101 protein-coding genes and 2 pseudogenes (1 of these 103 running past the window's edge) are annotated in these 100,714 nt (G+C 43.5%); 78 read left to right on the top strand and 25 right to left on the bottom strand.

Annotation, left to right across the window (positions count from 1 at the left end; genetic code table 11):
• Positions 1-212: 212 nt before the first annotated feature.
• Both OM416_RS15390 and OM416_RS15385 read right to left on the bottom strand, forming a co-directional pair.
• Positions 213-944 (bottom strand): MBL fold metallo-hydrolase, encoded by a 732-nt coding sequence (locus OM416_RS15390; RefSeq protein ID WP_264930647.1) that lies wholly within the window; start codon positions 942-944, stop codon positions 213-215.
• 56 nt (positions 945-1,000) lie between these two features.
• Entirely contained in the window at positions 1,001-1,543 is a 543-nt protein-coding gene (locus tag OM416_RS15385) for a hypothetical protein (protein ID WP_264930645.1), read from the bottom strand.
• Positions 1,544-1,655: 112 nt separating this feature from the next.
• On the opposite strand from OM416_RS15385, the gene OM416_RS15380 reads away from it, so the two are divergent.
• Positions 1,656-2,519 carry an SDR family oxidoreductase gene (locus tag OM416_RS15380; protein WP_264930642.1) on the top strand — a complete coding sequence of 288 codons (864 nt, stop codon included), beginning with the start codon at positions 1,656-1,658 and terminating at the stop codon, positions 2,517-2,519.
• A gap of 47 nt (positions 2,520-2,566) precedes the next feature.
• Here the strand turns inward: OM416_RS15380 and thrS are convergent, their stop codons facing one another.
• From thrS to OM416_RS15365, 3 genes are all read right to left on the bottom strand, one after another.
• Positions 2,567-4,579, bottom strand: a complete 2,013-nt coding sequence (gene thrS, locus OM416_RS15375) for a threonine--tRNA ligase (RefSeq protein ID WP_264930640.1) — start codon at positions 4,577-4,579, stop codon at positions 2,567-2,569.
• 472 nt (positions 4,580-5,051) lie between these two features.
• Positions 5,052-6,812: a sensor histidine kinase gene (locus tag OM416_RS15370; RefSeq protein ID WP_264930638.1), complete on the bottom strand. Its 1,761-nt coding sequence runs from the start codon at positions 6,810-6,812 to the stop codon at positions 5,052-5,054.
• Complete coding sequence (locus tag OM416_RS15365) at positions 6,809-7,570, bottom strand: response regulator transcription factor (RefSeq protein ID WP_091015214.1); 762 nt, start codon at positions 7,568-7,570, stop codon at positions 6,809-6,811. The genes OM416_RS15370 and OM416_RS15365 overlap by 4 nt, the downstream gene beginning before the upstream one ends.
• A gap of 220 nt (positions 7,571-7,790) precedes the next feature.
• Between OM416_RS15365 and OM416_RS15360 the strand changes: the two genes are divergently transcribed.
• Both OM416_RS15360 and OM416_RS15355 read left to right on the top strand, forming a co-directional pair.
• Positions 7,791-8,894, top strand: a complete 1,104-nt coding sequence (locus tag OM416_RS15360) for a M23 family metallopeptidase (protein WP_264930632.1) — start codon at positions 7,791-7,793, stop codon at positions 8,892-8,894.
• A 109-nt stretch (positions 8,895-9,003) separates the two neighbouring features.
• Positions 9,004-9,507 (top strand): GNAT family N-acetyltransferase, encoded by a 504-nt coding sequence (locus tag OM416_RS15355; RefSeq protein ID WP_264930630.1) that lies wholly within the window; start codon positions 9,004-9,006, stop codon positions 9,505-9,507.
• Between the two features lie 115 nt (positions 9,508-9,622).
• Here OM416_RS15355 and OM416_RS15350 read toward each other — a convergent pair whose 3' ends face one another.
• On the bottom strand, positions 9,623-10,114 hold the full coding sequence (locus OM416_RS15350) for a DinB family protein (RefSeq protein WP_264930628.1): 492 nt from the start codon (positions 10,112-10,114) through the stop codon (positions 9,623-9,625).
• A gap of 286 nt (positions 10,115-10,400) precedes the next feature.
• On the opposite strand from OM416_RS15350, the gene OM416_RS15345 reads away from it, so the two are divergent.
• The 7 genes from OM416_RS15345 to OM416_RS15315 all read left to right on the top strand — a co-directional run bounded on the left by OM416_RS15345 (position 10,401) and on the right by OM416_RS15315 (position 16,754).
• Positions 10,401-10,820 carry a hypothetical protein gene (locus OM416_RS15345; protein ID WP_264930625.1) on the top strand — a complete coding sequence of 140 codons (420 nt, stop codon included), beginning with the start codon at positions 10,401-10,403 and terminating at the stop codon, positions 10,818-10,820.
• Positions 10,817-12,106: an ammonium transporter gene (locus OM416_RS15340; RefSeq protein ID WP_264930623.1), complete on the top strand. Its 1,290-nt coding sequence runs from the start codon at positions 10,817-10,819 to the stop codon at positions 12,104-12,106. Before OM416_RS15345 ends, OM416_RS15340 begins: the two co-directional genes overlap by 4 nt.
• A 149-nt stretch (positions 12,107-12,255) precedes the next feature.
• On the top strand, positions 12,256-13,197 hold the full coding sequence (locus tag OM416_RS15335; RefSeq protein ID WP_264930620.1) for a YwqG family protein: 942 nt from the start codon (positions 12,256-12,258) through the stop codon (positions 13,195-13,197).
• A 184-nt stretch (positions 13,198-13,381) separates the two neighbouring features.
• Positions 13,382-13,840, top strand: a complete 459-nt coding sequence (locus OM416_RS15330) for a DinB family protein (RefSeq protein WP_264930619.1) — start codon at positions 13,382-13,384, stop codon at positions 13,838-13,840.
• A 219-nt stretch (positions 13,841-14,059) separates the two neighbouring features.
• The gene (locus OM416_RS15325; protein WP_264930617.1) at positions 14,060-14,794 is read left to right on the top strand and encodes a response regulator transcription factor; all 735 of its coding nucleotides are present in this window, start codon (positions 14,060-14,062) and stop codon (positions 14,792-14,794) included.
• Between the two features lie 73 nt (positions 14,795-14,867).
• Entirely contained in the window at positions 14,868-16,001 is a 1,134-nt protein-coding gene (locus tag OM416_RS15320) for a sensor histidine kinase (protein WP_264930615.1), read from the top strand.
• A gap of 201 nt (positions 16,002-16,202) precedes the next feature.
• The gene (locus OM416_RS15315) at positions 16,203-16,754 is read left to right on the top strand and encodes a DUF2569 domain-containing protein (protein WP_264930612.1); all 552 of its coding nucleotides are present in this window, start codon (positions 16,203-16,205) and stop codon (positions 16,752-16,754) included.
• A 107-nt stretch (positions 16,755-16,861) separates the two neighbouring features.
• On the opposite strand, the gene OM416_RS15310 is transcribed toward OM416_RS15315, so the two are convergent.
• The 13 genes and pseudogenes from OM416_RS15310 to OM416_RS15250 all read right to left on the bottom strand — a co-directional run bounded on the left by OM416_RS15310 (position 16,862) and on the right by OM416_RS15250 (position 27,304).
• Complete coding sequence (locus OM416_RS15310; RefSeq protein WP_264930610.1) at positions 16,862-17,320, bottom strand: threonine/serine exporter family protein; 459 nt, start codon at positions 17,318-17,320, stop codon at positions 16,862-16,864.
• 18 nt (positions 17,321-17,338) lie between these two features.
• Positions 17,339-18,100, bottom strand: a complete 762-nt coding sequence (locus OM416_RS15305; protein ID WP_264930777.1) for a threonine/serine exporter family protein — start codon at positions 18,098-18,100, stop codon at positions 17,339-17,341.
• Positions 18,101-18,337: 237 nt separating this feature from the next.
• On the bottom strand, positions 18,338-18,643 hold the full coding sequence (locus OM416_RS15300) for a hypothetical protein (RefSeq protein WP_047842070.1): 306 nt from the start codon (positions 18,641-18,643) through the stop codon (positions 18,338-18,340).
• Positions 18,644-18,707: 64 nt separating this feature from the next.
• The gene (locus OM416_RS15295; RefSeq protein ID WP_264930607.1) at positions 18,708-19,751 is read right to left on the bottom strand and encodes a S66 peptidase family protein; all 1,044 of its coding nucleotides are present in this window, start codon (positions 19,749-19,751) and stop codon (positions 18,708-18,710) included.
• Positions 19,752-19,849: 98 nt separating this feature from the next.
• Positions 19,850-21,187 carry a DUF4179 domain-containing protein gene (locus OM416_RS15290; RefSeq protein WP_264930605.1) on the bottom strand — a complete coding sequence of 446 codons (1,338 nt, stop codon included), beginning with the start codon at positions 21,185-21,187 and terminating at the stop codon, positions 19,850-19,852.
• Positions 21,184-21,699 (bottom strand): sigma-70 family RNA polymerase sigma factor, encoded by a 516-nt coding sequence (locus OM416_RS15285; RefSeq protein WP_076330056.1) that lies wholly within the window; start codon positions 21,697-21,699, stop codon positions 21,184-21,186. The genes OM416_RS15290 and OM416_RS15285 overlap by 4 nt, the downstream gene beginning before the upstream one ends.
• A gap of 443 nt (positions 21,700-22,142) precedes the next feature.
• On the bottom strand, positions 22,143-22,664 hold the full coding sequence (locus OM416_RS15280; RefSeq protein WP_264930603.1) for an ankyrin repeat domain-containing protein: 522 nt from the start codon (positions 22,662-22,664) through the stop codon (positions 22,143-22,145).
• Positions 22,665-22,696: 32 nt separating this feature from the next.
• Positions 22,697-23,152 carry an NUDIX domain-containing protein gene (locus OM416_RS15275; RefSeq protein ID WP_264930775.1) on the bottom strand — a complete coding sequence of 152 codons (456 nt, stop codon included), beginning with the start codon at positions 23,150-23,152 and terminating at the stop codon, positions 22,697-22,699.
• A 159-nt stretch (positions 23,153-23,311) separates the two neighbouring features.
• Positions 23,312-23,800 (bottom strand): annotated as a pseudogene (locus OM416_RS15270) (GNAT family N-acetyltransferase); the annotation flags it as partial.
• A gap of 149 nt (positions 23,801-23,949) precedes the next feature.
• Positions 23,950-24,360: a flagellar basal body rod protein FlgB gene (flgB, locus tag OM416_RS15265; RefSeq protein WP_036610664.1), complete on the bottom strand. Its 411-nt coding sequence runs from the start codon at positions 24,358-24,360 to the stop codon at positions 23,950-23,952.
• Between the two features lie 184 nt (positions 24,361-24,544).
• Positions 24,545-25,360: an adenosylmethionine decarboxylase gene (gene speD, locus OM416_RS15260; RefSeq protein ID WP_036610662.1), complete on the bottom strand. Its 816-nt coding sequence runs from the start codon at positions 25,358-25,360 to the stop codon at positions 24,545-24,547.
• 157 nt (positions 25,361-25,517) lie between these two features.
• Positions 25,518-26,096 carry a DUF1273 domain-containing protein gene (locus OM416_RS15255; protein WP_264930773.1) on the bottom strand — a complete coding sequence of 193 codons (579 nt, stop codon included), beginning with the start codon at positions 26,094-26,096 and terminating at the stop codon, positions 25,518-25,520.
• Between the two features lie 59 nt (positions 26,097-26,155).
• Positions 26,156-27,304, bottom strand: a complete 1,149-nt coding sequence (locus tag OM416_RS15250; RefSeq protein ID WP_264930598.1) for an RluA family pseudouridine synthase — start codon at positions 27,302-27,304, stop codon at positions 26,156-26,158.
• 189 nt (positions 27,305-27,493) lie between these two features.
• On the opposite strand from OM416_RS15250, the gene OM416_RS15245 reads away from it, so the two are divergent.
• The gene (locus tag OM416_RS15245; RefSeq protein WP_264930597.1) at positions 27,494-27,901 is read left to right on the top strand and encodes a hypothetical protein; all 408 of its coding nucleotides are present in this window, start codon (positions 27,494-27,496) and stop codon (positions 27,899-27,901) included.
• Positions 27,902-28,125: 224 nt separating this feature from the next.
• Here OM416_RS15245 and OM416_RS15240 read toward each other — a convergent pair whose 3' ends face one another.
• Positions 28,126-28,836, bottom strand: coding sequence for a GT-D fold domain-containing glycosyltransferase (locus OM416_RS15240; RefSeq protein ID WP_264930596.1), 711 nt, complete (start codon positions 28,834-28,836; stop codon positions 28,126-28,128).
• A gap of 310 nt (positions 28,837-29,146) precedes the next feature.
• Between OM416_RS15240 and OM416_RS15235 the strand changes: the two genes are divergently transcribed.
• The 5 genes from OM416_RS15235 (at position 29,147) to OM416_RS15215 (ending at position 34,581) form a co-directional block, all read left to right on the top strand.
• Entirely contained in the window at positions 29,147-29,836 is a 690-nt protein-coding gene (locus tag OM416_RS15235; RefSeq protein ID WP_264930595.1) for a putative rhamnosyl transferase, read from the top strand.
• 18 nt (positions 29,837-29,854) lie between these two features.
• Positions 29,855-30,844, top strand: a complete 990-nt coding sequence (locus OM416_RS15230; RefSeq protein ID WP_264930594.1) for a polysaccharide biosynthesis protein — start codon at positions 29,855-29,857, stop codon at positions 30,842-30,844.
• A 66-nt stretch (positions 30,845-30,910) separates the two neighbouring features.
• On the top strand, positions 30,911-32,323 hold the full coding sequence (locus tag OM416_RS15225; protein WP_264930771.1) for a nucleotide sugar dehydrogenase: 1,413 nt from the start codon (positions 30,911-30,913) through the stop codon (positions 32,321-32,323).
• Entirely contained in the window at positions 32,310-33,059 is a 750-nt protein-coding gene (locus OM416_RS15220) for a class I SAM-dependent methyltransferase (protein WP_264930593.1), read from the top strand. The genes OM416_RS15225 and OM416_RS15220 overlap by 14 nt, the downstream gene beginning before the upstream one ends.
• Before the next feature lie 391 nt (positions 33,060-33,450).
• Positions 33,451-34,581, top strand: a complete 1,131-nt coding sequence (locus OM416_RS15215) for a glycosyltransferase family 2 protein (protein ID WP_264930591.1) — start codon at positions 33,451-33,453, stop codon at positions 34,579-34,581.
• A 509-nt stretch (positions 34,582-35,090) separates the two neighbouring features.
• Here OM416_RS15215 and OM416_RS15210 read toward each other — a convergent pair.
• The gene (locus OM416_RS15210) at positions 35,091-35,612 is read right to left on the bottom strand and encodes a DUF5412 domain-containing protein (protein ID WP_264930589.1); all 522 of its coding nucleotides are present in this window, start codon (positions 35,610-35,612) and stop codon (positions 35,091-35,093) included.
• A gap of 329 nt (positions 35,613-35,941) precedes the next feature.
• On the opposite strand from OM416_RS15210, the gene OM416_RS15205 reads away from it, so the two are divergent.
• From OM416_RS15205 to OM416_RS15085, 25 genes are all read left to right on the top strand, one after another.
• Positions 35,942-36,796 carry an Rpn family recombination-promoting nuclease/putative transposase gene (locus tag OM416_RS15205; RefSeq protein WP_062833206.1) on the top strand — a complete coding sequence of 285 codons (855 nt, stop codon included), beginning with the start codon at positions 35,942-35,944 and terminating at the stop codon, positions 36,794-36,796.
• 310 nt (positions 36,797-37,106) lie between these two features.
• On the top strand, positions 37,107-38,987 hold the full coding sequence (recQ, locus tag OM416_RS15200; RefSeq protein ID WP_076251653.1) for a DNA helicase RecQ: 1,881 nt from the start codon (positions 37,107-37,109) through the stop codon (positions 38,985-38,987).
• Positions 38,988-39,629: 642 nt separating this feature from the next.
• Positions 39,630-41,672 (top strand): B12-binding domain-containing radical SAM protein, encoded by a 2,043-nt coding sequence (locus tag OM416_RS15195; protein ID WP_264930583.1) that lies wholly within the window; start codon positions 39,630-39,632, stop codon positions 41,670-41,672.
• A 370-nt stretch (positions 41,673-42,042) separates the two neighbouring features.
• Positions 42,043-43,158, top strand: a complete 1,116-nt coding sequence (locus tag OM416_RS15190; RefSeq protein WP_264930581.1) for a tyrosine-type recombinase/integrase — start codon at positions 42,043-42,045, stop codon at positions 43,156-43,158.
• Positions 43,159-43,340: 182 nt separating this feature from the next.
• Positions 43,341-44,099 carry a hypothetical protein gene (locus OM416_RS15185; RefSeq protein ID WP_264930579.1) on the top strand — a complete coding sequence of 253 codons (759 nt, stop codon included), beginning with the start codon at positions 43,341-43,343 and terminating at the stop codon, positions 44,097-44,099.
• Positions 44,100-44,214: 115 nt separating this feature from the next.
• Positions 44,215-44,763 carry a hypothetical protein gene (locus tag OM416_RS15180; protein ID WP_264930577.1) on the top strand — a complete coding sequence of 183 codons (549 nt, stop codon included), beginning with the start codon at positions 44,215-44,217 and terminating at the stop codon, positions 44,761-44,763.
• 175 nt (positions 44,764-44,938) lie between these two features.
• Positions 44,939-45,328 (top strand): DUF6979 family protein, encoded by a 390-nt coding sequence (locus OM416_RS15175; protein ID WP_264930576.1) that lies wholly within the window; start codon positions 44,939-44,941, stop codon positions 45,326-45,328.
• A 180-nt stretch (positions 45,329-45,508) separates the two neighbouring features.
• Positions 45,509-46,345, top strand: a complete 837-nt coding sequence (locus OM416_RS15170; RefSeq protein WP_264930575.1) for an abortive infection family protein — start codon at positions 45,509-45,511, stop codon at positions 46,343-46,345.
• 179 nt (positions 46,346-46,524) lie between these two features.
• Positions 46,525-47,517 (top strand): HNH endonuclease signature motif containing protein, encoded by a 993-nt coding sequence (locus OM416_RS15165; RefSeq protein ID WP_264930574.1) that lies wholly within the window; start codon positions 46,525-46,527, stop codon positions 47,515-47,517.
• A 269-nt stretch (positions 47,518-47,786) separates the two neighbouring features.
• The gene (locus OM416_RS15160; protein ID WP_264930572.1) at positions 47,787-49,391 is read left to right on the top strand and encodes a hypothetical protein; all 1,605 of its coding nucleotides are present in this window, start codon (positions 47,787-47,789) and stop codon (positions 49,389-49,391) included.
• Positions 49,392-49,600: 209 nt separating this feature from the next.
• On the top strand, positions 49,601-49,984 hold the full coding sequence (locus tag OM416_RS15155; protein ID WP_145146547.1) for a nuclear transport factor 2 family protein: 384 nt from the start codon (positions 49,601-49,603) through the stop codon (positions 49,982-49,984).
• 217 nt (positions 49,985-50,201) lie between these two features.
• Positions 50,202-50,804, top strand: a complete 603-nt coding sequence (locus OM416_RS15150) for a hypothetical protein (RefSeq protein ID WP_264930768.1) — start codon at positions 50,202-50,204, stop codon at positions 50,802-50,804.
• Between the two features lie 297 nt (positions 50,805-51,101).
• Complete coding sequence (locus OM416_RS15145) at positions 51,102-51,479, top strand: hypothetical protein (RefSeq protein WP_264930569.1); 378 nt, start codon at positions 51,102-51,104, stop codon at positions 51,477-51,479.
• Positions 51,480-51,819: 340 nt separating this feature from the next.
• Entirely contained in the window at positions 51,820-52,647 is an 828-nt protein-coding gene (locus OM416_RS15140; RefSeq protein WP_264930566.1) for a transporter substrate-binding domain-containing protein, read from the top strand.
• A 27-nt stretch (positions 52,648-52,674) separates the two neighbouring features.
• A complete protein-coding gene (locus tag OM416_RS15135; protein WP_076330079.1) occupies positions 52,675-53,370 on the top strand; it encodes an amino acid ABC transporter permease in 696 nt (231 codons plus the stop codon).
• On the top strand, positions 53,367-54,077 hold the full coding sequence (locus OM416_RS15130; protein WP_169479052.1) for an amino acid ABC transporter permease: 711 nt from the start codon (positions 53,367-53,369) through the stop codon (positions 54,075-54,077). Before OM416_RS15135 ends, OM416_RS15130 begins: the two co-directional genes overlap by 4 nt.
• Positions 54,074-54,826 (top strand): amino acid ABC transporter ATP-binding protein, encoded by a 753-nt coding sequence (locus OM416_RS15125; RefSeq protein ID WP_062833223.1) that lies wholly within the window; start codon positions 54,074-54,076, stop codon positions 54,824-54,826. Before OM416_RS15130 ends, OM416_RS15125 begins: the two co-directional genes overlap by 4 nt.
• 23 nt (positions 54,827-54,849) lie before the next feature.
• Positions 54,850-55,866, top strand: a complete 1,017-nt coding sequence (locus OM416_RS15120; RefSeq protein WP_264930561.1) for an LLM class flavin-dependent oxidoreductase — start codon at positions 54,850-54,852, stop codon at positions 55,864-55,866.
• Positions 55,867-55,917: 51 nt separating this feature from the next.
• Positions 55,918-56,412 (top strand): DinB family protein, encoded by a 495-nt coding sequence (locus OM416_RS15115; protein ID WP_264930558.1) that lies wholly within the window; start codon positions 55,918-55,920, stop codon positions 56,410-56,412.
• The gene (locus OM416_RS15110) at positions 56,409-56,993 is read left to right on the top strand and encodes a GNAT family N-acetyltransferase (protein WP_319951911.1); all 585 of its coding nucleotides are present in this window, start codon (positions 56,409-56,411) and stop codon (positions 56,991-56,993) included. The genes OM416_RS15115 and OM416_RS15110 overlap by 4 nt, the downstream gene beginning before the upstream one ends.
• A gap of 24 nt (positions 56,994-57,017) precedes the next feature.
• Positions 57,018-58,355, top strand: coding sequence for an LLM class flavin-dependent oxidoreductase (locus tag OM416_RS15105; protein ID WP_264930555.1), 1,338 nt, complete (start codon positions 57,018-57,020; stop codon positions 58,353-58,355).
• Between the two features lie 64 nt (positions 58,356-58,419).
• Positions 58,420-59,742 (top strand): LLM class flavin-dependent oxidoreductase, encoded by a 1,323-nt coding sequence (locus OM416_RS15100; RefSeq protein WP_264930552.1) that lies wholly within the window; start codon positions 58,420-58,422, stop codon positions 59,740-59,742.
• Positions 59,743-59,929: 187 nt separating this feature from the next.
• Entirely contained in the window at positions 59,930-60,445 is a 516-nt protein-coding gene (locus tag OM416_RS15095) for a DUF6933 domain-containing protein (RefSeq protein ID WP_264930549.1), read from the top strand.
• A gap of 47 nt (positions 60,446-60,492) precedes the next feature.
• On the top strand, positions 60,493-61,137 hold the full coding sequence (locus OM416_RS15090; protein ID WP_264930547.1) for a DUF3885 domain-containing protein: 645 nt from the start codon (positions 60,493-60,495) through the stop codon (positions 61,135-61,137).
• Positions 61,138-61,295: 158 nt separating this feature from the next.
• A complete protein-coding gene (locus tag OM416_RS15085; RefSeq protein WP_264930545.1) occupies positions 61,296-61,775 on the top strand; it encodes a hypothetical protein in 480 nt (159 codons plus the stop codon).
• A 70-nt stretch (positions 61,776-61,845) separates the two neighbouring features.
• Here the strand turns inward: OM416_RS15085 and OM416_RS15080 are convergent, their stop codons facing one another.
• Positions 61,846-62,451, bottom strand: coding sequence for a hypothetical protein (locus OM416_RS15080; protein WP_264930543.1), 606 nt, complete (start codon positions 62,449-62,451; stop codon positions 61,846-61,848).
• Between the two features lie 122 nt (positions 62,452-62,573).
• Here OM416_RS15080 and OM416_RS15075 point away from each other — a divergent pair.
• The 30 genes and pseudogenes from OM416_RS15075 to OM416_RS14935 all read left to right on the top strand — a co-directional run bounded on the left by OM416_RS15075 (position 62,574) and on the right by OM416_RS14935 (position 89,492).
• Positions 62,574-62,911, top strand: a pseudogene (locus OM416_RS15075) (histidine phosphatase family protein).
• An 84-nt stretch (positions 62,912-62,995) separates the two neighbouring features.
• Entirely contained in the window at positions 62,996-63,346 is a 351-nt protein-coding gene (locus tag OM416_RS15070) for a hypothetical protein (RefSeq protein ID WP_264930541.1), read from the top strand.
• Between the two features lie 34 nt (positions 63,347-63,380).
• Complete coding sequence (locus tag OM416_RS15065; RefSeq protein ID WP_264930539.1) at positions 63,381-64,109, top strand: hypothetical protein; 729 nt, start codon at positions 63,381-63,383, stop codon at positions 64,107-64,109.
• Positions 64,110-64,201: 92 nt separating this feature from the next.
• The gene (locus tag OM416_RS15060) at positions 64,202-64,798 is read left to right on the top strand and encodes a chloramphenicol phosphotransferase CPT family protein (RefSeq protein ID WP_264930536.1); all 597 of its coding nucleotides are present in this window, start codon (positions 64,202-64,204) and stop codon (positions 64,796-64,798) included.
• 458 nt (positions 64,799-65,256) lie between these two features.
• Positions 65,257-65,535 carry a hypothetical protein gene (locus OM416_RS15055; protein ID WP_264930534.1) on the top strand — a complete coding sequence of 93 codons (279 nt, stop codon included), beginning with the start codon at positions 65,257-65,259 and terminating at the stop codon, positions 65,533-65,535.
• Between the two features lie 137 nt (positions 65,536-65,672).
• Entirely contained in the window at positions 65,673-66,713 is a 1,041-nt protein-coding gene (locus OM416_RS15050; RefSeq protein ID WP_264930532.1) for an ABC transporter substrate-binding protein, read from the top strand.
• Position 66,714: 1 nt separating this feature from the next.
• The gene (locus OM416_RS15045; RefSeq protein ID WP_264930530.1) at positions 66,715-67,491 is read left to right on the top strand and encodes an IucA/IucC family C-terminal-domain containing protein; all 777 of its coding nucleotides are present in this window, start codon (positions 66,715-66,717) and stop codon (positions 67,489-67,491) included.
• Between the two features lie 45 nt (positions 67,492-67,536).
• Entirely contained in the window at positions 67,537-69,258 is a 1,722-nt protein-coding gene (locus OM416_RS15040; RefSeq protein WP_264930528.1) for a helix-turn-helix domain-containing protein, read from the top strand.
• Between the two features lie 228 nt (positions 69,259-69,486).
• Positions 69,487-69,744, top strand: a complete 258-nt coding sequence (locus tag OM416_RS15035; protein WP_062833241.1) for a hypothetical protein — start codon at positions 69,487-69,489, stop codon at positions 69,742-69,744.
• A complete protein-coding gene (locus tag OM416_RS15030) occupies positions 69,734-70,105 on the top strand; it encodes a retropepsin-like aspartic protease (protein WP_264930523.1) in 372 nt (123 codons plus the stop codon). Before OM416_RS15035 ends, OM416_RS15030 begins: the two co-directional genes overlap by 11 nt.
• A 46-nt stretch (positions 70,106-70,151) precedes the next feature.
• Entirely contained in the window at positions 70,152-70,562 is a 411-nt protein-coding gene (locus OM416_RS15025) for a hypothetical protein (RefSeq protein ID WP_264930521.1), read from the top strand.
• An 83-nt stretch (positions 70,563-70,645) separates the two neighbouring features.
• The gene (locus OM416_RS15020) at positions 70,646-70,954 is read left to right on the top strand and encodes a hypothetical protein (RefSeq protein ID WP_264930519.1); all 309 of its coding nucleotides are present in this window, start codon (positions 70,646-70,648) and stop codon (positions 70,952-70,954) included.
• Positions 70,955-71,217: 263 nt separating this feature from the next.
• Positions 71,218-71,547, top strand: a complete 330-nt coding sequence (locus OM416_RS15015; RefSeq protein WP_264930517.1) for a hypothetical protein — start codon at positions 71,218-71,220, stop codon at positions 71,545-71,547.
• A 122-nt stretch (positions 71,548-71,669) separates the two neighbouring features.
• Entirely contained in the window at positions 71,670-71,903 is a 234-nt protein-coding gene (locus tag OM416_RS31920) for a DUF6557 family protein (protein WP_413775794.1), read from the top strand.
• Positions 71,875-72,423, top strand: a complete 549-nt coding sequence (locus OM416_RS15010) for a hypothetical protein (protein WP_264930515.1) — start codon at positions 71,875-71,877, stop codon at positions 72,421-72,423. Before OM416_RS31920 ends, OM416_RS15010 begins: the two co-directional genes overlap by 29 nt.
• A gap of 1,029 nt (positions 72,424-73,452) precedes the next feature.
• Complete coding sequence (locus OM416_RS15005; RefSeq protein ID WP_264930513.1) at positions 73,453-73,728, top strand: hypothetical protein; 276 nt, start codon at positions 73,453-73,455, stop codon at positions 73,726-73,728.
• Positions 73,729-74,325: 597 nt separating this feature from the next.
• Positions 74,326-74,835, top strand: a complete 510-nt coding sequence (locus OM416_RS15000) for a hypothetical protein (protein ID WP_264930511.1) — start codon at positions 74,326-74,328, stop codon at positions 74,833-74,835.
• A 111-nt stretch (positions 74,836-74,946) separates the two neighbouring features.
• Positions 74,947-75,327 carry a hypothetical protein gene (locus tag OM416_RS14995; protein WP_264930509.1) on the top strand — a complete coding sequence of 127 codons (381 nt, stop codon included), beginning with the start codon at positions 74,947-74,949 and terminating at the stop codon, positions 75,325-75,327.
• Positions 75,328-75,340: 13 nt separating this feature from the next.
• A complete protein-coding gene (locus OM416_RS14990; RefSeq protein ID WP_264930507.1) occupies positions 75,341-75,796 on the top strand; it encodes a hypothetical protein in 456 nt (151 codons plus the stop codon).
• Between the two features lie 301 nt (positions 75,797-76,097).
• Positions 76,098-76,280, top strand: coding sequence for a hypothetical protein (locus OM416_RS14985; protein WP_264930505.1), 183 nt, complete (start codon positions 76,098-76,100; stop codon positions 76,278-76,280).
• Positions 76,281-76,394: 114 nt separating this feature from the next.
• On the top strand, positions 76,395-76,769 hold the full coding sequence (locus tag OM416_RS14980) for a hypothetical protein (protein ID WP_264930503.1): 375 nt from the start codon (positions 76,395-76,397) through the stop codon (positions 76,767-76,769).
• A 118-nt stretch (positions 76,770-76,887) separates the two neighbouring features.
• Positions 76,888-78,687: a serine hydrolase domain-containing protein gene (locus OM416_RS14975; RefSeq protein WP_264930501.1), complete on the top strand. Its 1,800-nt coding sequence runs from the start codon at positions 76,888-76,890 to the stop codon at positions 78,685-78,687.
• Between the two features lie 1,083 nt (positions 78,688-79,770).
• Positions 79,771-80,403, top strand: coding sequence for a DUF1643 domain-containing protein (locus tag OM416_RS14970; protein WP_264930498.1), 633 nt, complete (start codon positions 79,771-79,773; stop codon positions 80,401-80,403).
• Between the two features lie 215 nt (positions 80,404-80,618).
• A complete protein-coding gene (locus OM416_RS14965; protein WP_264930496.1) occupies positions 80,619-81,965 on the top strand; it encodes a GTP pyrophosphokinase family protein in 1,347 nt (448 codons plus the stop codon).
• 110 nt (positions 81,966-82,075) lie between these two features.
• Entirely contained in the window at positions 82,076-83,776 is a 1,701-nt protein-coding gene (locus tag OM416_RS14960; protein ID WP_264930493.1) for a GTPase domain-containing protein, read from the top strand.
• Between the two features lie 1,008 nt (positions 83,777-84,784).
• A complete protein-coding gene (locus tag OM416_RS14955; RefSeq protein WP_264930492.1) occupies positions 84,785-85,894 on the top strand; it encodes a hypothetical protein in 1,110 nt (369 codons plus the stop codon).
• 119 nt (positions 85,895-86,013) lie between these two features.
• The gene (locus tag OM416_RS14950; RefSeq protein WP_264930490.1) at positions 86,014-88,398 is read left to right on the top strand and encodes an SEC-C domain-containing protein; all 2,385 of its coding nucleotides are present in this window, start codon (positions 86,014-86,016) and stop codon (positions 88,396-88,398) included.
• Positions 88,399-88,512: 114 nt separating this feature from the next.
• Positions 88,513-88,725, top strand: a complete 213-nt coding sequence (locus OM416_RS14945) for a hypothetical protein (protein ID WP_264930488.1) — start codon at positions 88,513-88,515, stop codon at positions 88,723-88,725.
• 221 nt (positions 88,726-88,946) lie between these two features.
• A complete protein-coding gene (locus OM416_RS14940) occupies positions 88,947-89,132 on the top strand; it encodes an aspartyl-phosphate phosphatase Spo0E family protein (protein WP_264930486.1) in 186 nt (61 codons plus the stop codon).
• A 36-nt stretch (positions 89,133-89,168) separates the two neighbouring features.
• The gene (locus OM416_RS14935) at positions 89,169-89,492 is read left to right on the top strand and encodes a hypothetical protein (RefSeq protein ID WP_264930484.1); all 324 of its coding nucleotides are present in this window, start codon (positions 89,169-89,171) and stop codon (positions 89,490-89,492) included.
• 105 nt (positions 89,493-89,597) lie between these two features.
• Here the strand turns inward: OM416_RS14935 and OM416_RS14930 are convergent, their stop codons facing one another.
• The 3 genes from OM416_RS14930 to OM416_RS14920 all read right to left on the bottom strand — a co-directional run bounded on the left by OM416_RS14930 (position 89,598) and on the right by OM416_RS14920 (position 95,477).
• Positions 89,598-91,280, bottom strand: coding sequence for an ABC transporter substrate-binding protein (locus OM416_RS14930; protein ID WP_264930482.1), 1,683 nt, complete (start codon positions 91,278-91,280; stop codon positions 89,598-89,600).
• Between the two features lie 349 nt (positions 91,281-91,629).
• Positions 91,630-93,240, bottom strand: a complete 1,611-nt coding sequence (locus tag OM416_RS14925) for a response regulator transcription factor (protein WP_264930480.1) — start codon at positions 93,238-93,240, stop codon at positions 91,630-91,632.
• Positions 93,241-93,665: 425 nt separating this feature from the next.
• Positions 93,666-95,477 (bottom strand): sensor histidine kinase, encoded by a 1,812-nt coding sequence (locus OM416_RS14920; protein WP_264930478.1) that lies wholly within the window; start codon positions 95,475-95,477, stop codon positions 93,666-93,668.
• Positions 95,478-95,646: 169 nt separating this feature from the next.
• On the opposite strand from OM416_RS14920, the gene OM416_RS14915 reads away from it, so the two are divergent.
• The 7 genes from OM416_RS14915 to OM416_RS14890 form a co-directional block, all read left to right on the top strand.
• Positions 95,647-96,609, top strand: coding sequence for an ABC transporter permease (locus OM416_RS14915; protein WP_370739087.1), 963 nt, complete (start codon positions 95,647-95,649; stop codon positions 96,607-96,609).
• Positions 96,610-96,624: 15 nt separating this feature from the next.
• Positions 96,625-97,497 carry a carbohydrate ABC transporter permease gene (locus tag OM416_RS14910; protein ID WP_264930476.1) on the top strand — a complete coding sequence of 291 codons (873 nt, stop codon included), beginning with the start codon at positions 96,625-96,627 and terminating at the stop codon, positions 97,495-97,497.
• A 197-nt stretch (positions 97,498-97,694) separates the two neighbouring features.
• Positions 97,695-98,114 carry a hypothetical protein gene (locus tag OM416_RS14905; protein WP_264930474.1) on the top strand — a complete coding sequence of 140 codons (420 nt, stop codon included), beginning with the start codon at positions 97,695-97,697 and terminating at the stop codon, positions 98,112-98,114.
• Between the two features lie 107 nt (positions 98,115-98,221).
• Positions 98,222-98,953, top strand: coding sequence for a GNAT family N-acetyltransferase (locus tag OM416_RS14900; RefSeq protein ID WP_264930472.1), 732 nt, complete (start codon positions 98,222-98,224; stop codon positions 98,951-98,953).
• Complete coding sequence (locus tag OM416_RS31915) at positions 98,910-99,017, top strand: hypothetical protein (protein ID WP_413775793.1); 108 nt, start codon at positions 98,910-98,912, stop codon at positions 99,015-99,017. Before OM416_RS14900 ends, OM416_RS31915 begins: the two co-directional genes overlap by 44 nt.
• Before the next feature lie 36 nt (positions 99,018-99,053).
• Positions 99,054-99,752, top strand: coding sequence for an MBL fold metallo-hydrolase (locus OM416_RS14895; RefSeq protein WP_264930470.1), 699 nt, complete (start codon positions 99,054-99,056; stop codon positions 99,750-99,752).
• Positions 99,753-100,086: 334 nt separating this feature from the next.
• Positions 100,087-100,714, top strand: the 5' portion of a protein-coding gene (locus OM416_RS14890) for a FusB/FusC family EF-G-binding protein (RefSeq protein WP_264930469.1). It continues 14 nt past the right edge of the window; only the first 628 of its 642 coding nucleotides appear in the window; the start codon lies at positions 100,087-100,089; its stop codon lies beyond the right edge, outside the window.

Here is a 100,714-nt window from a genome sequence, read left to right as displayed (position 1 = left end):
TACACACACCAGTGCAGTAGTAGAAGTACATGGTTAATGAATCAAAGGAGCTGTCCCGTCAAATTCATGACGTATGGGACAGCTCCTTGATTGTAATATATGTGTCATCCTAATCTTGAATGAGCCACTCCGCATAATGCCGCACGAAGAGAAACAGCGTTAATAGGATGCTTGTGTAATTCCAAAAACACTCACGAGTCTGCGTTCTTTACCTATTCTGCGCTCTCCGCAAGTGTGGCAATACGCTGAGCCGGATCATTCGTGTACTCTCCACCGTGATAACAGAGAACCTTATTAAGCTTAAGGTCGGTCAGTTTCTTCAGGCTTCGTAGCGCTTCAGGCATGTCCGGTGTCGCGGGTGGCGCAGGACCAACCAGTTCATCATCGACTACACGAAGTTCATCGGCAGCAAGAAGGAACTGCTGCTCTCCGAAATACAGGCTGATATGACCTGGCGTATGTCCCGGTGTATGAATGACCTGTGTACCGCCTTGAAGGGGTAATAAGTCTCCGTCCGCCAGTGTTCTGCTGATGTTCACTTCGGGCAGCTGCAAGAGCAGTTGATCTGCCAAAGCCAGAACAGGAGCAGGTAGCAGGGCACGGCGTTCAGGACTGAATTTGATCAAAGGTTTCTCACCGGTTAGATACGGGATCTCATCGGCATGTGCCCAGATTTCCAGATCGGGGATAGCATCCAGTAGAGCGCCCAGGTTACCGATATGATCGATGTCCTGATGAGTAATAATGACACGTTTGACGTCTGAGAGCTGCACGCCCTCTTGTTCCAATGCAGATTGAAGTTCAGCAAATTGTCCAATCATGCCTGTATCCACCAGGGTAACGCCATCTTCGTCACGAAGCATGATGGGGAATATGGGGTTTTTCCCTGAAGGTGTGGGAATATGAAGATGTAGTGCAGTAATCGAAGTTGTTGGATGGCTCATGGTTATCCGGACCGTGGTCCGGTACACCTCCTTTTCTTTTTTAGCGATGATTGCTGTTATTCAGGACGATTATATTTTAAATGTTTTCTATATTTTTTTACCGTATGGAGTAGCGCTTCGAACGTTTCTTCTTCATTACTACCATCCTTAACAACGGAGACAAATGAGAAGTTATCATGAACGAGCCTGTTTCTCGTCTGAAACACCAGACTGAGGGCCTCAGCAAAATGTTCCTTTTCGGATTCCAGGGCAATGAATTCTTTACTCAGTTCGGCTTGAATAATCTCCATATTGGAACGTGCACGGTAGGCAGGAGTTTTCATCAGCTGGGTTGAATTAAACTTTTTCTGATAGACGTGTTTGTACAGTTGATTTAACATTTGTTCAATAATGGCGCATAGTTCGATGACCAGTGAAGCATATCTTCGGTTTTTGCGTTTTCGGGTGAGTTCATGTGATTCTTCGTGGTCCAATATGCCGTATTGTTCATACAGCGTAGAATCGACGTTTTGCAAGATATCCTGATATTCCTGTTCGAGTAGTGCGATCTCAAGTTTGGCTTGTTTTTTAACTTTTTTGAAATCTTCTTTGGTCAGCATACTTGTCCTCCCATGGAAACCGAGATGTGATCCTATCATTATCTCATATTGTTCGTCGTAGTGCCTCTATTAAAGAATATATGGAACCTCGGGTTCAGAAGGGAATGACCTCATGGCTATTCAGACAGCAATTGTAACAGGAGCTAACTCAGGTATGGGGTTGGCAACCACCATTGAACTTGCAAGGCAAGGGTATAGTGTAATTATGGCATGTCGCAGTGAGAAGCGCGGACAGGAGGCTCTTCAGGAAGCTGTGCGTCAGTCCGGCTCTTCTGCGATTGAATTGATGCTGTGTGACTTAGGTTCACTCGAAAGTATACGCCAGTTTGCCCGCACATTCCGTGAGCGCCATGATTGCCTTGACGTTCTGGTTAATAATGCCGGGGTGGTTATGGTCAAGCGGAAGGAAACCTCAGACGGGTTCGAACAAAGTATCGGTATTAACCATCTGGGGCATTTCCTGTTGACCTTACTTTTGATAGAACCTCTGAAAGCTGCGAAGCAGGGACGGGTGGTGAACGTTTCGTCAGGTGCGTACAAGGCTGGTAAAATTCACTTCGAAGATCCACATCTGCACAAAGGTTATAATCCGATCAAAAGCTATGCTCAATCCAAACTGGCTAACGTGCTGTTCACGCGTGCATTGGCCCGCAAAATGTCAGGTACGTCTGTCACGGTGAACTGTCTACACCCTGGTGCGGTGGGAACGAGCATTGGCGTAGATCGCAATACCGGATTCGGCACACGTATTATGGCTTTTGTAGGCAAGCTTCCATTCTTTCTGTCGTCTGAAGAAGGGGCGCGAACGGCTGTCTATCTGGCCACAAGCCCTGAAGTTGTCGGAATCACCGGGCGTTACTATTATCAACAGAAAGAGCAGCAGCTGAAGGCACATGCCGTTGATGATGCTTCAGCTGAGCGTTTCTGGACCTGGAGCGAAGAACAGGTGGGGCTAAGAGATGACGAGAAGTTGTAATTCAGCACAAGCTGATGAGTGACCCATGAATAGAGTCGTTACATCTTTTATACTTTTGCTTTTACAGCTTGTTGAATCATTTCAATAACAGCTTCAATACGTTGAATGCCTTGATCTCCCTGACCGTATGCGCGGACAGAGGCGGATGAGGCATTTTTCTCATTCTCACCAAGTACGAGCGAGTAAGGCACTTTTTCCATCTGGGCTTCACGGATTTTGTACCCGAGTTTCTCACTGCGCAGATCTGTTTCTACCCGAATGCCCGCAACCCGGAGCTGGCTCTGTACTTGGAGCGCATAGTCTGCGTAATGATCCGACACAGGCAGCAGCTTCACTTGCACAGGTGCGAGCCAAAGTGGAAACGCTCCTGCGTAATGTTCAGTCAGAATACCGATGAAACGATCGATGGAACCATAGATAGCACGGTGGATTACGACCGGACGGTGTTTCAGGCTATCCTCGCCAATGTAAGTGAGGTCGAACTTCTCCGGCATTTGAAAATCAAGCTGGATAGTTCCGCACTGCCAGCTACGCTTCAGCGCATCAAGGATATGAAAGTCAATTTTAGGTCCATAAAAGGCACCGTCCCCTTCGTTAATGCGATACTCCACGCCCCGACGATCCAGAACATTTTGCAATGCGCGTTCCGCCTGATCCCACAGTTCTTCCGATCCCATGGAATCTTCCGGCCGAGTGGACAACTCAATCTTATATTCGAATCCAAAGATATCGTACATGCGTCCGATCAGTGAGATCGCCTGATTAATCTCGTCCTCGATCTGCTCTGGCATGACGTAGAGATGAGCATCATCCTGACAGAACGTCCGCACACGCATCATGCCATTCAGAGCACCTGAGAATTCATGACGGTGAACCTGACCGAATTCCATCATGCGAATCGGCAATTCGCGGTAGGAATGGAGTGTGTTTTTGAAGATCAGCATGTGACCGGGACAGTTCATCGGTTTGAGTGCAAAAGTCGCATCGTCCACTTCCGAGAAATACATGTTGTCCTTGTAATGCTCCCAGTGACCGGATTGCTCCCACAACCGGTTGTTCATCATGAGAGGAGTCCGAACTTCCTGATAGCCTTCCTGTAATTGCAGCTCACGGGAGAATTGCTCCAGTTCAGTACGAACAGTCATACCTTTGGGCAGATAGAAGGGCATGCCGGGCGCTTCTTCGGAGAACATGAACAGTTCAAGCTCTTTGCCGAGTTTACGGTGATCCCGTTTCTTCGCTTCTTCGAGCATGTGAAGATGTTCATCCAGCTGGGCTTTGTTCGGAAAAGCAGTGCCGTAGATGCGTTGCAGCATCTTATTATCCGAGTTCCCCCGCCAGTATGCACCAGCGACATTCAACAGCTTGAACGCTTTGATTCGACCAGTAGATGGAAGATGTGGACCGCGACACAGATCGAAGAACTCTCCTTGATCATAGATCGAAAGCTCGGCGTCCTCTGGCAAATCCCGAATAAGTTCAAGCTTGTACGGGTCCTGGATTTCTCCAAAGATGCGGAGGGCTTCCTCCCGACTAACCACCCGGCGACTGATCTTTTCATTTTCCTGAATGATGTTGTTCATTTCCCGCTCAATGGCAGCCAGATCACTGATGGACAAGGCATGCTCCAGATCAACATCGTAGTAAAAGCCATCTTCAATGACTGGTCCGATACCCAGTTTCACTTGTTCCGCACCGTAGATGCGTTTGAGGGCCTGTGCCAGCACATGTGCTGCGCTGTGACGATAACGAAACAGACCTTCCGCGCTATCCAAAGTAACAATGACGAGTTCGCAATCTTGCTCAAGCACCCAATCAAGATCGACATTCTGACCATCTACAATACCGCCAATGGCCTGTTTTCCAAGACTTGTACTGATGGATGAGGCGACCGCCCCTACAGTGATGCCTGCTTCGTAAGAACGTACCGCGCCACCTTGCAGACGGACCTCAATGAAATGACTGTATTGTTGCAGATCATTAGATGGTTTACTTCTTTCATTGCTTGACGGACTGCTTACCTGTTCGTTTACTTGACCACTTTTATTCGGTTTACTCATGTGAACCACTCTCCATTTCTTAAAATGAAAGCGCAAAAAACACCCGTCCCGGAAAAGGGACGAGTGCGCTTGGCTCGTGGTTCCACCCTAATTTGGTTATGGTGCACCCTGATCTCGACCAGCCGCCGTGAACAGGAAACATCATAACCCTCATTGGAATCCGTTATCGGGGATCAGACGGTGGACTCTACTGGCAGCATGCCGAACATCCGAGGGACGTCCGAAATGCTGAGGTTCGAGGTCACGGCTGCAGAGGGGTAATTCCGGTCCGTTCGCTGAAGAAGGTTTCACCAATCCCCTCTCTCTCTGGGCAGCACGCAAACGAAATCATGTCTCTGGTCATCGCCAAATATGTTAAATCAACTCATTAAAGTTATCCTGAAATGTGTTGCATTCAATATCAATATATTGGAACAGGTGTTATTGAGTGTCGATTATATAGACTGAGAATGGAAAGGTCAAGTGGAACATTTTAATTGGTTTCGGATGGGCCATCCCATATTAAGCGAATGATCGTTCCTTCACCAGGCGTGGATTGTACTTCAATCCGGCCTTTCATGGCTTCGATCAAACCTTTGGTTACCGCCATGCCCAGACCTGATCCAACATCTGATGTACCCGTATCTGTACCGCGATAGTATCGTTCAAATAACTTCCATACCGTCTCAGGGTCCATGCCTCGTCCATTGTCGGCAAACTGAATGCTGAATTCATCTGCCTGCTGACCAGAATGAACACTGACAACCAGGGTGGACTCGGGCGGATTATGAAGAAGGGCATTGGCGGTCAGATTATCCACGATTCGTTCAAACGACGGAATATGGACAAGGCCATACACAGGCACTTCGGAAGGTTGGAATATAATGCGAGCTTCCCCATATGCCGGGTTCCGTTCAGCGCGCTGGGTCAGATCACGGAGTAACGTATTTACGTCAGTCTCTTCCACCACAGGTTGATATCCTCCACTGCGTAATCGATAGGTCATGGCAAGGTCGTTCACAAGCCTGTCCATATACATGGATTTATCGAGCATAATACCCGCAAATTCCCTAACTTCCTCTTCAGTCCAGCTATATTTCACTGCCTCAAGCATGTGAGCATATCCCTGGATGGAGGAGAGGGGCGTCTTCAGATCATGTGTTATGCCAGCGATCCATTCCTCCCGCAGAGACTCGGTCTGTTTTCGAAGTTCTTCATCTTGCTTCAACGTGTGGGACAGGGCCTGCATGGAACGAAGCACTTCAGCATACACGTGATATTTCCGTTTCCACTTTCCGTTACGACGCTGACTGCGAGGCACTCCGAAGGCTCCGGTAGGTTCCTCATAATGTCCTCGCTCCAGACGTTGTAACCATTGGAGCATATGCAGCATGGGCGAGCCGAATCGGTTGGCATACCAGAAGGCAAGCAAAATGAGCAGAATGATGATGGATACGATCAATACAACCAATGCCGGTTCCAGGATAAAACGGTAGGGATTCTGATTCCCCGTAACATTTGGATCGCCGGGGATGCTAATCAACCAGGTGGTTTCATTCTTCTCATCGTACCACGTGGCAATAGACTTACCTGATCGACTTGGATAGCGAATTTGCAGAACCAATTCCTGAATGGTGTATTCGCTTGGTACACCCACAGCTGGTTTGTTAAAGGAGGAGAGCTCGCGTCCCGACGCATCCAATACTTGAAGATAGGCATTGGCAGCACGAAAGGCTTCCTCTTGGCCCGGTTGAAGATTAAACTTCCCGTTGGTGAGAGCGAGATCCGAACGAATATTATTCATGAGCGACTTGGCCGGGTTACTCTCGCCATACAACAAAGTGAAATTCTTCCCGTTCTTCTCCCGGATGAGCATGACAATCTGATAAGGGAAGGGCTTTTGATTTTCCCAGTATGCAATCAATTCCCCCGGTTTATAGTGAGTTGGGACATCGGCGGGAGTGTGGTAGTCATCAATGGCGTAGCCTTGTTCATCCAGCACTTGGAGCCAGCCTTGATATTTATCCACTTGCTTTAGCAATTTGGGGTCATATTTAATGGTATTATCTGGCATGAATTCTGCTGTATTAATCAATTGGTCCAGACCGTTAAGCGCAAAATCATCCACCAAATTCACTTCATTTACCTTTTGCACGACCCAGTAAGTCGCTAAAGACCCAAGCAGGATGATAAGAACGACTGCACCAGCAAGCATCCCGATAAACCGGGTCATTAACCTGCGACGAATACTCATGGGCGTGACACATGTTCCGGCTGAATCAGTTTGTAGCCCAGACCCCGGACGTTGACGAGAAATACTGGATTGGAAGGATCGGCTTCAATGCGCTCCCGAATGCGGTGAATATGCACCATCACGGTATTGTCATCACTAATGGCTTCAGAGCCCCAGACCCGCTCATATAGATCTGATTTGGTGAAAATGCGATTGGGATGCTTGCAAAAAAAGAGCAACAGTTGAAACACAAGTGCCGGACAGGATACGGATTCTCCTTCCACCCGAAGCTCACCAGCCCATTCCAGCACCTGGAATCGTCCAAAATCGTACACGCCTTCCGATGTGCTGGGAGATGACGTATTTACGTTAGATGGGACGTGATCCGAGATCGCTGCGGTTTTTGAAGGTAAATAACGCTTCAGTAATGATTTAATTCGAGCAACGACTTCCAGAGGATTAAAGGGTTTGGCAACATAATCGTCGCCACCGACGGCGAACCCGGTTAATTTGTCATAATCCGTTGTTTTGGCCGTCAGAAACAGGATAGGAGCATCGGTGACCTGACGTAGAAAAGGACAGATTTCCAGTCCACTTTTACCAGGAAGCATGATGTCGAGCACGATGCAATGATACGTCTTGTTGTTGCAGGCCTCAATGGCAGCTTCGCCTGTAGTAACGGTGTCAATATCGAGAAACTGCTCTTTGAGCAGCACGGTTTTGAGCATATGCAGAATAGCCTGTTCATCATCCACAAGCAGTAATGAGACGTTATCCATAGTTAAAACATGACCTCCTGATACTTCCTTTGTGATTATTGTTAATCATACCATCCAAGAGGGATGTATAGCGTACGAGCTATCTTAACGGAATCTTAATTATGCAGCCTCAGAAGGCATGGCAAGTTTAACTACATGTAAGTTGGGGTTAGACGAAGGATAAGACTCATTCTGTACACTTAATTGGAAAGTATAACGTTTAATAGAAGGGGTGTTGAGAATGAACAGAGAAGGTCATCTGAAATCAGAACAAAATACACATTCGAAATTACAGCATAGGAAGAACTGGAAGGTGCTTGCGATTACCCTTGGAGCTTGCGTGATATTGTCTGCTTGTAGCACCAGTAACTCCATTACATCCGATCAGGCAGAGCAGCAGTCAGCCGAACAGACTTCCAATAATAATGAATCGAGCGAGAACACCAATCAGGAGCAGAACCCAAGTTCAGAGGCGAGCACGATGGTTACACCGGACAATTTCATAGATACGTTGATGAACGGTTCGAAGGATGCGATCTATAGTCAGTTTTCTCCGGAATTGAAGGGAACGTTAACACTTGAACAGTTCAAAACGTCCGCCGATGGTTTTCTTGAGAGCGTTGAGTCGTGGGAACAAGTGGTAGACGCTGAAATGAATCAATTATCCGAACTTGCCTGGAAGGATCAAACAGGAACGAAAGGCATTCGAGCCTATTTTTCCGAAGAAAATCAGATTGAAGGTCTGTCGATCCAGCCGCTGGAAGCTCATGAAGACACAGATGCCATATTCACCAAAACGGAGTTCCAATTTCCCATGAAGGGCGAATGGTTTGTATTCTGGGGAGGCAATGATGTGTTGTCGAACTATCATTATGCGCATGAAACCCAACGCTACGCACTGGATATTGTTCGGACAAAAGAACAATCCAGTTATCAAGGCGATGCAACGGTAAATGAAAACTACTATGCTTTTGGTGAACCTCTCTATGCAGCTGCGGACGGAACAGTCGTCGAAATCAAGAACGATATTCCGGACAATGTACCGGGTGTCATGAATCCGGAAGAGCCGGCGGGTAACTATGTGGTCATTGACCATGGGAATGGTGAATACAGCATCACAGGACATATCAAGGAAGGCAGTGTTTCGGTCAAAAAAGGAGATAAGCTCAAGCAGGGAGACCTCATCGGTGAGCTTGGTAATTCGGGTAACTCCAGTGAAGCTCATCTGCATTTCCAGGTATCGGACGGCCCGGATCTGTTCACATCTCGCTCAATCAATATTCGCTGGGCAGACCAGAGCCAGCATTTAACTCGTGGGAATACGGTGCAAGGACTGCCTGAGTAGTAATTGAGTGATTCCTCTGTCAGAATGTAAGGGATGACGAAGACTTCTCTTCTCCGTTATAATATCTTCTATAATTAGAGGTTTGATCTGGAATGATGGAGGAGTAGCGATGAAGCTGGAAGATGTGCAGATTGAATATGCGCGCCTGGAGGATTTGCCGAGGATTGTGGAAATTTATAATTCCACCGTTGAGAGCCGCATGGTGACAGCGGATTTGGAGCCGGTGACGGTGGAGCAACGTGTTCCGTGGTTCGAGGAACATTCACCGGAACATCGTCCGCTTTGGGTGATGAAGCAGGCAGGACAGGTGGTAGCCTGGGCGAGTCTCAGCTCGTTCTATGGACGCCCTGCTTATAATGGAACGGTGGAAGTCAGTGTATACGTGGATCAGCAATGCCGCGGTATTGGGGCTGGCGGACGATTGCTTGATACTGTATTTGCGGCATGTCCTGCGCTTGGCATTACGACGATTCTCGGATTTGTCTTTGGACATAATGAACCGAGTCTCGGGTTATTGCGCAAGCATGGTTTTGAACAGTGGGGGTATTATCCCGAAGTGGCTGTGCTGGATGGTGTGAATAGAGATTTGGCGATTTTGGGCAAAAAAATATAAGTGCTGTGCTTATTTGTGAGATAAGAACGCTGAAAACCTCCAACCTAGGTTATAGGATTGGAGGTTTTTTTTTCGTTCAACTATATTCTTCGCTATGTGAACGTGGAGGTTGTGTTTATACACCAAGTTGATGCTTAATTCCTTGGATCTGTCCCAGATGGCGTTCCTCATGATAACTTGCAAAGTCAATCCATTGGGTAAGATCCATCTCACCGAATACGGGATGAGAAAAGGACTTGCTGCGTAGCAGGTCGGGTTCATGGTCCAATGCAAAGTTGTTAAGCGCTTGATGGGATTCGTCCAGATCACTGCGTACGTCTGCGAGTGCTTCAGGCGCTGCTGGAGGCTGAAGATGGGGCGGTGCCTCAATGGAGCGGCTACGGTCCAATGTTAGTTCATAAGGTTTTTTGTCCACAGATACGGTTTGTTCCTTCTCCAGCGCAAGACGAGCTTGTTTCCCAATGACATGTTCCATCAGATTCAAATGACGCAGTACTTGCATGATACTCCATTGTTCGGGTGAAGGTTTTCGGTTCAGTTGTTCTTCTTCGAGTCCCGAGACGCTTTCCCAGATTTGGTTGCGTATATCGTCATTACGAGTAAACATTGTATAATCCTCTCCTTATATATGGGTTCTGTGATGATGGTAGTCTGTGTATGTTCATTACCCCAAATGTGGATGCTTATCCTATAAGCATAGAGAATGGAAAGAATGAATGCGAACCATGGATATGATTGACCTTGTTAGATGCAATTGATGTAAAATAAAAAAGCCGTTCTCCATGAACGGTTCATTTCAACTATTATGAAATCCAAAAAAAGATTGACGGCCAGACCCCGGCAAACTATAATCGGTAACAAGTAACTTGATATGTAAGGAGTCCTGACATGATATGTTAGTAATCGACGAGGTGTATCACCATACAGCATTGCAAATATCATCGTCCGATTTATTGTACCTTATCCAACGGCTGAAGGTCAAAAAAGAAAATGAGATTGAAACGCTCAAGCAGAAGATCGAACAGTTCGAACAAAAGCGTCGAGCGGAAGAGGTCGCCTATCAATCGTTATCAACCGTACGCAAATGGTTCGCGGGACACCCTGCATCCCATCACCAGGCGGTAGAGTATATGGTGCAGGTGAAGGAACGCTTCCGCAAGATGGAACAGATTCGCAGACGCATACGTGAATTGGATCAGATCGCAGAACGAATTAAACATCCGGACAGCATTGAGCGGGACGAGATTGAGCTTGCGCCCGATACAATCCGTGAGCTCAGACAGCTTAGTGAAACGGAGGATGTACAAGCATGACTTTGGAGACGTTAAGCACCGGGATTGATACGGTCTGGGTCGTACTGAGTGCAGCGATGATTTTATTAATGGAGGGTGGATTCGCCCTGCTTGAGGCTGGCTTTGTGCGTTATAAAAATAGTGTGAACATTATTATGAAGGTTTTTGCTGATATTACAATTGGAACGTTGCTGTTCTATGCGATCGGTTTTGGACTGATGTATGGTTCGGACGTTGGTGGTTTTGCCGGAGTAACGGGCTTTTTCCTTAATGGGGATTTATCTCATCTGGATGTACCGGTATCTCTGGAGACATTCTGGTTGTTCCAGGCTGCCTTTACCATTGCCGTTATTTCCATCGTTTCAGGAGCAGTGGCAGAGCGGATCAACTTCCGTGCTTACCTCCTGTATATCATATTGATGACGGCGATCATCTATCCGATTGGTGGACACTGGGCATGGGGCGGCGGCTGGCTTAGTCAGCTGGGGATGCAGGACTTTGCCGGTTCTGCTGTCATTCATGCGCTTGGGGGATTCTCGGCACTGGCTGCTGCGATTATCATTGGTCCGCGTAAAGGGAAGTACACGCCACTCGGCGTAAGTGCCATTGCACTTCCGAGCAATCTGCCGCTGGCCTCTGTAGGTGCATTTCTGCTATGGTTCGGCTGGTTTGGCTTCAATGCCGGCAGTACGCTGAGTGCGACGGATGTAAGGATCGGTCACATTGCAATTGTTACAATGTTATCTGCGGCTTCGGGTGGTGCGGTTACGTTACTGTACACCTTGTTCCGCTTCAATCGTTCAGATGCACCATCGGTCATTAATGGTTCGCTTGCGGGACTGGTTGGCATTACGGCAGGCTGTGCATTTGTTGGCGATGTAGCAGCGATATTCATTGGGGCAGTATCCGGCTTATTGATGATGGCTGTAACCAACTGGCTGGACCGTCGTCAAATTGATGATCCGGTTGGTGCTTTCCCGGTGCATGCCGCATCCGGAATGTGGGGAACGATTGCTGTAGGTCTGTTTGCCACGGATGGTGGGTTATTCATGGGCGGAGGCTGGAGGTTGCTGGGTGTTCAGGCACTTGGTCTTACAGCCCTGGTCATCTGGGGATTCGCCATGACCTGGATCGGCTTGAAGCTGATTGGCAAAATTGTACCTGTACGTTCGACGGAAGAAGAGGAAGATCTGGGTCTGGATATTAGCTATCATGGTGTGATGGCAGCCCATCAAGCCCATGAATTCCTGGATGGTGAGGAACATATGCGTGCTTACCAGGAAAAGTCTTCTGATCCGAATCGTTAAATGAAATATAGGATAAGGAAAGGGACTGACAGGGGATGTCAGTCTCTTTTTTTGCTAGAAGCAGGGAAAGACGTCCGGGCGGAAGAATATACAGGTGTGAACCTGAATATGTCTCAGCATAGGTGTATTGTCTGAAGGGGAGGATCTATATGATTAAGCCAGAACAATGTGAACGTCTGACCAGAAAAGCCCGTAAAACACTTGAGGAATATGGTTTGGGAGTCGCTGCCGATCTGTTGTTATCTTCAAGTCGCTGGGGAATCCGCCTCGATGTATCCACAGTGGACGAATATCGCAGAACAGGAAACTCACGTGTAGGTGGACATCCGGATTTGCCAAGTCGCATGGAGTGGCCTGTAACACAAGAGGGGGTACCCATGACTTTCCTGGCCCAGCTGAACCTGGTGGATTTGTCGCCGTATACGCCGAATGATGGGCGCGGGACTTTGCCAGAACGGGGCATGTTATACTTTTTCGTTGGCACGGATGAATCGGCCTGTCCCATTGAACATCGTGTGATTTTCGAGCCAAGTGCTCATAACCTGATAAGGCGAGAGCCAGAAGGAGATACCGCGCTGGATGGAGCCCCGTTTGTTGCCCATTCGGTGACCGTACTGCCTAATCTTGAGTTTCCTACATATGCATATATAGACGCCAACGCGCTGAACGAGCTCTCGCCTCCGCGGCATGAGACCGATGAGACTGAGGCGGAAGTGAATCTGTATGACCGATACCTTGAATTCGAGTCGAGCTGGAATCATCCAAGTACGCTGAATTGGGGTGGGATGTTTGGATATCCTGATGGGCAACATCCGGATGCCGAGCATCGGGCATTATTACAGATCACGCTGGGAGAAGAGTACAGTTATAACGAGCAGGAATGTGAGAAGAAGCTGACCAAGCATTACGGCGGAGATGAGGATCGGACATGGCAGGAACTATCCGATACGCTGCTGCTGTTGAAGATAGATACACATGATGCCATTGGTTTCCAATGGTGGGATTGCGGGGAACTGCAATTTTTCATTCGCAAGTCCGACTTGGAGGCTGGACGATTCGAACAAACGTATTGTTCGTTATACTCAAGTTGAGCGAAGATTTGAAATCAAATAGGCAACAAAATGTCCTGAATCCCGTCTATATGAAGGAGGAAGGACTTTTTTGTTCGTAAATGGTTAGATTTGGTGTGTAGTTTGTTTATATATTAAGGAGGGATATCTTGGTTGATAACCGATCATATGTTCTGTATAATGGGATAAAAAGGAAGTGTATCTGTTGATTCAATCTGCGTTCAAACATATTGATGTGGCAGTAACATCGTTAATTGATATATGTGATCAGCTGTCTGAAGAAGATTTGGCTTTGACGCCAATTGAGGGCAAACGGCCTGTTGGTGAACTGCTGTCCCATCTGTCTGTGATCTGCCGAGCGGATGTCTATATTTCCGAAGGTGCATCGGAAGAAGAGATGGCTTTATTTTATGAGGAGAACCAGGTTCATTCCCTCAGTCAGATCAAGCAGGCTCTGATTGATAACCAGATGTATCTGTACCAAAGATACAGGCAGTATAACACCGAAGAATTGCTGCATGTGACAGACTCGTACTGGGGAGCTTCCTATAGTCGGCTGGAGTGGTTGCTTGAGATTATGGGACATGTGTATCATCACAGGGGACAATTATATACGATGCTGACCCTGACGGGCAAAGAACCCAAATCAGTGCTTTTTAAATAGAAAGGTATTATTTACTACAAGACATACGGTAATGATAGGAACGGATAGAATACATATAAGCATGTTATAGGGAACATCATGGGTTAAAGTGGGGATAGACCGACGATACTACACGCTATACGTGGAACAACAGAGGATTCCGACAAGATTGAACGTTGTCCGTGAAGATCATGATGATTTTCGTAGTTTCATATCTCGGTGGTATACTTTGAACAGATCATGAATTACGGAAGGGAAAGGGATAATGCCGTGGCACAGCCAGCAACCATTCTGCTTGTGGATGACGAGCAGGAGATTATTAAACTGATGGAAATTTATTTTGGCAACGAGGGTTATCGAATCCTCACTGCGAATGATGGTCTTGAAGCGTTGGAACAATTGAAGAAAGAACCGATCGATCTCATTATTCTGGATGTCATGATGCCCAATATGGACGGAATCGAAGCCTGTATGAAAATTCGGGAAGAGCAGAAAATGCCGATCATCATGCTGTCCGCCAAAAGTATGGATATGGATAAAATCACAGGGCTAAGCATCGGTGCTGATGATTACGTGACCAAGCCGTTTAACCCGCTTGAACTTGTCGCACGGGCTAAATCCCAACTGCGCAGGTATCATACCTTCAATGAAGGCCGGGAGAATAAAGAGCATGAGTGGGTTGTTGATGATCTGGTCATTAATACCGATACACATGAATTTTGGGTAGATGAGCAACCGGTTCGTCTGACTCCGCGTGAATTTGCTGTTCTCGAATTACTGGCTCGTCACCAAGGTTCAGTACTCAGTATGGAACAGATCTATCGTCAAGTATGGAAAGAAGAATTCATGGAGTCGAACAATACCGTTATGGTGCATATTCGCAAGATTCGTGAGAAGATTGAACTCGACAGCAAACATCCCAAGTTCATTCAGACGGTATGGGGTGTTGGCTACAAGATGATCAAACCGCAATGAGCATGAATCTTCATGCATGCATACTCATTAGGATTTCATGTGAGATGAACAACACAGGCAGGGAGTTTCTACAATGAATGCTAAGTTGATTAATACAGTCCGATGGAAATTTATCTATGCATTTCTGCTGAGCGGCATATTAACTGCAGTTATTTTGTACGGGGGCAGTCAGGTGGGAAAGACTATCCTCGAAGCTCAGACGTATCCGAATTATTCAATACCGGCCCAAGGAATCAGGTGGTTGGTGAACAACATCGGTTCGGTGCCTTTGATGATTTTGGTAGGCGTGCTCGGTTTTGTGCTGTTTTTTTTTCTGTTCTCTCGTAAGGTAATGCGGGTTCTGGATGAAATTACGGCAGGAATTCAGGAAGTTGCCAAAGGAGAGCTATCCCATCGCATCGAGGTGAAGACCTCGGATGAATTTGGAGTGGTTGCTGCAAGCATTAATCAGATGGCTGAACAATTGCAGTTGTCGCTTCAGGAAGAGCGTAATGCGGTTGCTGCCAAAAACGATCTGATTACCGGCATATCGCATGATCTGAGAACGCCACTCACTTCTATTTTGGGATTTCTGGAGTACATCGAGAAGGATCGGTACCAGGATGAGATTGAGATGCGCTATTATGTTAGCATTGCCTATGAGAAATCCCTGACTCTTCGCAAGCTGATTGATGACTTGTTCGAATATACGCGTGTAAGTGGTGGGAGCCTTCCGTTGTCTTTGCAAGCGTTGAACTTGAATTCGTTTCTGATGCAGCTGGCTGAAGAGTTTGCTCCCATGCTGGAGGAAGCTGGTATGGAGTATAAGATCATCGGTGGGCAAGAACCAATATGGATTCAGGCGGCTCCAGGGGAGCTTGTACGAGCGTATGAGAATCTGTTCAGCAATGCCATCCGGTATGGTTCGCAAGGCAAACTAATGGAGATTGGGCTGGCCCTTGAAGGTGAAGAGGCCGTCGTTCGCATTAGTAATTATGGCGAACCGATTCCGGCACAGGATCTGCCGCATCTATTTGATCGATTCTATCGTGTGGATAAATCCCGTTCCCGGGATACGGGTGGCACTGGTCTTGGTCTGGCAATTGCCAAATCGATGATTGAATTGCATCGAGGAAGTATCGTTGCCTACAGTGAAAACGGCAGAACGGATTTTGTTACCCGATTCCCTGTGATTGTTGCTCCGACAAGTCATTATTCAGAGGAGTAATAATTAAGAAATATTCGGTATTCTACCTCAGGAAGTGGTGTTGCAGCGGAATTGTTCGCAACGGTAATGAAACGCGCGATGCAATAGACGTCTAAGCGAGGGCGATCATAGGCCAGACGCTTCTTTCCTTATATTGAATAACATATATTCTAGATTTGAAAGTATAATATGTTTTTTTATCTAGTGTAAAAGGAGGATGAAATGGGCCGTAAATACAGTAACTCGGATACAGATAGGGATATGAACTCGCTGCAACCCAAAACCGGGATCAGACCGGAGCGGCCTGGTATATCCGGATTGGGTGGATGGCTTATTTTAATCCAGATCAGTCTTTGGCTTGCGCTAGTGTTTCTCATCTCGGATGTATCGCAGGTGAATGTCGTCATGGACCCTGCCAGATGGGAAGAAGGCCGTGGTGTCGATCCTCAGATCTACGCGGAGATGATCCGTCCACTCTTGTGGTTTGGCTTCATAAGCAGCAGCATTCTATTGATGATCGTTATTGTGAATCTCGTTCTTTTATATAAACGGAAGAGACAGTTTCCACGCATGATGATGGTGATGTACATGATGAATGTGATTGTAAGCATCGTAACCTGGATTCTGATTGCACGAAATGAGATCCCAAGAGAACAGCATGTGCTTGATGCAACTCCGGCTTTTCATCTGATCGTACGATCCATTCTGGTGTGCTGTATCTTCATTCCGTACTTCCTGAAGTCTATTCGGGTAAAGAATACGTTTGTGAAGTAACTGGCTTCAATCGTGACCTGGTAGAACCCAAACGAAAAGGCCCATGGTATACAAAGCGCTAAGCTTGTATACCATGGGCCTTTTTGCAACCAAGATATCGATAGAGGTCATTTCGATGATGATTTTGTCCGTATCGAGCCGGGAATTCGGCGTATCATCTGGTTTAATACCTCGGACAACACAAGGCCTACTGCAATGGCGCCGGATAACATGAGTGCCTTGGCGGCCATCTCCATGGCGGCACCGTAATCATTTTGCACAAAACTTCGCATCGCATTATACGCCAGTCCACCAGGAACAAGAGGAATGATGCCTGCGACGCTGAAGATGATAACGGGTGCACGAAACATGCGAGAGAATACTTGGCTGATGACACCTACGGCTATGGTCGCTGCAAGTGTAGCAGGAACCGCATCCGCTGCATATTCAAGCACAATATAGATAATCCAGCCGATCATGCCGACAAATCCACCGTGGAGCAGCATGCGCCGTGGTGCGTTGAAGATGATCCCAAACGCGGCTGAAGCGACAAAGCTGGTTAAGGCTTGTTCAATAAAATGGAGCATATCCTGCATTCCTCCGTCTTACATAAAAAGTGAAAATACAACTGCAATGCCGGTACCTATGGCAAAGGCAGTCAGAAATGCCTCAGCTCCCTTGGATAATCCGGATACGAGATGTCCGGCCATCAGGTCGCGTACAGCGTTGGTAATCAGTAGCCCCGGAACCAGCGGCATAACCGAACCAATAATGATTTTGTCCCGTTCATGACCTACTCCCATGTAGATGAGGAAAAAAGCGAGTAGGCCAATGACGAAGGATGCTGTAAGCTCCGCAAAGAATTTGACCCGTACCAATCGGTGAAAGGCAATAACTGCTGCATAACCTATACCACCACAGATCAGCGCCGGAAGAAAGTCGGTCCAGCCCCCGCCAAACATAATGGTAAAACATCCACTGGATAACGCCGCAGCCGCAAGCTGCACAGCTGTTGAATAGGAAGAGGGCTTGCCTTCGATCTGTACCAACAGATCATGGGCTTCCTGAACAGTGAGTTCTCCTTGTCCGATACGGCGGGAGACCGCGTTCACCTCGGATACCTTGTCCAGATCTGTGGTACGCTCGGAGATGCGAATCAGCTTGGCAGGTTCGGTTGCATCGACAGAGAAGAAGATACCTGTTGGCACAACGTAACTGTGCGAATGAGGTAAACCCAGCGCTGCCGCCATACGTTTCATCGTATCTTCCACACGGTAGGTTTCACCACCGCTTTGCAGCATGATTTTGCCTGCGAGTAAACAGATTGCAATCACGCGGGATTGTTCAGTAGGGTTGTTGCCAATCATACCCGTCTCGGCTTGTGATACGGGTGATGAATCATGACGTATGTATTCCAACCGGATCAAGCTCCGTTTCATGTGAGATAAGGCGTGGTGCCGACACCATTGTATCATATTTCACACGCTCGCAAGGAATCATACCGCACTGACGCTATGACGATAAAAAAGCTTCGTTCCCAAGACCTAAAGGTCACAGGAGCGAAGCTTCTTGAAGCGAGTTCGGATATAGACTCATAATACCAGCTACATCAACAGTGTAATAACCAACAATTCATACAGCACAAGCGGTAAAATCGTCGGTCCGAACAAGGCGCGCGGTTCAGGGTATCCATGCATCGGGGTAACCTGGAGATACAAAATTCCCCGGTCTGCACTAATGATGACACCTTCCCATACCTGCCCATCGATATTCTGGACTTGTACCTTCTTGCCTACATGCTGCCGGGCTGTATGATGAAGCATATTCCGCACACTTTGCACGGATTGAAGCATCGGTTGATTGGCTTGATACACGACACGCGTGGACGGCGTGGATGTGGATTCAGACATGATGCACAACCCTTCCTCAAAATAAGTTCTTACTTCAAGGTATGCATCTGCCTACAAAAGGTGATTACACGAACGCCATTTCAAGGTTCCTGCGTCCATTTTCATAAGTCACTTTGCCTAGTGCTCCATTCACAAAGGTGAGCTGGGGCGGAATATGGCCGAGATCCACATCGTACAGTACAGGGACATCCAGATCCCCAAGTGCAGAGGAAAGGGCATCGGTGAAATTGAAATCGGCTGTATCAGAATAACCCGCAGGTCGGCCGATCATGAAACCTTTCACACCTGCAAACCAGCCAGCCTGTTTCATCTGCCACAGATGACGGTAGATATCCCCCGCGTTCATCTCACAGCTCTCCAGATACCAGATGGTTCCTTGATCTGCACAATACTGATCCAGATATGATGCCACGGGTGCATACGGCGTGCCGATCAGACAGGTGATCGTATCCATACAGCCGCCAATTAGCCGACCAGAGAACGACACAGAGGTATCTGCATCTTCCGAGTGGCCGAGCTGTTTCCAGCGCGAAGGTGTATCGAGGTTAAATCCAGGCAGTTCCGGTTTCCATTCCGTTTGATAATGCGTGGAAGACGATTGTGTGATCTCTCCATCGTGTTTCGTCTGTAAAACATCAATCCAGCGCGCAGTCACCGGATCGATGGCACTTGATCTTAAATCAACATAATTGGTGCCATGCGCTGTCGCTGTTCCGGTGAGCAGGGTATAGGCAAACAGGAAGGTACTGATATCCGAATAACCCATGACCCATTTTGGCGGCAACGATTTTAACGCTTCCCAATCCAGCAGGGGCAGGATATCCATCAGGAACTCTCCACCCCATGGAGGGATAATGGCTTGAATATTTGGATTGCGAAAAAACTCATTCATCTCTTCGGCGCGAGCCTCTTTGGACGCACTCACACATTTGATGTTGTGGCGGAGCGATGGGCTTTCCATCACGCCAAAACCAAGGCGCTCCATATTGCGTTTGCTCTCCTCAAGATAATGGTGCAGGGATTCGCCAACACCGCTGGACGGTGCTGCCACACCAATCATGTCTCCTGGAGCGAGTGGCTGCGGATAACGGATGGAACGTTGATTCATGTCTAACCACACCTTCCCTATAACATCTTTGTTTGTTTTAAAATGAATGTTTCCATTATAAAGAATATTTACGATAATCACAGCCTGTTGACGGAAGATTAAGGGTTCACCGGAATGTCCAATGAGAATGGTGACTTCACTTTCATTGGATAGGTGGAAATGTGCATTTGGATTTTCCCCTGCATCTTGGCTCCATTTTCGACAGTAGAGGAAACGATCGTATGACTATCATCCGTCCCATCGCCACTACTCCAACTGGAGCCAGAAATCTCATATGATTTCCCTGCACTGTCTGTAACATCATCGAAACCCAGAACGTACCCGCCGTTCATACTACCAGCAACAGAAAAGTCGATAATTAGATCTTTGCCTTCAATCTTGCTGCCAAGCATCTTCAATCCAGGAGGGCCACCTGAAATCTGGCGTGACTTCAGATCAAGGGAAAGATCCAGATCCTTTTTATCCAATCCCGAGAAGCCAGTTCCCTGCAAGGTCAGCTTTTTCGGTATGGAGAAGTACATACTTTCGAAGTAAATGGAGCGTTCATCCCCACCTGTCGAGGTATCTGTTCTCCACGCGCGACCTTGTTCGTCGACCAGTTGAAGATCGCTCAGGCCAAACACCTTCTTGGTATTCTTTGGATCAAAATTCACATCAAGTACAAGACGGGTTGGATACAGAGTAGCCTCTTTCACATCAATACGCTGCCCATCCACCGTTAACGTCTGGTTCACAGGAATAACTTTTTTCATGCCTTTGGTAAGATTCTTGTCTACCGGGAACGTCACTTTCCACTTTTCAGCACTTGCTGTATCTCTTGGCTTAAATACAACGCTCAGCTCTTCGGGCGGAGTGGCTCCATCCGTGAAGATCACATCAATCATATTCTCATATACATTCTCGTCTGAAGTAGGTTTAGGTGAAGAATAACCAAATGCAACAGGCAGATCTTTACCGTTCTCATCCAGCAAATCAATGTCATAGTTGAATTTCTCGGGATCTTTCATGCCTTTCATCGTGTAAAAAATAACCATACGTGACTCGTCTGTGATAATGCCTTCAACGGTCACGGAAGCACCATCATGCTCGTCGCTGACACCGACCTTCTGTAAGAGGGACTGATCGATCGCCATCATTAATCCTTTATCCTGGCGAATCATGCTCACAATGCCTTCCATGCCAGGCAATTGCTCCACGAAGGACGCAAAGGCGGGAGAGACACGAATACATCCCGTAAATAGCAGGATGAGGGCAGCTGCTGAGATGGAGCTCATATACCAACGCAGCCGGGACTTTCGCTTACGGGCAGCCTGGCGGATTCCGGACTGCACAGCCTGATAGGCGGCGGCATCGGGCACAGGCATGGTTTCGTATTCCGTCTTGCGAGCATTCAGACGTTCTTCCAATGTCTCGAATGATTTTTGTTCATCCGTCATGAGGATGCATCTCCTTTCGTTTCAAGTTGATCACGGAGCTGTCCGAGTGCCCGATGTAATCGGGATTTTACGGTTCCGGTTGGGATTTCGAGAATATCGGCGACTTCAGTTAAGGAGAAACCTTCGAAATAACTCAGGATAATAATCTGTTTGCAATCCCGATCAAGGGTGGATACAGCGGCCGCAAGATCGGGATCCGCAGGACGATCCCAACTGCTGGATTCATGAATCTCGGTGACGGGACTGAACCGACTTTTGCGTTTGCGTTCGTCCGCGCAGTAGTTGAGCAGTATGCGGATGAGCCACGTACCGAAGTAGGAGGGCTCTTTTAATTTTTTGAGTTTGCGGAACGCCCTGAAGGTTGATTCCTGAATTGCTTCCAGCGCATCACCTTCGTTGTGCAGATACGCATAGGCGATACGGTACAGTTGGCTCTGATGCAATTCCATTAAGGCTGCAAAAGCCTCGGCATCCCCTTTTTGTGCGGCGATGGTGAGCTGAGTAGGGGTCACATGGCTCCTCCTTTCATGGATATGTTGAGTATTAGACCGTGTAAGGCGTCAAACGGTTCTTATTCCCTAGAAAAAATATGATGTATCGCGATTTCTATATAAGTTGAACTATATTTACACGAGAACGTAGAGGACTGAAATAACCTGAAGAAGCGGAGCTAAAAGCTTTCTGAAAGAAAGCTCCTTCGGAAGCATACACTTCGCCTTTATCGCCAGATGTTCACCTTTGTAAAAGTGAATTAAAAAAATCTGGGGATAACAGCGATCGGAGGGTTGTTCTGTCATCGGAGTGGCAAGTGTAAATATTCTTTAGCTCAACTTATATAGCCTCTCGATAGAGGTATGTAATCGAACAAGAAATAACCGTCAGACCTTCTTTTTGTACTCCAAAAAGAGTCCTGACGGTTACTCACGGTATTACTCACGTTATCTAATCATTGTTGCTACTGCGCTGCAACGGCAGCTCGCAGGCACGAAGCTGTAGATGTGTTGCCACGTTCAAGTGCAATGTCCAATGCGGTTTGGCCTGATGAGTTCAATGCACTCGGATCGGCACCATGTTGGAGTAACATCTCGATGAGTTCAATCTGATCCGTATGAAATGCCGCCGAGTGCAGCGCATGTTGTCCATCACTATCTAGAATACTCGTGGATGCCCCATGTTCGAGCAAAAGGCGAATAACTTCTGGCGAACGTTCTCCAGCAAGAGCGGCATGCAATGCAGTATTGGACGGAATATAGGAAATCTTGGAATGAGAAAGGGCGTTCACCTCGGCACCGTGCTCCAGAAGAACACGAACTGCTCCTGCTTGTCCATAATGAGAGGCATATCCCAGCGGAGTTAACCCGTCCTGATTCTCAGTATTGGCAAGTTCCGGGTCAGCATCAAGCAGTGACTTTAGTTTCTCAACGTGACCTTCCTGTACCGCCTGGAATAGATCATTCATCTGTTCTGCATGATTCATAGCGAATACCTCCATCCGATGGAATATTAGAATTACAGGGATTCATTATATAGCTTCTTTGCAGCCTCCAGCCCAGGTACGGCAAAGCAGGCGAGTGGAGAGGGCAGATCATTCAATGGGAACCAGCCGATCTCACCAATGGCTCCGCCTTCTTCCAGATTACGAGCATGACCGCCAATCACCTTGGTGGAATAGAGAACAGATATCCAATGTTCCTTCTGCTCTGGCTGGATCGTCTCCGCCGTGCAGAGCAGACTGTCGATGGCGATATCCAGATCCACTTCCTCCTTGATTTCACGGATGACGGCAGTCTCCAGTGATTCGTAGGGATCGACTTTCCCGCCGGGAATACTCCAGGTGTGCTGTTCGGGCTGGCGGTTCCGCCAGGCGAGAAGTACTTCGCCCCGCTCATTCAGGATGACCGCGCCTACGCCAATGCGAGGCGAAATTTCAGATTCATCTTTTGGATCTGAGCGTAACGCCGACATGGTTAGCGCAGCTGGTTCGTTCCCATTAGGTTGTGAAAAACCACCCGCTATCATATCCCTAGATTCAGGAGTACGAGTAGACTGGAATGACAATGGAAGCTGAGACTGTACAGACCATTCTTCCGCAAGGATACTCATTGAAATCAGGTCATAATGCATGCCATCCCGCAAAACTGCAGAACGCTGGCGACCCTCTTCCCGGAATCCGGCTTTTAGGTATGCACGTCTCGCGGCTTCATTGTATTCAATGACTTCCAGCGCAATCCGGTTCAGGTTCAATTCGTGGAAGCCATACCGAAGAATTAGAGCCAGGGCATCGCTGCCGTATCCTTTACCCCGATCATTTTCTTCACCGATACCAATAGCCAGACGAGCAGACCTATTGTTCCATTCGATCCGATAGAGCGCGGTGAAGCCAATAAATCGATTACCCTCCAGTGTACGTAATGCAAATTCAAATCCGTTGTCGCGGCGGACAGACGAAGAACCCGTTTCATCCGGCGTTAACGGGATCGCGATATCGGTATCCATGTTGCGCAAATATTCATAATCGTCTGTGAAGCGGGAGAGACGCATGCAATCTTCCGGGCATGGGGCCGCGAGCCTCACTTTGGAACCTTGAAAACCATTTAAATGACGTGGAGCCATGTTGCACCTCTTTTGTTCGATATGAAATCAATCGTTTCTCCCCATTATACTACGAACAGGAGCGGATACCGAAAAATGGCACCAAACGAGCTGCACTCAGGGGAAAAGACCATAAAAAAAAGCAGCCATCGCGGGCTGCTGTACATTCATTATTTCAAATCATTCAGTAAATTTTTCATTTTTTTGTAGTGTCCACTGACCCGATCGACCATGTAGTTATACATGAGCTGATTCTCCGAAAGATTCGCCATTTCCTTGTCAATGTCAACGTTATTGTTGTTATTATTCATGGCTGTTTCGTTGTTCTCCACAATTCGGTATTGTACGATGGAAGAATTGGGATCACTGATAGGAAAGTGTTTGTCATGAGTCCGTTTCATGGCGAGCTGATCTGTTTTGCCATTTTCAACGATACGTCTCAACTCTTCCTGAAACTCTACCGTTTTCTTTTTGTAGTTGGGCGTGTCTGCATTGGCAATGTTATTGGTGATGGCATTGTGTTGTGCAGTCAGTGCTTGTAACAGTGATTCATTACGTCTTGTCGTATTCGTTTCGATCACGGGCTCAGTCTCCTTCACTGTAGATTGATACAGTTAGTTCTATAATAAGAAATAAAGTTGCACACTGTCAACATAACAAAGAAAAAGACAAGCACATGCCGGAGGTCCCCTGAATAGAAGAACCCTGCCTTCATGATATCTTGTCTTAAACTTTGCCCTCATGCATCAGCCATTGAACAGCCTCTTAAGAGGGACGATTGATGTTTTTGCCGTAATAGATCTCATCCATCTCCAGCTTCAGCCACTCGGTAATCTCCTGTTGTTCCTTCTTGCTCAGCTTATCCTTGGTATACCCGAACAGATAATTGTCGAGATCGAATTCCCTCAGTTTACATTTGGTATGAAAAATGTTCTCCTGATAGACGTTCACGTCAATCATATCGAAGCTGCTCTTGATCTCATCCGGAATATAATTCTGAATCGAGCCGATCTCATGGTCAATGAACAGCTTGCGTCCGCTCGTATCCCGCGTGAAACCACGTACCCGGTAATCCATCGTCATAATGTCCGTATCAAATGAGTGGATCAGATAATTCAGCGCCTTGAGCGGTGAAATCTCACCGCAGGTGGATACATCGATGTCCGCACGGAAGGTACTGATGCCTTCACTGGGGTGGAACTCAGGATAGGTGTGCACGGTGATATGGCTTTTATCCAACTGCATGACGACATTATCTGGCAGAGGGCCGGGAGATTCATCGAGTGATTCCTCGGGGATTTCCACAATCGGGCCTTCCGAAACCAGCATCGTCACACTTGCACCTTGAGGCACGTAATCCTGCTGCGCAACATTCAGGACATGAGCCCCAATAATGTCGGAGACGTTGTTCAGAATTTTACTCAACCGGGCGGCGTTATACTGTTCATCAATATATTCAATGTAAGCTTCGCGTTCGTCTTTGGTTTTGGTATAACAAATATCGTACATATTGAAGCTGAGCGACTTGGTCAGGTTGTTAAATCCATGCAGTTGAATGCGCTGCTCTGGCGTAATTGTCATGGTTGCAGTTCCCCTTATCCCATACGACATATCATCGCAGTTATAATACTACTTATACCCAACCTGCCTCGAAAAAAAACATATGTACGTCATTCGAAATACGATTCTCCTCTGATCACAGCTATGCATGAAAAGACTTCAGATAAGCTACATTTTTTCAGAATGAAGAATCGTCGAAGTCGGCAATATCGTTAATACGTTCATCCTCAGCTACCGATTGGATATCCTCTGAAGTGACACTGATGATCGTATAGTCCTCATTCTGCTGTTTCTTCACGGCTTTTTCCTTCACAAAACGGGGACTTCCTTCCCCGGCATCTTCGTCATAGACGAGCAGAAGCCCGTCGCTTTTGCGCAGCAACAGGTCATCCCGTGCAGTGAACTGCCACGGCCCGATATAAGGTTGATTGCTAATCGCACCGTAATAGTCCACACCCGAGAGGATGGAACGGTAATACTCCTGCTTGTCTTCTTTCCATTGTTCCTCCGGGTTCTGAAAGGCGGTGATGATCGACAGTTTCAGATGCGGATATGTCTTCTTCAAATCAATGACCACTTCGCAGGCCCACAGGTCCACACCGTATTGTCCCGGCGTCAGCACCCATTCCAGACCATCTTCGACAAGGGGAGTAAGACGGGAGGAGATGGCTTTTTTGATAAAAGGAATACCTTCATGTTTCTGTCCAAAAATCTGCAATTCATGTGCCCGGTAACCGGTGATTAACAGGTTTTTCAGTGTCCGTTCCTCCTTTCAGGCATGATCAATCGATCAGTCGATTCTATATAACGATGCAGTTATTTCGCGGGTGGAGCTTCTGCACGGAACGGATACAGGAATGGCTTCGGAATATCCGTCTCAAATGACATCAGTTCATCGGTTGTCGGATGAATAAACGAGAGTATACGTGCATGAAGTCCGAGACGGCCGAGGTCTCTTGTACGTGCGCCGTATTTTCTGTCACCCGCAATCGGATGTCCGAGGTCTTCCATATGCACACGAATCTGATTTTTGCGACCTGTTTCCAGGCGCACTTCAAGCAGGGAGAACTCCCGGTTCGACTTCAGTCGTTTGTAATGCGTAATCGCATGTTGTCCATCATTCGGACGCGAGCTGGAGTACATCTTCAGCGTTTTGGTTTCCTTCAGCCAGGAAGAAATAGTACCTTCTTCTTTCGCTACCGAACCTTCAACAAGAGCGACGTAGACGCGATCCTGTACATTTTCTTTCCAGTTGTTTTGCAGCTTCTGTTGTACCTCTTCACTTTTGGCAAACATCATGACACCCGACGTATCCCGATCCAGACGATGTACGACAAAAATCCGGTTCAGCGGATTGGTGCGGCGCACATGCTCTGTCAGTTGGCGATAAGCCGTCAGGTCATCCGTTTTGTCGGCGGCAATGGACAACAGTCCGGCTTCCTTACGGATCACAATGATATCATCGTCTTCATGCAAAATGTTAATGTCTGTCAAGGACGGGGCAGCGACTGCACCTTCTTTTCTAATATATACAATCTGACCTGGCGTCAGCGCCTCATTAAACTTGGTTACGACTTTCTGATCCACGGATACCTGTCCGCGACCCAAAATGGATTTTACCGCATTACGTCCCGATTTCAGATGTTGCAGCAAGAAATTCAACAGTTCATCCGGTTCCGTTACTTTGTACTGACGTGGTGGTTCCTGCTTGCGATAATAGGAATTGCCCGGGCGTTTAGAAGCACTGGCGTTTTTGGATTTGTTGCCTCCGGCTTTCTTGGGCGCGGCCGACGATTTCGCGGCTAATGGCTTCTTGTTCTCTTCTGTATTGCGTGATGCGGAAGCACCTGATGATTTTGCGGATGAGAAGTTAGACTTGCCGGAACGTGCTGTGGAAGAACCAGCATATGATTTGCCCTTGGCCGAAGCCGATGTTTTGCCTGTTGGACGTTTGCGTTTATTCATGAATAATAATCTCCTTCTGAACAGCCTGTACCGCTTGTGTGCATACGATCCGTTCATTTCGTTATGCAGTTCAATATACCACTAACAGTCGACAAATAAAAATAGGTTCATGGAATCTGCTATACATCCAATCCGAAGAGTTGTGAGATTCATAGGATATGGTATCCCATAGCATTGGAGGTGTTACTCATGGGCGTGTTTCTCGATATGAGAACTTCGATGAACTCGGGAACCGTAGGACAGCCCGGAATATCTCTAGGTCCATCCCCGGAAGCATTCGGCGCGATTGGTCTTCAGACACAGGGCGTGGTGAATCCCATTATTACGTTGAACGGGACAGTAGGTGTTACTGGAGAACTGGGAGATACCTTTGTTGTGGAGCTGGTACGGGGATTCCTATATGATCCCTTCTATGTCATCTACCGTGCTGAAGGTACGGTTGGACAGAACGGCGGTGCCGAATTTCATTCGTTCACAGCTCAGGATCTGTCTGCACCACCAGCAATGGAAAGTGTGTATACTTCGTTCATCTCGGGGGTGTCCACAGCAGTAAGAACCGGGCCGGAATTGTTTTATGGCATTGCAGCCACCAACTAGTTGTGAAGGACGTAATGTGAGAACAGCAGAGTGCTTCAATATCGCTTCGCCCACGGCAGAGTTCGCGTCATACCCAGAAACCAAGAAGTATAAGGTAATGTAGCGATAGGTTTCGACTAGCGCTCAGCATGAAACCCCCGGCTCAAGGAGTCGGGGATTTTTGTCATACAAGCCTCAGTACATCTCAATGTAGCTCGCTCATCTAAAGGAGGTGTCCGTGTGGATCAGTTGGCGCGACCCTTCAGAATGATGTTGTTGGCTTTGCCAAAGTCGATGGCAACTTTACCTGCGAGTGCAGCTGTTCGCTCAGCAAGAATAACGGCGTTAACACCACAGGAGAAGAGAGCAACATCAAAGGTATCTTGATTTGTCTGAATCCATTGCAACATTTCCTCCTTCTGATCATAGCTGTCGAAGGGCAGTGCAGTCACGATGTTCAGATGATACGGCTCCTGTTCGAGCGTGGCACGCAGTGCCTCAATCTCACGGGTAACGAGAAGAACACGCTTGCCTGCAAGCATCTGCCAGAAACGCGGGTTCTGCGCCAGCTCCCGATTGACACAGGCATGACAAGTCAGTGGAGGAGAGATGCCAAAATGTGCAAACACCATATCGGTCAGGGGTCTTTTGAGATAATCCGGAGCGTTAATGGTGCTATCACCGCGGGGAAGAATGCCGACGATATCGGCCCGTTGCAAGGAAGCCGCGACCTCATCCCGTAGCTGCGGGTTGGGAAGGCTCAGTCCTTTTTGTCCTAGATTGGCCTTAATGGCCCAACGCTCCTGAAGAACCTGTTCTGTGGGCCATACGGTTTCTTGAGACATGACGATATTCTCGCCATCGCCAACTCGCACCAGAGAAAGAGGACGCTGTTCAAGAAGCGCCGCTTCAAGCTGATCAAGCACACCTTCCATTTCAAGATAGATCGAATTCATTCCAGTGGTTGCCCCCTTTGAAAATTGAACTGCTCTATTCTATGTTGCGGCTACAGTAACGATATGTACGTTCGACCCGCAGGGCACCATCTTCAAGTGTATATCAATCTATTTCGTTGAAAGGTAGTACATCTGTCGTTACCGCTTCTATCAGCGATTCATATGTTATAGAGTGCTGGGTTGGCGAGCGGGATGTTTCTCGTAAGCAATCAGTCAGGTAGAAGAGGTTTTCGTAGAAGACGGTATCATCACATTGAAAAAGGTCTGTATCCGGTAAACGGAATTTGCAGCGTTCATGAGGAGGAATGTTATGTCCAGGAAAGTTGTGATTGAGATTAACTTCAACAATTACGGGATGGACCCGCAGCGATTGACGCGGGAATGGCTGGAGCGTCGGATGAGCATCTTCCGCACGTTCACATTGCATTGCCTGAAGGCACAGACGAATCAGGATTTTCTGACCGTGGTGAAGCTGTCCAAGGAATCGGGGGACTTGATGCAGGAGATTCTGGCAGGTCAGGAGCCGCTTCCTTCCAATATTCGTTTTGGAACCAATATTGAGAGTGTGCGTGCCATTCTGGCGTTTGCCAAAGGTGCGGAGCAACTCTATATTGCCCGTCTGGATTCGGATGATCTGTACCATAAGACTTTTATTCAACAGCTCTACGATATTCAGCCACAACCGCAGACGATGGCGCTAATTAACCAGAACGGATATCTGTGGGACAGCGTGAATAACGAGATGGCGCCAGCATTTCACCGTTCTCCGCAATTCTATGTCTACTTATATCAAACGGCCGAATATGCAGCGGGGTACCGGGTCAAGCTTCCGGGCAGAGGTACACATGGCAATGTCATTGAACTGCCGCACGAGCTGCTTGCTCCGCGCAATTATGTCAATATCGTGCATTCGAACAATACTTCAGTCAAACGAGTACCGCCCAACGACCGGTTAAGCCGGGATGAGATGGCACATGTATTACGCGACTTCATGATCTAAGCTGGGAGGGATTCATCCATGATTCAAGGACAAACGATTCTGATCACCGGAGGAACAGGCTCCTGGGGTCAAAAGCTGACCGAGGTGCTGCTGGAGCAGGACCCGGCTGAGATTCGTCTTCTGTCACGTAATGAATACGCCCAGATTGCGATGCAGCGTGAGTTCAACCATGACCCGCGTCTGAGATTCGTCATTGGGGATATCCGGGATTATCGGGCCGTGGAAGATGCGTGCAAAGGCGTGCATGTGCTCTTCCATCTGGCTGCGCTGAAGCATGTTCCGGTCTGCGAGGACCAACCGGATGAAGCGTTCAAGACCAATGTGATTGGGACGCAGAACATTATTCGGGCTGCGATCCGCATGCAGGTTCCCAAAGTCATTGATGTGTCCACCGATAAGGCGGTAGATCCGATTAACGTATATGGCATGACAAAGGCTTTGGGTGAAAAAATGATGATCCGTGCCAACTGGCTGAGTGAAGGCACTCGGTTTGTCTGCATCCGCGGCGGCAATGTGCTGGGAACCAGCGGCAGTGTCGTACCCTTGTTTCGTCGTCAGATCGATGAAGGCAAGAGCCCGACCATTACGGACAAAGGCATGACCCGCTTTTTCCTAACGCGTACCGAAGCCATACATTTACTGCTTAAGGCGGCTGAGGCGGCGGTGGGCGGGGAGACTTTTGTGATGAAAATGAAAGCTTGCAAGATGACGGAGCTGGCCTCCGTCATGTTGGAACAGGCAGGTCGTCCATCCTTCGATTATAAGGTGACGGGCATACGTCCGGGCGAGAAATTACATGAAGTGCTAATCTCGCCCTATGAAGCGCCGCGTACGTATCAATACGATGCGCAGTATTATGTCATCCTGCCGGAGCATCAGGACAAGGGACTGACGGATCAGTACAGTAACCTGCCTCGTGTAAACTTCTCCGAGTATCGTTCGGACAGTGCCATGATGAACAAGCCAGCGATTGCCCGCTTCTTGCGTGCAGGCGGCTATATCGACTAGGGCGTGTCTCAAAACTCGTTTGGAGTTTTCAGACACGCCCACCGAAGGGAGGTGGAGCGTTTGGAGGTGGAAGGAATGGAAGAGAATCATCAGCACGAGCAGCACGGGGGAAAAGAAGGGGAGCGGCAACATAATACACTGCAACACATCAATGACCGCTCCCTGAAAGCTGTTGTCGTCGGTCTGGGTTATGTAGGTTTACCCATGGCTGTGGAGATGGCACAGGCAGGTTATCAGGTACACGGTATCGATATCGATACCTCCAAGGTAGCCAAGCTGCGTGCCGGGCATTCGTATGTCATCGGTATAGAAGATGATGTTGTACAGTCTCTAATGCAGGCAGGGTTGTTCACGGCAAGTACCGATTATGCAGTGGTTGCGCAAGCCAATGTCATTGTCATCTGTGTGCCGACTCCGCTGACCGCCGAGCATCAACCGGATATCTCGTATATCTCGGCAGCGGTGGATGGCATGACTCCTTATTTGCAGGAGGGCAGCCTGGTTATTTTGGAAAGCACGACCTACCCGGGCACAACGGAGGAACGCGTAAAACAACCGATTGAAGCGGCAAACGGCTGGCAAGCTGGAGAACAGTTCTACGTCTGTTATTCTCCAGAACGGGTAGATCCGGGCAGTGTGAATTATGGTGTGAAAAATACCCCGAAGATCATTGGCGGCTCTACACCTGCCTGTCTGGATTATGGTAAACAGTTCTACGGCTCGTTTCTCAACGAAGTTGTTCCGGTCAGTTCAACGACAGTAGCAGAGACGGCAAAGTTGTTCGAAAATACATTTCGCAGTGTTAACATTGCACTGGTGAATGAGTTGACTCCTGCTTGTGAACAGATGGGTGTGAATATCTGGGAGGTGCTGGGTGCGGCGGCCACCAAGCCGTTTGGTTATATGCCATTCTATCCCGGTCCCGGCATCGGCGGACATTGTATTCCAATCGATCCGATCTATCTGTCCTGGGCTGCAAACCGGCAGGGATCGGAGCTGCAATTCATCCAGCTGGCGGATGCAACCAATCGGCAAATGCCAGAGAAAGTGGTGAAGCGTGCAGGGGAGCTGCTGAAGCAGAATGGTGTATCTGTTCAGGGAGCGCGTGTTGTTCTGGCGGGTATGGCTTATAAAAAAGACATTGACGACCTGCGCGAATCACCTGCGCTGGACGTTTTCCGGCTGCTGAGCGCAGCGGGCGCAGATGTGGTTTTCACCGATCCAATGGTGCCTGCCTTCCGTAAGGATGACGGTACGATGCTCCAGTCCCGGTCTGCTGCGCCAGAATTGTGGACATGGGCTGATCTGGTAATCATCACGACGGATCATTCGGGATTCAATTATCAGGAGATGGCGGATCATGCAAAGCTGATTTTTGATACACGCAATGCAACGGCCGGATGCCATGGGGGAAATATTGTGGTATTGGGCCAACCTGTTCGACAAGGAAAAACGGGAGATGCCCATGGCGAATCATGATCGAGTGAGTGAACGCTACTACGGCGAGATCAATTCTGAGGATTCTCATGAAGCGACGAGAACGCGTATCCACTGGATGTGCCGTGAGGCAACAGGCAAACGCATCTTGGACGTCGGGTGCAGTCAGGGCATTACATCCATTCTGCTGGCACGTGAAGGATTTCATGTCACTGGCATTGATCTGGAGGAAGAGAGTATCCGGTATGCCCAAGGCGAGCTTGCCAAAGAATCCCGGCTGGTTCGAAACAATGTGGATTTTCGGTTGCTGGATATTACGCAATGGAAAGTAAGAACTACTTTTGACACGGTGCTGCTTGGAGAAGTGCTGGAGCATTTTGCTCATCCAGAGACGTTATTGGTCCAGATTCATCGGCTGTTGCAAGAGGATGGGACGCTGGTTGTGACCGTGCCATATGGATATCACCCGTTCTATGACCACAAGCAGACGTTTTATGCAGGAAGCCTGGCGATGTGCCTGATGCCGTATTTTGAAGTCTTGAAACTGGAAGTTCATCATAAATATCTATGTTGCGTGGCCCGCAAACGGCGGAGAACTCAGCTGCATATGTCGCCGGAAATGGATCAATTGTTGGAGTGGATGGAGCTGGATCATGTACATTTTGCTGAGGTGGAACAACAGCATCTTCGCGTAATGAAGCAGCGCAAGAAGGCGCTGGACAGTGCGGTGGAGCAGGTGAAACGACTTCGCCGTCAGGAGAGTGGGGGCTCGCTTTAGAGTAGAGGGATGGGGGGCTCGAAAGTCGAATCTCAGACGTCTTATGTTGGTGATTTGGGAGAGGGGAAAAATGTAACGAATCTCAGTGACGCTATTTCATCCGAAAGCTGCGATAAACGACGAAATGGTTGCCTAAAATGTGAGAATAGCGCGCCTCAGATTCGTTACATTTTCCAATTGGCTGAAATGCACCAAATAGCGTCACCTCAGTTCGTTAGCCACGGTGAAAATGATAAGTATTCTTTACTGAACTTTGAGAATGGTGGTACCTGTACCAATGCTAAGTTCCAAATACCAAATGCTAGTACTTTGCTCGAAGTACCTAGTCAATGAAAGAACAAAACCGTTATGAAATTTCGCAATATGCGTACGACAGGAAGGGGCTCAAAACGTGATCACCATCAGTCTGTGCATGATTGTGAAGAACGAGGAACGCACGCTTGCGCGCTGTCTTGATTCGGTTGCCGGCATCGCGGACGAGATCGTCATTGTGGATACCGGTTCATCAGATCATACGATGGACATCGCTGCGCAGTATACCGACCAGGTCTACACGTATGAATGGAAGGAAGACTTTGCCGCAGCGCGGAATGAGTCATTCGCCAAAGCCACGCAGGAGTATATCCTGTGGCTGGATGCGGACGATGTGCTGTTGCCATCGGAACGGGCGAAGCTTGCGGTGTTGAAGCAGCAGTTGCCGTCTGAGGGGGAGACGGCGGCTGTGATCTTGAACTACACGCTGGCCGAGGGGCCGGAGGGGAGTCCGCTCGTGACGGACCGACGCCTTCGCCTGGTCAAGCGGGATGCCGGGTGCCGCTGGCATGGCCGGCTGCACGAGCAGCTTAGCTTCCCGCCGAGCGGGGTCATTACGGCAGACATTGCCGTCACGCACCGCCGCGAAGCGGGACATCATTCGGCGCGAAACGTGCGCATTCTGCGCAAATGGATCGCCGAAGAGGGCGTAGCCCAAGGTCGCCTGCTGTTCTATTATGCAGGCGAATGTTATGACCGCAAGCAGTATGCTGCGGCGGCACGCGGGTACGCGAAGCTGCTGGAGCAGCCGAGCGGTTACCGCGAGGATCGCCTGATTGCCTGCGCGCGGCTAGCGGAATGTCATGAACGGCTTGGCGAGCCGGGCCGCAAGCTCGGCGCATTGCTGCAGTCGTTCCAGTATGATCTGCCACATGCTGATTTTTGCTGTGCCATTGCAGCTTGCTTTCATGAACGGCAGGAACCCATTTCGGCGATCTACTGGTACATGCAGGCGGTAGACGTTAGCAGCCGCGATCCGGGACTGCGCCCAGTACCATTGGCCTGCCGCACCTGGCTACCACATGCTCGACTATCTCTCTGCTATGCCCATCTGGGCAACTGGGAGCAGGCATTGATGCATAACACTAAAGCCCGGGAGTACTTGCCAGATGATCCCGGATTGCTTGCGAATCGGCAGAAGCTTGAAGTAGTGGTGCGTAAAGAGATAAAGGAGCGGGAAGATCGTGGTGAAGTGTCACCTCGTAAGTAGGCTGACGAATTGGGACGGATAAGGACGAATGAGAACAGAAGAGTTTGAAGCGGGAGTAGAGATAGAGAAAATGGATTGAATTAGAAGTGACAAGGACAACAAAAACTAATTGTTGCTGGAAGATGCGATCAGGCTGAAAGTGATAGAAATAGAGTGTGAAGGCACAATTGTGAGCAGAAACAGAAGGTACTCAAGATTAAGCGGTAGAATAGATGTGAAAGAGAAATTATGAGTTGTCATGTGTTTTAAGTGTGATAGCTACGATATTGTTAGTGTGAACGAGCATGTACAGACCACAATTTAGTATAAACAGATAAAGGGAAATATGTAGAACAAGAGCAGAGCAGCCCCGCTTGCCGAGGAAGTCGGTGAGCGGGGCTTGCTTTATGTTTTGTACTTCAAACTGCTTGCACCGTGTGAGGCTTCAGATGAGTGAATGCAGTGAGTACTACGCACGCATCAAGATGATCAGCCATGTAGTCAGGAGGTCATTTTGCGGCGAGATTGCTTTACTTTTCAGGTGCCAGACATCGCACATACTGGTCTTTCATCCGCAAGCTTTTGCACGCCCAGCCCCTGCCATCATATATCTCCTCATCAGTGTTGAGGGTAATGCTCTCATCTGTGTACTCATTCCAGTTTTCAATTCGGAGTGTGTTTTCATTTTCCCATTCGAGATGATTATTTCCGTGGTGCTCGGCACGATAGATCGTTTTTACTGTGGAATCATCAGGGGCATTCGTCTTCTTCACATCGACCCACATCGTAACCCCGCCTGCCGCACCACCATAGGGCATACCATAAATCTCGGCGGTATATTCACCATTCCGCGAAGGCATCGAATAGCTCAATTCTCCTTTCTCAGAACGGTCAAAGGTGGAGAAGTAGGGACGGAGCCGGAAATACAAGAATAAGGCGGCAAACAGTACAAGAATCAATAATGTAAATGTAGTGAAAATCGGATGTCTACGTATCCACGATTTTGGTAGTGAGATGTTTGAAGAGTCACTAGCTTGAGAGTGTTGTTTCATGAAATTGCTCTCCTTTAGAGATGTTGGGTAGGAACGAGATAAGGAATTGGATATATAGATATATTGGTGTCTTCTCTTTAAGCTATTTATTAAATTAATGGTAACACACTGCGTTTATTGATTAATAACAAATAAGTTAAAATTACCCTTAGTTCAAAAGCGACTAAATTATAAATGGAGAAAGACAGCATTCTCAGCAAATTCAGGACTTAAAGAAGCAGTAAGAGATTGTATTTGGTATGGAATGTTTAACTTGCATAAAGGAAGTTGATGCTGCAATTAATCACTACAAGCATGGTATAATAGGAAGAAACGGAGTTGATGTTCAGATGTCTGATTTGCTCGATCCTCGGAACGATTTTGTTTTCAAGCGTATTTTTGGCAGTGAGGAGAATAAAGATGTTCTGCTTGTGTTCTTGAATCGAACGTTCGCAGAGTCGGGTGAGCAGCCACTGACAGAGATCGTACTTCTCAACCCATACACGGATAAAGATGCTCCACTGGATAAACAGTCCATATTTGATATCTGGGCGAAAACAGCTGAAGGTAAGCTAATCAATATTGAAATGCAGTTATTTAATAAATACGATATCGAGAAGCGAACCCTATACTACTGGAGCAAGCGTTATTCGAGCCAGCTACAGGAAGGTCAGACATACAAAGAATTGAAAAAGTGCGTCACCATTAATATTTTGAATTACTCGTTTATCACGAATGAGCGTTATCATAATGTTTTTCATCTGAGGGAAGACCACACCGGACTTGAACTTAGTGATGATCTCGAAGTGCATTTCATGGAGCTGTCGAAACTAGATGATCGATCCGTTCCGATGGCAGGTGGACTGATTAACTGGCTCTTGTTCCTGAAAGGTGCTGACAAATCCAATTGGGAGGTGTTGCAAATGAATGAACCTACTTTGAAGAAGGCGATGGATACGCTGGAGTTCTTGAGTCAGGATCGGGAAGCACGTCGTTTGTATGAAGAGCGGCAGAAGTATTTGCATGATGAAGCTTCCATGATTGAATGGGCTACGGAAAAGGGAATAGCCAAGGGGTTAGTGGAAGGGGAAAAAAGAAAGGCGATTGAGATTGCAAAAAACATGCTCTCATTTGGAATTGAAGTTTCAATTATTGCCGAAACAAGTGGTCTAACTGTGTCTGAAGTTGAGGCGTTGAAAAATTAAAATACCACCAGTGTGAAACAGTTATTGTATGACTTAATAGTTTTGTAAATTAAATGCAATCGTTTTGTCCAACTAGGGCAGGACGGTTGTTTTTATTTTGATGAAGAAGCTTCAAACGTTTTACAGTAAAACGCGGTTGCTCATTCGGGGCTGGGCCGTTAAACTAAAGGGAGCGGCGTTTGCTTGACGGACAAGTCATGAGAACGCCATTTTGTTGTCAAGGATGCGGTATGTGTGCCGCTTTCGGATGTCAGAATCGGATCGGACCAAGCTGGTGGAAGAACACTGGTGATAAGTAAGGAGTCTTTACATGAGTGTGCAAACACCTACATTAGAAGAAGCGCAGGGTCTCCTGCAAAAATATTATGGCTACCCCGACTTTCGTGAAGGACAGAAAAAGATTGTAGCCAGTCTGCTGGAACGCGAAGATACGCTTGGCATTATGCCAACCGGGGGCGGTAAGTCGATCTGTTATCAGATCCCTGCTTTGTTGTATTCGGGACTGACGCTTGTGGTCTCCCCGTTAATTTCATTGATGAAGGACCAGGTCGATGCGTTGACGACCGCCGGAATTGCTGCCGCGTATATTAATAGTACGTTAAGCGGCAAAGAAGTGAATGATCGCATCCGCGCGGCGCAGCGCGGTGAGTTGAAGTTGCTCTATGTCGCGCCTGAGCGACTGGAGCTGGATTGGTTCCGCGAGGAGATGGGCTATTTGCCAATCTCTTGCGTTGCCGTGGATGAGGCCCACTGTGTGTCGCAGTGGGGACATGATTTTCGGACAAGCTACCTGGCGGTAGCGCCGTTTGTGGATAGTTTGCCGGAGCGGCCGGTGGTTGCGGCCTTTACGGCTACAGCGACGCCCGAGGTCATGGGCGATATTCTGCGGCTGCTGCGTTTGCAGGACCCGCAGACATATGTGACCGGACTTGGGCGGGATAATCTGGCGTTTAGCGTGCTGCGTGGCGAGAGCAAAAAGGATTTTGTTCTGAATTACGCGCGCGAGCATGCCAGCGAGCCAGGTATTATATACGCCGCGACCCGTAAGGACGTGGACGATCTGCATCAGCGTTTGTTGCAGGCGGGATTGCCCGCAGGACGCTATCATGCCGGCATGACGGATGATGAACGGTCCCAGAGCCAGGAAGCTTTTTTGTACGATGATATCCGGGTGATGGTGGCGACCAATGCGTTCGGGATGGGGATTGATAAGTCGAACGTGCGTTACGTTATTCATAACAGCATGCCGAAGAACATGGAGGCATACGTGCAGGAAGCCGGACGTGCAGGCCGAGATGGAGAGCCAAGCCAGTGCATTCTGCTGTTCGGGGCACAGGATATTATCACCCAGAAATTCCTGATTGAGCAGAATCCGATGGACGGCGACCGGAAACAGAACGATTACCGGAAGCTGCAACAGATGGTGGATTACTGTTACACAACGCGTTGTCTGCGCAGTGCGCAGCTGGATTATTTCGGTGAGGTGCATGACGATACACCGTGCGGTACTTGCAGTTCCTGTACGGACGACCGCGAGCTGGTAGACATGACGATTGATGCACAGAAAATATTCAGCTGCATTCACCGCATGCGTGAACGATACGGTGTATCACTGGTTGCTTCGGTGCTCAAAGGCTCTCGTGCCAAAAAGGTACTCGATTACGGCTTCAACTCTCTGCCAACCTATGGCGTGATGGGTAATCGTACGGAGCGTGAAATTTCGGAGATCATCAACGTGATGGTATCCGAAGGATATCTGATGCTGTCCGAGGGACAGTATCCGGTGGTACGTTTACAGCCACTAGCAGTAGAAGTGCTGAAAGGTCAACGAGAAGTGATGCAGCGTGTGGTCCGCAAAACAGCGGCAACGGCTTCGGGTACGAACTACGGCGGACGTCGTGGACGCGATGCGATGCCATCTGCGGTCAACGAGACGGTATTCGAACAGCTGCGTCTGATCCGGCGTGATCTGGCGGCGAAAGAGCATGTGCCATCGTACATTATTTTCAATGATGCGACTTTGCGCGAGATGAGTGTGGTATGTCCACAGACAGAACGTGACATGCTGGATATCAAAGGAGTCGGTGAGGTGAAGTACCGCAAGTACGGACTGCCGTTCCTGGAGTTTTTCCAGAAGCAATCAGGAGAAGAAGTGGATACGGATGACGATGCGTTTTACGAGTATGAGTAGGTATGAGCACGTATAAGTAAGTATGAGTGAGTATGAGATGAATGTGAGTGAGCTTGGCTGGTTGGGATGGAGTGAGAATTTTTTTACATTCGCCATTTCAAGTCTTTGAAGTTCATGACACGTAAAGCTTAATTGATCCAACGTTGATAGTTATCATCATGCAAGTCGATGGTTCGTCCATGATACGGGGGAAGCGTTCGGCAGAGGTTCGAGGCTAAAACCTAAAGGCTCAAGGCAGTAAAATGTGGATATCTATTGTGGATGGAATGCGAATGAGGTCTTTAACAGGTGAAGTTGAGTTTGAAGTTGATTTTTGTGTCTCTGGTATGCGGACAAAAGATGGTGAATTGTCTTTCAAAAGGTGGACATTGGCGTTAGAAAGGGCTGACCGTATCACATACAGCATGTAGTTTTATTGTATGTGTTGTGTACTATATGTTGCGGTTTTCGTTTGGCGAGGTCTCTATGTCTTTTTGAAAAGAGTGTCCACTCTTTGAAAGACAAAAGTTGGATATGTCCATGAGAGATGGAATGGCTAGTTCAAAAGAGGTTTAGATGAACAGCATCCGGGGCAGGATGGCTGTGCAGCTTTCCTTTTACCAAAAAAATATGGTCTGGGTGTCCAGGCAAAGGTTGTGAACCATGAAGGTTATTCTTTCTACATTAAATGCAAAGTACATCCATACCTCCTTGGCCTTGCGGTGTCTGAAGGCGTACAGTGAGAAGGATTTTGATATTGACCTGGCGGAGTATACAATCAAGGACCCGGTGATGAACATTGTGTCTGATCTGTACCAGCGCGGGGCGGACGTAATTGGTTTCTCGTGTTACATCTGGAACATCGAAGAGACGATCAAGGTCATTGATAATTTGAAAAAGGTTATGCCTGACGTGAAAATTTTGCTGGGCGGACCGGAAGTGTCCTACGACACGGAATATTGGATGAACCGGATTCCCAATGTGGATTTCATCGTGATGGGTGAAGGGGAAGAGACGCTGCATCAGCTGTTGACGGAGTTGGAAGGAAGCAAGAAGTTCCACTTCGTGTATGGACTGGCGTATCGCAAAGGGGAAGAAGTCATTCTCATGCCAGGGCGGCCAAAAGCGGACCTGAACGATCTGCCGTCACCGCACCGATTTGAAGAGGATATCCCGGAGCTTGGGAAACGGGTTGTTTATTTTGAGACCAGTCGGGGCTGTCCATTCAGTTGTCAGTTCTGTCTGTCCAGTATTGAGGTCGGCGTGCGGTATTACGATATTGAGCGGACGAAGTCGGACATTCTGTACCTGATTGAGAAGGGTGCAAAGCTGATCAAGTTTGTGGACCGGACGTTTAACATCAAACGGGATTATGCGCTCGAAATGTTCAAATTCCTGATCGAGAATCATCAGGGGACGGTGTTCCAGTTTGAAATTACGGCGGATATTATGCGTCCTGAAGTACTGGACTATCTGGCTGAGAATGCGCCGCCGGGCACATTCCGGTTCGAGATCGGGGTTCAGTCCACGAATGATCCGACAAATGAACTGGTGAAACGCCGCCAAAACTTTACGAAGCTGAGCCGTACCGTGAACAAGGTCAAAGCTAGTGGAAAAATCGACCAGCATCTGGATCTCATTGCCGGACTGCCGGAGGAAGATTACAATACGTTCCGCAAGACGTTTAACGATGTGTTTGCACTGGGGCCGGAAGAACTTCAACTCGGATTCCTTAAAATGCTGCGTGGTACGGGTCTGCGTCTGGATGCGGAGAAGTATAACTACACGTACATGGAACACGCACCGTATGAGATTCTGGGCAGTGATGTGCTGCCGTTCAGTGACATCGTACGCCTGAAGCGGTTGGAAGATGTGCTGGAGAAATACTGGAATGCACACCGGATGGACCATACGCTGAAGTATCTGATGGAGCAGGAGTTCAATTCGCCGTTTGATTTCTTCCAGGCGTTTGGGGATTACTGGGAAGGTCAGGGCTGGCAGAAGATTGGTCACCAACTGGAGGATCTGTTTACTCGTCTGCACAGCTTCCTGGAGTCGCGCAACACGCCGCATATGGATATCGTGCTGGGCCTGATGAAGCTGGATTATTTCCTCGGCCACAAATACAAACCACGCAAAATCTGGTGGGAAGATCCGCTTCAGAAAGACCAGTGGGCGGGTTATATGAAAACGTTGGCTGAACGTCCGGAAGACGTTCGCCTGCCACGTGTTGCCGGTGCCGCAGGCACGGCATGGCTCGAAAGCAGCGGCACGGGTCCGAGTGTCGCTGGGGCAAATTCGGCTGCTGCCGGGGAAGACTCTGCCGCAGATGCGGCGGGTGTGATTGGCAGCGAAGTCGGGGGTGAAGCGTCGCGCGTTGCGGGCGACGCAACAGGGTCCGCCGCGGATGGAGCGGTGGACATGACGGACGGCAACGCTTCGCGTGCGTTGCCGATGACCTCGGCCATGACCGCACAGACGGTCATGGGTGCCCGTGCTTTCGCCGACCTTGGTCTCGGCGAAAAGGAACTGCAGAAGCACACCGTATTGGATGTGCTTCCGTTCCGGCTTGAGCGTGTGCTAGCTGGCGCCAGCCCGCTTGCCGCGAAAGGCCAGACGCTGCTGGTCGTTGTATACCAGCAGCATGAAGGGCAGCAGGCGCAGTATTACACGCTGCCGCTGGGAGAAGAAGCCGCTGCAATATAGATGCAGCAGCCTGACACGAGCTGCATGGCCTATTGGCATCATTCAGCAGGAAGATGTGCCACGGCTTTACGGTCCGTGGCACGTTCGGGACAGGCATCACCGCTATGTGCGGGGGATGCCTGCCTTGATGAGCACCGCGCTATTGACCGCGGTGCTTCTCCATGAGGTGCTGCCCATTGGGCGCAGCACCTCATCCTTACGCGGCTTGTCATTGCACAAGTCGCGCTCCGTACTACTTTTTACAACAGCATATATGTTCCGAAAGCATCGGAAGGTCGTCTGATTCCCTAGGGGATGAAGAAGGGCCTTCCTTTTTGTTTTTCAGAATGATAGCAATAGCATAATCAATCCAATCGAAGGAGAGTTTCCTATGAATGAACATGCTACTACCACAGAGACGATTACCATAACAAAAGGTTCCGCTGAATTACTGCACATCTACATCCCGTATAACCCTGCATATATTGAGCGCATTCGTCGGATCAAGGGCAGAACGTGGGAAACCAAACAAAAAGTGTGGATTATCCCTTACACCACATCTGCCATACAGGAGTTCATGAATCAATTTGATCCAGTTGATGTCCAGATTGCCCCGGAGTTGTGGGTGGAAAGCGATGATTTACAGCAATGGAAAACTAGCAAGGGAAGTAATGCATGGAGCAAAGAGTCGCTACAGAAGGCATTAACATTACGAGGATACAGCCGTAAAACGATCAAAGCCTATTGTAATCAGGTCGAACGTTTTCTGAGTAGCCTTGCGCTTAAAGATACCGATGTGACTAGTTCCAAAGTTCAGACGTATTGTTTAGGTTTACTAGAGCAAGGGATCTCCCATTCAAGCGTGAATCAGACGATCAGCGCAATTCGTTTCTATTGCAAACATGTACTCCATCATCCTACAGAAATCCAGTATATTCGTCCCAAAAAGCAGATAAAATTACCTAAAGTCATGTCAGAAAAAGAAGTTGCTCAACTACTCAAATCTGTTACTAATCTAAAGCATAAGACGATTCTGTTTCTTACGTATTTTTCTGGTCTTCGTGTTGGCGAAGTCGTTCGTCTTCAATGCAGCGATCTGGATATTGAGCGTCAGACACTTATTGTACGGCAGGGAAAAGGTCAGAAGGATCGGAGAACTCTTCTCTCTAACCTAGCTTGGGAAATTGTGCAGGAATACATTACGGAGTATAGACCCAATCGTTGGTTATTTCCGGGACAATCTTCGGATCGGCATCTTACCGAACGCAGCGTACAGAAGGTTTTTGAAGAAGCTAGACAACGCGCAGGTATTGTAAAAAAGGTTAGTATTCATGCCTTAAGGCACTCCTTCGCTACGCATTTACTGGAAAACGGAACAGACTTGCGCTACATTCAGGAGCTACTTGGTCATACGAGTGCACGAACAACTCAGCGATATACGCATGTGAGTATGAAAAATATCCAGCGTATTCAGAGCCCGCTGGATCGTTTGGATCTGGGAGAGTGAGTTCTCCTATAAATCTACCTTTTTAACCAAATTCTTCTTCGCAAATACCACAGCATCGGTTATCATAGACGTAGTTCGGATATCAGGCAAGATCCGTGGTATTTACGAAGTGCATAAATTAGATGTTATCAGAAATACTTGAGATTAATATCAAAACGATAAAAGTATAAGGAGAATAAATTATGAGAATTGTTTTTACTTGTCCTCATTGTGAATTGGAGGGGATTAACAGAGAAGAAGTGACTCAACTTTCAACAGTTCGTGATGATCATATTTACTCAATGAATTGTCCTAATGGACACAACTTAGTCCACATAATTATTAATTATAAATTTGAGATATTATATGACTTTGGACTAATGGCTTTAATGGATGGCTATGCGAGAGAAGCTGTATCAAGTTTCGCCGCTGCATTTGAACGATTTATCGAATATAGTATAGAACTTATCTTGAAAGATAGCGGAATTGAAGATGACTCTTTCAAAGAAACTTGGAAATCAATTAAAAAATCTTCTGAGAGACAAATCGGAAGTTTTTATTTTTTGTTTCTTCATAAGTATAGAGCAGTTCCACCGTGGAAAATAATAGAGTCGGAAAGAGCTTTTCGAAATAGGGTTATTCATGAAGGATACATGCCCACTGAAGAGGAAACAATAACTTATGCAAAATCTGTATATAATCAAATTGAATTGATAAATAATACTTTAAAAGAATCATCGAATGAGGAATATCGTAAATTCCTATCGGATCGACAAGAAATGTTAACAGTTAAGTCGGGAGAAACAAAATTGAAGTGTTCTCTTCTCCTTGACACTACTTTAGGTGCTTCTAGGGCGGCATTGTTGGGTACAGAGGGTACTCGTGTTGAAAACTTTGAACAGTCTTATGAAAGAGCAAAAGAAAGATTCCAAGATGGTTGGTATTATCAGAAAGGTAATTAAAATGACGAAAAATTTGAAATGAGAATTAAAAAAAGAATACTTGTATTTCATGAAGTCAAGTACTTCTGATAACATAATATTCACGCTGCGGCTCCTTCGGAGCCTAGGTCTGTGGATGGAATTCGAGGAGGCATTTCGGCAGACAACCCCTGTGGGGTTCATGAATACAGGAACGTTATCAGAAAATACTGAAAAGAGGTATAGTAAAATCAATTCCAAAAACTTAATTGAATGGTCAGAGAAGTATGCGGTTATAGAGCGGACAAAAAAAGGTTTTATAACATATATGGAAAATTGGAAAAAAGAAAATAGAGGTGACTTCTGGGACACTTTTAAGGGCAAGTCAAATTTAAAGTTAATCAATTCAGAATTTTATTCTTTGCAACTGACATACATTAATGAATCTAATGACTTCGTGTATTGTAATTTAAATATTATGTACATTGGAGAGTATGTAGGGAGCTATAGAATGGTCTTTACACTTGATGGTGAAGTTGCTGACGATTCAATTGATATTGATAGATTTATGGATAAGATTATTAATGAGGGTACTACAAGAGTAGAGATTATTAAAAAAGCTATAAAACATGGGTATTTAATTGATGAAATAGCTGGACTTGTAGAACTAGATAAAGATTTAATAAAACCATTATTTGAAAGTTAATCAAAGAAGTTAGTAACTTCTGATAACATAATATTCATGCTACGGCTCCAAGTGGAGCCTTGGTCTGCAAGAGGAATTTCGAGGAGGCATTTCAGCAGACAACCCTGTGGGGTTTCATGAATACAGGAACGTTAGCCGAAATTATTGCGATAGTAAAAAAGAAAGAAGGATTATTATGGGGAAATATGGTGAAGCAGCAGTGAAAACTGTCAATTATCTTAATGAACATAAACATGATGATCCAATTAAAGCATGGAATGAAGTAACAATACAAATATTTGGTAAAGGTAGCTCTTCACAGAAAAAAGGATGCCCGGAAAACACCTTTTTAGGATTATGCGAAGAAGGTTTACTCGAAGGCATTCCAAGTGGAATTTACACAAATTCAAAAAAGAATAAAGGATACGGGTTAAAGGCAGTAAAAATATTGGGTGAGATTGATAATGATAAGGACATAAATCAAAGAGCATTATGGAAAGAAGTAATTGGAGATCAAGACATTAAGTACAATTCACAAATGAATGTCGTTCTGGCTTTATGGAGAGAAGGGATGATAAGGCTTTGAGTGGTTAACTCGAGGAAGACAATAACTTCGGCTAACATAATATTCAAGCCATGGCTCCGTTGGAGCCTTGGTCTGCGGGGATGGATTTCGAAGAGGAATTTCAGCAGACAACCCCTTTGGGGTTCATGGATACAGGGACGTTAGCTGAAATTATTGCAAGTTAAACGAGGGGGAGTAATCATGGGAGATTTTATTATTAGCAGTCGTACTATTGATGTTTTTTTTAATATATTGTCTTCTAAATCTACTGTTAATGAAATATCTGAATTATTTGAGAGTGAAGGTATATATGAAAAACCTAATTTTTCATCGAAACATTCTGGAGCAAGAAAATCAACTGCTGATGCATATGTCAGTAATCTTGATTTGGGCAATAAGAATGACGTACAAAAGTTAATTAGGGTGATCGAAACCTATTTAATAAAGAATGATAATGAATATTTTAATATTAGTGAAGATATTCGATTTACTCAATTAATAAGATTGTTGAATAACGATGGATTTGATTATTCAAATGGAAAGATACTTCCAGTGAATGGTGTATTTGTTAGTCAACCAGAATCAATGTTTGATACCTATAGTTTAGAGCACGTAAAGAAAGACTGGGATAGAGCAATTAAAGAGAGTAACACTGATCCAGAGGATGCTATTACTGCAGCGAGATCTATGCTAGAGAGTACTTGTAAGTGGCTATTGAATAGAATGGAAATATCATATACAGAACGTGATGATTTGCCACAACTTTATAAGAAAGTTGCTGATAAATTAGAGTACTTTCCTGATATAGATGGCGAGAGGATTGTTAAACAATTTACTGGATCAATGTCTGGAATAGTTTCGGCTGTTGCCGAGTTTAGAAATAAGTATGGAGATTCACATGGAAAGAATGAACATTATATACCTCCGACATCAAGTCATTCTGTACTAACCGTGAATCTCAGTGGAGCATTATGTACTTTTCTTTTTGAAACATATATGACAAGTAAGTATATCAAAGAAGGCAATAACATCAGCTAACATAATATTCACGCCGTGGCTCCGTTGGAGCCTAGGTCTGCGGGAAGGAATTCGGAGAAGCATTTCGGCAGACAACCCCTTCGGGGTTCGTGAATACAGGAACGTTATAGGAAATCAGTGCAACAAATGATTAAGAGTTTCAAAGAAGTTACTAAAAGTTCAAAGTAGGTGGAGAAAGAATGTCAAAGAAAAGCAGAATAGAAATCCCAGCAGATATAGCAGCAAAAGTATTGTTTTTATCTGATCGAACATGTTGTGTTTGCAGATCAAGTAATAAGCCTGTTCAAATCCATCATATAGATGAAAATCCTGCTAATAATGATATTAATAATTTGTCGGTTTTATGTTTAGATTGCCATAATGATACGATGATAAAAGGTGGTTTTGGCAGGAAGTTAAACGCGGAACAAGTAATATTGTACAGAGACGATTGGCTAAGTATTATAAAAAAACGGAGAGCTGATACTGATTTAGAGGATATACAAAATCAAGCAATGAGTCGAAATTCAAATTTTATTGAATATGTAACTTCGGTAAGTGAAACATATCGTGAGAACGAGGAATATGAACTGTTGGCCGGCTTATACGACTCTATTGGGAATTATGAATTAAGAGATAAGTATATTGAAATTGCTTTAACACAAGATCCATCAGATCAACGAATCTGCTATTTAAGAGGTATACAAGATAGAGCTGAATTGATACCAAAAGAAGTGGTGGAAAGAGAAACTATTCGATATACACAAAATAATGATTACAGCCAAAGAGCGAGATTTTATCTGAAATTAGGCATGGACATAGAAGCTGCAAAAGACTATGTAAGGAGTGTTTTAGAAAGTTTGGAAGAAAGCAATCCTTTTTCAGCAGCCTTTTATTTAAAAGAGCTAGTTGAAGAAAATTTAATTGAAAAGTTATTTGAAGAAGCATTAAGAAAATCTACGATGGAAAATGATCTTTGGTGGCAAATTAGAGCTCTACAAGAATTAGAGTGGGAGTCAGAACTAAACGATCTGTTGCATAAAAATTCAAAGTTTATAGAAGAGTCGGGTGATTCTTATTTACAAATGCTACTTGCAGGTGTGAGGGGAGATAAAAGGAAGCAAATGGAGTTAAGAAAAAAAATTGCGAAAGAGACGCGAGTAGTGGTGGCGGGGGAAGAAGATGAAGAATAACTAAATTTTTGTTTTAAGAAACTCTTTGGTAATTCAAGCAGGCACTGACATCCTATAACAAAGAATTCCTGCTACGGGCATTCGCCCTTGATCGCTAGAAGGAATTTCAAGGAGTATATTCAGGCGATACATTCAACCAGCTAAGTCTGACGACCCAGACCTACGGTCCTTAAGCTGGCTTGAACGTCAGGAATGCCAAACGTTATGTGTAACTTCAGAACCAACAAAATTAAAAAAAATATAATGAAATAAAGAGAGGGAAGTAAGCATTGAATAGAAGAAAAAATGTAGGTTTATTATTGAGTATTATTCTTATTATTTGCACACCTTTGTTAATAAATGAGTTTATAGTCAATTCAGATTTTTACTCAAAGGCGAGCAATGACAGCTGGGTTTCGTTTTTAGGTAGCTATTTAGGGGGGATTTTTGGTGGAATAGCAACCTTAACCGCAGTAGTAATTACACTCAAAGAAACAAACAAGCAAAACATAAAACCCTTTTTAGTCATTGACTTTAATGATATTCCTGAAAAAATTTATAGGCCAGAAGAATATTCATCTATTAATAAGCTTAATATGATAGCTAACTTTTATCAGGTACCTTCAATAACAGAGTTGTTTGAATTGAAAATTATTAATACTGGAAGAGGATATGCTAAAGATGTAAAAGTTTTACTTTCTATTAATAAAGAAGACACATTGCTTACTGATAGAAATATTGCTTGGTTGTTCGAAACGCCAAAAATAGAAAAGGTAGAAATCACTTCAGAATACTTTATACAAAATCATGAATTTTCATACATAGGAAGTGAAGGTGAATTTAAATGGTTACCTGTAAACATTTTGATGAATGGCATTATTATGTCTAGTTTTTGGAATTTTGATAATAATGTTTATTGGAACAAAGAAGAATTTAAAAGAACTGAGTTACTGGTTGAGCAAAGGTTAGAAAAAGGGCCTTTTACAATTCCTAGTTTAGATATTTATATTGAGTATACTGACTTTGACAATAACATTTATCAAGCATTCTATAGACTAAGTTTTGACATAGTTTACAAAATGATAGGAGATCATACCCTTGTAAAAGCTAAATTAGAGTTCCCTGAATCTAACAAAAGAAAATATAAGCTTGTCAAACAAGAACGAGATAAAAGAGAAAGAAGAAGTAAAGTTAAACAATTGAAACGTTTGATTATGGAGATAAGACAAAAGGGCAGGAATAAGAAAAAAGAGCTTTGGATTAATAGAATTTATGAATTTGGAATTGCTCTTGGATTGGATGAATTTTCATCTAAAAAAATAAGTACCGATGAAGCATTTGAACGTTATTTCTATTTATGCTATGAAAAAAACAAAGTAACTCTAGAGCACTTTATTATAATAATTTCGTATCTATTTTTGAATATTTCCGATAAAAAGGTATCTTTATTTAGAAAGAAAAACCTAGTTAAAATAGCTAAACTTCGAGCGGAATTGATAGAATTATTGGGAAAGGGATTTGTTAAAAGGAATCAAGAAGATTATCAAAAAGAAAATTACAATAATATAATCCAAATTATTAAAGATGAGAAAAAAATTTTTAATGAATATTTTAAATTATATGAAGTAGATTCAGCTGAAAAAGAGATTATTATACAAGTGTATAGCGATACCGGAATATCGACTCAAGTGAATATTGGAAATGAAGATCTTATAACTGAATTAGGTTTTTTTAGAACAGGAAATACTTATAGATTGATAGGAGAAAGTGAAAATAAATTGATTCAAAGCGCGATGAGAAATAATAATGATAATATAGAAATCGGTTATTTTGATGAAAGAGGCTATGTCTTTGGAGAATCAAAATCAGAATGGTCATGTGTTTATTTAAGATAGTGAATCGTAAATTTTAATCTAACTTTATTTAAAGTGAGAGTTTAAAAATAATTATAGGAAGCAACACATAACATAATATTCACGCTGTGGGCATTCGTCCTGGGTCCGGCATTCGCCGGACACCCAGCATGCGCTGGGTCGTGAATAAAGGAACGTTATCTTAAATCAGGACAATTATGTAATATCAAAATCTAGGAGTGTGATTCGACTTGGAGAACTCAAATTTAAAAGATCTTATTGAAAAATACCTGACCGCATATAACACGTTTAACATTGATGGAATGATAGGAGTTTTGAATGAGAATATTCATTTTCGAAACATTTCTAAAGGTGAAGTGAATTCGGAAACAAAGGGGATTCAGGAATTTCGCACATTAGCAGAGCAGTCAATTCAGGTATTTTCTCAAAGGCGTCAAGTAATAAAGAACATTACTTTCGCAGGAGATAAAGCAGAGGTTGACATTGATTATGAGGGAGTATTGTCCAGTGATCTCCCTAATGGAATGAAGGCAGGAGAAACATTAAAACTTCAAGGGAAATCAATATTTCAAATGAAAGATAAGAAGTTAATACTGATTGAAGATCATAGTTGAAACATTATTGAAAGTTATTCATAGATTAACTTGAAAATCAGATAACAATATATTCACGCATCGAGCATACGCCCTCGGTCCGGCAGAAGCATTTCAGGAAAGCAGAGGCTGCCGGACACACTTGGCATACGCCAAGCGTCATGAATACAGGAACGATAGCTGAAATTCCTGAAAACGAGATAAAAAGATGAAGTAGGTGAAGTTTAAGTTGTCTTATATGAAACCAGTAATCCTAGAACCTTATTACGATAAACCTATTTGGATTGAGAATGAAGTGAATCGAAAGGAGTTTACTTTTTTATCCTCAAAAAGTAGTGAAGCTGAAGTTGAATTGTTTTTACTGCATTTATTTGGCTACAACAACATTGATGTATCGAAGTCTTTTGAAGAATCTTTTGAAGAGCTATTTGAACAAGATGAAGTGGCGATACTAGGTGGGGTAGCTTTTATACAGGATGATGAGATATGTATCATGCCTAGCTGCTGTTGCGGGCTAGAAGAAATACAATCAATAGAACATTCAATTCAAGCTAAACAAAGTCCATGGCTTGGGCATGACCCATCGCCTGGAATTCAGTATTTTGATGATTACGCCTTAGTATGGTCAGATGATCCGGAACCACTTAAGGAAGAACTCGTAAGCATTAAGTTTACCTATAATGAACTGGAAGAAAGCCTTAAGAAATGTATTAAGGACTTATTGGAATTTATAGAAGAACCATTATATAAATGGATTAAGGTAAGAAATGGTGACATAGCGAATCGAATGAAGCAAAAGATGTTTCATTGGTTTTTGAAAGCAAATTCAAATAAAGAATAGTGGTGAACCAATATGGATATTCGATCCTTGTTTTACTTATATGGCAACAAGACATGAATTGGCCAATTGCACTAGAAATACTTAAACCAGAGCTAGAAAGAATAAGGGATTACCCAACAAGTGATGAGATACAAAGTGATTTAGTAGAAGAAGTAGAAGTAGTACTAAAACGACTTTTGTAGGTAGTACATAAAAGGTGAGTACTTCTGATAACAGGACATTCGAGCTGGGGCTCCTGATGGAGCCTTGGTCTGCGAGTTGAATTTCTTGTGTAGTACGGGATGTGGAACAAGAGAAATGATAGAAATTAATTATAATGTGCAAGAAATACCTAATCATGATTTTATGCTTACTGTGAATAACTACTTTCAACATTTTGATGATATCCGGAGATGGAGAGACTACACGACAGAAACATATGTGAAAAGCGTATATGCATGGTGTACAGGAGACTATACAGAAGAAGCAACAGTCGATGAGATGGTTAAAGTATATTATCAATTAAACAAGGATTCTCTTAAGTTAGAATCGGTAGATATAAATAACATTGAAGTAAGTGAAAATGATGAGATCTTAATTGAAGTATCTAGAACATGGGAAGATGGTCAAAAAGATGAATCCACGTATTCCATACTCTTCGAAAACGAGGGATGGAAAATTGACGATCGGATGTGAACGTTGATTGGAAAGCACTAACATATGTATGAATGGTTTGAATTAACTGAATGTACACTTGCGAAAACAAAGAAGCCGGGGCATTAAATGTCCGGCTTCTTTGTCGATTCTATGTGTATGAACTCTTACAAAAAGAAGACTTTCCTGACACAAAATATAGTGAATAGGGAATCGTGTAATCGTACCCATTGAATAATTAAATTTACATATAGAATAGTTCTATAAGTATACCCGTTGACGATATTCCCATTGGATGATATTTTTAGATCAATTAATTCCTACTTAACATGTATGAATTAGTGGTTTAAAAATAATATAAAACACAACGGGGGATAAAAACATGAAGAAATGGTCTATTTTAACGGTTACAGCAGCACTGGTTTTAGCACTGACAGGATGCAGCACTGGGGAAGAAACTCAGACGGCAGCAGGGACTGACGGAGCGAAGGAGTCAACCAAGATTATTGTGGGGACGGGCACACAGTTTCCGAATGTAGCCTTTATAGACGAAAATGACAAACTGACAGGTTACGATGTAGAACTGGTCAGAGAAATTGATAAACGGCTTGATGATTACGAATTCGAGTTTCAGACGCTGGAGTTTACCAACTTGCTGCTGAGCCTTGAAACGAACAAGATTGACATGGTTGCACATCAAATGGAAAAAAATCCGGAGCGCGAGGAGAAATATTTGTTCAACAAAGAAGCGTATTCCCATTGGAAAAATAAAATTGCCGTTCTTAAAGATGACAATTCCATTCAATCCATTGACGATTTGAAGGGCAAGAAAGTATTTACTACAGCAACCAGTGCACAAGCCATCTTGCTGGAAAACTACAACAAGGAGCATGACAATGCACTTGAAATTGTGTATTCAAGCGGTGTGGCCAACGATTTCATCTCACAACTCAAGTCCAAACGGGTTGCAGCGTCTATAGCTGCGGACTTTACCCTTCCACTTATCGATCCAAATAATGATCTGAAACTGGTAGGTCCGCCGCTCAGCGAATCGGACACGCTGTTTATGTTCCGCAAAAACGACCCTGAGCAGCAAAAACTCGCTGACCGTGTCGATGAAGCACTGAAAGAAATTAAGGCGGACGGCACATTGAAGCAACTGAGCGAGCAGTGGCTTGGCTTTGACGCTACGCAATCGGAAGCCAAATAACACGTAGAGGAAAGGCAGGTCGCTGCGATGGGTGCACCATTTGAATTCAGTTATGTCATTGACTACTTTGTAAAGCTCCTACCCACCATCAGTACTACGCTTCTAATTGTAGTTAGTGCAATGGTGCTTGGACTTATCATCAGTTCCATCGCGGCACTGCCGCAGATGTATAATATCCCGGTGCTGAAACAGCTGTCTAAGTTGTATGTATCCTTTTTTCGCGGTACACCGATCCTGATTCAGCTGTTTTTGTTCTATTACGGTGTACCGGAAATTTTAGGTTTGTTCGGTATCAATGCCAATCGTGCACCAGCGCTGTATTTTGTCATTATGACTTACTCGTTGAATAGCGGAGCGTTTATGGTGGAGATGATTCGGGCTTCAGTCGCATCGGTGGATCGGGGGCAGGTTGAGGCTGCTTATGCGCTGGGCATGTCTGGCCCACAAGCTTTTTTCCGGATTGTATTGCCGCAGGCATATGTGACGGCACTGCCTATATTCTCCAATATGGTGATTGGCAGCCTGAAGGATACATCACTTGCTTTCAGTGTGGGTGTCATGGAGATGACCGGTAAATCCTCCACACTGGCAACGATCTCTCGTCATTTTATCGAAGCGTATATCTCACTGGCTCTCATTTATTTTGTTCTAAGCTTTGTGCTGGATCGGGTGTTCCGTGTGCTTGAGCGGAAAGTGCAGAAGAGGGGGTTTGCTCCGATATGAGCTTTGATCTTTCCTTTGTATGGACCGCTTTCGTGGAGCTTCTCGGTGTCATCCCGATTACGCTCGCGATTACCGCTGTATCGGTTGTCTTCGGTTTTATCATCGGCACAGCCGTTGCGCTTGTCCGCCAATTTCGGATTCCTGTGCTGAGTCAGCTGGCGGCTGCCTACGTTACATTTATTCGCGGTACGCCAATGATTACGCATTTGCTTCTGATCTATTTCGGTCTGCCCATGGTGATTGACAGTGTGACAGCATCGCTCGGACTTGGATTCAACTCGGCGTCGATTCCATTGATCGGCTTTGCTTACCTCGCGTTTTCGATTACGGCTGGGGCTTATGCGTCAGAGATTGTCAGATCCGGTCTGCTCTCGGTTGATCGCGGGCAGATCGAGGCTGCCTATTCCCTTGGCATGACAGCATCGAAGGCGATGCGCCGAATTGTGCTGCCACAGGCTTTTGCGGCGAGTTTGCCCAACATTTCGAACATGCTGATTGGTATGCTGCATGGTTCAACGCTGGCGTTTGCGGTCTCTGTGGTGGAGATTAACGCCAAGGCGCAAATCGTCGCCTCGACCAACTGGAAGTTTTTTGAGGCGTATGTGGCGGCAGCTCTAATCTTCTGGGGTCTGACCATAACTATTGAAAGACTGACCGCGCTGGCAGAGAAGCGGTTCAGGGCGTATAGCCGGGGAGGCGTGTCATGATTGAACTAAAGCAAATACACAAAAGCTTCGGGGACAACAAAGTGCTTTCGGGAATTGACCTGAGCGTAAAGCGCGGAGAGGTTGTTGCCATTCTGGGACCAAGCGGTTCTGGCAAAACAACACTTCTGCGTTGCATCAATTATTTGGAAAAGCCGGATTCCGGGCATATCAGCATCGGAGACTTTACCCTGAATTACAAGCAGCATAACAAAAAGGATATCCATGCTCTGCGCCAAAAATCGGCGATGGTATTCCAGCAATATAATTTGTTCCGCCACAAAACGGCATTGCAAAATGTGATGGAGGGTCTTGTCGCCGTCCGTAAAGTGCCGAAGGAGGAAGCAAAGGCGCGTAGCGCAGCCTTACTGGAGAAAGTTGGCCTCGGAAACAAGCTCGATTCGTATCCTAGCGAGCTGTCAGGTGGACAGCAGCAGCGTGTCGGCATTGCACGGGCGTTGGCGATGAATCCAGAGGTTATTTTGTTTGACGAGCCGACCTCTGCTCTGGACCCGGAACTTGTAGGCGAGGTGCTGGCTGTCATTCGCCAGATTGCGGAGGAAGGAATAACGATGATTATCGTGACTCACGAAATGGGTTTTGCGCAGGAAGTAGCGAACCATGTTGTATTCATGGATGGTGGTGTCATTGTGGAGGAAGGCGATCCGAAGCAATTGTTCCGATATCCGAAGGAAGAACGCACGAAGCAATTTCTCAAACGCATTACGCCTGACGCCGCATACTCGATTTAAGGAACATTGGAGGGGGATTGTGCATGTCATTTACATTAGGAATTTTGGACCAAAGCATCGTGTTTCCCGGCCAGACGGCTGCGGAGGCGCTGAACAATACAGTAGAACTGGCGAAGCTCGCGGAGTCCCTTGGATATGATCGGTTTTGGGTAGCGGAGCATCATGACTCCGAAGGCGTTGCTGGATCATCGCCAGAAGTGCTCGTATCGTATTTGCTGGCACAGACCCATACCATCCGGATCGGCTCCGGTGGTGTCATGCTCCAGCATTACAGTCCATACAAGGTAGCGGAAAACTTCAATATACTTGCGACACTGGCCCCGGGACGGGTTGAATTGGGTATCGGGCGGGCGCCGGGCGGCTTGCCTCGTTCCACGAAGGCGCTGCAAAAGGGAATCGCAGAGCCGGAAACGTTGGAGGACAAACTGGTGGAGCTTAAGGACTTCCTGCATTCTCCGGCGAGTGAATCCCATGCGCAGCCAGGGCTGACGGCTCATCCGTTACCGGGACAGCCAGCAGGCATTTATATGCTGGGTACGAGCGTTTCCAGTGCAGAACTGGCGGCTAGGCAGGGGCTTCCTTATGCGTTCGCCCTATTTATTAACAGTGATCCCGAGACGGCACGCGCTGCGTTGGATGCCTACCGCACACAGTTTAACGCTGAGCAAGGCGGCGAGCCACAAGCGATTCTGGCCTTGTCTGTCATTGCGGCAGAGACGGAAGAAGAGGCTAATGCACTGGCGGGACAGCACAAAAGCGTGCGTGTTACACTGGCCAGTGGCAAAACCGTTAATGTGCAGACGTTGGAGCAGGCAGAGGAATTCGCAAGGCAGGCGGGAGAATCATATACAGCGGTTGAGCGCGAAGCGGACATTACACGCGGTACAAAGGAAACGGTGCGGAAGCGGCTGCTCGTGCTGTCGGAGGAATATGGTGTGAACAGTTTTGTGTTTACAACGATTATTCCTGATTTTGATAAGCGGACTCGCTCCTTCCAGTTGCTTAAGGAAGCATTTACAGAGGAACTGGTGCAACCCTAATAACGTTTAAAATCGAATCCATTTTATAATACAGATCGGAGAGCGGTAATCATGGGGAACACAACAGAGAAGACAGGATCAATCATATCGGCGTATGTAGATGCTTATGACGAGATTGAACAGGAAATCGCGGGACTGACTGAGCAGCAATTAAAATGGAAATCGTCTCCATCCACTTGGAGTGTGACCGAAGTGCTGGCGCATCTGGTGGACCACAGCATCGTCGTTTCCTTTCGCATCCGGGAAATATTAGCGGGATCAACGGTGACGCTGCCTGCATTTGCTCAGGACGCATGGGTTGCCGGACAAAAAGCAAATGAGGAGCAGATCTCTCGTCTGGTTACGATTGCTCATAGCCTGGTTCAATACAACGCAGGACTTCTGGAGCGGCTGGACGACGAGGAATGGAGCAAAACCGGCATCAACTTCAAAGGGGAGACGGTATCTCTATCTGCGATCATCCCGGCTTTTGTCGCTCACGTGGAGAACCATCTCAACCAGATTCGCAGAATCAAGCAAGCAGCGGCTGAAAAGCAGGTGCAATGATGGGAAAGATTGGGGCGCAATCAACGGAAAGGCAACAACCGAATTCGAGCACTGACAGCCGGGAACTGATCATCAGGGAAGCAGCTGCCGATGACGTTCACTTGCTGGAGGCCGTCCTGTTTGAGGCATACAGCCAATATGAACAGGAGCTTCCTCAGGATGTATGGCTGGCATATAAAGCAAGCATTGTAGAAGCTATAGAGAAATCGTCAACGATAGCCAAGCTTGTAGCAGAACTGGACGGAGAAGTTGTAGGCAGTGTGTTTGTATATGCCTCATCCGAGACAGCATACGGCAATGCAGAGCTTGGCATCCATTCCCCGATTATCCGTCTGCTGGGTGTGACTGGCAAGGCGCGCGGCAGGGGTGTGGCTACAGAGCTTATTCGAGCCAGCGCCAAACTAGCTAGAGAGCAAGGCGCGGATCTGTTGTACCTTCATTCCTCCGACATGATGGAGAAGGCCATCCGTCTCTATGAGCGGCTAGGCTTTGAACGAGCCCATGATAAGGAGTTTACAACAGGGAACACGCTGGTCAAAAGCTATCGCTTGCAGTTGCTCGACACTACACTGCTTCAATAAACCGATTAATGGGGGAGGATGACCATGAGTAAAGCGAGACAGCTTAAATTAGGCAGCATTATTTTGGGTGTTGGTGGAACGATGTCCAGCTGGCGTCATCCCAGTGTGCCGGTGGATGCCAGCGTTAATCTTGAGTTTTACACACAGCAGGCGCAAACAGCAGAACGAGGCAAATTCGACCTTGTGTTTATCGCCGATGGGCTGTTTATCACTGAAAAATCAATCCCTCATTTTCTAAATCGTTTCGAGCCACTTACAATTTTGTCCGCGCTTGCGGCAGTTACCACCCGGATCGGGCTGGTTGGCACATTGTCCAGCTCGTATAGTGAACCCTTTAACGCGGCCCGTCAGTTTGCTTCTCTTGATCATATTAGTAAAGGACGTGGAGGCTGGAATCTGGTCACATCGCCGTTGGAAGGCTCGGCAACGAACTATAGCAAAGAGTCGCATCCGACCCACGGGGAGCGTTACGAGATTGCCGAGGAGTTTTTGGACGTTGTGCGCGGCTTGTGGGACTCCTGGGAGACGGACGCCTTTGTGCGAAACAAGGAGACGGGCGTCTTTTTTGATCCTGCCAAGCTGCATCGTGTCAATCATGAAGGCAAGCATTTTAAGGTAGCGGGGCCACTCAACATTGCACGTACGAAGCAGGGACAGCCTGTAGTGTTTCAGGCTGGCTCGTCGGAGCCTGGAAAACAGCTTGCGGCGAAGGGTGCCGATGCAGTTTTTACAGGGCAAAACTCGATTGAGGACGCAAGAGCATTCTATGAGGATGTGAAGCGGCGTACCGTGGAGGAAGGACGCGCGGCAGACGATCTTGCCATTATGGTAGGCATTGTTCCGATTATCGGGAAAACCGACGAAGAGGCGGAGCAGAGATATCAGGAGGCTGCGAGACAGACTCCGATTGAGGAAGCGCTGGACGTGTTAGGCCGGTTTTTCGACCATCATGATTTTCACCAGTATGCACTGGATGAGCCATTCCCGGAGCTGGGGGATCTAGGTCAGAACTCGTTCCGTAGCGGCACCGACCGAATCAAAGCAAGAGCCCGCGAGCATGGACAGACTTTGCGACAGGTTGCACTTGAAGCGGTGGCCCCACGTTCTCCGTTCATCGGCTCGGCCGAGACGGTAGCGGATACGCTGCAGCATTGGTTCGAGACAAAAGCAGCCGACGGCTTCATCGTACACCCGATTACACCGGAGGATCTTAATATTTTTGTCGATGACGTCGTGCCGATTTTGCAGGAGCGCGGTGTGTTTCGCACGGAATATGAATTCGATACGCTGCGGGGTCATCTGGGTTTGCCTGTGCCGGAAAATCGTTATGCAAAGCAGCCGGCAGCAACAGAAGCACTTTGAACAAAACGTTTCCAGATAGAACGGACATAAAAATGAGATTACATTAGCTGAGAGGAGAACCGTAATGTCGAGAGAGGGTCAATTAAGGCTGGGAACATCACTGCACGGCGTCGGCTCCAGCGTTTCGGGCTGGAGACATCCCGAGCTGCCATCCGATGCAAGCATTAATATCGATTTTTACATCCAGCAGGCTAGACAGGCGGAGGCCGGCAAGCTTGATTTTGTATTTATTGCCGATGGCTTGCATATTACAGAGCAGTCTATCCCTCATTTTTTGAATCGTTTTGAGCCACTTACCGTCCTGTCTGCTCTTGCCGCATCGACCATGAACATTGGCTTGGCAGGAACACTCTCCACATCCTATAGCGAACCGTTTACGGTGGCTCGTCAGTTTGCATCCCTGGATCATCTCAGCGGCGGACGTGCAGCGTGGAATGTGGTGACTTCGCCATCGGAAGGTGTAGCAGACAACTTCAACAAGGGTGGCCATCCCGACCACGAAACCCGTTATCGTATGGCGGAAGAGTACGTGGAGGTAACACGGGGATTGTGGGACTCCTGGGAAGACGATGCGTTGATTCGGGACAAGGAAAGCGGTGTGTTCTTTGATCCGGAGAAGCTGCACAAGCTGAATCATAAAGGCGAATTTTATGAGGTGGCCGGTCCGCTGAACATTGCGCGTTCGAAGCAGGGGCATCCCGTCATTTTCCAGGCAGGAGCGTCAGAATCGGGCCGAGATTTTGCTGCAAAAACGGCTGATGCCGTATTTGTGCACGGTCAATCGCTGGAGGAAGCCAAGGCGGTATACGATGATCTGAAGCAGCGCGCGGTCTCCTTCGGACGTAAGCCCGAAGACATTCTGATTCTGCCGGGCATTGCGCCGATTGTGGGGCATACCGAAGAGGAAGCCCAGCGTAAATATGATGAGGTTCTCCATCTGGGCTCGGTTGATGATGCGGTTCAATATTTAAGTCGTTACTTTGATTATCATGATTTTACCCAATATGGTTTGGATGAGCCTTTTCCGGATTTAGGCGATTTTGGTTCCAATGGCTTCCGAAGTTTTACGGATCAGATTAAGCGGGAAGCACGGGAGCAAGGATCGACACTGCGCGAGGTTGCGTTACATGTTGCACAGCCCCGATCCCCGTTTTTTGGCACACCTGAAACCATTGCCGATATGATGCAGCTATGGTTCGAAGAGGGGGCGGTGGACGGATTCATTATCCTGCCGACTGTACCGGATGGACTCGAAGCTTTTGTAGAGTTGGTCGTGCCTGTGTTGCAACAGCGTGGACTGTTCCGTACGGAATACGAGCATGATACACTGCGGGGAAATCTGGGACTTTCAGTACCTGTTAATCGATATGTGAATCAGGGTGGGTGAATCATTAGGTAAGAAAAGTTGAATCATAGTACATCGTTTATAAAAAGAAACCGTCTCTATCCAATGGTTGGGTGGTAAATCCATTTCACCAAAGAACGGTTTCTTTTTTGTTTTGTCATTTGAGCGCGTTCGACAGAGATTGTCTATTCATTCATAATCAGGTGTACAAACGAAGGGGGAAAAGGGCATGATTATTTTCAAAGCAACCAAAACAACATTAAAAGATTTAAATGTTAAACCGGAAACCATAGAAGACACGGATTCTTTCTTTAGTTGGCATGTAAACTTCTTCACGTTATATGGTAGAAAGCACTATGTGTTTATGAATGATTTATCCAGGTTGAGTTTAACGGTCAATGGGATTAGAACCAATCAGGCCAGTAAACTGGGAAGCATCTTTAAAGAGAATTTGGAGGCCTATATGGCTGTTGAGGAAATTCCTGATCACCTGGCGCACTATTATTTGGAAAAATGTAACGAGAAGACGATAAGCAAAACGGATAGTCGTAGTGTTATAAGTACAATGAATGAAATCATGCTTGTGATGAACACGCTTGAGGGTGAAATTGAAAATGAAGATTTAAGAGATAAAGATATACGGCACAAGTGGAATAATAGATCCATTTACAAACCCATCGACTATAGAGAACCCATTGAAGTATTTGTTAAAGAGCTACAAGCAAGGTATGACATGGAGAGCTAGAGCTAAATTAACCAGATGAAATCCGAGAAGGTAATGGAGGCCACAGAATGGACATGAAGACATACCTGGCAGAGCATTTTCCAAACCTGACCTTAGAACCGCCTTTTTTTTATAATTGGGATGTTGCAATACGATTCGAACTTGGCAATCCTCTGATGTTTGGAATGAGTATGGAGCATTACATGGAACAAGTTTATCATCGATCACTTGAATTATTTAAGGCTCTTCATGATCAAGAAGATGAAGTCCTATTAATAACTCAAGCTTATTTGGGAGATAAGCCTAAACATAAAGTGAAAAAATTGAACCTGTACAGAAAATATATCAAGAAGAAAGGGCCAATTAGATCCTTGAGCCTTGAGATATTTCCAGGTTTGGATTGTGAACCAGATGACATGCAAGATCCAAGAAACACCATGTATAGGTACTGGACTAAATGTAGAGTTGAGGACTTGAAATATAATCAGTTAATCAAAGCTATATGTAATCATGATGTTGGAATTAAGCCAAAGATTTATCATAGGGTGTATTTTGTTAATATAAGTAGGAAAACGATATTTCATATCTATGATGATAGAGGTTGCGATGTTATATCAGCATCAAGGGAAGAACTAATGGATATCTATACAGAATATAACGATTGGATTCTAGATTATGATCGAGAGATAATTAACAATGTATTTCTAGGATAATGAGAAAAAAAGGTATTTAATGGAACGTTATTCCTTATATACATGGATGATCAATGATCCAAGACTGTTTTCGGATGTTGAACGCGCAGGGTAATGTATTATTTGTAACATAGGTTTGGAAAGAAATTTAAGAGTTTTCGATGTAAGGAGTAAGGATTATGGATAAAAAAGAGAAGAAGTTTATTATGGTTATGATTGTACTTGCTGTAGTTGTACTAGGAGTTATATGGTACCTAAAAGTAGGCTATCTATTAAGACAACCAGAGATGCCCGAAGCAAATATTGCAGTTCGGACCCAAATGGTGGATGGTGGTGCGATTAATTTACGAAATGCTGATTATACGGAAAATCAAATCAAGATTGGATATGAAGTGAAAGGGTTTAGTTTGACGGAGTATAACATTGCTTGTGAGCTTTATCGTGACGGAAATTTGATTTCAACTTCTGGCTCAACAGGTGGAGGTTTGATAGAACTGGACGAAAAGCATTATTACTTCATTGGTAGTGAGAATATTACTCAAATGAATCTGCCTGAATCTATACATCTAAACGTGAAGATTAAAGTGATACCCAATGATTACAGACAAAGTTCGATAACTTCATCATTTGACGTAAGCCTTGATAAAGAAGTGCAATAGATTGATGAGGGCAGCTATTCTCGGTGATTAAGACAACTGTTAAAGGGATGATTGTTGTACGATGAAAGCCTTAATTCAAATGGTACTTCTCCATAACGGAGTCACGGAAAGTTTCGTATTTTGATAACGCTTGTACAGTGGAGGATTGAGGTACACTATATTGACTTATCCCTTCAAGGCTGAATTTGCCTAAGTTATCATTGATTAATCCATAATCACCAAAGGAGTTTTTCATCAAAAAGAGCACACTTTTATCACCCTTCTGTAGTTCTACATAGTCATTAAATGTGTACTTGACGTCTCCTTCCAGGCTGACGGTTTCAATGATCGTCAATTCATTCTGATCGGAAGGGAAATCGTTCGGTTTCTTTAATATCTTTTCAATCTTGATGTTCGTATTGGTGTGAAAGGATTGCATAGTCCCATCATCAAATGCAGTAATGACATGTTCTCGATCTCTAAAGTCTTCTATGGCATAGCCAATGACGATCAGTTCAGCAAACGCATCGAGCTTATCTATTTCATGAAAAGTTAAGGAATTGCCCGAAAGGTTGACGACTTTATGAATGGGCTCCCCTTGTTTCGATTGACCATTCATATATGCTAATGTACCAATGGAAACAGCTAGGAATATCAATACAGAGGATAGTACAATTTTATTTTTGAAAAAAGACATGATCTCATCCTCTCATTGAATTTGAGTTCTTTGCAAGAATTTTGCTGTATTTCTACTATACACATATCTGAAAATTATTGTAAATTTAATTGTATAAGTCAGAAGAATTGAAGGAGAATCCTATGAAGACCATTGTGTATATGGTTAGGCATGCGGAGTCACCGTACACGGAAGGAACGGAAAGGACCAGAGGACTTACCTTGGAGGGCAAGGTGAACGCAGCTAAAATAACAGAAATGTTAAAAGACGAAGGAATACATACTATTATCTCAAGTCCATATGCCCGAGCTGTCCTAACCTTGGAGGGGTTGGCACCCATGGACATGTTATGACATTGATGATGAATTACTTTGATTCGAGTTACGGATTGGATTTTATGAACCAAACCAAGAAACCGGACATCTATCAATTAGAATTCAACGAGATGGAATTGGAGAATGTGACAAGGCTCTGGAAATGATATATAAGAACACTTGTACGCATTCATGGATACAGCTAGAATATAGATATCTTTGATTATGGAAATATGGAAGGGAAGATTCCAATGACATTACATAACTTATTTGATGAGAAACCAACCCAATTATGGAACGAAAGAATGATTGAAGGCGGAGATGAGTTTTTTACAGAAGAGAGATTACTCATGTCTGATAAAGCTTTGGATCACTTTATAAACCAATTAATCGCATTACAAGAAAAAAAAGATTCCGAGCAGATAATAAAGGCTGTAGAAGAAGTGGTGGTTGCCTTTAATGAAATGAATGAGGCCAATGATTATTTCATTGAAACGATGGAACGTGAAGAATTGGCTGATTTTATCGACAAGGCTGCTAGGCAAGCTGGATTACAGATTGAAGGGCATGAAGATATTACGGAAGAATGGAGAGAATGGTAGTTTAATTAGACTGAGAAAGTTGAGGAGATATATCATGGACCCACAAGCATATGGTCGCTATTTATTAGAGATGGGCGGAGAAGAATTCAAGCCAGCGGAAGATGAGCAGGTTGAAGCGGACCATCTGTACGGATTTTTTCAGTGGTTTATGCCATCTGGGGCAGGGGTTGAACGTGTGTTTGAGCCGATTCCAGACGGTCAGCGTTATCTGGACAGAATACGTCCGATCTATGAGATACTGAATCCGGAGGACTTTACAGGTGAATACGTGCCAGGTTATTTCAACGGTGGAAATGAGGAGGCTTCTGAGGCGACGCTGCGTGATCTGGGGGAGAAGTTAATCGGAGGATTGAAGAGCCTATTCTCCATGGTGACAGAGGATGACGAAGTAGCGGACGCCGCTAAGGAAGCATTACAAGATTTGGCATGTCTGACGGAGGTCGTTGTGCTGGCAGCAGGGGAGATTAACAAGTTAGAGCAAAGAGCGATTCAAGGCACGGATGAAGAAGATAACGAGTCCGTTTACGAAGCACTTGGAGAGCTTCTCAGTTCACGCAAAGATTACAACGAAGCTGTCGAAATATTAAGCGAAGCCTACTATTCCATAGCTTGCGATTATTGGGTAGCCTATTACTTACAGTGGCCCCGCTACCGAGGTTTGCAAGAAGTGAAAGACTGTCTGTTTCCTTACTTTGAGTTATACCGTTATGGCTATAACCTTCATTGGACTCAAAATAAGCTATTCATCGGCAGTCGCTCATGAGTATAGAAGATCATGTACAACACATGTAACAAGCGATCATTGAGAACTACAAGTCGTAGTTAATGCCAATTTTATAGAGAAGGGTGATAGATATGGAACGAGGACTCATTATATTTTTGAACGGAACGTCAAGTTCGGGGAAGACGAGCATTGCGATGGAAATGAAGAATCAGGGAGACGTTCCGTTTCATCATCTATCTGTAGATCAATTTCTGCATAATTATGATCAGTTTATCGACAATACATATCCAGATATGAAGCCAACAAGAGAAGTGGAACACCATGTGATGACAGATATCCTGTTCGACCCCATCAATTCGTTGTACTGTGCAACCATTAAGCTGTTTTCGGAAATGGGTTTGAATGTCATCGTGGATACGGTGATCAGCAATGACAAGTGGTTTAATGATTTTTATAATTTACTATCGGATTATCCGATATTGTTTGTAGGCGTGCATTGCTCCAAAGAAGAACTCACCAGAAGAGAGCAGAGCAGGGGAGATCGCGAGATTGGACTGGCCCATTCCCAGTTCGACTACATATACTCCTATGATGAATATGATCTGGAAGTGAATACGGAAGAACTCAGTTCAGCTGCATGTGCGGAAAAGATATTAAGTTATATGAAGTCCGAAAAGGAATACTCGGCATTTAAGAAGTTAAGCAGAAGAGAGGTGAAAACATCGTAAAAGAAATGAATTTAAGACCAAGGCTGGTAAGCTGGCGTTTTGATGATGAGGTTAGGTCGGATCATCCGGAAGAATGGAATTGGATAGAGATCACAATGGTTTTCACAGATGGTTCCAGACGGTGGAGCATCTTATATACACCAGAACGTTTGCTAAATAACTTGTCTCGACCGGACATAGACCCACCAGGTCTTCATATGCAGCAACTGATTGTTGTTAGAAGCTATGAAGTGCATGACATTGAGAGAGTGCTGAACGTTTTTGATGAAGAAGATAAATTGATCGAGGCATCAAGGGAATATCCAGAGTAGCTTCGAAATGATGAGTCCTATATTAGATGTGTTAATACATGTTTTATGTCTTGAAAAGAAGATTGGAAGGTTGTCTAATCTCTATGGAGTAGAGAAGGACCTTCCTTTTTGTTTTTAAAACCTTTGGTGGACAAGGGGGAGAACGGTATGAATCCTGAAGATCGTATTCAACACATGTTACAGGCGATCATTGAAAAAACACAATCCATCATCAACGATACTGGTAAACAATCCTTCGGCTCTTTGGCGTATTTCTTGGAGCACATGATAGCCTACCGGGATGAACAGCAATACATGTCTAACGAGTGGCATATCCGCACACCGCGCTGGCTAGGGGAGTATGGAAATACGCCGGAGGAAGAAGAGCTTCTTTCAGACATCTACCGATTGCAAGCGTACATTGCAGAAAGGTTAAAGGGCGGATAAGCAGCTCGCGATGTCGCATTAGTCCGGCTGAAATGTCGCAAAAGTACATGGTAACACGACACGGAGATCGTATATACTCTCTTTATGTTTCGATAATGAAAATCATTATCACTAGTATACATAAGGGGGATTTACAAATGAAACAAGGAACAAAGGGGCAAACGGCTGGTAACAAAGCCTATACTGCTCACAAATCACGATTATTCATGGGCTTGATGTTGGCCCTTATTCTTGTCCTGACGGCTTGCGGTGCCGGAACAGGTACAGATAGCGGTAAACAATCTGCGGCAACGCCAGCGGAGACACCTGCGAATGCAGAAACACAGACAGACGGAGCTTTTCCCGTAACGATCAAGGGTATGAAGGGTGACATCACTCTAAACGAAAAACCACAGAAAATTGCAGTGCTTGATGTTAAATTTCTGGATCAGATGTTAGCGGTTGGCGAGAAGCCGGCAGGCAGTGTTATTGCTGGAGGTAATACTGATTTTCCAGAATACTTAGGCGATCAACCGAGTGATGTACAGGTACTGGGTACACGGGACGAGCCTAATCTGGAAGCGATTGTTGCACTCGACCCGGATCTGATCATCATGACCGACTTCCAGGAGAAACAGTATGAAAGTGTAAGCAAAATTGCACCTACCCTGGTACTCGATTTCTACGAAGACTGGCGTGATACGTTAGCTACGGTTGCTGAAATTACAGACAAGCAGGACGAGGCAGAGAAAGTGCGCACAGCCTATGAGGAAAAAGTTGCTGGCCTGAAGGCACAGCTGACAGAGAAAATGGGAGATGAGACAGTCGCTCTGATTCGTCCGCGTAAAGAAGGTATCCGTGTCCATGGCATCGAGCACCGCACAGGCGGCATTTTGTATAATGATTTGGGCTTAAACATGCCTGAACTCGTTAAAGATATCAAGGATGATACCTCCGTTGAAATTTCGATGGAGAAGGTTCCTGACATTGGGGCAGATCGTTATTTTGTGCTGTCGGATGAGCTGTTTGCGGCAGAGGCAGAGGCTATGGTGAGTAATCCCGTGTGGAAGTCCCTTGATGCTGTGAAAAATAACCGCACGTATGACGTAAACTCAACACTTTGGATTGCATACTATGGACCGCTTGCGATTAATCTGATTGTAGATCAGGCATCGGAAGCCCTGCTCGGATCGAACTAATATGAACCCATATCTCTCGACAGACTTATGGAAAGAGACGGTAGAGGATCATTCGATTTTGCTTGGTGAGCCGCCTGAACATAGTGTCCGTACCATTGCTTTGAGTGAGTTGCATGACGAAGAGGCATGTCGAGAGTATATCAGCTGGTTTCAGAACTATATCGATGCGCCTGACATGAAAGTGGCAGCCTCCATGTTAGCCAAGCGGCTTGGCTATCTATGGACGACTCCGCTCGTGACCGCGATGACGTTTCATCATCAGCATGTAACCTTTCAGCTGGAGAACAGCTTTCTCTATCATCCGGCGCTCTCAGATCATGAGGGCGGCACACGATTTCCTTTTCTAGCGGTGAATGGGCTTCAGGCTGAAGAACTGACTGGAGACAGGAGCGTATGGCGGGAAAAGGCAGTCCAGAGCATGTTTGCGGTACAGCTGACACCTCTGTTAAAGACACTTGCTGCGATTGCACCTCTTTCCATGAGTATTCTCTGGGAGAATATCATGGTACGTATCGGCCGACTATTCGCTCCTGATGAAGCCGAGACTGAGCAGGAAAGTAAGATCATTCAAGAGGACTTTTCATATCTGACGCAGGTGGCATCCGGGGAAGTGTTTGGTGAGAGGAAGAATCCGTTAACCCGCTTCACCGATTGTAAGGACAATGTGCATGTCGCCAAAAGCGAGCGGATCACCTGTTGTTTCTATTACCAGATGTCAGACGAATATTGTCTCAAATGTCCGAAAATTGACAATGAGAAAGAATCTCAACTAAAATGACAACAGCAAGAATTTTACCTTTGCGATTGTCAGGAGATGAGAGAAATGCCGCTGCAAGAACAGACAAGTCTATGGAGTGATACAACGATCAAGATGCTTGACGGGTATAGCGGTACTTTGCAGACAGGCAGCGTTTTACACGAAACGGATTTAACTTCAAATGTGCTGCTGTTGGCATATGGAGGTGAAGGGGAGCTTGCAATGGATGGCGAGGGTTGCCACATTGGAGCTTCTTTTGCCTGTCATGTGGTGAAGGGATCATCCTTTACGCTGACGGCCAGATCAGACGAACTTTATTATATCGTGATCATGTACGAGGCTTCTTCCATAGAAGGAGCCTCCCATGTCATGCCCTCGTATCGCAAACATCCGCTGCAAAATTCGTTTATTCAGAACCCTGTGACTCAGGCAGAATGGATCCAGAATGCGGAAAAAATCGTTGGCAAATGGCGTCGTGGCGAAGGACTGGAACGGTTTCATGCCCATGCGTTGCTCCAGGGGATGATCTATGAACTGATCATGGAGTATGAACGTGGTCAAGGCGGAGCAGAGTCCGACATGGTGGATGTAGTCGTGTCATATATATCATCGCATTATCGCCAGAATCTGGAGCTTAAGGAACTGGCAGCTCTTGCCGGTTGCAGCGTTAGGCAGTTACAGCGACGATTCAAACAAGAGAAGCAGCTTGGACCGATGGAATACGTCATCCAGCTACGGATGGAAAATGCATCGCGGATGCTGCATCATACGGATGCGTCCATTGGAGAAATTGCTGAAAAGATGGGCTATCGCGACATGTATTATTTCAGTAGGGCGTTTAAAAAATATTATGGCGTCCCTCCGCTGCGTTATCGGCTTGATGCCGCTAAAGAATCAGATACAAACTATGCTCAATCCTTGCTGCGGAATCGCATGGCTTCTTCGTACGAGTCGGACCAAGGTCCAGTGATATGCCATATGCGAGGTGAATATCCTGTCACCCGTTCTCCGCAACGTATCGCCGTACTCGATGTGCAATATGCGGATCATTTGCTTGCGCTTGGATTATCTCCAGCGGGAAGTGTGGGATTGGGAAGTGGAACGTTCCATTTCCCGCAATATATCAGGGCAGGACTTCAGGGTACCGAGATACTCGGAACGTATGAGTACCCTGATCTGCTTGGTGTGGAACGACTGTTGCCGGATCTAATTATTTGCACCGAGGTGCATGATCAGTACTATGAACGGTTAAGCCGGTTCGCTCCTGTTCTTATGTTTAAGCGCAATGAGAGCTGGCAGACCATCCTAAGCCTGTTTGGGGAACTGACAGGTAAGCGAGCAGAGGCAAAACGAATACTTGCGGATTATCACCGACGAACCACATTGCTTTCTGAAGAACTTGCTCCAGTACTGGCAGGTAAGAGCGTGGCACTGATTCGTCCACTAGATTCTCTCGTTCGCGTACATTCTGCCTCTCACCGCACAGGTTCTGTGCTGTACCGTGATCTGGGTCTGCCTGTCCCGTTATTTGTAGCAGATACCACCGACACGGCCTATCATATTTCAGTTGAGAGATTACCGGCTGTGCAGGCGAGCCACTACTTTTTGCTTAGCAATGAGATCATGCAGGAGGGCATATCCGCAACCGAGCAACGTGTCTGGGGGATGCTTGATACGGATGAGCGACAGCAAATACACTCCGTAGATGCCGCGACATGGATCGGCTGTTATGGGCCTACAGGTATCAATGGCATTGTGGATCAGATCGAGCAGGCGTTGTTGGCTTGAGCAGGTAGCTTTTTCATGAGGGAAAAACAAAAGAAACCGTTCCGTAGTAAATGGAAGTGAGAGCAACCATTTACCAAAGGAGACGGTTTCTTTGTACATGTTACATACTTGAGTGAGGATACATTGGACTAGGTTGGGTGTTATGAATACAGGAATGATATATGAAGTAAGGGTATATGTTAAAATAATAGAAAGTTGAACCAATACGAATAACAGGAGGTAAAACACATGAAATGGCAAGAGGTTAGAGAACTGTTCCCTGACCAATTTGTTCTGGTTTCTATCATTCATTATCATGAGGAAGATAACAAAAAAATTGTAGATGAAGTTGCACCAATTCGTACCGTATCAGAACAAGATGCGAATAAAGAGTTTTTTCGAGTAGAGCCTGGTAACGTTGTATATCATACTTCGAATCAAGACTTTGTGATTCATCTCCGTAAAGATCCATTAATGAGAGTGAGACGTAATACGAATGAAAATTAACTATGATGGACAGCTAATTACAACGTCACTTACCGTTACATTTAGAGGAAGAACACTGATAATAGACGATGTTATTATAGACACTGGATCTTCACATACGATCATTAGTCCTGATATTTTAGAGGAAATCGGCGTGACTTATGAAACAGGGGATTCGATTTTTGAAGCATACGGGATTGGAGGCAGTATTCCTTTCTACACAAAAATCATGGATAGGATTGTAATAGGCACAAACTATATTGAGAATATAGAGATCGATGTAGGCATATTGCCTAAAGATCATAAAGGTCTTCTCGGGTTGGATATTCTGAAACAACAAAACTTTATTATTGACTTGAAGTTACTAAAGTTACGTAAGTGAATTTTGAAATAACGGCTATGGTGAAATCTACTTAGAAGGAGAAGCTATGAACGAAAAAGCTAAAGGGAAATTAAAAAAGCAATTCCTACTCATCGTTTTATTTGTTTTTATAATTGGAATTCAATTAGCTACCAGATACTTTGTATATCATCCTCCTGCATGGACAACTGCATTATCAACATGTAGCTTTATTATATTTTGTATACTGGGCCTTGTAACTTATCTTGATCTCAAGAAACAAGAGCAGTTCATAACGATCGGACAAATTGTAGATGTGAAGAAGGATAAAAATATCATTATAGTTAAAGGGTTGGGACGAGGTAATAGCAAAGTTTTAATCAAAGATAGCCCTATTCTGAATATGATGCAGCCAAATGACCAGATTGAAATCACGAGATTAAAATATACAAAAATGATAACTAAAAAAGTATATAAAGACCAAGAGATACATCTTTGATCAAGTAGTGGAGAAGTATGGTACTTTACATAAAAATAGAGCAAAAATTTTGATACACGTCTAAGGTAGAAGGAGAGAGTGTAATGAACAACATAAACTCTCATAATTGCAATCTAAATATAAGATATGACCTGCCTGATGAGGTGTGGGCTAAAGTTTCTAAAGTATATGAGCGGATGCCAGGGTGGATTGGTTATAAAAGTGGAATTCCATATTGGTTTGGAACTGAAGAGGATGATGTTTTCATTGAAGCATCCGTTGAGCCTAGTGGATTATCATTTTATGCACAGATGAATAGCGATGTATGGATGTCTTGGATAGAAACATTTAAGTTGGAAGCGACAAAAGTGTTGGGTTTTGATGTTGGTGAACCTGAAGATGGATATGTGTGATGAAAGAAGGAGGATCTAAGATTCATGGGCAGTGAATACCGCCGCAGGATGGCATAGGTGTCTGGATGTGTTGGTGCAGATCATGAATGGTAAGCTCATTAAGTGGCATGACAACTCAACTGAGCTGCGTAAAATCTATAGTGAAGCATTTAAGTTGGAGGATCTAAACCAATAAAATGATCTAAAAATGATAAAAAGAAAAAATGATAAACTCTATTAGCATTGATGAGCGGAATGGGACCACATTTAATGAAGAGATAGTTATGAATCCTACATGGGCAGACAGTTTACGTTTTTTGAGAAAACTCGATGGAGATAAATTTACATTAGTTTTTTTTGAGGTATCAGACACAGGTTCAGCATTAGTTGGAGGCGGACCGGAATATTTTGTAGTGTCTATTACAATGGATGAACATATATATACGCTTATGAACGATAAGCGGGGAAATAGTGAAATTTCTCTAGTAATTGGTGGTCAGTTGGGAAATTATTGCGATAACATTTGTATAGAATTAATACCCATGCTGGAAGTGCTAAAGTATTTTTGTGAAACTGGTAAACTACACGAATCACATCAATGGAAGCAAGAATAATATTGACTTTGAAAGTAACTTGAAGGAAAGATTGGCTTCATCTAACATTAAATTCAACATATTCGGTTGAAAATGCATTTCTAAGGAGCAGATTCACCGGGGAGAGTAACGGATGCAGAACAATTGCCAGAAAAGTCAGAAACATCACACTGTATTTTTATGTAGATCATAAAGTAATTGATAATTTTTCGAGTGAACAAATTGTAGCGCTTTGTTTATATGAAATGAATTGGCTTGGTTTTACTGAAGAACAAATCAAGAGCAAGACCGATAACTTGGAAAACGAAAAATCATCTCAGCAAGTAATACTCAACAAAGGAACGTTATATGAATTCCAGAAAACTATACATCCATGAAATGAGTGATTTTATGAATATACAAGATTTAAGGGATTGGTCGGATAAGCACAATGCAAGAAACCGGGCAATAGAGGCTTTTTGGCATAACTTAGAAACCTATAGAGTTGAAGATCCTGAGGAGTTTACAGAGTTGTTTTGGGATTACGACCAAAAGTATTTGAAAATTTGGATAGAGGATATATCACTCCATATCAAGAGTCTGGAATACCTGGACCCAAGTAATAAAGAGCTTGAATATATTGAAGTGAAGGTCAGAATTGAATATCGAGCAAATCATATAGGCTATTACAGAATAATTTTCGGTATAGACGGCCAGGTTGAAGATGATTATTTTATTTCGGAATGGACTGGATTAAGACTGTATCAAACAAGGAACTTGTTAGAAGATATGAGGGAAGAGATCGAAAACGACCTGATCAATGGGGAAATAAAAGAAAAAGAAGCTATGAAATTAATGAGTATCATCGAGGAGAAGAAAGAAAAGATTCGAAACAGCTATGCTGAGTCGTCAGCCTAGGAACGTTATTAATATCATAACGGAATAGCTTAACTCAGCCGAAGGTGCAGAAAAATTAGGAGATCTTTTTACCTCTCGTACCTTGAGTCGTCATTAGGAAGATGTTTTTCAATTATTTAAATTAATCTCGATATTTCCTTGCGGAAGGTCGACTGACTCCCTGTGGGATGAAGAAGGGCCTTCTTGTTTGTTTTTGTCATCACAAAAGAAAGGTTCCTTTGATTCACTGCATATTCACATCCCATACAACCCAACATATATTGAGCGTATTAAAAACCTTTGGACCATATGGATATGTGAGATTAAGCATTCTAATTATTATCCCATTTTAACCAAATTTTTCTTCGTAAATATCACTACATAGGTTATCATATACGTAGTCCAAATATTACGATGATTATGTAGTATTTTCGAAGTGAATGAATTAGATGTTATAAGAAAAACTAGGAAAATATATAACCATGAAAATCAAAGGATGAAAGAAATGAATAAGAAGACATATCTTGTAAATATAGCTTATCTAATTGACTTGACTGACGAAGAATATAAAGAATTCGATGGGTTATTGACTCCTATACTAGAGAATGAAATTACTATAAGGAGAGATTTGAAATTACATTGAAAGAGCAGTTCCTCTGTATTGCTCGATCCAGAAGCAATGAATTGCGGAAGATGCGCAAAATGTAATTCATGGGCAACTGATAGAGACAAACCAAATCATGTTGATGAATTAAATAACGGAGCAGTTGTTGAAGGGCAATTACTTTGTGATGAGTGTTTGCCAGAGGAGCATAGGTGGGCTTTCTAGATAATGGATAATGTGAGTATTTTCAGAAATCAGTACCGTCTGATAACAACATGTTCACGCTTTGGGTCATTCGGTCCACGGTCCGGCAGGAGCAAAATGAGGGTTCGGAGAGTTATTTGGCAGCGGCAGGGAAGCGAAATTAGTGGGACTTCTTGAACACAAGAACGTTATGTGTAATTGCTGAAAGATAAGAATGAATATTCAAATAAAGGATGAAAGTGATGGACAGTTTAATTGAATTAATTTTTGAACCGGTATTTAACCGACTTATATTTAAAATTAAACAATTGAAAGCTCAAGTAATATATGGAACATATTCAAAGAAGAATAATTGGATAAATGGAAACTTGAATAATAAAACTTATAAGGAAATAATCTTAAGTGACGAGAATCTCTTAAACTTATTTTTAAATAAAGAATACAGAAATAATAATTTAAAGGATGAAGAAACACGGATAGTCTATATTGAAAACATCAAAAAAGCGATACAGAAATAAATAATAATTTTGATCGTAAAACAAGAAGCATCAGCAGCACACAACATAATATTCATGCATCAGGGTATTCGCCCGTCGGTCCCAGAAGCGGGTTCTAAGAGCTGGTTGCTGTGTAACACTTCTGACTACGACAAACGTTCTGAATGCAGGAACGCTATGTGCAATTGTATTAAAAGAGTTGGAGTAGGTGAGTTCAGTGGTGGAGAGGAAATTCAAAAGTCATTTTTTGTACATTGTTCTACTGTCAGTTCCATTTGTAGTATTAGAGATTTTACTTTTATTAAAATATCCTAACACCGGGTTAGGCAGGATTATAAGCTTGCCCATGACCTTTTTGGTGAATGGTATGATTATTCTGATCTTATCTAGTTTAGTTTATTATTTGCTTAAATACACCAGATTTAGAATTGTTGGGCGAGTTATTCTAGGATTAACGATATGTTTAACTCTTATCGTAACAGTATGGTTGTATCCGCAGGATTCATCCAAACATATTTCAAAAACTATAGTAGAAGATATTAAGAGTTTATGGAGTAAATAAGGAATTTAATTGTGAAACAGATAAAATCAATTTACTAAGATGTTGGATGTGACTATATGAATCATGAACTATTCAATAAAATCAATGGATATTTAGAAGGGGTAAGTAATTTAATTACTCACTTCGGAGGATGTTATGGGCACGAATATCAGTTTATAAAAATTGATTCGCCAATAGAACGAGCAATAGAACTTCATAATACTAATAGTAATTTAAAAGATCACAAAGATGTTAAATATGTAGGACTAAGTGAATTAGATGATTGGAAGGATGAGATATTTAATATTACCGCAAGATGGTTTTTCTCTTTATTTCGCTTACAAAATTTTGGCGTAAGTGTTAAATATCCGGACACTGATGGAGAAATGCCTGCAGAACTAGATAAAGAGTCAAATAACGTGAGTAATGAACTGATTAAACTGTTGGAAGAATTCTTTGAAGGGTCAAATGTTAAAGCATTTAGACTGGTAACAGAGGTTGACTGGAAAGATGAGTTTGATTGGGAACAGATTTATTTTGCGATAGGTGATGATGTATTTATCTTAGATTTATATCAGTGGGGTTAACGGACAACCTTACAAATCTCAGGATGTCGAACGATTCTCGTTAGTATTTAATAAGCGTTACAGAAAATTAACAAGTCAAAAAAATAAATTAATGATAACTTGCGAGGCATTATGAAATTAATAAAATTAAAGGGCACTAAAACTGAAGAAGATATAAGAAGAGAATTAGTAGGATCGCATGAGTCATTATTTAATGATGAAATAAGATCAGGTTTGCTTTCAGTTATTAAGAGGTTTTTTCCACAAATGAAAACTGCCTATATTTTGTTCTGGATACCTGAACAAGGGGAAGATATTTTTTCGTTGCTGATTAATAACGATAGAATTGCAAAAGTAGAAATCGATCGTTACGACCACGATATTGAACCTATAATTGAAAGCAAACAGCTAGACATTGTCTATTTAAAAGGACTTAGGAAATATTCACAGATTAGATTAGCGATTGCACTTGAACTTGCAAACACGGATCTCAAAAATGAAGAAAAAAATTAAAGGAGTTTCCAAATTGAAGAATCAAAAGCGTTCAATGATTTTAATATTTCTTTTAATGATACTAGCCCTAAGTGGATGTATTTCATACAGTGTGAAGACGGATAAAATGGTTGAGGATGGGTTCATAATAAACTCAATTTCATTTGGACTGGGTGAGAGCGAAGAAGATGCAGGTATTACAGTGGTAACATACAATTTCACTCTTCGAAATAGAACCAATAAATCAATAATGTTAAAAACAGTTGAACCGATCTTGAGTAAGGATATTCAGGAGCGATTAATTGATAGGGACATTAAATTGGACATAAATGAGAAAGTTGATGGTAATAGCTCGGAAGAACTGACAGGTACTTTTAAATTAGATACTAGAGGGCTGGATAAAGAAGGAATAATCAATTTAAACATTAATGTTAACGAATATAATGTAGCAATTGAACAAGTCATAGGAATGAATGAAGTAAATAACTAATTTGAGATAACTTTAAGAAAATATATCTAACAAAGAGGTGTATCTTTATGGAAAGAAAAAAAGATGAAAACAATGAGATGGCTCTAATTCCAGAGCACCATAGCCCTATTCGACATATTCTTAATGAAGCAAATGGACAACCGAATTAAGAAAGCTCTGGATACTCCAGATGCATATGTAATTATGGAGGGTGATTATGGAGGACAAATCTATTTGTCTTGCCCTATGAAACTAGTAAACTGCAGTGAAGAGACATTACATACTCTATTAAAAGATTTAGATACCATTGGATGGGGCTGTAATGAGGGAGAAGGCCAAGGATTATATTTCGAAAAACACTTTCCTGGTGATGGAATTGGGTGAGGTATGGGGGGGAGGAGATGTTGAGGAAGGACTATGGATTCATAAAGAATTTATAGATTTACAATTATACGATGAAATTCATGAAGTCGTATTAGGCAATAAAGAAAGATTAACAAAGTAATAAAATGAATGAATCTCAAGGCCCATCAACATCGGATAACAAAGTGTTCATGTTGTGGGTGGGCGAACTGTTGAAGTACTGCGATCAAAGAAAAAGAAATATGTGAGGTGAGTTATGGGCGTAAGAAAAAAATATAAACGTAAAATCGTTCGCTTCAATCGATTATTTTACTGGTATGTTGAACCGGATATTGACGATGAAGGAATAAACAAATTACATATCGTTTCTGAGGATAAGAAGTTAATCGTCACTTATGAAGTGGGACAACACAGTATTAAGAACAAGCCCCCATTTATAGTCGTCATCGGAGAAGAATTCGAAGGCTGGACAACAGAATATATAGGATACAGAAGAGTACTCACACCGAAATGGAGCGATGAGATCATCATACCAAGATTGATAGGTGAAATCATTGATTGGTGCCTCTTGAAAGATAAAGAAATAAACATCGTTAATTGGAAAGGTGAAATTCTCCAACCTATCTCTTGAATGGAGTGTAATTGCTTTGGAGAAATAACTTAGATTCGTGTGGACTCTTTTGAAAACGCATACGTGAAAACAAGAGATTGTAATTAACATTTAAAATAAAAGGAAAGAAGGAATGCAGATGAATCGTGGGCATCACACGGTTAACAAAGTAATCGCTTGTGTTCTGTCATTCATATTTATCATTATGGCAATAGCGGTACCTGCCCACGCTGAAGAGAAACAGGTTGAGACTACACCATCCAGGATTCCTTTATCCAAATTAGAGGAAACGATTGATGCTTATGTAGCCTCGTATGAGAAGTATACCGCTGCCGTTTCGGTTGTAGCTATCAAAGACGGTGAAACTATTGTGAATAAGGCATATGGTTACGCAGATATTGAGAATCAGCAGAAGGCGGATACCTCTACTGTATTTGAATGGGCTTCCATCTCTAAATTGTTGGTCTATACGAGTGTGATGCAGCTGGTCGAACAAGGAAAGCTTGATTTGGAGACGGATATCCAAGAATATCTGCCAGAGGGATTTTTCAAAAAGCTGAAATACGATGAACCGATTACCCTACTGAACCTGATGCATCACAATGCGGGTTGGGAAGATCAAACAGCGGCTGAGGTGTTTTATTACTCCGAGGATGAAACGTTAGAATTAGGAGAAACGCTGCGTAAAAATGAACCGAAACAGATATATAAACCGAATAGCGTTGTCGGTTATTCAAACTATGGAGTTGGACTAGCCGGTTACATCGTGGAAGTGGTAAGTGGCCAACCTTATTATGAATATGTTAATGAACATATTTTTGAACCTCTTCATATGAACGACACTACGGTTCATCCAACAGGGCAAGATCGTCCAGACCTTGTGCAAAGAAGGAATGAGATTGAAGGGTATACAAAAGATTTGAAACTGATCCCTGAGAACAGAGTATACGTAACATTCTATCCTACAGGGGCAGCGATCGGGACAGCAGAAGATTTAGGGGAATTCCTTGCAGCGTTGATGCCTGTAGATGATAGAAATGTATTATTTAAGAACAGGGATACGTTAAACGAAATGTTGTCAACAAGTCTATATTATGAAGGTACTTCTACTCCGCGATTTGCGCACGGGTTCGTTGAGATGGAATACTGGGTGCCTACACTGATGCACGAGGGGAATTTGAAAGGATTCTCCAGTAAACTTGTCTTTGATCCCGAATCTAAATTTGGGATGGTGGTCATGACAAATCAATCCTTTGAGGAAATTTATTATTACGGACTTACTAAAGAGATTTTCGGTGATAACGTCAATTCTAATAGAGTTACTTCGGAGGGGGGAGGATATTTTCAACCCGCACGACGGGCAGCCGCTAGATTTACTAATTTATTTACGTTTCTTGATATAACGAAATATACAAAAGCTGATTTAGCAAAATCTTATAATGTTATCGAGCATAATGGGGTTGTTGAGAAAATTTCCGTCACTCCTTACATTGATTATTTGCCTGTATCGAATGTAAAGGTGAACTTGATTAAAATATCTTTTATTCCTGCTGTGCTTGCCGCCATTTTCACTTTAATCGCTTCGATCGGCTATGTGATCCGGATGCTTCTTAACAAACTATATAAACGAGGCAATCCTACCACCAATTTTAATAAATATCATCTTGCAATCAATTTTGCAGGTGTGGTACTCCTTCTTAATCTTTTCATCATACAGACGAAGATTAGTTTTCCAAATTATCCTGGTTATTCTTCGTTACGGATCAATTTAATGTTTAATCTACTTTATGTGGTTCTAGCAGTGGCGTATCTTGGCTTGCTTATTTACAAACTGCGGAAGAGCAATTACAGCAAAAAGCAAAAGGTGATGTACATCATGTCTGGCATCTCTGCTTTCATCTTGGCTGCTTTTGTTGTGGGATGGAATTTGTACGTTTAGAGAGGTAAACGCTGAATATAGATATTCAAAGCAGTGCAATGGCTCGCGGATGACTTCTATACATCATTGATATTATAAGTGGGAAAAACTATAAAGAGTAAAGGCAGCAGTTCCTTATGTGGAACTGCTGCCTTTGTTTTAGTATGCCCTTTGGCAACTTGTGCCTCGGCATATTGAAGGGGGATCAAGATCATCCTATTTTTTTGTCTCTCAAAATAAATAATTTAATAGAACTGTAAATGACTGCTAGAATATTCAATAATAATAGACCTATATATCCATCCGTTAATTTTGTTCTTTCAATCCACTTATTCACTAACTCTCCGGTGAGAGCTTGTTTTTCTAAATATTTATTTATATCATTCTGATGCATCTCATCCATATATATAAGTGGAAACTCCATGCTGTTGGAAGAAGCAGCTAGCGGCGGATAGAACTCTACCCATTTTTGGCCTGCCCATCGATCATACTTATAATGCAAGTCTGCGCTGGATTCAAGATTATCCCACCTGAGAAAACCCAATATGAGTAGAATACAAAGTGTAAAAACGCTAAATATTAACTTTATGTTGTCTATTAACAGCACCGTTGTGTAATTAAAAAACCAATCGATCAAAGAATCGTTGCAGCAGGTGCTAAAGTTACGAGGTTAAAGTCGCAAAACGATTAGGGTATAGAAGGTTTTCGAAGAAGCTATACAGCGTGCAGGGATTGCCAAAAAGGTAAGCATTCAGGTGCTGAGACACTCCTTCGCCACTCATTTATAGGAAAACTGGACAGATTTACGGTACATTTAGGAGCTAATTGGTCATATGAGTGTACGAACAACTCAGCGATATACGCGTGTTAGCACGAAAATTATTCAACGTCCAATTGGATCGTATGAACATGGGTTATTGAGTTTTCTAATATATCTCCCTTTTTCACCAAATTTTTCTTCGCAAATATCGCCGCATAGGTTATCATATACGTATTTCAAATATCTAGCAGGATGTGTGGTATTTACTAAGTACATAGATAAGATTTTTTAGTAAATTAGCTTAAAAACCCCATAACTGTAAAATATGGATGGTGATTAATTTGATGTACATAGAATTAAGTGAAAAAAATAATTTAAAGCTATACACAGGTGTATACCACGGAATTCAAGGAAGAGCAGTATTTAATAAAAATATAAGTGCTCGCAAACGTTATTTTTTGGAGAAGCGTTGGCGTGAAGGCAAAAATATATTGACTGCAATAATGATGAATCCAAGTAACGCAGCACATGATAACACTGACGACACTGTCGATCAATTAATTGAAGTAGCGCAGAGTTATAATTATGATGCTCTTTATGTTGTTAACGTATCAAGTTTTATAGGAGGAAGTAGCAGCAAATTAAACAGCGATAAATTCGTCTTCGATAAAATTAATTGGAGATTCATAGAACAAGCTATGAAAGAATCAAACATGATATTTATCGGTTGGGGAATGAAAGGACAAAAAGCAATATTTCAACAACAAAAGGCCAATATTAGTATTTTTAAAACTTTCATGAAAACGAAAAAATTTATATATACTTATGAATTTATGCAGTCTAAAAATAAAGTTTACTTAAAGAAACCTTTTTATTATGTGCCACATCCTCGACCAATAAGAAATAAAGAGAAGTATAAAAAACAAAAGTTGTATAAGTTAACGCATGTTCAACTAAATAAATTGTTAATCAGATGATATTAAAATTTATTTAAAAAATGTAGATGAAAATTTAGATTAATCAGCTGGGTCGCTAACATAATATTCACGCTGCGGGCGTACGCCTTTGGCCCGGTATTCGCCAGGTACCCAGTATATGCTTGGTCGTGAAGACAGGAATGTTAAGTGAAATGACCAAAATACATATAACATATAAAATATTTTTCGAAATCTTAATTTGGGAGGTTTTTTTGTTGAATGTAATCGAAAAATTTTTAAAAAGCTATTCAAAAGAGTACGATTTTTATCTGAAATTAGCTGGAATGTGTGCTACTCAATGTGAAAATATACTTGAAGGTAGTGGTATTAGAGCAATAGTAACGCATAGGGCTAAAAGACCAGATAGGCTTAAAGAAAAACTTGAAAAAAGGATGACAGAAAAAAAGTATAAAAGTGTAGATGCAATATACAAAGATATTGTGGATCTTGCAGGTGTAAGAATTGCAATATATTTTCCTGGTGATAGAGAAGAAATTAATAATTATATTGCGAAAAATTTCTTTGTACATAGTCAGAAGGAATTTCCGGGTACAGCTATTCCGTCATATGATAAAAGATTCTCTGGTTATTGGGCGTATCATTATCGCGTATCTTTAAGACCAGAAATATTAACAGATACAAATAAGAGATATACTGATGCTGTCATAGAAATACAAGTCGCATCAGTATTAATGCATGCATGGTCTGAAGTTGAACATGATTTGGTTTATAAACCTTTAAGTGGGGAGCTCTCGATAGAAGAATACCAAATATTGGACGAGTTAAATGGGCTTGTTTTAACTGGAGAGATTGCTTTAGAACGTTTGCAAAACGCAGCAAAAAGTCGTGTCTCAAAAACAGATAGAGAATTTAATAATCATTATGAATTATCAGCTTATCTTTATGATTTATTGAAAAAACATATTAAAAAAGGCGATTATGAACCTGTCATGGGTAGAGCAGATGTATTGTATAAATTTTTGCAATACGTTGGTTTAAACTCTCCTCAAAAGTTGTCTCAATTTACTGTGGATTTAGATCCTGATACTGAAAATCGCCCGATAGTAGATCAACTTGTAGATAGGATTTTGTTAGAAAATGAAAAGAACTATGAATTTTATAGTAGAGCCAAAAATGAAATTGGAACTCGGAATCCTTATAGCATTAAAAATGATAAAGTATTATCTTTGACGAATGACAAATTGGCGCTAGGGGTGTTTTTATCTAAGTGGATCGTTTTTGAATCTACACTAAGAAGAATCTCTAACATCCAAAGAAATAATATGATTTCAGCAGTAGAATTAAGAAGCCAGGTGTTCAATTTTAGACAAATAGAGTCTTTAGAGATTTTTGATCAAGCATCATTATTTGAGATAAATAGCATTAGAAGACTTAGAAATGAGGCTGTGCATGGGATTAGAGCGTTTCCTGATGATGTATTAATTAATGCTTCTGCTACTTTGGAAGCCGTATTAAAGCATAGTATAGAGAACGTTCAAAACGAATATAAAGAAATAATGAATGATGCAATAAATGAAATGCAGAAAATCAACGTTAAGTGAAACTCCAAAAACATGATGATATATATAAATAGAATTCAAAAGAACATAGAGCATAATGAAAGGATATTAGACAAAAAAGCTACACAAATATAAGGAGGATTAAACAAATAATGATAAAGGAATTTAAAGTTTGTGTTATTGGTAGATCTAACTCAGGAAAATCCACTTTAGTGTCGGTATTAATGGAGGATATAAATTTAGCCCAGCAACTTCACGAAAATAATGTTAAAGGTAAAACTAAATTAAATACGGAGTTTGTTATTTCAAATAAAGAAGGAAGTTCAACATTCGAATTAATTATTAATGAAAGATTCATTGACTCACTTAGTGCAAATGATGTAACTGAGCAATTTATAAAAGAGTATACTGACATAATACCAGACTTGAGCAACTTAGATTGTTCAAGTGATGATTTAATCGAAAACATTAAGAAAATTATTTTTAATCGTATTAATGAGTTGAAAAAAGAATCTTTGTCAAAAGTCTTTTCATACTCTGAAAATAATCCAAAGTTAAGAAATATTATCGAAAAGCTAGTGGTATATGCGAAAGCATCAAATTATGCTCAAAAGTTACTTAATTCCAATACAATCGAACAGCTTAGAGTTATGGATACAAAAGGATTTGGTGATGAAACTGATCTAATAGATTATGAGATTCCAGTAGTTGATGCTGTCATATATATGATTAGTGATAAATTGGTAGATCATGATTATAAGATTGTTAGATCCGTGATCTCAGATCAACTAAAACAAATTCCGGTTATATTATGCGCCAGAGGACAAAACGGAATTCGGATTGAAGAAATTGAGGAAATAATAAATTCTGATGATATCTGTAAAGAATTCAAAGAGTATTGCAATGACTTCAATATAGCAGGTACTGCAGCCCATGATGTGAAAAATTGTTTATATAGAGATAAAATATTGTTTCATAAAAGTGATAACTCCAAGTCACTGATGGAGAAGTTTTTGGGAGAAAATTTATTTATGCAATTACCTACTATTGTTAAAGAAGGAGCGAAATCCGGAAAAAAATTGTTTCAAAAATCAGATGTTGAAGATTCGAAAATTATTTTCACTCATATAGTAGTTGATATTTTTAAAAGCTTAATTAATGCGAAAATTCGTGAAGAAAAAGCAGTCGAAAACGTAATTTCTAAAGTGAGTACTAAAGCGGATGAAACATTTGATTCAATGTATTCTATTTTTAAAAAGTATATCTTGGAAGCTTCTTTATGCCTCGGGTATGCTAGGTCAGAACAATATAAATATTATTATCATGCCGTACGTAGTCCGGAATTCTTTGTTGAAAATGTTCACAGGGCAATTATAGGTCCAAGAGGCGGAAACAGTGGATACTATGCTTACAATTATGACCGAATCGCAATTGGTAGCCATAGTTGCTTAGAACTAGGTTTTGAAGAAATATTAGAAAAAGGTTTTGGAGATTGGAGTTATGATGAAATTGAATTAATAATAAGAAAAGTCAGACGAAATGTTTGTAGATTTGGTAAACTATCAGGATATTCAGAGGATTATAGAGCGTTCCTTAGCTATGATAGGGTTGTTGGTGGTTACAAAGAAGAAAAAGATAAAAATTGGAAGCAACATTTTACTGATGACACGTATCACTATCCTTATATTAAGGAATCTATTGAAAAGGATACATATCTTAAAAATTCTCCAGTCAGTTTAATCCACGCGATTTCTATTTATTGGGGTGTGCTCTCAAGAATTGTTGAAAAAGCGTTAAGAGATGTAATAGGGGGGCTTCCCATTGAAGTTCAAAAATTAGCTTCTTATAGTTAAATTTTTTAGACTCAAAGCTAAAAAACAGTGCTTGATTTAACGTGCTGTACTCAAAGCTAATTCATACTCTTTTATTTGATTTCTGGATTTTACTGTTTCTGAAGGACGGGGCTTCCAAGCGCTTATTATAGAGATAGTCTTTTCTGCGTGCATAAAAATTTTTGAATTGGGCATTAGAAACCGATCTAGTCAAGTGCTCGGAATAATTGCACATATAGGATTTCCGTTTTATTAAAATTAGATAAACCCTTATTTGAATTAGGCTATACAGCGTGCACAATGTTTTTACCAATAAGAGAACCAGATTCTTCAGAGTGGAATGAAGTTATTGCAATAAATAATGCCCTTCAGAAGTTCAATATACAAATTACTTGATCTTTATCAAGGAAGTCGAGGACATCTTATAACACAATATTCACGCTGCGGACATTCGTCCTTGGTCCGGAATTAGCCGGACACTCAGCATACGTTGAGTCGTGAATGAAGGAACGTTATATAATAGAAATGATGGACAACGAATAGGATAAAAGAAAAATACAAAAAAATCAGATAAGAACACTTGTACGCAGATGTCAATACAGATAAAATTGAATCTTGGGTGGGATTGTTTCCCTTCGAAGGGAGGTGAAAGAAGCAATAACTCTGAAAGATAAAGTAAACACCACCCCAAGGTTGACAGCCGAAGGTATTTTTTTGTCCTGATTTGACTTAGGAAGGGATAGACCATCCAAGCCAATTTTACTGACGAAGTATTCGCTGCACTCGGTTTTTATCTAAGAATATGATAACATACCGAAAAAAAATGTCATCAAATAAAATGAATGAGTAATGAAAAAGAGTAGATTATAAGGTAATCTCGAAGAGGAATCATCATCATATAACAACATATTCAAGCTACGACTCTGGGCATGCGGGGATGTATTTCGAAGAACATATCAGCAGAAAACCTTTCGGGGTTAATGAATACAAAAATGTCGGTAAAATACAATTATCAGAGACGGAGGCAATATGGATAAATTAACTATTGCAAAGTATAAAAATGGATACATAAAAATTTCAGATTACAATAGATCAATACATAAACAAGGAGAGATTTTTTGTCCATTCTGTGATCCTACTTTAGAAGTAACTGGAGTACAAAATGAATTTTTTAGAGCATTACCAGGTAGAGGTGGACATAGTTGCCAGAGAACAACAGTGGAATATTTTAATGCTAAATGGGAAGGTCGAAAATTAATTGAAACACTTAGCGGCAATGAGGGAGAAATCAAAATTATTATTGATCTTAATACTTTAAGAAGACAGGGTGATAGTTTTAGTAATAAAAAAGTAGTTAAGCCTAACGAAAATACATCGGCTAAAGAAGTCGAAAAGTACAATAAATATACAACTTATAAAAAAGTATTTAGAGATATTATAAGAACAGTTTCGCAAATGAAAAATCTTCTTGAAAAAAATGCAATTGATGAATTAGGTAAAATCAAATTTAAATACAAAACAGGAAACGAAGAATTAGGGATAAATGAAGTAGTTATTCTAGCAGATGAGCTTAATAAGAGTCTGCATTCCAAGGAAAGATTCGTCATATATATTGTTCAAAGTATTAAAGTCAGCAAAGGGAAAATCTATATAAACTCTTATGAAATCGGTGGGAAGAGTATTACAACTTCCTTTATATATCCAGCCAAAAAGAATGAAACAAACATCAAAAAAGACGACATGATCATAGCATTCGGAAAGATTAGTTATTACGAGCCTAAAGATCAGTATTATTTAAATACACTTAGTGATTTAAATGTAAGTGTAATCAAAGATGAAGATGTGCTTTTAAGATTCAGTAGTAAAGAGATTAAAGAGAAAAAACTAGAAAATAGTAAGAAAGAAAGTACTGAAAATAATGTAAACAGTTTAGCTAAGTCTTCTACTGATATAAAAAGTGAGCGTGATATTATATCAATTAATATTCCAGAAACGAAAAAAACAATGAAAAATAAAGAAGATTCCTCTCCACCTATAGAAGTTACAAAACAGCTTTTAAAAAAAATGGAACCAGTCAACGAAATAGGAGGTTTTAAAAAATTAATCAAAAAATTTACCGATTATTTTAAGCGTGCCTAATTGGATTGAATTTTCACTAAATATTCACGCTACACACAGTTGTTCTTAGTTGAGCTTGGTTGTGCATACAGGGACGTTAGATGAGAGTAGACTTTAAGCCATGTTAAGAGGTGATAGATTTGATAAATATAGAATTAGATTATTTTGCTATAAAATGTGCTAATGGGCACCTAAATGAATGTACAAATGATGTATGTAAGGAATGTAATATATCACTTGATGATCAACGACAATCTGATGATCCGTATGTAGAATCTCGCAAATTGTTATTGGACAATGTATTATCATACATTGAAAATAGCGAATTGGAATATAAAGATCTAAAAAAAGCTATTAGAAAGGGGTTAAGAACTAAGAATTGCTATGAGAATGAAATGGAGAAAGTTTCGGAGTATATTATTATACTAAGTAACGAATTAAGGTTTGACATTTTCTACTCAATAAATATGACACAGGAGGGTATTAAGTTAGTTGAAACTAATCAAATTATTAATGACGTAAACACATTTTTGATTAAATTATATGTTTTATTAGGTGAGGTCACTTTATTTGAGCCTACTAAAGTTTTTAGAAATATTCACAAAAGGCTTCTTCTTACGATTATTGCTTATAAGGAATCCGTCGTTGAACTAATCATGTCAACTATTGTATTGAACATTGAACATGCCATGAAATTGAAAGACATTTCACAAGTAAAGTTGGATAATTCAGCGCAAGAATTAAAAATACTTTCAAATATATTTGGTGCTCGCAATATCGAAAATGTAACTGAATTGTTTCAGAACGGTGAATTAAACTACTCTGCTATATTAGGAATGGTATGGCAAACCTCAAATGAAGGAACGATTGAAGAGAAAATTAGTGATGTGTGCGAGCAAACAAGTTACTATTTTCGATCAATTTTGTCTAGAGATAAGGAATACTATTCAAATGATGATCTATTAAAACTATCTATCTACAAGTATGTTGGTACTATAGCCTTTGATGATGAGAGTTTCTTTAGGAAGGTAAGTATTGCATACAAAACTTATGAGAAAGCTTTTGAAAAGAATAGTAGTTTAGTTTGTGAGTTTCTTAGCCGATATACTGCAAAATACAAGTATATGTTTAAAAAGTTAAGTGACCTTTCAATAGCAATTGGATTTGTTTTCGGTCATAATCCTCCTAGTCATGTTCTTATGACGAATGGACTAAAATGGTATAAAGATCTATGTGAGGGGATATATCGTGATTCCATGATTTTTTTGTTATTAGCAAGTTGCATAGATAGGGAAAAGATTTTTGATATCGATGAATTAATTGAATGGACCGGATTTGCTGATATTTGTGGTCAGTTTGCATCACTAACAAATTATAAGCTTAACTACTTTGTTGAAGGTGTAGATAGTATTATACGTCATTCTGAAGCGCATGTAGATTATGATATTGATATAGACAATCAAAGGGTAATACTAAGGAATAGACAAAAGAAAACTAAAACTATCTCCACAAAAGAGTATAGTTTTGATGATTTCTTCGACCAAATCAATCTACTATCTGAGACAGTGTATTCTTCAATTGCAGCATTTACGGTTTTTCTAATTAACAATAAGTATCAAATTGATAATGTAGATTCCTATTTAGCAGAAGATGAAGTGACAAATAAATCACTTGAAGCATACGCTGTATTGGGCTTATTTGGTATTTTAATAGATCAAGAGAGTGAAAATGACAGCGCAATGGAGTTATCTGGTATGTATATTGGAGAAGTTGGACAGTTCTCGTTCGAGTCGATTCTAGCGATTTTTGCACCATTAGTTAAGGCAAAACCTCATTTATCCAATGTTAAGCTTGAGTTGTGTGATCAAGAAGGAGAAAAATTTGGGCATATTAAAGTTAGAACCGACTATATACTAAACTCTATGAATGAAAGCGGAATCAAAAAAGACTGTTGGATATTACTGTATATGTACACTACCGAAATTCAAAGCATATATGAGCCTTGTCAAGTAGAGAAAAAGAGCGATGATAAATTTTTATCAGGTATTCTTCAGTTCATATTGCCTCTTTTTGAGGAAATTGATAACGGAAAAAAAAGAATTATTCAAACCGGAAAAGTTTATACTACTGAATTTGTAAAGGTAGCTGATCAAATAAAATATGTTGAAATGATTGTAGAGGAATATTTGGAGTATTCGAGTGTACCGAGGTTAATTCGCCATGTAATCCAAATTTTTAGAAATATTCATATTGCTATAAATGTAATTATAGAGCACGATTCTAACCACAGTATTAACCTAAATATAGAATTCAAGAAAATATCGAAAGAAATGATGAGTATAGCACACACCTTCGAATACTTATCAGGAGAAATTAATGAAATGGAACTTTTCTTTAATTATTCAGAAGAAGGTAAGCAATTGTACAAGAACGTTACGCTTAATTCACCTTGCCCTTGTGGAAGCGGGAAAAAATACAAAAAGTGCTGTAAGAATCATAAACTAACAAGTCAGAACATCACATAACAAGACAAATATCCTATAAAATAGTTTCTTGAGCAAGGACATGTCTCTCTTTTTTCGCCGAGGCTTTTAAAAAGAAGTAACGCCATGATGGCCTCAGAGAAATGAAATTAGGTGATGGAAATAAACCATGAAGTGTTGAAGGCTTATGCTGAGGCTGAAGATCTTATGCATTTCTTAATATTTCATAAGCAAAAATTTCACACCAACGATGGAGAATTTCAAATAAATATTATGGCTAAAGTCATGGCCTTATCTGTAAGTTTTAAAGCTATTATCGAATGCGAGCGTTATACAAGACCTGTAGAACGTGAAAAATCGTGGTTTTAGCGATTAAGGTACGAAGTTTTGACACCGAAGGTTTATATCGGTGTTTTTTTATTTTTAATTCGAATTCCGCATTATAGAAATCGCAGTTTATCTTACAATTAGGATTAGACGAAAGTATTTACTATACAACATTGGGTATAGATAATCGCATTAAAGTTGACTGCTCACGTCTAGTCTTAACAAGACATGGCGCAGTTTAGACCCATCAGAGAGGTGGATGTATGAGCCGGTTGCTTGACTTATTGGAAGAGGAACGGCGCAAGCTTAATCAGCTTGGAGAGGCATCTTTGAAGCAAGCGATTCCGTTGTGGGACAACCCCGAAGTGCAAGAACAGAGCCGAAGGGTGGACGAACTGGTGGCCCGAGTGGGTGAAACGAAGGCGAGACAGAACCGAGTTGTACGATGATGAGTGAGGTACATAACGTGTAGGAGAGGAGAAGATATGGAACTTCCACCGTGGTTGCAACAAGCGATCCAGGCAAGGCTAGATGAAGTATCTGCCCGAATCGAGCATGACCCTGAATTGAGTCGTGTACGTGAGGAAAAGGACGAAGCGTTCGAAGGATTGTTTGCTGGCAAGGATATCGAGCAAACACCTGAATATGCTGAGTGGGAGAGCCGATACATTGTCAGCAAAGGCATAGAGAATGAACGGTTGTACATGCAAGGGCTAAGAGATGGCATTCAGCTGATAGTTTCCTTGCTGGGTCAGTCGATGCCGGAGGAGAACGATAAGAAGGCTCAATCAAATAACGCGAACCCATAAGTCAGGGGAAGCGGCCTTAATCTCTATCTAAATAAAACCAGCCGAAGCGTATAACTTACCGCTTCGGCTGGTTTTTTAACGCTCTACTTTTCCAAAATCCAAATCTTACTTAGCACTTACCGACTTAAACCAGTCATTCACTTCTTGCGTGATCTGATCTCCGCCATTGGATTTCCAGTTGGTTACGAATTGGTCAAAGGCATCGATTGGCAGATTGCCGTAGATGATTTTGTTGAAGGTTTCCATCTCGGACTGACGGAGCAGGTTCCATTTGGATACCATGGTTGGTGTTGCAGCGCCAGTGAAATAGTTTTGTTTACGGACGTCGATCTGGGACATAACGACTTTACCAGCATACCAGTTTTCCGGTTTGCGGAATTCGGCCATTTGTTTCTCGTAAGGTGTTTCAGGCTTCTCGCCGTTGGCCAGCTTCACGAGTGTTTTCATGTACAGATCCGGGATACGCGCTGGGCCGGTCAGGAAAGGGAATTCGTTGGAGAAGTCTTTGATCTTCTCTTTGTCACTGGTCGGTTGTCCATCAATGATATCCCAGTCGTAACCTTTGGCGAAGCCGTATTCATACTCACTGCCCGCAGCCGGGTTAGCCAGGTTATCGAGCATGTAGTTGTAGTACAGGAAGATGGCTTCAGGATGCTTCGCATCCTTGTTAATCATGATACTTGCGTTGACACCAGAGTTCTGCCACTTCGTACCGATCTTGCCGTCTGGGCCAGCTGGAACAGGGTAAGCTTTATACTTTGAGCCAGGTACGTTCTTCAGCAGGTCAGGTGCAGGCCAGTCCGGTACCCAGTTTGCTCCAGGCAGAATGCCCGCTTTGCCAGCTGTCCAGCTTTCAGCGGATTTACCTTCGTCCCACAGAGCGGAGTCAGCGTGGATATAACCTTTATCCATCCATTCAGCCAGCTTGGCAAGGGCTTGTTTGGCACCCGGGTTAACGGAGCCGTACTCGAGGTTGCCGTTTGCGTCTTTGTTCCATTGCTCCTCGATTGTGCCGTATGCACCGAACAACCAGTCGAGTTGACCCATCCAGGTGTTGGTGTTATTTTTCAGCGAGATTGCCAGCGGGAATACTTTGTCTGGAGACAGGCCGTCCGGGTTCTCGTTCTTGAATTTGTCCATGATGTTCTCAAGATCTGCGATGGTTTTCGGAGCTTCCAGGTTCAGCTTCTCCATCCAGTCCTCGCGGAGCCAGAGCAGTGTATCGTCGTTATCGGTGTACTCCATGATCGGCATGTTGTATTTCTTGCCGTCTTTGGTGAACGGATACCACAGTTCAGGATGTGCAGCTGCGTGATCTTTCAGGGTCTGACTCGCGTACTTGTCGAACAACTCATCGATGGCGATGAATTGACCGGAGTCGATCAGCTGATTAGTCAGTACCGCATTGGTGGGTACGGATACAAAATCAGGCAGCTTTTCGCCAGAGGCGATAGCCAGTTGCAGCTTTTGTCTGTATTGATCGTCATTGGCCGGATACCAGGTATCTTTATGCTTCATACCCAGCGTTTCGAGCATCCAACGATCGTGCACGTTATTTTCTTTGGTATCCCCTTGCACGTATTTCTTCGGCATCAATACCGAACTGAACTCGATGGGTGGGTCATATTTTCCTTTAGCAAAAGCAGCTTCTGCTTCAGCTGAGCCGACAGTTCCCGGCGTAGTATTGGTACCATTGTCACTGGCTGTCTCGCCACTGCCGCACGCAGTGATCGTGATGAGCGCGATAACCATGAGCAGTGACCACCATGTTTTTTTGAATTTGATCATTGTTCAATCCCCCTACGGTGTATGATCTTTACAACTGTAACTGTACCAATTTGGGTGGGAGGGCATCTATATGAGTTTGTTAGTTTCGATAGGACTCTATTAGTGAATGTTCCAATGAATGTTCAAATGAAGTTCAAAAAATTCGGTTTTCAGTACCGAGAAGATGGGATAAAGCTAGAAATGGAGTAGCGGAGCGTAGGAAAACTACGTGAGCAACTACAATGTTTCCAAAGGAAACATACTTCGTAAGCCTCCCGCTTATTTCGGCTGAATTCCATATTCGATGCTGATGATGCCGTGAGGCATCCTTCGTAATCAAAAGCGGATTTTTTGAACAACCTCTAAGATGTTATTTATGCTGGTCTCTGTATTCCTGCGGTGTAACGCCGAACTGGCGCTTGAACACTTTGATAAAATAAGCCGGGTCCATATAGCCAATCTCCATGCTGATTTCGTACACTTTTTTGGTGGTCGTGACCAGCTTGTGGCAGGCCCGATCCATGCGCAGGCGAGAGATATAGTCACTAATGCCTTCGCCCGTTTCGATCTTATAGATTTTGGACAGGTGGGTCGGGTGCAGATTAACATGGTCGGCCAGTACACGCAAAGACACATCCAGATGAAGGTTCTTATCTGTAAAATCCTGAATCTTCTTCACATACTCGGAACGGATGTCCTTGATCTCGTTGGACGTGCCTTCCTTGAGTTTGCTGAGCACACTGAGCGACCATTTACGCAGTTTGCTGATGGTAGCGAAAACTTCCCCACTTTGCAAATCCTCGACATCATTGCCCATTAAAGTGGTCAGAGTCAGTTTGTTCCGGTGGGCAATATTGGTGAATGAAGCCGTGATAAGAAAACCTGCCTCCATGCAGTGCTCCCATGATTCCGACCATTTTTCATCCAGCTCAGCGCAGACCGCGAGGATTTTCTCTTCGGCGGCATCCCACTGTCCGCTCTCTAGCAAACTAATGAAGGTGGGCGGGGTGTATAGTACATCCAAGGGGCCTTGCGCCGCAGGTGTCTCGACATCGCTGACACGCATGACAAATTCGCGTTCGTCTCCGACGATCTGCCGGAAATAGGCGGAAGCCTGACGGAAACGATCGTAAAGCTGATCCGGAAAGGTGAACCACTCGGTGATAACGATGGAGAGGGAGCCTTTCAGAAATTGCTTTACTTTGGATTGAAGCTGAATGGACAGCTTCTCCAGAATGGTTTCTTTACCAATATCACCTTTCCGTTCTTTCAACTGAAGTAAAAACACCAGATATCCGTGCTCCTCCTTGACGCCCCACACTTCCATAAACTCACCCATAATCTCTTCCGCCATGTTGATGATGGCATATTCGATGAGGGTCTGATCATTGCTGTCATAGTGTCCGAATTCTTCTTCCAAACGAACCAACATTAACGCGGCATCTCCGGTATGAAAGGGCAGAGCGTAATTAGCGAGCTTCCGATCCCATTCCGCAGCGGCGATTCGTTGTCCCTGTAAAGCCCCTAGGAGCAGTCGTCCCCGCAAATGGGGGAGATTCTCGCGCAACGTAAACTGCGTTCGTGTCAGTGAACTGACCAGTTCCCATTCATTGTTCAATTGATCGATGGCCTTCTGCACAGCACCCATTAATTCATCGTCAGTCGGGGGCTTCAGTAGATAGTCCACGGCTTCGAACTGGATGGCTTTTTTGGCGTAATCAAATTCGGAATACCCGGATAACAGAATACATTTAATTTTTTTGTCCCGGATGCGGATGCGTTCGATCAGTTCAATACCTGTCATTTCGGGCATCTGAATGTCCGAGATCACGATATCGATGGGGTGGGTGTCGATCATTTGTAGTGCTTCGTGTGCCGAGTATGCTTTATGCACATGTTCGATCCCCAGCGTGTGCCAGGGCTTGGTCATGGACAGGTTATCGACCCAGTGTGCTTCATCGTCTACGATCATCATTTGCATGTTGTAGTGTCTCCTTGGTGGTATATAAGTCTTAAAAGTTAAAATCAATGGATGCTTCTTGTGAACGAGGTCGCTACGGATTTGAAGGGTTCTTTCGATCGCTGTTCAAGCCCCATTTTCTGAATTGGAAGATTGGATGGTTAAAATGGTGCTTGAAAGGCGAACGCTTCGCTTCTCCAGAATCCCTTCAATCCTTCGCTTTGGTTCACGTAAAAGTCTAACCCTTTATTTTAAAATAAGCCCTATATAAAGGTTGAATTTGTAATAAAAGCGAAGCGCGTATGCTCCGATGCGGCATTCTTTCGAGATTGTTTTTCATGAGAACACTTCCGAACGCTTTGCTTCTTTAGGTTTTTTCTGTCCTCTGCGTTCACGTGTAAATGGTTCGTTCAAAATCAAATATCAACTTATCGTTCGTATCGATATCAATTCGTATCGGTATTTCCTTTATCGGAATTGGTATCCTCTTTCGGTATCTCCCAGATGATTTCGGTTCGGAATCCGCCTAGTGGGGATGGGCCGAAGAGGAGGTAGGAGTGACTGCCGAACAGGTGCGTGATTCGTTGGTGCGTATTCCAAAGGCCGCAGCCCATTTCTTCTTGTAAAGGTTCCTGCATCTTCAGGTTCAATGCCTCGTACTGTTCTGGGCTGAGGCCAGGACCATCGTCGTCGATGTATATTCTGCCAAAACCATTCAAGCGCTCCCCGGTAATTCGGATTTCCCCGGATGAATAGGACTTCGCCACGCCGTGAATTACGGAATTCTCAACCATCGGCTGAAGCATTAATCGTGGTACCGACTGGGAGAGCATATCCTCAGGGATATCGATGTGATACTCAATTCGACCATTGCGCAGCTTCTGGATATCCAGATAGTTGATCAGCAGTTTGATCTCTTCTTGTAGCGACGACGTCTCCCGTTCCATACGGGTGGTGTAGCGATAATACGCACTTAGGTTATGCGCCATGGAGACCACGGCTTGCTCGTCCTTCATCTGGGCCATGTTGATGATATAGCCAAGACAATTATATAGGAAATGCGGGTTGATCTGCGCCTGCAACTGCTTTAGCGTTGCTTCCCTGGCTCTAATTTTCTCATGAAACACATTCTCGATCAGATCCTGAATCTGATGGGACATATCGTTGAATCGGCGGAACAGGAATGAGAACTCATTCTGGTTTTTGCTATGCAGTCGGACAGAATAATCACCCTGCTCGACGCGGCGTAAGCCTTTGATCAGCTGTTTGATCGGATATTGCACATTTCGATACAGCAGGATTGAAGCAGAGATGCCCACCACGAGTAGTAAAATCATACAGGTGTAGAACAGATTTTGACTGAGCGAGATGGGTTTCAGAATCTGGTACAGCGGGATCACATCAACTAGATGCCAATCCAGATAGGTGGACTTCACGGAGCTAACCAGATAGTTCTTTCCGTTCAGTTCGACCACGTCCTGTGTGGTATCTTCTGGAGAATGCGTATCCAAGTACTGAATAAGTTCTGCGGATAACTGCTTGTCCGCGCTGCGATTCAGAATGGGTGAATTTCCTTTGTGATATAAGAAAGGATCGCCTTGTCCGCCCGCTTTATACGTATCCAGCATATTCTGAATGTTCTCATAGCTGAAGCTGGCTTCAATCACCAGATTACTTCCCGTGAGCATCCCCGGCTGTGCCAAGGAATCGGTATAGAACCAATAGAAGGATTGCAGTTTGTCTTTTGATTCCGTACCCTGGTCCCCATAGGTCCATTGTCCGCTCATATTTTTTTTCAAATACGCTTCATCATATCCTGTGGTTCGATTGTAGTTGGCGATGACATCCTTATTCTGCTGTGAATGCACTGCATATCGGGTGGGCCATATATCCGTAACGCCGGTTTGCAGCGTCATCTTCTCTTGTATCACATAACGGGTCTGCATCCGGTCATATCGATCATCCCACATGTTAAGGCCGTTGAATGCTCTGACATTGGGATCTCGAGAGAGAATGAGGCTGAAATCCATCATCTGATTGATTCGGGAGTCGATCTGACTGGACAGAAACGTGAGCTGTTTGGTGTTGGAGATCTGCAGTTCTTTGCTGACGACATCATAGGTGACGTTATTCGAGTAGGTGTACATGATCAGAATAGGGATGAATAAGACCACAATTAACAAGTTTATTTTGGCAAACAGACTGAATCGGGATCGAGTATTACCTTGAAAAGGCATGAAGCGCTTCCATATATGCATAAAAAGTCTCCTTCAAATTCGTGTGTAAACAATCTCTTCTGATGATACCCTAACAAAACACTATCAAGCCTAACAATGTTATATAGCAGACCTCAGAATGGCTTGATACTATTTATATCAGAGAACCCGATCACACACAAAAACTTTTTTTGGGAACAGGAGAAGCGCTATGGAGGCTAAATTGGAGGGTAAGCGGATCCCGCAGGCAAACGTTGGGAACAAGCTGGATAAAAAGAGAAAAAAACGCTACAAACAGCCATGGATTCTGCACTTCATGGTGTTGCCGGCGGCCATTATGGTCTTTATATTTTCATACATTCCGATGTCCGGGATTTTGATGGCATTTCAAGATTATAAACCTGCACTGGGATTTTTCAATTCCGAATGGGTAGGACTGAAGCACTTTAGGTACATGTGGGAAAATGATTATTTCCTGCAAATTACGTGGAACACGCTATTTTTTGCCTGTACGAAGATTGTCATGAATCTGATCATTCCGTTTGTCTTTGCCTTATTGCTTAACGAGGTACGGAAGATGGCGCTGAAAAGAACGATTCAGACGCTCGTGTATCTACCACACTTTCTGTCATGGGTAACGTTATCCGGTATCCTGATCGACATTCTGGCCCAGACGGGTATTGTCAATCAGTTCCTGGTCTCCGTATTCGGCATCAAGCCGATCTTCTTCCTGGGGGATGGCAGCTGGTTCCGATTCACGATTATTGCGAGTGATGTCTGGAAAGAGTTTGGATTCAACACAATTATCTTCCTCGCGGCACTGTCCGGCATTAACCCTGCACTCTATGAAGCGGCTGAAGTGGATGGGGCAGGACGCTGGAAGCAAACGATGTATATTACCATCCCGGCACTGATTCCCATTGGGATTGTAATCGCAACACTGGCACTGGGTAATGTACTCAACGCCAACTTTGACCAGATCTTTAACTTATATAGTCCATTGATTTACCAACAAGGAGATATTATCGATACGTTTGTGTATAGAGAAGGTCTGCTTAGTGGGCAGTTCAGTTTCGCTACCGCTGTGAATCTGTTCAAATCGGTCATCAGCCTGATCCTGATTGTGATCTCGTACCGACTGGCTTACCGATTCGCCGGATATCGAATTTTCTAGAAAGGATGACAACGAATGTATCATAAAACGATGCCTTACCGCATATTCAGCATATTCAACAATGTGTTCCTGACCATCCTTTCACTGCTTTGCTTGCTGCCTTTGTATCACTTGCTCATGGTATCACTTAGCGCATCCGCACCTGCAAATGCGGGTCTCGTAACGTTCTGGCCGATTGGATTTACACTGGAGGCATATGCGAAAACGTTCGCCAATACGAACTTCCTCTCCTCCTTATGGGTATCTGTGGAGCGGACGGTACTCGGTACTGGACTTGCGTTAATCGTTAATACGATTGCAGCCTATGCGCTCTCTAAAGAGACACGGGTGTTCCGCGCACGTAACATCTATCTGTGGTATTTTGTCATCACGATGCTGTTCAGCGGTGGCCTCATTCCGGGGTATATCCTGATTCTGAAGCTGGGACTGATGAACACATTGCTGGCCTTGATCCTGCCAGGATTGGTTGCAGTGTTTAATATCATCCTGTTGCTGAATTTCTTCCGTACCGTTCCGAAGGACCTGGAGGAAGCTGCATTTATCGATGGTGCAGGACATTTTCAGACGTTTATCAAAATCTATCTGCCTGTCTCCGTACCTGTTATTGCAACGGTTTCACTCTTCATGATGGTCGGGCATTGGAACGCATATTTTGACGGGATTATCTACATCCGTGATGCGGAAAAGCTGCCACTCGCGACATTCATGCAGACGATCATTGTGCAGGCTGACATGTCGAAGCTTGATCCAGAAGCGGTGAAGAACCTGTCCCAACGGACGATTCGTGCTTCGCAGATCTTTATCAGCGCACTGCCGATCCTGCTTGTGTACCCGTTCCTGCAACGGTACTTTGTTACGGGGATCGTAGTTGGAGCTGTTAAGGAGTAGTTGAATGTAGGGGTTAGAATAGTGTTTAAAAAAGAAGTCACTGAACTGGGGAAGGCCAGGGAGGTGGCTTCTTTTTGTTGTGTGAAGAAAGAAGTTGTTCATATGTAGTGTATTACCTCTATTTGAATAAAATGGTACGATAAGAAAAATAAAATGCAAGTATTATCCTGATTATTCCTATCGAGGAGTTGTACATAGTGAAAAAGATGATGATGTTTACACTTGCTATAACGTCATTAAGCTGCTCCATTACGACGCGGTTCAACCAGATGGATCAGGAAGTGGTTCACATTTTGGGCAATGTACTGTTGGAAGAGCCGGTAGATTTCTCAAAATTACACGAGTTCATAGCGGAAGCTGAATCAAATGTGGGAATCCGACCGGAGGACTTTACTCCCGTGCGAGATTATAATTCGTTTGATTTTGCACCTGCGAGAGAAAGTGTAGAAGCATACAAAAAAGCAAGTCGTGAGTTAATCGCTTATGTCGATACTGGAGACAAAGAGAGGTTGAAGTCGTTTTACGAAGAAAGAAAACAGGCACTTGAGTACTATGATTCTTACATCAATGTGTATGATCTTATTTTTAAAGCGAGTTTTACTAGTGCAGTAAGATAGGATCAGGGGAGAATTCGAAATAGTCGTTAAAAAGGATTACTTGGGATCAATTTATTCGTATAGTATACCGATCATTTGTGCAAATCACAGAGAAGAGGAAGTTGCGCATGAGAGAACTTGCACTAGATCAATATCATTTGGTGTTACCTCTGTTGGAGTCAATCCAGAATAAAGCGGTCTACGCACTTTCTGTTATCGATCAAACTCAACAAGGTAGAGTGTTTGTCAATGAAGAGGATACACCAACCTCTGTACTGATTACCAGCAACGGTGGCTTTTATGGTTTGGCCGGAGATGAAGAAGACGAGTTGTTTATCGCAGATGTTGTCCAGTTTATGAACGAAGAGTCGAACCATCATGGCTTTTTTGCTTTAGGTGTCTTTACAACAGCTTGGGCGAACAAGATCAATTTATATCACATACAGCATGCCAAAAAGATAACCCGCACATATTATTCGTTTAATCCAGAGAAATTTATGAAATCTTATAGTGAGTTAGAGGCAATGGTTCAAAAACCGTTTGAATATTTGTCATTGAATGCAGCCATAGCTCAGGAGTATAGGGACAAATTTTATCCCTACTATCAACTGGTGTGGTCATCTACCGAACAGTTCTGTGAACATGGGATCGGGCATTTTATCATGACAGATGATCAACTGATTAGCGTCTGTTCATCACCCTATGTTGGCGGAGGATATGCGGAGATTGATATCATTACCATTGAAGAATTCAAACGACAAGGATTAGCTTGCCAATTAGGCGTATTATTCAAAAGAATGCTTAGCCAAGAACCTCATTCCCAACTGGAGCTGTCATGCGGACAATCTGGCATCGAATGAACTGGCTCAGAAATTGGGATTTGAAAAGGTAGGGGAACATCCGATGTACTGGTACCATGTGTGATCGGTCTGATGAATCGAAGTGAAGGAGAGGAAGATCATGCACCTGTATGCTGTGAAGTATGGTGAATCGCAACTTAATGCCAGGTTCATTTTTCGGGATACCACCTCGGAGGAGTTAGTGCGCATCTCGTGGTCCTACTATATCGCTTTACATCAGGGAAAGACGATCTTATTCGATGTTGGATTCCGTAATTCTGTTACGGCGCAAACATGGGGAATTGAGCTTCAGGATGTGCACGAGGCAACGAAACAGCTCCTTCCGCAAAACAATGTAGATCTCATTTTTATTACTCATCATCATTTTGATCATATCGAGAATATTGATCTGTTTCCAACTGCGCAAATCGTCATTAGTGCGCCGGATTATCTTCATGCTATGGAAAGAGGCAGCATATGTGTACAGGAGAGACTTCGTCAACATCATGTGACGATTGTAGAAGATGAGTATATCTACGCGGATACATTCAGATTCAAGGTCATCGGAGGGCATACCGTCGGTTCTGCTGTCATTTATTTTGAAAACCAGCAACGGAAGTATGTCCTCACAGGAGATGAATGCTATCAATGCGTTAATCTGCTGAATCAGCGTCCCATCGGGATATATGAGAATGCAGTAAACAACGAATCGTTTCTCCATGATGCATTTCAAGAAGGCTATATCCCTTTGCCGTGCCATGATCTAGCGATCTTTGACACCTATCCTAGGTTTAATGAGCATATTGTTCAAATTTTATAATGGATATCCAGACGTAATGCCAATGAACGTGATATGTGTCTGACTGCGAAGTGATACTATGTAGAATGAAACGAAGCCCGTTGCCCGTATAGCCTCCATCCTGTTATAATTCCGATATATCTATCGTATTGGGGGTTATGACGTGGCAATATGGATGATGCCGGATTGCTCGTTCGCTAGAAAGCCTTACGCAAAGCCTGAATAGGGGCGGACTTTGTGTAGGGCGCGACAAAAATGAGATCGTTTGCCCTGGAATCAATATCAACATCATGGTTCATCCCGCAGGCTTTGCACCTTACTTTATTTTCCTAATAAAAATAAGGGGCTGAAAGCCATGCAAACAACATTTATTCAGAATCATCAATTCAATTATATTCAAAAACAAGCTGATTTCCTGCTCAAAACGCTACGCTCAGTTGTGGATCCCAAAGTATTGGAAACCGTCCGTTATACGGTCGGCACAAATGCGGTGAGCATCTTCGATGAACTCACTCCGGAGCAGAAGCATCTGCTGGAGCAGTTATCCACGTATGAGACGACACATGAATTGCAGACGTATCTGAACCGGCTGGAAGCATATCTGATTCCATATCCGCAAGTATCCGCGAAGCAGATTCAGAAGCTGTTTCCCAAGGTAAAGAAGCTCAAGGTGCCGGATCTGGAATCCATCGATTACGCGCGTACAACTTATCTGAGATGGACCGATATTGCTACCGATCGCTTGTTCATCGTGTATCCGTATGAAGGCAGATTCCTAGGGATTGAGGGGCGAATTACGGCGACGAACAAGAAGGGATACTGTATGTTCTGTCATCGCCATCAGGAGCTCGGATTCTTCAACGTGAAGACCAAGAGTTATACGCCAGACAATATTTCTTCTGTAGCCCAGTACGTTTGCATGGATAACACAGCTTGCAACCATAGCATTACGGATATCACCATGCTGGAGAGGTTTCTTCTCT

Origin of the sequence: Paenibacillus sp. LS1 (assembly GCF_026013365.1) — a bacterium.
Taxonomy (GTDB): domain Bacteria; phylum Bacillota; class Bacilli; order Paenibacillales; family Paenibacillaceae; genus Paenibacillus.
Note: the sequence above shows the minus strand (reverse complement) of the source record. Positions and strands in the feature narration are given on the sequence as shown.

Excerpts from the sequence above, each read along its gene's own strand:
- OM416_RS15390 (WP_264930647.1), bottom strand. The coding sequence starts at position 944 with ATGAGCCATCCAACAACTTCGATTACTGCACTACATCTTCATATTCCC.
- OM416_RS15385 (WP_264930645.1), bottom strand. The coding sequence starts at position 1,543 with ATGCTGACCAAAGAAGATTTCAAAAAAGTTAAAAAACAAGCCAAACTT.
- OM416_RS15380 (WP_264930642.1), top strand. The coding sequence starts at position 1,656 with ATGGCTATTCAGACAGCAATTGTAACAGGAGCTAACTCAGGTATGGGG.
- thrS (WP_264930640.1), bottom strand. The coding sequence starts at position 4,579 with ATGAGTAAACCGAATAAAAGTGGTCAAGTAAACGAACAGGTAAGCAGT.
- OM416_RS15370 (WP_264930638.1), bottom strand. The coding sequence starts at position 6,812 with ATGAGTATTCGTCGCAGGTTAATGACCCGGTTTATCGGGATGCTTGCT.
- OM416_RS15365 (WP_091015214.1), bottom strand. The coding sequence starts at position 7,570 with ATGGATAACGTCTCATTACTGCTTGTGGATGATGAACAGGCTATTCTG.
- OM416_RS15360 (WP_264930632.1), top strand. The coding sequence starts at position 7,791 with ATGAACAGAGAAGGTCATCTGAAATCAGAACAAAATACACATTCGAAA.
- OM416_RS15355 (WP_264930630.1), top strand. The coding sequence starts at position 9,004 with ATGAAGCTGGAAGATGTGCAGATTGAATATGCGCGCCTGGAGGATTTG.
- OM416_RS15350 (WP_264930628.1), bottom strand. The coding sequence starts at position 10,114 with ATGTTTACTCGTAATGACGATATACGCAACCAAATCTGGGAAAGCGTC.
- OM416_RS15345 (WP_264930625.1), top strand. The coding sequence starts at position 10,401 with ATGTTAGTAATCGACGAGGTGTATCACCATACAGCATTGCAAATATCA.
- OM416_RS15340 (WP_264930623.1), top strand. The coding sequence starts at position 10,817 with ATGACTTTGGAGACGTTAAGCACCGGGATTGATACGGTCTGGGTCGTA.
- OM416_RS15335 (WP_264930620.1), top strand. The coding sequence starts at position 12,256 with ATGATTAAGCCAGAACAATGTGAACGTCTGACCAGAAAAGCCCGTAAA.
- OM416_RS15325 (WP_264930617.1), top strand. The coding sequence starts at position 14,060 with ATGAATTACGGAAGGGAAAGGGATAATGCCGTGGCACAGCCAGCAACC.
- OM416_RS15320 (WP_264930615.1), top strand. The coding sequence starts at position 14,868 with ATGAATGCTAAGTTGATTAATACAGTCCGATGGAAATTTATCTATGCA.
- OM416_RS15315 (WP_264930612.1), top strand. The coding sequence starts at position 16,203 with ATGGGCCGTAAATACAGTAACTCGGATACAGATAGGGATATGAACTCG.
- OM416_RS15310 (WP_264930610.1), bottom strand. The coding sequence starts at position 17,320 with ATGCTCCATTTTATTGAACAAGCCTTAACCAGCTTTGTCGCTTCAGCC.
- OM416_RS15305 (WP_264930777.1), bottom strand. The coding sequence starts at position 18,100 with ATGATTGGCAACAACCCTACTGAACAATCCCGCGTGATTGCAATCTGT.
- OM416_RS15300 (WP_047842070.1), bottom strand. The coding sequence starts at position 18,643 with ATGTCTGAATCCACATCCACGCCGTCCACGCGTGTCGTGTATCAAGCC.
- OM416_RS15295 (WP_264930607.1), bottom strand. The coding sequence starts at position 19,751 with ATGAATCAACGTTCCATCCGTTATCCGCAGCCACTCGCTCCAGGAGAC.
- OM416_RS15290 (WP_264930605.1), bottom strand. The coding sequence starts at position 21,187 with ATGACGGATGAACAAAAATCATTCGAGACATTGGAAGAACGTCTGAAT.
- OM416_RS15280 (WP_264930603.1), bottom strand. The coding sequence starts at position 22,664 with ATGAATCATGCAGAACAGATGAATGATCTATTCCAGGCGGTACAGGAA.
- OM416_RS15275 (WP_264930775.1), bottom strand. The coding sequence starts at position 23,152 with ATGTCGGCGTTACGCTCAGATCCAAAAGATGAATCTGAAATTTCGCCT.
- speD (WP_036610662.1), bottom strand. The coding sequence starts at position 25,360 with ATGACAATTACGCCAGAGCAGCGCATTCAACTGCATGGATTTAACAAC.
- OM416_RS15250 (WP_264930598.1), bottom strand. The coding sequence starts at position 27,304 with ATGAATAAACGCAAACGTCCAACAGGCAAAACATCGGCTTCGGCCAAG.
- OM416_RS15245 (WP_264930597.1), top strand. The coding sequence starts at position 27,494 with ATGGGCGTGTTTCTCGATATGAGAACTTCGATGAACTCGGGAACCGTA.
- OM416_RS15240 (WP_264930596.1), bottom strand. The coding sequence starts at position 28,836 with ATGAATTCGATCTATCTTGAAATGGAAGGTGTGCTTGATCAGCTTGAA.
- OM416_RS15235 (WP_264930595.1), top strand. The coding sequence starts at position 29,147 with ATGTCCAGGAAAGTTGTGATTGAGATTAACTTCAACAATTACGGGATG.
- OM416_RS15230 (WP_264930594.1), top strand. The coding sequence starts at position 29,855 with ATGATTCAAGGACAAACGATTCTGATCACCGGAGGAACAGGCTCCTGG.
- OM416_RS15220 (WP_264930593.1), top strand. The coding sequence starts at position 32,310 with ATGGCGAATCATGATCGAGTGAGTGAACGCTACTACGGCGAGATCAAT.
- OM416_RS15210 (WP_264930589.1), bottom strand. The coding sequence starts at position 35,612 with ATGAAACAACACTCTCAAGCTAGTGACTCTTCAAACATCTCACTACCA.
- OM416_RS15205 (WP_062833206.1), top strand. The coding sequence starts at position 35,942 with ATGTCTGATTTGCTCGATCCTCGGAACGATTTTGTTTTCAAGCGTATT.
- recQ (WP_076251653.1), top strand. The coding sequence starts at position 37,107 with ATGAGTGTGCAAACACCTACATTAGAAGAAGCGCAGGGTCTCCTGCAA.
- OM416_RS15195 (WP_264930583.1), top strand. The coding sequence starts at position 39,630 with ATGAAGGTTATTCTTTCTACATTAAATGCAAAGTACATCCATACCTCC.
- OM416_RS15190 (WP_264930581.1), top strand. The coding sequence starts at position 42,043 with ATGAATGAACATGCTACTACCACAGAGACGATTACCATAACAAAAGGT.
- OM416_RS15185 (WP_264930579.1), top strand. The coding sequence starts at position 43,341 with ATGAGAATTGTTTTTACTTGTCCTCATTGTGAATTGGAGGGGATTAAC.
- OM416_RS15180 (WP_264930577.1), top strand. The coding sequence starts at position 44,215 with ATGGAATTCGAGGAGGCATTTCGGCAGACAACCCCTGTGGGGTTCATG.
- OM416_RS15175 (WP_264930576.1), top strand. The coding sequence starts at position 44,939 with ATGGGGAAATATGGTGAAGCAGCAGTGAAAACTGTCAATTATCTTAAT.
- OM416_RS15170 (WP_264930575.1), top strand. The coding sequence starts at position 45,509 with ATGGGAGATTTTATTATTAGCAGTCGTACTATTGATGTTTTTTTTAAT.
- OM416_RS15165 (WP_264930574.1), top strand. The coding sequence starts at position 46,525 with ATGTCAAAGAAAAGCAGAATAGAAATCCCAGCAGATATAGCAGCAAAA.
- OM416_RS15150 (WP_264930768.1), top strand. The coding sequence starts at position 50,202 with ATGAAACCAGTAATCCTAGAACCTTATTACGATAAACCTATTTGGATT.
- OM416_RS15145 (WP_264930569.1), top strand. The coding sequence starts at position 51,102 with ATGATAGAAATTAATTATAATGTGCAAGAAATACCTAATCATGATTTT.
- OM416_RS15140 (WP_264930566.1), top strand. The coding sequence starts at position 51,820 with ATGAAGAAATGGTCTATTTTAACGGTTACAGCAGCACTGGTTTTAGCA.
- OM416_RS15135 (WP_076330079.1), top strand. The coding sequence starts at position 52,675 with ATGGGTGCACCATTTGAATTCAGTTATGTCATTGACTACTTTGTAAAG.
- OM416_RS15130 (WP_169479052.1), top strand. The coding sequence starts at position 53,367 with ATGAGCTTTGATCTTTCCTTTGTATGGACCGCTTTCGTGGAGCTTCTC.
- OM416_RS15125 (WP_062833223.1), top strand. The coding sequence starts at position 54,074 with ATGATTGAACTAAAGCAAATACACAAAAGCTTCGGGGACAACAAAGTG.
- OM416_RS15120 (WP_264930561.1), top strand. The coding sequence starts at position 54,850 with ATGTCATTTACATTAGGAATTTTGGACCAAAGCATCGTGTTTCCCGGC.
- OM416_RS15115 (WP_264930558.1), top strand. The coding sequence starts at position 55,918 with ATGGGGAACACAACAGAGAAGACAGGATCAATCATATCGGCGTATGTA.
- OM416_RS15110 (WP_319951911.1), top strand. The coding sequence starts at position 56,409 with ATGATGGGAAAGATTGGGGCGCAATCAACGGAAAGGCAACAACCGAAT.
- OM416_RS15105 (WP_264930555.1), top strand. The coding sequence starts at position 57,018 with ATGAGTAAAGCGAGACAGCTTAAATTAGGCAGCATTATTTTGGGTGTT.
- OM416_RS15100 (WP_264930552.1), top strand. The coding sequence starts at position 58,420 with ATGTCGAGAGAGGGTCAATTAAGGCTGGGAACATCACTGCACGGCGTC.
- OM416_RS15095 (WP_264930549.1), top strand. The coding sequence starts at position 59,930 with ATGATTATTTTCAAAGCAACCAAAACAACATTAAAAGATTTAAATGTT.
- OM416_RS15090 (WP_264930547.1), top strand. The coding sequence starts at position 60,493 with ATGGACATGAAGACATACCTGGCAGAGCATTTTCCAAACCTGACCTTA.
- OM416_RS15085 (WP_264930545.1), top strand. The coding sequence starts at position 61,296 with ATGGATAAAAAAGAGAAGAAGTTTATTATGGTTATGATTGTACTTGCT.
- OM416_RS15080 (WP_264930543.1), bottom strand. The coding sequence starts at position 62,451 with ATGTCTTTTTTCAAAAATAAAATTGTACTATCCTCTGTATTGATATTC.
- OM416_RS15070 (WP_264930541.1), top strand. The coding sequence starts at position 62,996 with ATGACATTACATAACTTATTTGATGAGAAACCAACCCAATTATGGAAC.
- OM416_RS15065 (WP_264930539.1), top strand. The coding sequence starts at position 63,381 with ATGGACCCACAAGCATATGGTCGCTATTTATTAGAGATGGGCGGAGAA.
- OM416_RS15060 (WP_264930536.1), top strand. The coding sequence starts at position 64,202 with ATGGAACGAGGACTCATTATATTTTTGAACGGAACGTCAAGTTCGGGG.
- OM416_RS15055 (WP_264930534.1), top strand. The coding sequence starts at position 65,257 with ATGAATCCTGAAGATCGTATTCAACACATGTTACAGGCGATCATTGAA.
- OM416_RS15050 (WP_264930532.1), top strand. The coding sequence starts at position 65,673 with ATGAAACAAGGAACAAAGGGGCAAACGGCTGGTAACAAAGCCTATACT.
- OM416_RS15045 (WP_264930530.1), top strand. The coding sequence starts at position 66,715 with ATGAACCCATATCTCTCGACAGACTTATGGAAAGAGACGGTAGAGGAT.
- OM416_RS15040 (WP_264930528.1), top strand. The coding sequence starts at position 67,537 with ATGCCGCTGCAAGAACAGACAAGTCTATGGAGTGATACAACGATCAAG.
- OM416_RS15035 (WP_062833241.1), top strand. The coding sequence starts at position 69,487 with ATGAAATGGCAAGAGGTTAGAGAACTGTTCCCTGACCAATTTGTTCTG.
- OM416_RS15030 (WP_264930523.1), top strand. The coding sequence starts at position 69,734 with ATGAAAATTAACTATGATGGACAGCTAATTACAACGTCACTTACCGTT.
- OM416_RS15025 (WP_264930521.1), top strand. The coding sequence starts at position 70,152 with ATGAACGAAAAAGCTAAAGGGAAATTAAAAAAGCAATTCCTACTCATC.
- OM416_RS15020 (WP_264930519.1), top strand. The coding sequence starts at position 70,646 with ATGAACAACATAAACTCTCATAATTGCAATCTAAATATAAGATATGAC.
- OM416_RS15015 (WP_264930517.1), top strand. The coding sequence starts at position 71,218 with ATGAATCCTACATGGGCAGACAGTTTACGTTTTTTGAGAAAACTCGAT.
- OM416_RS15010 (WP_264930515.1), top strand. The coding sequence starts at position 71,875 with ATGAATTCCAGAAAACTATACATCCATGAAATGAGTGATTTTATGAAT.
- OM416_RS15005 (WP_264930513.1), top strand. The coding sequence starts at position 73,453 with ATGGACAGTTTAATTGAATTAATTTTTGAACCGGTATTTAACCGACTT.
- OM416_RS15000 (WP_264930511.1), top strand. The coding sequence starts at position 74,326 with ATGAATCATGAACTATTCAATAAAATCAATGGATATTTAGAAGGGGTA.
- OM416_RS14995 (WP_264930509.1), top strand. The coding sequence starts at position 74,947 with ATGAAATTAATAAAATTAAAGGGCACTAAAACTGAAGAAGATATAAGA.
- OM416_RS14985 (WP_264930505.1), top strand. The coding sequence starts at position 76,098 with ATGAGGGAGAAGGCCAAGGATTATATTTCGAAAAACACTTTCCTGGTG.
- OM416_RS14980 (WP_264930503.1), top strand. The coding sequence starts at position 76,395 with ATGGGCGTAAGAAAAAAATATAAACGTAAAATCGTTCGCTTCAATCGA.
- OM416_RS14975 (WP_264930501.1), top strand. The coding sequence starts at position 76,888 with ATGAATCGTGGGCATCACACGGTTAACAAAGTAATCGCTTGTGTTCTG.
- OM416_RS14970 (WP_264930498.1), top strand. The coding sequence starts at position 79,771 with ATGTACATAGAATTAAGTGAAAAAAATAATTTAAAGCTATACACAGGT.
- OM416_RS14960 (WP_264930493.1), top strand. The coding sequence starts at position 82,076 with ATGATAAAGGAATTTAAAGTTTGTGTTATTGGTAGATCTAACTCAGGA.
- OM416_RS14955 (WP_264930492.1), top strand. The coding sequence starts at position 84,785 with ATGGATAAATTAACTATTGCAAAGTATAAAAATGGATACATAAAAATT.
- OM416_RS14945 (WP_264930488.1), top strand. The coding sequence starts at position 88,513 with ATGGAAATAAACCATGAAGTGTTGAAGGCTTATGCTGAGGCTGAAGAT.
- OM416_RS14940 (WP_264930486.1), top strand. The coding sequence starts at position 88,947 with ATGAGCCGGTTGCTTGACTTATTGGAAGAGGAACGGCGCAAGCTTAAT.
- OM416_RS14935 (WP_264930484.1), top strand. The coding sequence starts at position 89,169 with ATGGAACTTCCACCGTGGTTGCAACAAGCGATCCAGGCAAGGCTAGAT.
- OM416_RS14930 (WP_264930482.1), bottom strand. The coding sequence starts at position 91,280 with ATGATCAAATTCAAAAAAACATGGTGGTCACTGCTCATGGTTATCGCG.
- OM416_RS14925 (WP_264930480.1), bottom strand. The coding sequence starts at position 93,240 with ATGCAAATGATGATCGTAGACGATGAAGCACACTGGGTCGATAACCTG.
- OM416_RS14920 (WP_264930478.1), bottom strand. The coding sequence starts at position 95,477 with ATGCATATATGGAAGCGCTTCATGCCTTTTCAAGGTAATACTCGATCC.
- OM416_RS14915 (WP_370739087.1), top strand. The coding sequence starts at position 95,647 with ATGGAGGCTAAATTGGAGGGTAAGCGGATCCCGCAGGCAAACGTTGGG.
- OM416_RS14910 (WP_264930476.1), top strand. The coding sequence starts at position 96,625 with ATGTATCATAAAACGATGCCTTACCGCATATTCAGCATATTCAACAAT.
- OM416_RS14900 (WP_264930472.1), top strand. The coding sequence starts at position 98,222 with ATGAGAGAACTTGCACTAGATCAATATCATTTGGTGTTACCTCTGTTG.
- OM416_RS14895 (WP_264930470.1), top strand. The coding sequence starts at position 99,054 with ATGCACCTGTATGCTGTGAAGTATGGTGAATCGCAACTTAATGCCAGG.